This is a genomic window from Bacillus capparidis (assembly GCF_017832095.1).
Lineage (GTDB): Bacteria > Bacillota > Bacilli > Bacillales > Bacillaceae > Bacillus > Bacillus gobiensis.
Genome location: NZ_JAFDST010000003.1, coordinates 345,249 through 437,197 on the forward strand (window position 1 = coordinate 345,249; position 91,949 = coordinate 437,197).

General features: G+C 40.1%; 88 protein-coding genes, 3 pseudogenes and 1 riboswitch. Of the genes and pseudogenes, 57 read left to right on the forward strand and 34 right to left on the reverse strand.

From position 1 onward, the window contains the following. Positions 1 to 355 precede the first annotated feature (355 nt). Positions 356 to 787 (forward strand): annotated as a pseudogene (locus JOC74_RS15275) (DUF4269 domain-containing protein); the annotation flags it as partial. A gap of 66 nt (positions 788 to 853) precedes the next feature. Here JOC74_RS15275 and JOC74_RS15280 read toward each other — a convergent pair. The 3 genes from JOC74_RS15280 to JOC74_RS15290 are packed head-to-tail and all read right to left on the reverse strand — an operon-like array spanning position 854 to position 3,672. Further along, positions 854 to 2,152 (reverse strand): TRAP transporter large permease, encoded by a 1,299-nt coding sequence (locus JOC74_RS15280; protein ID WP_053605506.1) that lies wholly within the window; start codon positions 2,150 to 2,152, stop codon positions 854 to 856. 21 nt (positions 2,153 to 2,173) lie between these two features. After that, positions 2,174 to 2,674, reverse strand: a complete 501-nt coding sequence (locus tag JOC74_RS15285; protein WP_053605507.1) for a TRAP transporter small permease — start codon at positions 2,672 to 2,674, stop codon at positions 2,174 to 2,176. Beyond that, entirely contained in the window at positions 2,674 to 3,672 is a 999-nt protein-coding gene (locus JOC74_RS15290) for a TRAP transporter substrate-binding protein (RefSeq protein ID WP_053606203.1), read from the reverse strand. Before JOC74_RS15290 ends, JOC74_RS15285 begins: the two co-directional genes overlap by 1 nt. Before the next feature lie 274 nt (positions 3,673 to 3,946). Here JOC74_RS15290 and JOC74_RS15295 point away from each other — a divergent pair, with 274 nt between their 5' ends. Continuing rightward, entirely contained in the window at positions 3,947 to 4,351 is a 405-nt protein-coding gene (locus JOC74_RS15295) for a hypothetical protein (protein WP_053605508.1), read from the forward strand. 41 nt (positions 4,352 to 4,392) lie between these two features. Continuing rightward, on the forward strand, positions 4,393 to 5,175 hold the full coding sequence (locus JOC74_RS15300) for an alpha/beta hydrolase (protein WP_053605509.1): 783 nt from the start codon (positions 4,393 to 4,395) through the stop codon (positions 5,173 to 5,175). Between the two features lie 59 nt (positions 5,176 to 5,234). On the opposite strand, the gene JOC74_RS15305 is transcribed toward JOC74_RS15300, so the two are convergent. From JOC74_RS15305 to JOC74_RS15320, 5 genes are all read right to left on the reverse strand, one after another. Further along, positions 5,235 to 6,065: an energy-coupling factor transporter transmembrane component T family protein gene (locus JOC74_RS15305; RefSeq protein WP_053605510.1), complete on the reverse strand. Its 831-nt coding sequence runs from the start codon at positions 6,063 to 6,065 to the stop codon at positions 5,235 to 5,237. Next, positions 6,034 to 7,761: an ABC transporter ATP-binding protein gene (locus JOC74_RS15310; RefSeq protein ID WP_053605511.1), complete on the reverse strand. Its 1,728-nt coding sequence runs from the start codon at positions 7,759 to 7,761 to the stop codon at positions 6,034 to 6,036. The genes JOC74_RS15305 and JOC74_RS15310 overlap by 32 nt, the downstream gene beginning before the upstream one ends. Positions 7,762 to 7,781: 20 nt before the next feature. Beyond that, positions 7,782 to 8,330: an ECF-type riboflavin transporter substrate-binding protein gene (locus JOC74_RS15315; protein WP_053605512.1), complete on the reverse strand. Its 549-nt coding sequence runs from the start codon at positions 8,328 to 8,330 to the stop codon at positions 7,782 to 7,784. Positions 8,331 to 8,541: 211 nt separating this feature from the next. Then, positions 8,542 to 8,694 carry a hypothetical protein gene (locus JOC74_RS24170; protein WP_098945270.1) on the reverse strand — a complete coding sequence of 51 codons (153 nt, stop codon included), beginning with the start codon at positions 8,692 to 8,694 and terminating at the stop codon, positions 8,542 to 8,544. 206 nt (positions 8,695 to 8,900) lie between these two features. After that, entirely contained in the window at positions 8,901 to 10,298 is a 1,398-nt protein-coding gene (locus tag JOC74_RS15320; protein ID WP_053605513.1) for a YfcC family protein, read from the reverse strand. 269 nt (positions 10,299 to 10,567) lie between these two features. Here JOC74_RS15320 and JOC74_RS15325 point away from each other — a divergent pair, with 269 nt between their 5' ends. The 16 genes from JOC74_RS15325 (at position 10,568) to JOC74_RS15400 (ending at position 28,004) form a co-directional block, all read left to right on the forward strand. Continuing rightward, entirely contained in the window at positions 10,568 to 11,764 is a 1,197-nt protein-coding gene (locus tag JOC74_RS15325; RefSeq protein ID WP_053606204.1) for a M20 family metallopeptidase, read from the forward strand. 64 nt (positions 11,765 to 11,828) lie between these two features. After that, positions 11,829 to 12,707: a PhzF family phenazine biosynthesis isomerase gene (locus tag JOC74_RS15330; RefSeq protein ID WP_211086207.1), complete on the forward strand. Its 879-nt coding sequence runs from the start codon at positions 11,829 to 11,831 to the stop codon at positions 12,705 to 12,707. Between the two features lie 16 nt (positions 12,708 to 12,723). Beyond that, on the forward strand, positions 12,724 to 13,467 hold the full coding sequence (locus tag JOC74_RS15335) for an AAA family ATPase (protein ID WP_053605515.1): 744 nt from the start codon (positions 12,724 to 12,726) through the stop codon (positions 13,465 to 13,467). Between the two features lie 468 nt (positions 13,468 to 13,935). Next, positions 13,936 to 14,799 carry a 23S ribosomal RNA methyltransferase Erm gene (gene erm, locus JOC74_RS15340; RefSeq protein ID WP_211086208.1) on the forward strand — a complete coding sequence of 288 codons (864 nt, stop codon included), beginning with the start codon at positions 13,936 to 13,938 and terminating at the stop codon, positions 14,797 to 14,799. Between the two features lie 46 nt (positions 14,800 to 14,845). Continuing rightward, on the forward strand, positions 14,846 to 15,499 hold the full coding sequence (locus tag JOC74_RS15345; protein ID WP_053605517.1) for an alpha/beta family hydrolase: 654 nt from the start codon (positions 14,846 to 14,848) through the stop codon (positions 15,497 to 15,499). Positions 15,500 to 16,213: 714 nt separating this feature from the next. After that, positions 16,214 to 16,816: a TerD family protein gene (locus JOC74_RS15350; RefSeq protein WP_053605518.1), complete on the forward strand. Its 603-nt coding sequence runs from the start codon at positions 16,214 to 16,216 to the stop codon at positions 16,814 to 16,816. A gap of 35 nt (positions 16,817 to 16,851) precedes the next feature. Then, complete coding sequence (locus tag JOC74_RS15355) at positions 16,852 to 17,433, forward strand: TerD family protein (protein WP_053605519.1); 582 nt, start codon at positions 16,852 to 16,854, stop codon at positions 17,431 to 17,433. Positions 17,434 to 17,472: 39 nt separating this feature from the next. Next, on the forward strand, positions 17,473 to 18,051 hold the full coding sequence (locus JOC74_RS15360; protein WP_053605520.1) for a TerD family protein: 579 nt from the start codon (positions 17,473 to 17,475) through the stop codon (positions 18,049 to 18,051). A gap of 106 nt (positions 18,052 to 18,157) precedes the next feature. Continuing rightward, entirely contained in the window at positions 18,158 to 18,883 is a 726-nt protein-coding gene (locus JOC74_RS15365) for a MeeY/MeeF family manganese export membrane protein (RefSeq protein ID WP_053606205.1), read from the forward strand. Between the two features lie 84 nt (positions 18,884 to 18,967). Next, on the forward strand, positions 18,968 to 20,158 hold the full coding sequence (locus tag JOC74_RS15370) for an HpcH/HpaI aldolase/citrate lyase family protein (protein WP_053605521.1): 1,191 nt from the start codon (positions 18,968 to 18,970) through the stop codon (positions 20,156 to 20,158). Then, positions 20,097 to 21,452, forward strand: coding sequence for a phosphoribosyltransferase family protein (locus JOC74_RS15375; RefSeq protein ID WP_225970295.1), 1,356 nt, complete (start codon positions 20,097 to 20,099; stop codon positions 21,450 to 21,452). Before JOC74_RS15370 ends, JOC74_RS15375 begins: the two co-directional genes overlap by 62 nt. After that, complete coding sequence (locus tag JOC74_RS15380; protein WP_053605522.1) at positions 21,445 to 22,545, forward strand: cysteine protease StiP family protein; 1,101 nt, start codon at positions 21,445 to 21,447, stop codon at positions 22,543 to 22,545. The genes JOC74_RS15375 and JOC74_RS15380 overlap by 8 nt, the downstream gene beginning before the upstream one ends. Then, a complete protein-coding gene (locus tag JOC74_RS15385) occupies positions 22,542 to 23,342 on the forward strand; it encodes an HAD family hydrolase (RefSeq protein WP_053605523.1) in 801 nt (266 codons plus the stop codon). Before JOC74_RS15380 ends, JOC74_RS15385 begins: the two co-directional genes overlap by 4 nt. Before the next feature lie 19 nt (positions 23,343 to 23,361). Next, the gene (locus JOC74_RS15390) at positions 23,362 to 24,969 is read left to right on the forward strand and encodes a YceG family protein (RefSeq protein ID WP_053605524.1); all 1,608 of its coding nucleotides are present in this window, start codon (positions 23,362 to 23,364) and stop codon (positions 24,967 to 24,969) included. A 16-nt stretch (positions 24,970 to 24,985) separates the two neighbouring features. Further along, a complete protein-coding gene (locus JOC74_RS15395) occupies positions 24,986 to 26,089 on the forward strand; it encodes a toxic anion resistance protein (protein WP_053605525.1) in 1,104 nt (367 codons plus the stop codon). A 145-nt stretch (positions 26,090 to 26,234) separates the two neighbouring features. Beyond that, on the forward strand, positions 26,235 to 28,004 hold the full coding sequence (locus tag JOC74_RS15400) for a solute:sodium symporter family transporter (protein ID WP_053605526.1): 1,770 nt from the start codon (positions 26,235 to 26,237) through the stop codon (positions 28,002 to 28,004). Positions 28,005 to 28,150: 146 nt separating this feature from the next. Here JOC74_RS15400 and JOC74_RS15405 read toward each other — a convergent pair whose 3' ends face one another. Continuing rightward, a complete protein-coding gene (locus tag JOC74_RS15405; RefSeq protein ID WP_053605527.1) occupies positions 28,151 to 29,143 on the reverse strand; it encodes a LacI family DNA-binding transcriptional regulator in 993 nt (330 codons plus the stop codon). 171 nt (positions 29,144 to 29,314) lie between these two features. Further along, positions 29,315 to 30,649, reverse strand: a pseudogene (glcP, locus tag JOC74_RS15410) (glucose transporter GlcP). A gap of 405 nt (positions 30,650 to 31,054) precedes the next feature. Between glcP and JOC74_RS15415 the strand changes: the two are divergent. Next, positions 31,055 to 31,849, forward strand: coding sequence for a sulfotransferase family 2 domain-containing protein (locus JOC74_RS15415; RefSeq protein ID WP_053605528.1), 795 nt, complete (start codon positions 31,055 to 31,057; stop codon positions 31,847 to 31,849). Positions 31,850 to 32,006: 157 nt separating this feature from the next. On the opposite strand, the gene JOC74_RS15420 is transcribed toward JOC74_RS15415, so the two are convergent. From JOC74_RS15420 to JOC74_RS15430, 3 genes are read right to left on the reverse strand one after another with little or no spacing between them, the layout of a single operon-like run. Next, positions 32,007 to 32,954, reverse strand: coding sequence for a hypothetical protein (locus JOC74_RS15420; RefSeq protein ID WP_148564355.1), 948 nt, complete (start codon positions 32,952 to 32,954; stop codon positions 32,007 to 32,009). A 45-nt stretch (positions 32,955 to 32,999) separates the two neighbouring features. Next, positions 33,000 to 33,974: a glycosyltransferase family protein gene (locus JOC74_RS15425; RefSeq protein ID WP_053605530.1), complete on the reverse strand. Its 975-nt coding sequence runs from the start codon at positions 33,972 to 33,974 to the stop codon at positions 33,000 to 33,002. Positions 33,975 to 34,011: 37 nt separating this feature from the next. Beyond that, positions 34,012 to 34,878, reverse strand: coding sequence for a class I SAM-dependent methyltransferase (locus JOC74_RS15430; protein WP_053605531.1), 867 nt, complete (start codon positions 34,876 to 34,878; stop codon positions 34,012 to 34,014). A gap of 337 nt (positions 34,879 to 35,215) precedes the next feature. On the opposite strand from JOC74_RS15430, the gene rfbF reads away from it, so the two are divergent. From rfbF to JOC74_RS15455, 5 genes are read left to right on the forward strand one after another with little or no spacing between them, the layout of a single operon-like run. Next, positions 35,216 to 36,001 (forward strand): glucose-1-phosphate cytidylyltransferase, encoded by a 786-nt coding sequence (gene rfbF / locus JOC74_RS15435; RefSeq protein ID WP_053605532.1) that lies wholly within the window; start codon positions 35,216 to 35,218, stop codon positions 35,999 to 36,001. Then, a complete protein-coding gene (gene rfbG / locus JOC74_RS15440; protein ID WP_211086209.1) occupies positions 36,001 to 37,098 on the forward strand; it encodes a CDP-glucose 4,6-dehydratase in 1,098 nt (365 codons plus the stop codon). The genes rfbF and rfbG overlap by 1 nt, the downstream gene beginning before the upstream one ends. Beyond that, entirely contained in the window at positions 37,095 to 38,006 is a 912-nt protein-coding gene (locus tag JOC74_RS15445; protein WP_053605534.1) for an NAD-dependent epimerase/dehydratase family protein, read from the forward strand. Before rfbG ends, JOC74_RS15445 begins: the two co-directional genes overlap by 4 nt. 15 nt (positions 38,007 to 38,021) lie before the next feature. Then, positions 38,022 to 38,951 (forward strand): hypothetical protein, encoded by a 930-nt coding sequence (locus tag JOC74_RS15450; RefSeq protein ID WP_053605535.1) that lies wholly within the window; start codon positions 38,022 to 38,024, stop codon positions 38,949 to 38,951. Positions 38,952 to 39,003: 52 nt separating this feature from the next. Beyond that, a complete protein-coding gene (locus JOC74_RS15455) occupies positions 39,004 to 40,059 on the forward strand; it encodes a hypothetical protein (RefSeq protein ID WP_148564356.1) in 1,056 nt (351 codons plus the stop codon). A gap of 158 nt (positions 40,060 to 40,217) precedes the next feature. Here the strand turns inward: JOC74_RS15455 and aguB are convergent, their stop codons facing one another. Both aguB and JOC74_RS15465 read right to left on the reverse strand, forming a co-directional pair. Continuing rightward, positions 40,218 to 41,093: an N-carbamoylputrescine amidase gene (aguB, locus tag JOC74_RS15460; protein ID WP_053605537.1), complete on the reverse strand. Its 876-nt coding sequence runs from the start codon at positions 41,091 to 41,093 to the stop codon at positions 40,218 to 40,220. Position 41,094: 1 nt separating this feature from the next. Beyond that, positions 41,095 to 42,141, reverse strand: coding sequence for an agmatine deiminase family protein (locus JOC74_RS15465; protein WP_211086210.1), 1,047 nt, complete (start codon positions 42,139 to 42,141; stop codon positions 41,095 to 41,097). A gap of 562 nt (positions 42,142 to 42,703) precedes the next feature. On the opposite strand from JOC74_RS15465, the pseudogene JOC74_RS15470 reads away from it, so the two are divergent. Continuing rightward, a pseudogene (locus JOC74_RS15470) lies at positions 42,704 to 43,934 on the forward strand (RtcB family protein). 170 nt (positions 43,935 to 44,104) lie between these two features. On the opposite strand, the gene JOC74_RS15475 reads toward JOC74_RS15470, so the two are convergent. Both JOC74_RS15475 and JOC74_RS15480 read right to left on the reverse strand, forming a co-directional pair. Further along, complete coding sequence (locus JOC74_RS15475; protein ID WP_053605539.1) at positions 44,105 to 44,497, reverse strand: DUF2178 domain-containing protein; 393 nt, start codon at positions 44,495 to 44,497, stop codon at positions 44,105 to 44,107. After that, complete coding sequence (locus tag JOC74_RS15480) at positions 44,490 to 44,705, reverse strand: helix-turn-helix transcriptional regulator (RefSeq protein ID WP_053605540.1); 216 nt, start codon at positions 44,703 to 44,705, stop codon at positions 44,490 to 44,492. Before JOC74_RS15480 ends, JOC74_RS15475 begins: the two co-directional genes overlap by 8 nt. A 235-nt stretch (positions 44,706 to 44,940) precedes the next feature. Between JOC74_RS15480 and msrA the strand changes: the two genes are divergently transcribed. From msrA to JOC74_RS15495, 3 genes are all read left to right on the forward strand, one after another. Beyond that, the gene (msrA, locus tag JOC74_RS15485) at positions 44,941 to 45,456 is read left to right on the forward strand and encodes a peptide-methionine (S)-S-oxide reductase MsrA (protein ID WP_053605541.1); all 516 of its coding nucleotides are present in this window, start codon (positions 44,941 to 44,943) and stop codon (positions 45,454 to 45,456) included. A 73-nt stretch (positions 45,457 to 45,529) separates the two neighbouring features. After that, positions 45,530 to 46,336 carry a serine hydrolase gene (locus JOC74_RS15490; protein ID WP_053605542.1) on the forward strand — a complete coding sequence of 269 codons (807 nt, stop codon included), beginning with the start codon at positions 45,530 to 45,532 and terminating at the stop codon, positions 46,334 to 46,336. Further along, positions 46,320 to 46,616, forward strand: a complete 297-nt coding sequence (locus JOC74_RS15495) for a hypothetical protein (RefSeq protein ID WP_053605543.1) — start codon at positions 46,320 to 46,322, stop codon at positions 46,614 to 46,616. Before JOC74_RS15490 ends, JOC74_RS15495 begins: the two co-directional genes overlap by 17 nt. Positions 46,617 to 46,757: 141 nt before the next feature. On the opposite strand, the gene JOC74_RS15500 is transcribed toward JOC74_RS15495, so the two are convergent. The 4 genes from JOC74_RS15500 to JOC74_RS15515 all read right to left on the reverse strand — a co-directional run bounded on the left by JOC74_RS15500 (position 46,758) and on the right by JOC74_RS15515 (position 50,575). Then, positions 46,758 to 47,957, reverse strand: a complete 1,200-nt coding sequence (locus tag JOC74_RS15500; protein ID WP_053605544.1) for a M20 family metallopeptidase — start codon at positions 47,955 to 47,957, stop codon at positions 46,758 to 46,760. 13 nt (positions 47,958 to 47,970) lie between these two features. Beyond that, entirely contained in the window at positions 47,971 to 48,831 is an 861-nt protein-coding gene (locus JOC74_RS15505) for a MetQ/NlpA family ABC transporter substrate-binding protein (RefSeq protein ID WP_053605545.1), read from the reverse strand. Between the two features lie 65 nt (positions 48,832 to 48,896). Beyond that, positions 48,897 to 49,559 carry a methionine ABC transporter permease gene (locus tag JOC74_RS15510; RefSeq protein WP_053605546.1) on the reverse strand — a complete coding sequence of 221 codons (663 nt, stop codon included), beginning with the start codon at positions 49,557 to 49,559 and terminating at the stop codon, positions 48,897 to 48,899. Beyond that, positions 49,559 to 50,575, reverse strand: a complete 1,017-nt coding sequence (locus tag JOC74_RS15515; RefSeq protein ID WP_211086211.1) for a methionine ABC transporter ATP-binding protein — start codon at positions 50,573 to 50,575, stop codon at positions 49,559 to 49,561. Before JOC74_RS15515 ends, JOC74_RS15510 begins: the two co-directional genes overlap by 1 nt. A gap of 92 nt (positions 50,576 to 50,667) precedes the next feature. After that, a riboswitch (SAM riboswitch) is annotated at positions 50,668 to 50,770 on the reverse strand. A gap of 1,027 nt (positions 50,771 to 51,797) precedes the next feature. Between JOC74_RS15515 and JOC74_RS15520 the strand changes: the two genes are divergently transcribed. The 13 genes from JOC74_RS15520 (at position 51,798) to JOC74_RS15580 (ending at position 64,581) form a co-directional block, all read left to right on the forward strand. Further along, on the forward strand, positions 51,798 to 52,589 hold the full coding sequence (locus tag JOC74_RS15520) for an ABC transporter permease (RefSeq protein ID WP_053605548.1): 792 nt from the start codon (positions 51,798 to 51,800) through the stop codon (positions 52,587 to 52,589). Positions 52,590 to 52,610: 21 nt separating this feature from the next. Beyond that, complete coding sequence (locus JOC74_RS15525) at positions 52,611 to 53,645, forward strand: taurine ABC transporter substrate-binding protein (RefSeq protein WP_053605549.1); 1,035 nt, start codon at positions 52,611 to 52,613, stop codon at positions 53,643 to 53,645. Positions 53,646 to 53,666: 21 nt separating this feature from the next. Further along, positions 53,667 to 54,494, forward strand: coding sequence for an ABC transporter ATP-binding protein (locus JOC74_RS15530; protein WP_082364263.1), 828 nt, complete (start codon positions 53,667 to 53,669; stop codon positions 54,492 to 54,494). Positions 54,495 to 54,500: 6 nt separating this feature from the next. Then, positions 54,501 to 55,433, forward strand: a complete 933-nt coding sequence (locus tag JOC74_RS15535) for a TauD/TfdA dioxygenase family protein (RefSeq protein WP_053605550.1) — start codon at positions 54,501 to 54,503, stop codon at positions 55,431 to 55,433. A gap of 69 nt (positions 55,434 to 55,502) precedes the next feature. Continuing rightward, positions 55,503 to 55,841 carry a DMT family transporter gene (locus JOC74_RS15540; protein WP_053605551.1) on the forward strand — a complete coding sequence of 113 codons (339 nt, stop codon included), beginning with the start codon at positions 55,503 to 55,505 and terminating at the stop codon, positions 55,839 to 55,841. A 394-nt stretch (positions 55,842 to 56,235) separates the two neighbouring features. Beyond that, positions 56,236 to 57,282 (forward strand): sulfate ABC transporter substrate-binding protein, encoded by a 1,047-nt coding sequence (locus JOC74_RS15545; RefSeq protein ID WP_053605552.1) that lies wholly within the window; start codon positions 56,236 to 56,238, stop codon positions 57,280 to 57,282. Between the two features lie 3 nt (positions 57,283 to 57,285). Continuing rightward, positions 57,286 to 58,113 (forward strand): sulfate ABC transporter permease subunit CysT, encoded by an 828-nt coding sequence (gene cysT, locus JOC74_RS15550; protein WP_082364266.1) that lies wholly within the window; start codon positions 57,286 to 57,288, stop codon positions 58,111 to 58,113. 12 nt (positions 58,114 to 58,125) lie between these two features. Further along, a complete protein-coding gene (gene cysW / locus JOC74_RS15555) occupies positions 58,126 to 59,031 on the forward strand; it encodes a sulfate ABC transporter permease subunit CysW (RefSeq protein WP_053605554.1) in 906 nt (301 codons plus the stop codon). A 2-nt stretch (positions 59,032 to 59,033) separates the two neighbouring features. After that, complete coding sequence (locus JOC74_RS15560; protein ID WP_053605555.1) at positions 59,034 to 60,092, forward strand: sulfate/molybdate ABC transporter ATP-binding protein; 1,059 nt, start codon at positions 59,034 to 59,036, stop codon at positions 60,090 to 60,092. A gap of 284 nt (positions 60,093 to 60,376) precedes the next feature. Further along, positions 60,377 to 61,150 carry a TatD family hydrolase gene (locus tag JOC74_RS15565; RefSeq protein WP_053605556.1) on the forward strand — a complete coding sequence of 258 codons (774 nt, stop codon included), beginning with the start codon at positions 60,377 to 60,379 and terminating at the stop codon, positions 61,148 to 61,150. A 274-nt stretch (positions 61,151 to 61,424) separates the two neighbouring features. Next, a complete protein-coding gene (locus JOC74_RS15570; protein WP_053605557.1) occupies positions 61,425 to 62,645 on the forward strand; it encodes an aminotransferase-like domain-containing protein in 1,221 nt (406 codons plus the stop codon). Continuing rightward, positions 62,645 to 63,643 carry a D-2-hydroxyacid dehydrogenase gene (locus tag JOC74_RS15575; protein ID WP_053605558.1) on the forward strand — a complete coding sequence of 333 codons (999 nt, stop codon included), beginning with the start codon at positions 62,645 to 62,647 and terminating at the stop codon, positions 63,641 to 63,643. Before JOC74_RS15570 ends, JOC74_RS15575 begins: the two co-directional genes overlap by 1 nt. A 590-nt stretch (positions 63,644 to 64,233) precedes the next feature. Further along, the gene (locus JOC74_RS15580; RefSeq protein WP_053605560.1) at positions 64,234 to 64,581 is read left to right on the forward strand and encodes a YcnL family membrane protein; all 348 of its coding nucleotides are present in this window, start codon (positions 64,234 to 64,236) and stop codon (positions 64,579 to 64,581) included. An 18-nt stretch (positions 64,582 to 64,599) separates the two neighbouring features. Here the strand turns inward: JOC74_RS15580 and JOC74_RS15585 are convergent, their stop codons facing one another. From JOC74_RS15585 to JOC74_RS15600, 4 genes are all read right to left on the reverse strand, one after another. Further along, positions 64,600 to 64,968 (reverse strand): ArsR/SmtB family transcription factor, encoded by a 369-nt coding sequence (locus tag JOC74_RS15585; protein WP_053605561.1) that lies wholly within the window; start codon positions 64,966 to 64,968, stop codon positions 64,600 to 64,602. Next, a complete protein-coding gene (locus JOC74_RS15590; RefSeq protein ID WP_082364268.1) occupies positions 64,968 to 65,399 on the reverse strand; it encodes an SRPBCC family protein in 432 nt (143 codons plus the stop codon). The genes JOC74_RS15585 and JOC74_RS15590 overlap by 1 nt, the downstream gene beginning before the upstream one ends. 298 nt (positions 65,400 to 65,697) lie before the next feature. Next, the gene (gene ggt / locus JOC74_RS15595; RefSeq protein WP_053605563.1) at positions 65,698 to 67,278 is read right to left on the reverse strand and encodes a gamma-glutamyltransferase; all 1,581 of its coding nucleotides are present in this window, start codon (positions 67,276 to 67,278) and stop codon (positions 65,698 to 65,700) included. Then, positions 67,275 to 68,516 (reverse strand): MFS transporter, encoded by a 1,242-nt coding sequence (locus tag JOC74_RS15600; RefSeq protein WP_053605564.1) that lies wholly within the window; start codon positions 68,514 to 68,516, stop codon positions 67,275 to 67,277. Before JOC74_RS15600 ends, ggt begins: the two co-directional genes overlap by 4 nt. Positions 68,517 to 68,848: 332 nt before the next feature. On the opposite strand from JOC74_RS15600, the gene JOC74_RS15605 reads away from it, so the two are divergent. The 9 genes from JOC74_RS15605 (at position 68,849) to rarD (ending at position 78,302) form a co-directional block, all read left to right on the forward strand. After that, positions 68,849 to 69,754 (forward strand): SDR family NAD(P)-dependent oxidoreductase, encoded by a 906-nt coding sequence (locus tag JOC74_RS15605; RefSeq protein ID WP_053605565.1) that lies wholly within the window; start codon positions 68,849 to 68,851, stop codon positions 69,752 to 69,754. A gap of 105 nt (positions 69,755 to 69,859) precedes the next feature. Next, on the forward strand, positions 69,860 to 70,870 hold the full coding sequence (locus tag JOC74_RS15610; protein ID WP_053605566.1) for a LacI family DNA-binding transcriptional regulator: 1,011 nt from the start codon (positions 69,860 to 69,862) through the stop codon (positions 70,868 to 70,870). A 108-nt stretch (positions 70,871 to 70,978) separates the two neighbouring features. Next, positions 70,979 to 71,758 (forward strand): glucose 1-dehydrogenase, encoded by a 780-nt coding sequence (locus JOC74_RS15615; protein WP_053605567.1) that lies wholly within the window; start codon positions 70,979 to 70,981, stop codon positions 71,756 to 71,758. 365 nt (positions 71,759 to 72,123) lie between these two features. Then, on the forward strand, positions 72,124 to 73,053 hold the full coding sequence (locus tag JOC74_RS15620; protein WP_053605568.1) for a manganese-dependent inorganic pyrophosphatase: 930 nt from the start codon (positions 72,124 to 72,126) through the stop codon (positions 73,051 to 73,053). A gap of 316 nt (positions 73,054 to 73,369) precedes the next feature. Continuing rightward, positions 73,370 to 74,221: a pyrroline-5-carboxylate reductase gene (gene proC / locus JOC74_RS15625; RefSeq protein ID WP_082364272.1), complete on the forward strand. Its 852-nt coding sequence runs from the start codon at positions 73,370 to 73,372 to the stop codon at positions 74,219 to 74,221. Positions 74,222 to 74,244: 23 nt separating this feature from the next. Then, positions 74,245 to 75,360, forward strand: a complete 1,116-nt coding sequence (gene proB, locus JOC74_RS15630) for a glutamate 5-kinase (RefSeq protein WP_053605570.1) — start codon at positions 74,245 to 74,247, stop codon at positions 75,358 to 75,360. Positions 75,361 to 75,381: 21 nt separating this feature from the next. Beyond that, positions 75,382 to 76,644 carry a glutamate-5-semialdehyde dehydrogenase gene (locus tag JOC74_RS15635; RefSeq protein ID WP_053605571.1) on the forward strand — a complete coding sequence of 421 codons (1,263 nt, stop codon included), beginning with the start codon at positions 75,382 to 75,384 and terminating at the stop codon, positions 76,642 to 76,644. Between the two features lie 134 nt (positions 76,645 to 76,778). Continuing rightward, positions 76,779 to 77,240 carry a VanZ family protein gene (locus JOC74_RS15640; protein WP_158320332.1) on the forward strand — a complete coding sequence of 154 codons (462 nt, stop codon included), beginning with the start codon at positions 76,779 to 76,781 and terminating at the stop codon, positions 77,238 to 77,240. Between the two features lie 132 nt (positions 77,241 to 77,372). Then, positions 77,373 to 78,302, forward strand: a complete 930-nt coding sequence (gene rarD / locus JOC74_RS15645) for an EamA family transporter RarD (protein ID WP_053605573.1) — start codon at positions 77,373 to 77,375, stop codon at positions 78,300 to 78,302. Between the two features lie 101 nt (positions 78,303 to 78,403). On the opposite strand, the gene melA is transcribed toward rarD, so the two are convergent. The 5 genes from melA to JOC74_RS15670 form a co-directional block, all read right to left on the reverse strand. Beyond that, positions 78,404 to 79,702 carry an alpha-galactosidase MelA gene (gene melA / locus JOC74_RS15650; protein WP_211086212.1) on the reverse strand — a complete coding sequence of 433 codons (1,299 nt, stop codon included), beginning with the start codon at positions 79,700 to 79,702 and terminating at the stop codon, positions 78,404 to 78,406. Positions 79,703 to 79,724: 22 nt separating this feature from the next. Beyond that, the gene (locus tag JOC74_RS15655) at positions 79,725 to 80,546 is read right to left on the reverse strand and encodes a carbohydrate ABC transporter permease (protein ID WP_053605575.1); all 822 of its coding nucleotides are present in this window, start codon (positions 80,544 to 80,546) and stop codon (positions 79,725 to 79,727) included. Continuing rightward, positions 80,546 to 81,472: a carbohydrate ABC transporter permease gene (locus JOC74_RS15660; RefSeq protein WP_053605576.1), complete on the reverse strand. Its 927-nt coding sequence runs from the start codon at positions 81,470 to 81,472 to the stop codon at positions 80,546 to 80,548. The genes JOC74_RS15655 and JOC74_RS15660 overlap by 1 nt, the downstream gene beginning before the upstream one ends. A gap of 27 nt (positions 81,473 to 81,499) precedes the next feature. Beyond that, the gene (locus tag JOC74_RS15665) at positions 81,500 to 82,753 is read right to left on the reverse strand and encodes an ABC transporter substrate-binding protein (protein ID WP_053605577.1); all 1,254 of its coding nucleotides are present in this window, start codon (positions 82,751 to 82,753) and stop codon (positions 81,500 to 81,502) included. Between the two features lie 73 nt (positions 82,754 to 82,826). After that, entirely contained in the window at positions 82,827 to 83,873 is a 1,047-nt protein-coding gene (locus JOC74_RS15670; RefSeq protein WP_053605578.1) for a LacI family DNA-binding transcriptional regulator, read from the reverse strand. A gap of 234 nt (positions 83,874 to 84,107) precedes the next feature. Here JOC74_RS15670 and JOC74_RS15675 point away from each other — a divergent pair, with 234 nt between their 5' ends. The 4 genes from JOC74_RS15675 (at position 84,108) to JOC74_RS15690 (ending at position 87,710) form a co-directional block, all read left to right on the forward strand. Next, positions 84,108 to 85,295 carry a galactokinase gene (locus JOC74_RS15675; protein ID WP_053605579.1) on the forward strand — a complete coding sequence of 396 codons (1,188 nt, stop codon included), beginning with the start codon at positions 84,108 to 84,110 and terminating at the stop codon, positions 85,293 to 85,295. A gap of 12 nt (positions 85,296 to 85,307) precedes the next feature. Further along, a complete protein-coding gene (gene galT / locus JOC74_RS15680; protein WP_053605580.1) occupies positions 85,308 to 86,831 on the forward strand; it encodes a UDP-glucose--hexose-1-phosphate uridylyltransferase in 1,524 nt (507 codons plus the stop codon). Positions 86,832 to 87,185: 354 nt separating this feature from the next. Continuing rightward, on the forward strand, positions 87,186 to 87,500 hold the full coding sequence (locus tag JOC74_RS15685; protein WP_053605581.1) for a hypothetical protein: 315 nt from the start codon (positions 87,186 to 87,188) through the stop codon (positions 87,498 to 87,500). A gap of 21 nt (positions 87,501 to 87,521) precedes the next feature. Beyond that, positions 87,522 to 87,710: a helix-turn-helix transcriptional regulator gene (locus JOC74_RS15690; protein ID WP_053605582.1), complete on the forward strand. Its 189-nt coding sequence runs from the start codon at positions 87,522 to 87,524 to the stop codon at positions 87,708 to 87,710. Between the two features lie 147 nt (positions 87,711 to 87,857). On the opposite strand, the gene JOC74_RS24340 is transcribed toward JOC74_RS15690, so the two are convergent. The 3 genes from JOC74_RS24340 to JOC74_RS15710 form a co-directional block, all read right to left on the reverse strand. Next, positions 87,858 to 88,121: a TIGR04104 family putative zinc finger protein gene (locus tag JOC74_RS24340; protein ID WP_082364274.1), complete on the reverse strand. Its 264-nt coding sequence runs from the start codon at positions 88,119 to 88,121 to the stop codon at positions 87,858 to 87,860. A gap of 522 nt (positions 88,122 to 88,643) precedes the next feature. Then, positions 88,644 to 89,162, reverse strand: a complete 519-nt coding sequence (gene paiA / locus JOC74_RS15705; RefSeq protein WP_053605583.1) for a spermidine/spermine N(1)-acetyltransferase — start codon at positions 89,160 to 89,162, stop codon at positions 88,644 to 88,646. A 25-nt stretch (positions 89,163 to 89,187) separates the two neighbouring features. Continuing rightward, entirely contained in the window at positions 89,188 to 89,640 is a 453-nt protein-coding gene (locus JOC74_RS15710) for a MarR family winged helix-turn-helix transcriptional regulator (protein ID WP_053605584.1), read from the reverse strand. A gap of 529 nt (positions 89,641 to 90,169) precedes the next feature. Between JOC74_RS15710 and JOC74_RS15715 the strand changes: the two genes are divergently transcribed. Next, entirely contained in the window at positions 90,170 to 90,604 is a 435-nt protein-coding gene (locus JOC74_RS15715) for an SRPBCC family protein (RefSeq protein WP_053605585.1), read from the forward strand. 323 nt (positions 90,605 to 90,927) lie between these two features. On the opposite strand, the gene JOC74_RS15720 is transcribed toward JOC74_RS15715, so the two are convergent. After that, entirely contained in the window at positions 90,928 to 91,515 is a 588-nt protein-coding gene (locus tag JOC74_RS15720; protein WP_053605586.1) for a hypothetical protein, read from the reverse strand. A gap of 344 nt (positions 91,516 to 91,859) precedes the next feature. Here JOC74_RS15720 and JOC74_RS15725 point away from each other — a divergent pair. Next, on the forward strand, positions 91,860 to 91,949 hold a 90-nt coding region (locus tag JOC74_RS15725), incomplete at its 3' end, for an Lrp/AsnC family transcriptional regulator (protein WP_211086218.1).

Below are 91,949 nucleotides of genomic sequence, written 5' to 3' on the forward strand. Positions count from 1 at the left end.
GCTATAGAGCAGAAAGAATTATCCACTTACGGTGGTGTTCCGGTCGGGAAGGAGTCAGGATTGAAATTGGATAGATTCCATACCTGTAAAAAAGGAGTTATTATGTTCAGGAATGTTGAATATTTGAAATCCGGGAATGTAAAACAACGGAATGCTTATCAGGTGATTAAGAATTTAGGAATTATGAAGACTTTATCCCGCATTAACGGGCAGTAAGTCCCTCACCTCAAGGCTTTCAATCATCGAAGAAGTCTAGGTAGGGGATCAACTGCCCGTAAAAGCCCGATTGGTTCACCTAACAATCAGTGGGGATGTAAAAAACCCCACTGATTGAAGGTTCACTTTATCTGATTATCATCCGATATTGTGCGGTACATTGCCAATTGGAATTGATATTGAAGGTTCAGATTTAGATATTATTATGGAAGTGAATGATTTTAATCGATTTGAAAATAGAGTGATAACCTTATTCGGAGATAGAGAAAATTTTAAGCTTAAAAGGGTTGTAATTAGAAATATTCCCGTGATCAAAGCCAATTTTTTATTAGAAGGGTTTGAATTTGAGCTATTCGGCCAGCCGCAGCCTTCCAATCGTCAGTATGCTTATCTGCATATGATCATAGAAAACGCCATAATGGAAAAATGCCCGTCTATAAGAGAGAAAGTGATAAACCTTAAAAAACAGGGGTTTAAAACTGAGCCTGCTTTTTGTACAGTTTTAAGGTTAGATGGTGACCCATATGAAAAACTGATTGAATACGGAAAAGCAAACGGGATGATTGATTAAGACAAAGTAAAAAAGCTTGAGGAATGTAAACTCAAGCTTTTTTTACTTTCCATAAGGACACAATCCTTATCTCGATAAAATCAAATCAGGCAGCAGCATGCTAAGCTGTGGGAAGTATGTCACGATTAATAGAACAACAACGAGAGCCAAATAGTACGGCATCAGAGGTTTAATGACATCCTCCATTTCGACATTTGCGATGCTGCATCCAACAAACAGCGGTCCTCCCACAGGCGGTGTGATATTGCCGATGCAGAGGTTCAGGATTAAAATAATACCGAAATGAACGGGATCAATGCCAAATTCCGTTACAATCGGGAGAAAAATAGGAGTAAAAATCAGGACCGCGGGCGTGATGTCCAAAAATGTACCGATCAGTAAAAGGACGACATTCATAAGCAGCAAAATAATGATGGGATTATCAGAAATACTTAGCATAGCTTCCGTGAGAGCCTCAGGAATCCCGGTAAATGACATAACAAAAGATAGGCTGGCAGATGCTCCGATTAGCAGCATGATAATCGAAGTGAGTTCGACTGACTCTTTAACAATTGAAGGAATGTCTTTCAGCTTTAAGGTTTTATAAAACATCGAGAGTATGAAGGAGTATAGTACGGCGACAGCGGCTCCTTCTGTAGCTGTGAAAATACCTGCGATAATTCCGCCAATGACAATTACGATTAATAATAGGCTTGGAATCGCTTCAACAAATACTTTGAGTCCTTGCTTCACGGTTAGACCGCTTGAAACCGGATAGTTTTTCTTTTTCGCGATGATATAAGACACGATAATTGTCGCAAGACCCCAGAGGATTCCAGGCAGGTATCCGGCTAAAAACAGGGCAGCGATTGATGTTCCTCCGCTAACAAGGGAGTAAATGATCATCGTTCCGCTCGGCGGTATTAACAGCCCTGCAGAAGAGGATGCGATGTTGACAGCAGCCGAGTACTTTCGATCATAGCCTTCCTTCGATTGCATCGGTGTCATAATGCTTCCGATAGCTGCCGCTGAAGCAACGGATGAGCCGGAGATCGAACCGAACAAGATATTACCGATAACGTTCGTGTGATCGAGTGATCCCGGAAGTCGTCCGGTCAACACTTTGGAAAGATTGATGAGCCGAACGGCAATGCCGCCATTATTCATAATTAGCCCGGATAAAATAAAAAACGGGACAGCAAGCAAGGAAAAGCTATCAAGTCCTGAGATCATTTTCTGGGCGACAGTAAAGATCGACACATCAAACGGAAAAATAAACATCATTGTGACAATTGAAGCAAGCCCTATACTAATGGCGATAGGGACTCCGATCATAAGCAAAATTGTAAATGATAGGATTAAAATCAGCCCTGCGATGAAAGCCATGTATTCTTCTGCCCCTTTCGACTAATCTATCAGAATCTCGTGTTCTTTTTCTTCATCCGTTTCGTGATAGATTTCAATGAGATGAATCAAGCTGTAGCCCGTTATTACCAAGCCGGCTAATGGAAGCGCAAAATAAACAACGGACATCGATAATCCCAGAGCGGCTGAGGTTTGTTCGATGGTAAGTAAGACGGCTCGGATCCCGCCGCCGATCATGATGACAACAGAAAATAAGATAATAAAGCACTCAACGACCATTTTTACAGCTTTCTTGATAGCGTGGGGAAACTTTCTAACAATAAAAAGGATGGCAATATGTTTTTTCTGTCCAAAGGCATATGCCCCTCCCAATAAAGAAATCCAAATGAGCGAAAATCTCAATAATTCTTCAGAAAAAGGGCTTGGTGAAGCTAGAACGTATCTGGTAAAGACCTGCCAGAGTCCGACAAAGACCATAAATATAAGAAGCAGGATGCAAAAAGACATAATCATGCGATCCATTTGTGTTTTTAATGATCTCATCATTCATCTCCCAACTGCTGGATTTCTTTATAATGCATGCTTTCATCTTTTGCAAATTCTTGATGGAGTGGCATAACCGCCTGTCTAAAGGCTTCTTTATCGGGATTGTTAAATTGAACGCCCATTTTTTTTGCTGCTTCATGAGCCCGCTTGATTTCTTCCGCCCAAATTTTCCTATGATAGCGGCTTGATTCTTCCGCAGCCTCCGTAATTTGTTTTTTTGCTTCATTTGATAGGCTGTCCCATGTATTCGTGCTGATCAGCAAAACATCTGGAATAATGGTGTGCTCCGTATACGAATAATATTTCGCCACTTCTCCGTGCTTGCCGGCAGTTAAAGCTGTTTCGTTGTTCTCTGTCCCATCAATTACCCCTTGCTGCAATCCGGTATATACCTCTCCGTAATCCATAGGTGTAGGAGATCCTCCCATTAATTCGATCATACGAATTGAGGTTTTGCTGGGCTGTACTCTGAGCTTTAATCCTTTCAATTCTTCAGGCTTAGTAATTGGAGCACGTGTCGTATAGATATTCCTCGTGCCGGAGTCATAATTGGTAAGCCCGACAAATCCAATACTTCTCGTAGAGTGATAGATTTTCTTCATTACGTCACTGTCCATGGTTTTATAATAATGGTCTTCATTTTTAAAGAGATAGGGGAGACTGAAGATGGAATATTCTTTTTTGAAGTTTTCCAGTGCACTTGCATTCACTTTCGCAAAATCAATGGCCCCGGTTTGAGTAAGTTCAATGAGTTCCCGTTCTGTTCCAAGCTGGCCTGAAGGGTAAATTTCGATTTTAATTTTTCCATTACTTTTCTCTTTTACTTTTTCGGCAAAATACATTAGGGATTTATGGATTGGATGATCGAGGTTTTGATTATGGGCAAGCCTTAGAGTAGTGCTTTCATTGTTATTTCCTGCTGCGAGGCTTTGGCATCCAAAGAGTACACCAGCCAGCCCTATTACAAGAATTGTTTTAATGAACCGTTTTTTCATCGGCAGCTCTCCCTTCGTTAGCGGATATAGACATAATTCGCGCTCAAATCCCAAAATACCCTTTTTCGATTGTATTTGAAACCTTTTTGTCATAAAAATTACAAAAGCCATAAAGCGTTTCTTATGATTTTTTTCAGCATGTCTTTTAGTCTTTTTGGGCAGGATGATAATAGTTGAAGCGGTATTTGCAAAATTAATCATACTTGACAACTAGGTATACTTTGAAATAAAATGTTTCACAAATAGTACTCCAAAATCAAAGGAGGTTGCTAGAATGGAAAACGTCTTAGTCATTTCTGATCTTAGACCCAATTCATCGGAAGTCCGTCATTTTTCGCAGCCTTTATATTCAAAGCAAAATCATGTTAACATAGTATCAGTGTGGGACTTTCATCCGGATGTATTGTTTGGCAAGCAGCACAGCCACCCCAACATGCTGTCATTTAAAAGTTTGGTTCAAAAATCACAAACGATCTATCTTCTCACTACAACTGCCGCCATCTATCCTTTCAGTATGCTAACCTCCCTTCTGGAAAATTTGGATAAGAAGTCTTTATCATATAAAGAAATCCAATTTATTAATGTAAGCCAGCAGGATGAACAGAGAATTCATGAATGCAAACAGCTGCTTTCAATCTTACAAGAACTTGGTGCTCCTGATGAGCTGTCGGCTATGTGAAACTGGATGATGAAATAATATAACTAGCAAGGGTGACAATAATGGAAGAATATCAAGTGATACCAAATGCAGAGGAATTTTTTTTAAAAGGAAATGATACGGGTATTCTTCTCTCCCATGGATTTTTAGGAACGCCGCAAAGCTTGCGATTTTTAGGCGAAGCTCTGAACCGAGAAGGATTTACTGTATATGCAACCCGTTTAAAAGGGCACGGGACAAACTGTCTTGATTTGCGGAATGCCAGCCACAATGATTGGCTGAAAGACTTGAAAAGAGGTTTTTCCTACTTGAAAGATAAGGAAAACTGCAAGCGTGTATTTGTGCTTGGACAGTCTATGGGGGGAACTTTGGCTTTGCGGCTCGCTTTGGAGGAGCCGGACGTCTCAGGGTTGATTTTATTGAATACTGCAATAGATATTCCTGATATGGCTAATCTCAAGGAACAGGATAAAACGATCATGGTGAAAGAAAAGGATCCAGATATAAAAAATAAAGCGGCAATGGAAATCACTTACGAAGAAACGCCTACCCATGCGTATCATCAGCTTTTAGAAGTCATGGAGCTTGTACGGAATAAAGTCAACCAAATCACATGTCCGGTTCTTTGCTTTCAATCGACTGTAGACAACGTTGTTCCGCCTGAAAATACAGATTTTCTTCTAGGTGAAATTCGCTCGGTGATTAAAAAGAAAATAAAGTTGTATGATTCCTATCATGTCGCTTCTTTAGATAACGATAAGGAAATCATTGCAGCAGAATCTGGGGATTTTATCGAAGAAATCGTATCGGAGAAAGATTTTGATTCATATATTCATGAGGCATAGTAATATGTTGTAACAATGCAAAACACTCAGAAGCGTTTTTCTGAGTGTTTTTTTAACCTCTAAGACAAAAAAGGATGCCAAAAGCCGTTCATCATAGATAGTTTTAAAAAAATGGCGGTGCCCAGCAATAAAATCGTAAAGATAAAAAAGAGGTAGTCAGCTGCTTTTAGCGGAGTGCTAAAAAACCATGTTCGTTTTTTGCTTCTGCCAAATCCACGTAAATCCATCGCATTTGATACTGTGTCGATTCGTTTTAACGATGAGGATACTAAGGATAAACTTACTTTCGTATAGTTTTCAGCAATTTGCTTGAGACTCGCCTCTCCTTTTTTGAACGCAGCTCCTTTTGCCTCCTGTGCTTGTTTTATCATATTAAATTCATTTTTAATTTCGGGAATATAACGAAGCGCGATATTCACCGAATAGGCGATTTTGTAAGGTACGCCTATGTTATTCAGGCTGCTTGCAAACTGGCTCGGATGGGTTGTGTAAATAAACATAATCGTTACTGGCAAAAGCGTCATATATTTTAATGAAAGAGTCAGCAGGTAAAACAATGTCTCCAACGTAATGGTCCAATAGCTGAATGAAACGAGGGTGTGTGTTGAGCCAGCCAGTTCATTTCCGTAGGCAGGCGTAATCAATAGAATTATAAAGGAGTTCAAAAAATTAAATCCAATCACAAATAGTACGAGCCTCTTTATTTTGGTTAAAGGGATTTTTGCTATCACAAATACGGCAATTCCAACAAAAAGCATCACGGAAAACACCCTTATGTCAAGAAACAGGAACGCGATTGCCGACCACACAAGGAAAAAGATCAGTTTTACAGCGCTGTTCATACGATGGAAAAATGTGTCACGATTGATATAAAAGGTACCGGTATTCATTTTGCGGTTCCTTTCTTTTAGATTGAAGATATTTTTTGATAAACGAGTCAGCGGGAATCGAAGCGGATTCGGCCAAGTGATATAACGAGCTTTTTGTTAGATTTGCCTGATGAAACAAGTCGGGCATCGAAAAAAGCTTGGCTGTTTCCTCCACAGCGAGTATGGAACCGTTATGAAAAAGAGCGGCTCGGTCTGAATATTCCAAGGCAAGCTGGATATCATGCGTGATCAAAACGATTGTCATGCCTTTCTGTCTAAGAAGATGAATAAAATCCATAAATTCCCGATAATGAGAAAAGTCCTGGCCTGCTGTCGGTTCATCCAAAATTAAAATGTCAGGTTTTAAAACCAATATTGAAGCGATTGCTGCCCTTTTTTTCTGGCCGTAGCTTAGTGAGTCAATCGGCCAATTGCGAAGTCCATAAAGACCGCTGATCTTGAGGGCAATGCTGGCTGCTTCTGCAACTTGATCCTCCGGCAGGCCCGATTGCCGCAATTTGCAAGATACCTCATCGATAAGTATCTTTTCAGTTATCATATGATTTGCATTTTGAAGTACGTATCCAATATGTCTTCCTCTTTTAGCAATGGATAAGTGGTTGATGCACTCGCCGTTAAGCAAAATGCTTCCGTTTTGCGGACGCAAATATCCGCATATCACATGAGATAACGTCGACTTTCCAGCCCCGTTGTTGCCCATTAAAGCAAGAATTTCTTTTTTATAAACAGTTAAAAAAATGTTAGAAAGAGCCTGTCTTTCATGGTTGTAAGTAAAGGATACATCTTTTACTTGAAGGATAGCCTCTTTATTCGATTTTTCTATGATAGAAGAAGTTTGTTCGGACAGCCAGCTTAACAGATGCGCATGTAATAAAGCTGGATCTAGTTGTTCTAACGGGTACAGCTTCGTATTATCGTCTATTTTGTAAGACGTCTCTTTTAAAGCTTCTAAATATAATGGCTCACGAAGCCCCGCTTTAGGCAGCAAGCCTTTTTTTAGAGCCTCCTCGGGACTTCCTGAAAATAATACTTTTCCTTCAGAAAGGAGAATGAGTTTATCAATCCCGAGCTTTAATATGTCCTCCATTCTGTGCTCAACGATAACGATGGTTTTCTTTGTCTGTTTGTGAATGTCGTTGATTAACTGAACCGCTTTTTCGCAGCTTAAAGGATCCAGATTTGCAAGAGGCTCGTCAAATAAAAGAATGGGGGTATCGGTTGCGAGAATGCCGGCAAGTGAAACTCGCTGTTTTTGTCCTCCGGATAATTCGTGAGGGCTTCGATCGATGAAGGATTCCATTTCCACTTGAAGAAGAGCTTCTTGGACTTGCTTTTTCATTTCTGGTACAGGGGTGGCCTTGTTTTCAGCTGCAAATGCTACGTCTTCACCAACCGTGAGTCCGACAAACTGGGCATTTTGGTCCTGTAAAATGGTTCCGATGGAGCTGCTCATATCAAAAATGCCGGCTCTTGGATCTTTTCCATGAACGAATAATGTTCCCGTGCTCGTCCCCTCGTATGAAAAAGGTATCAGCCCATTGAGGCAATGAGCTAATGTAGATTTGCCTGAGCCGCTCCTGCCGGCAATCAAAACCTTTTCTCCCGGGAAAATTTGAAGAGATATATTTTTTAGCGTTGGTTCGGCTAGATTTTTGTATTGAAACGTAAACTCTTTGATCGAAATCATAGGCAGCATTTTCGAAAGCGGTCTCCTTACTATTGTTCGACTTTTAAATTTGTGCTTCGTTTGTTTACTTTTGCAATTGCTATCAAGGCTGGGAGGGCAATAACGAATAAGACTAACAGGTTGGCAAGAATTGCCCCTCCAACTTGAATAAAGATTTTATCTGCTGGTTCGCCCATGATGAAAATATCAAATAACCCGGCAAAAATAAGTCCTAATAGTATTCCTGTTACACTTGTAGCGATTAAGAGACCGAAATGCGGTTTGGTGAATTTCCCCTCTTTTATGCTAAAGCTTTTTTTGTAGATAATAAATCCAGAAAATAAGCCTGTTATTCCCGAGCTAATGACCCAGCCCCACCAGATTCCAAAGCCTGCAATTGCATCAGTCAGCGTGTGGCCGATTAAACCCACAAGAAGCCCGGTAACCGGTCCAAAAAGTGCTCCGAAAATTACCAATAAAGCGATCGCAGGCTTAATGTACGTGTTTGGAGCAATCGAAAACCCCCAAAGACCTAAAATTCCGTAAAGAGCAGCACCGATACCAATGGCAACAACTGTACGAGTCGTAAACTGGCCCAATGCAAGACCTCCTCATTTTTGTTTTGAAAACAGATAGAATATACGAGACTTAATATCATTCTGAAAGTCGTATCGTGTATTCAAGCTATATGTTCATATGATGGATTTAGAACTGTATTTGATCTAAATTTGATGTTCAATTTATTAGAAATGACAAAAAAAGCTGGCAGCAAATCCGCAAGGACCGCTGCCAGCTTACTTTAATCTAGAGTTAATGTTTTTTATCATCATCTATAAAACCCGATTGTTCTTTATTTTTTCTTTTTATTCTCCTGACAAAGATAATCAGGATGATGAGTGCCAAAAGGACCGTGGTTTGAAGAATTCCGCCTGTGAATAAAAAGAAATCTCGAAGGAAATCCACTTGAGTATCACCTCTTGTATTATGGCTTTGGCGTTACTATTAAACTTCCCTTCTATCCATCTTTTAAACCTCATCGATGTTCTAGAAAAAGAAAAAGCCATCCCAAACCGGGATGGCATAAGTAGGGGGTCAATCAATCGCGAACACTTGTTCCTTTTTAGTATACCTTACTTTTCAAAGCATTGTCAATTTAGATTTTGCTAATCTTATTGGATACCAATCAGCACTGCAACGATGATCGCGGCTGCAGAGATGATAAGCCAGCCTAAAATCAGCTTCCATACAAATTTGATCCATCGTTCATAAGGAATTCCAGCCATCGCCAGGGTCGCCATCAATACACCTGAGGTCGGAATAATAGAATCAGTAATGCCGCTTCCGTACTGATAAGCAAACACGGCTATTTGGCGATTAAATCCTAATAAATCGGCAAGTGGAGCCATCAGAGGCATTGTAGTAGCAGCCTGTCCGCTCCCAGATGGAATAAATGTATTAATAATAACCTGTGTGATGTACATTCCTAGAACGTTCACTGTGTTTGGAAGCGTGCTGATAGCCCCGGCCATGCTATTAATAAACGTATCTATGATTTGTCCGTGCTCCATCACTACGACGATGGAACGTGCAAATCCAACGATGAGTGCGCCGTAAACGACTTCTTTCATTCCATCAATGAAGGAGTCAAACATTCCATTCACACCGAGGCCTCCGGCAAGACCGGCTGCAAATCCCATAATAATAAATGAAGCTGATAATTCGGTGAGAAACCATTTCCACTGAAAGACTCCAAAAATATTTAATGCAAAACCGGCTGTAACGATCAACAAAACAAGCCCATGGCGAAAAGTGAAAGAAGATTCCTCTTTTTCTATAGAGGATTTGTTGGCAGCTGCATTCGCTGCTTCAATGTCAGAAATAACACTATTAGCCGGATTAGCTTTCACCTTTGCTGCATACCTCATCAAATACCATATAGCAAATCCAAGAAGGATAAAGTAAATGATAAAACGATAACCGATTGCGCTAAAAAGCGGAACCTCGGCAATCGACTGAGCAATACCAACGGAGAAAGGATTCAGCATCCCTCCGGTAAAGCCGATAGCAGCTCCTAAACTGATCATTGCCGCACCTGTCATTGCGTCATATCCGAGCGCGCGGGCAATAGCAACACCGATCGGTATGAAAATGATGGTTTCTTCAGACATTCCAATGGTGGCGCCGCCGACTGAAAATGCAATCATAACAATAGGAATCAAAAGAGCGCCTCTATTTTTCAACCGATTAACCAGTAAATGAACGGATGCTTCAATCGTTCCTGTTTTGTTTATGATGCCAAATGCACCGCCAACGAGAAAAATATAGAAGATAATGTCTGCAGATTGTACCATGCCCTCTGGAATGGATTGAAACAGATTGAAAAATGGAACGGGCTCTGCATCTATTTCTTTGTAGCTGCCTTGGACGATAACTGTGCGGTCACCCTGTTCTACCCGGTCGAATTGGCCGGATGGCACAAAGTAAGTGGCCAAAGCCGCAAGAATGGTAATACCAAAAATAAGTGCATACGTATGTGGAAATTTGAGAATGAATTTCTTGGTGTTCAAAACATGTTCTCCTTTGCTGTATCTAGATAAAAATAAATAATTATAAGTTTACTTGTATAAAGATATAGGAATTTTTATGAATGTCAAGTCTGAAAAACAAGATAATCATAAGGTTAATATGAAAGTAAACGATATCAAATGCTTGAAATAAATATTCGTTAAATGTGTATAATTATTCATTATTTTTCTTTTTTTATAGTTGAATAGAGCATAGAAATGATACAATAGATTGGAAAATGATTTAGAAGGATGATCGGAAAATGGACCAAATGAAAAATAATATTCATCAAGAAATAGAAAAAATAAGAACCGAATTATATGGAATCAGCCAGTACATAGGAGAAAATCCTGAACTCGGCCATGAAGAGTTTAAAGCGTCAAAGAAATTGTCAGAGGAACTTAAGAAACATGGCTTTGCTGTTGAAATGGGAACTGCTGGATTGGCGACTGCCTTTACGGGAGTATATGACAGCGGAAAACCTGGTCCTTCCATTGGCTTTATGGCAGAATATGATGCTCTTCCTGAAATCGGCCATGCTTGTGGACACAACCTGATTGGGACGATGTCTGTAGCAGCTGCAATCGGACTAAGTAAAGTCATCAGCGAGATCGGCGGCACACTTTACGTCTATGGAACTCCAGCAGAAGAAACGACAGGTGGAAAAGTGACGATGGCAGATCTTGGCTTGTTTAACCATTTGGATGCAGCGATGATGGTTCATCCGTACTGCCGTCACGAAAAAAGCGGGACGTCGCTCGCCATGGACGCGATTCAATTTGATTTTTACGGAAAAGCTGCTCATGCAGCAGGAAGCCCGCATGAAGGGATTAATGCTTTGGACGCTGTTATCCAAACGTTTAACGGAATCAATGCGCTTAGACAGCATATTCTTCCTACTGCGCGGATACACGGGGTGATTCCTCATGGAGGTTCTGCGGCAAATGTCGTCCCGGATTATGCGCAGGCTCAATTTTACGTGCGCGCAACCGAACGAGCTTATTTGAACGAGCTTTTGGAAAAAGTGAAAAACTGTGCCAAAGCAGCGGCGCTTGCCACGGGTGCAAAATTGGAAACATCCTTTTACGAGCTGTCTTACGATGATCTAAAAACGAATGAAGCCTTATCGGAAGCTTTTACTGCAAATATGATCGAATTAGGCGTCGATCCTCAGGAAATTCATGAGAAATCAGACGGCGGCGGTTCCGTAGACATGGGAAATGTCAGCCAGTTTGCTCCTTCAATCCACCCTTATATTCAAATCTGCCATGAGCCTTACGCGTGCCATACGGTTGAATTCCGCGAAGCAGCGATGAGCGATATGGGCTTTGGAGGCTTAATGCTTGCGGCAAAATGCATGGCCTATACTGCATATGATTTATTGACAAATCAGGAATTGTTGGGAAAAGTGAAGGAAGAGTTTGCTTTGCTGCAAGGAAAACAGTCAGCAGCTGAAGGCAATAATTAACGAGCCATAACAACCTTCTGATCAGAAGGTTGTTTGTGTCTAGCCAACTTTAGGAGGAAAATTCATGAAACCAGTAACAGTCTACCACTACGATGCGTTCAGCCGTCAGCCGAATATGGGGAATCCTGCAGGGGTTGTTCTTTCAGAAGGCTTGAGCGAAGAAGAGATGCAGTTGATTGCTAAAAAAGTAGGCTTTAACGAAACTGCCTTTCCAATGCAGTCAGAGAAAGCTGATGTAAGAATCCGTTACTTTACCCCGGGGCACGAGATCAATCTATGCGGGCATGCCACGATGGCGTCCATTTACGCATTAAAGACGAGAAATTTGTTGGCTGATAAAAATGAATTTACGATCGAAACAAAAGCAGGGATTTTGCCTGTGAAAATAGAAGCAGGCCATGAAGATGATTTTGCGATTACGATGCAGCAGGCGGAACCTGAGTTCAAGCCTTTTAAGGGATCGAAGAAAGCTTTGGCTGTTGCTATTGGTTTGCATGAAGATGACCTTCATCCGGAGCTCCCTATCGTATACGGTAGCACAGGCGCATGGACCTTGCTTGTTCCAGTCATGAATTTATCTGCTTTTGAACGAATGGTTCCGAACAATAATGTATTTCCTGGAGTATTAACGGAAATGCCAAAGGCGTCGATACATCCATTTTGCTTAGAAACATACGATCCACTGGCTGATATGCATGCGAGACACTTTTCGTCGCCATTTTCCGGAACGATTGAGGATCCTGTCACTGGAACAGCTTCAGGGGTAATGGGCGCGTACTATGCCAGCCATATCAAAGAAAACCCTTCTCTTGAACTGCTCATTGAACAAGGACATGAGTTGAATCGAGATGGAAGAGTTGCAGTATTCGTGTCAAAAAATGACTCGTCCTGGAAAATTGAGATTAGAGGACAAGCGTGTTTTGTGAAGGAAATGATGGTATAAGAAAGGGGATCGCAAAATGAAGGGGAATTATCTGAAATCGATCGAACTAGTAAAGGAAAAGGTTCTGTCATTTGACGAATTTCCCTTTTGCCTCCCGATTATTAAAGACATGGGAAAGTTAGAATTTCGCAGTCAAGTGACGTATATCGTCGGTGAAAACGGAATGGGAAAATCAAACTTCTTAGAAGCGCTTGCTATGAACTTGGGATTCAATCCTGAGGGAGGCTCGTTTAATTTTAATTTCTCTACCTTTGATTCCCATTCGAAGCTTGGGGACTATATTCGGCTCGCGAAAGGTGCAAGAAGGCCGAAGGATGGTTTTTTTCTCCGAGCTGAAACTTTCTACAACCTTGCTTCAAATATTGAGGAACTCGACAGGGAACCAGGTAGTCCTCGTGTGATCGATTCCTATGGAGGAGTTTCCCTGCATGAACAATCCCATGGTGAATCGTTTTTTTCGTTGTTTATGCACAGGTTCGGAGGCAATGGCCTTTATATTCTAGATGAGCCGGAAGCTGCACTTTCTCCGCTTCGGCAGATTTCCATGCTCTCAAAAATTCATGAACTTGCCGGACAAAATTCTCAGTTCATCATTGCAACCCACTCCCCAATTATTATGGCTTATCCTGATTCTCAAATTCTCGAGCTCACCGAAGAGGGGGTTAACGAAACCTCACTGGAAGAGACAAATCACTATCGCATGATGAAGCAATTTTTCCTTGATAAAGACCGTCTGCTTCATCATTTATTTGAAAAATAAGGAAAACCTCCTATTGCAGGGACATAACGGACTATGCTAAACTTTCCGTAATTATAATGATCGGAGGGTTGCTTAAAATGTGTGGAATCTTCAGAATCCGTTTTTCAATTTGTTCCGCTAACTGAATAGTGAACAAAGACTCTGCCTGTGTGCAGGGGTAACGGGATTCGTCTGCCCATTTTAAGAAACTCATATAAGCTGCTAATGAGAGGGTAGGGACAAATCTGCCCTCTTTTTGTTATGCTTAAAAACTCAAACTTGTAGAAAAATCCAATGAAGAGAGCACGTCGTTATGTGCTTTCTTTATGCCGTTTGCTTTCTTTTTTCGTTATGAAAAATCATCCTTTCTTGTGGGAATTCGCCAAGAAGGAATGGTTTTGTTTGGCAAACATTCATACGTTTACTCCTCACACAGGCAGATCAGCCTGTGTTTTTTTTGTATAAAAAATCCTAGGAGGAGAACAAGTGATGAGAAAGCAAAATAAAAGGCATCGTAAAATTCGCAAATGTATTGAGGGACCTAATTTTTCCGGACAGCACTTGCTTCATAACAAAAAAATTGTTGAAGATGTGATCAATAGAGCGCAGATCACTAAAAAGGATACAGTAATGGAAATCGGCGCGGGGAAGGGCGCATTTACGCTCCCTCTCGCGGAAAAAGCAGGAAAGGTTTTGGCGGTTGAAAATGATAAGGAATTTGTAGAAATTCTTAAACAGAAAACAGAACCCTCTTCGAATGTGAAAATTATCGCGGAAGATTTTCTGAAATGCTACCTTCCGAAAGAACCCTTTTCGGTTGTGGCTTCTATTCCTTATGCGATTACAACACCGATTATGGAGAAGCTTCTTCATCATCCGGGAAAATCTTTTAAAAAACCCACCATTGTCATGGAAAAAGGGGCGGCCATGCGATTTACAGCTACCCCAATTACGAATCCAAAGATATTAAAATGGAGAATGTGGTTTGATCTAAAGGTTGAACGATTCATTTCCCGAACCAATTTTTCGCCGCCTCCGAAGGTTGATTCTGCCGTTTTATGCTTGCGGAAAAAGACACAGCCATCCGTTCCCCAAAAGCATCATCAGCGGTTTCAAAGATTGGCCGATTATGCATTGCAGCACCCTAAGCTTCCTTTTCATGAAGCGTTAAAAAGTGTATTTACATCAAAACAGATAAAGCATATTACCAGGGATGCCGGGATCGAACGATTTCAGCCAATTAGCAGCTTGGATGAATACCAATGGGGAACTGTGTTCTACGCAATGATTGATCATGTGGAGCCGGTAAAGTGGCCAAAGAAAAGAAAAACAGGGAGAAGAGGACGCGGGTAAGAAACTATATAATAATGAAAAGAAACAGACAGGATGGAGTGATGAGTTGGAAATACTGGACAAAACGGTTAACGGTTATAATGGGCTGCCTGTTCAAATTGCTCATTTCAAACAAAGAGCGGCAGATACTCTGGCAATTTTGCTCCCTGGACTGGGATACACCAATCAGGCGCCGCTTTTGTACTATTCCTTACGTGTATTCCTTAATCGCGGTTATGATGTTCTTCAAATAAACTACAACTATCAGTCTAATAGCTACAAAGCATTGTCAAATGAAGAATTTGATTCGTCTTTAAAATTTGACGTCAAAGCTACGGTAGACGAAGTGCTGGAGAGCAATGTCTACCAAAGCTTTTATCTTACAGGGAAATCGCTGGGGACGATTGGATTAGCTTCGGAATTAGCGCACAGGGAGCAATTTCAATCGGCAAAAGCAATTTGGCTTACTCCTTTAATTACTAGGGAAGAAGTGTTTCAAGCTATGGCACACGGCAAAAATAAGGGCATGCAGTTTATCGGAGACCACGACCCTTACTATGTAAAGGAGCGATTTCATAAGATCTTAGAAAATAAGAATATATCATCAAAGCTTATTGAAGGGGCGGATCATAGTTTAGAGGATGCTGGCAATCTACAGCGGTCCATGCGGCTATTAAATGAAATAATTAAGGATATAGAAGGCTTCTTAGACCTTCAATAATGGTTCTCCGTAGTTGGGGAACCTTTTTTATGTGGGCATCGATGTGAGTAGGCGAATAAATTCGCATGTGGGCACAAAAAAAAACGAATGTGGTCGCAATAATTTTGGATGAAGGCACAATAAAGCGAAAACTGGTCGCAATCTTATCCGAAATGGGAAGAAAAACTCGGAATGCATGTCATTAAGCCGCAGAACTACTTCCAGCGGCTGCTTTTCATATGTAGCACCGATGAGAAGCGGAAGCGCCGCAGGTGAGGCGAATAAATTCGCATGTGGGCACAAAAAAAACGAATGTGGTCGCAATAATTTTGGATGAGGGCACAATAAAACGAAAACTGGTCGTAATCATTCACGGAATGGAGAGAATACCCGTCCGTGATAAGGGGGGAGCAGAACTATTTTGCCGTTGTGGTTTTTTCATATTTTTTCTCTTTTAAAAAGTAAGGAAAAAGTAACAAAAAAATATGTAATGTCAAAATCTTCTGTGAGATAATGGGCTTAATGCATGGTTTTTGGTGAACCATGTCGGGAACAAAAGAAAAATGAAGCAGCAATGGCAGATAATAAAAGAAAAAGCAGAACAAATGAAACCTTTTGCTAAACATGTACGTACGTAAGGAGAAGATCTTTTTAATCACCGGGCAGGACCATATTGATTAATGTTTGCTGTCGAATCATGTATAATTAAATAGATTGAAATGGAGTGAATACATAATGGCAATTTCATTAGAAAAAGGACAAAGAATCGATCTGACAAAAGGCAACGCTGGGTTAACGAAGCTTTTGGTTGGACTTGGATGGGATCCTGTATCTAAAAAGGGAGGCGGCTTCCTCGGCGGTTTGTTTGGCGGAGGCGGCAGCAATATCGATTGTGATTCCTCTGTTTTACTGCTTGAAAATGATAGATTTACAGATAAAAAGAATTGTATTTTCTTCGGCAATTTAAAAAGCAGTGATGGAAGTGTTGTTCATACTGGCGATAATTTAACAGGTGAAGGCGCCGGAGATGACGAGCAGGTTATGATTGATCTTAAAAACGTACCGCAGGCAATTAATAAACTGGTATTTGTCGTAAATATTTATGATTGTGTATCTCGTAAACAGGATTTTGGAATGATCGAAAATGCATTTATCCGAGTTGTTGACCAATCTAACAACAACGAGCTGGTGAGATATAACTTAAAAGACGATTATAAAGGAAAAACGAGCCTGATCGTCGGTGAAATCTATCGAAACGGAGCGGAATGGAAATTTTCCGCGGTAGGCAATGGAACAAACGATACAAGTATTACAGAAGTTGTTAAACGTTATCAATAAGCAATTAAAGACCACAAAGAAAGGGAGTATGAAAAATGGCAATTTCACTTTCAAAAGGACAAAAAGTTGATTTAACGAAAACAAATCCAGGGCTAAATAAAGTAATTGTTGGACTCGGCTGGGATACAAACAAATATGATGGCGGCAATGATTTTGATTTGGATTCGAGCGTGTTTTTATTAGATTCAACAGGAAGATGCGCTTCTTCAGCTGATTTTGTATTTTACAATCAAACCGAAGGAGCAGGCGGCGCAGTTGTTCATACAGGTGACAACCGTACCGGCGAGGGATCAGGCGATGACGAGCAAGTGAAAATCAGCCTGAACGATGTACCTGCAAACATAAGCAAAATTTCATTTGTCATTACGATTCATGAAGGGGAAGCACGCAATCAGAATTTTGGTCAAGTGTCAAACGCTTATGTGCGTGTCGTAAATGAAGACGGCAATGAAGAGCTGATTCGCTACGATCTTTCTGAAGATTTTTCGATTGAAACGGCGTTGATTACCGGAGAGCTTTATCGCCACGGAACAGAATGGAAATTTTCTGCTGTAGGCTCCGGATATCAAGGCGGACTTGCAAGAATTGCAACAGACTATGGTTTGGAAATTGGCTAAGTAACGAACGAAGCATCTATTAGCGGGAGGCGAATATTTATGGCCATTCAACTTTCCAAAGGACAAAGAATTGATTTAACGAAATCTAACCCAGACCTTACACGTGCGATTATCGGTCTGGGTTGGGATACGAACAAATACTCAGGCGGAGAGGCATTTGATTTAGATGCCTCTGCGTTTTTGACCGGCTCTGACGGAAGATGTACAGAGGATCTTGATTTTGTTTTTTACAACAATCTCGAACACCCGAGTAAATCGGTGATTCACAGTGGTGACAACCGGACGGGCGAAGGCGCCGGCGATGATGAGCAGCTGATCGTCGATTTTAGCAAAATTCCTTCGACTATCGATAAAATCGCGATTACGGTTACGATTCATGATGCGGAACGAAGAAACCAAAATTTTGGACAAGTTTCAAATGCTTTTGTACGTCTTGAAAGTGCCGATACTAATGAAGAATTGCTTCGGTTTGATCTTGGTGAAGACTTTTCCATCGAAACGGCAGTCGTATTTTGTGAATTGTACCGCCATGGCCAGGATTGGAAATTTTCCGCTGTAGGGAGCGGCTTTTCCGGCGGCTTATCTGCATTGTGCAAAAATTTTGGCCTCGAGGTATAAACCCAGCAACCATTAATTAGCAGACATAGCTTTATAAGGAGGAAAAAGTGTGGAAGAGTTTTTTTCATCATTACTTTCAACGTATGCCTCGTTTTTTGACTGGCAAATGTGGTGGGAAGAGGTTATTACAGATCCTGTTGCATGGGGATTGATAGGAACCTTGGTAATAATGGAAGGGTTGCTTTCAGCAGATAACGCCCTCGTGCTCGCAGTCATGGTTAAGCACCTTCCTGAGAAACAGCGGAAAAAAGCGTTAACTTACGGTTTGTTAGGAGCATATATTTTCCGTTTTCTTTTCATAGGTATCGGTGTGTATTTAGTAAATTTCTGGTGGATCAAGCTGTTGGGCGCCGGATATCTTGCCTGGCTCGTCATTAAGCATTTCTGGTTAGGGGAAAAAGACGACGAGGCAAAGGGAATGAAAAAAGACAGCTGGCTTGTTCGCGTATTTGGCGTGTTTTGGGCGACGGTCATTGCAGTCGAAATTATGGATATTGCCTTTTCGATCGACAGTATACTCGCGGCTTTTGCCATTTCCAATAAGGTGTGGGTACTCCTTTTAGGCGGTATGATTGGTATTCTAATGATGCGTACGGTTGCAAAATTATTTTTGGTGCTTATCGACAAAATTCCTGAGCTTGAAGGAACAGCATTTATTCTTATTGGTCTTATTGCGATTAAAATGGCTTTAACAATTGTTCATGTTGAAATCCCGCACGAGATTTTCTTTCTTATTATTATTTCAGCATTTGTCGTTACTTTTATTATTCACAATATCAATAAAAAAAAGCATCAGGGGGAAGAACAAGCTGCGGCATCAAGAGAAGAATAGGAAGTGCTTTTCACAGAATGAAAGAAAATACGTCTCGTTCTCTTAGGGGAGCGAGCGTTTTTCTACTAAAAGGGGGTGGACTCGGTGCAATACTTTCGTTTTTTAAATGATTATCAAAAGGATTCGATCTTTTATAAAAAACCGGCATCTGTTTCTAAAGATTCGGATAAAAGGAAATTGGAGTACGCGTTAGGGGCGACGCTTTATATGCCCGCCACTCGAAAAGACGTAGCAGACATGATCATTCAAAGAAAGTACAAAGAAATGTGCAGCATGGTATTATGCTTAGAAGATTCCATAGGTGACTCTTTCGTTGAAGAAGCGCAAAAACAGATTGTCATAGAAATGAAAAAAATCACCCTCGCGTTGAATGCTGGCCGGATCTCTTCGGATGAACTGCCGCTGATTTTTATCCGTGTCCGAAACTCTGAGCAATTGACTGTTCTCGGTAATGAGCTTGGCCAAGACTTACATTTGATCACCGGCTTCGTTTACCCGAAATTTTCTTCAAAAAATGCTAAGGCTTACCTGTCTGGGCAAAACGCACTGGCACAAGCACATGGTATTGCGCTGTATGGTATGCCCATTTTGGAGTCAGAGGAAATCATCAACAAATTAACGAGAAGCGAAGAGCTGTTTAAGATGAATGAGATTATGGACAGCTATAAAGAGTCAATTCTGAATATTCGAATTGGCGCTACAGACCTCTGTGGACTCTTCGGCATAAGAAGAAGTCCGTCTATGACCATCTATGATATCAAAGTAATCTCGGATTTAATCATTGATATTGTCAATTTCTTCGGTAGAACTTTCTGTATTTCAGGTGCCGTATGGGAATACTTCGAAAATCCTTCAAAAATAGTAAAACCACAGCTTAGACCGTCTCCCTTCGACCATTCTCTAGGAGAAATAGGATTAAGAGTTCGCACCAGCAGGTATGATGATGGATTGATAAAAGAAACCATTTTGGATCTAGCGAATGGAATCCATGGAAAAACAGTCATTCATCCGACTCATCTGAAAATTGTTCAAAGCTTGCTTACTGTCTCAAAAGAGGATTATTTGGATGCAAAATCGATTGTTGAACACGCGAATGGCACGTCAAGCGGAGGAGCGATCAAAAGCTCATTTGCCAATAAAATGAACGAAATTAAACCGCATTTGAAATGGGCGCAAACGATTCTTATCAAGTCGGACATATACGGGGTGTATCATGAAAATCGCAGCTACATCGACATGCTTACAGAGCAAACACATGCTACAAATCTTGGATAATATAAAATTAGAGCTGGTCATCTCGGATAATCCCCATTCTATACCAATGGATAAGCTGTTTCTTACAGCTGCAAGAGTGAATAAGAACAGAGGCTTTTTATTTGTCAGCACAGTGCTCGGGAAGCATATGCCGGTACATCCATTGAAGCCGCTAATCTTGTCTGGACTATTGGCTATGGAATATTTCGAAAAAACAAAAGCTCGCATTCCTGATAAGAAAAAAACGATCGCAGAGAAATTTTTGCAAAATGATCATGCGATTTTGGAAGAGGGCTATTCTTTGCTGAAAAATAAGAAGCTGCCATTTCCTGAACAGCCGATTGTAATTGGTTTTGCGGAAACAGCTACTGCACTTGCCCACGGAGTTTTTGATTGTATGGAAGGGGCTTCATTCATCCATACAACGCGGGAACGAATGGAGAAGGAGCCTGTACTTGCCTTTGAAGAAGAGCATTCCCACGCTGTCAGCCATCAGTGCTTTGCCAGCGGCTCCTTCTTTTCGAATGATCGTCCGGTCGTGCTGGTTGATGACGAAATAACGACGGGCAAAACGGCGATTAATATTATTAGGGATATTCAAAAAAAGTTTCCGAGAAAAGAATATGCCATTCTCAGCATCTTGGATTGGCGTTCCGATGAGCATAAAGCTGCATTTAGAAGACTGGAGGAAGAGCTTGATATCAATGTCACAACCGTGTCTCTTCTTTCTGGAAACATCAAAGCAATCGGAGCTCCGCTTGAAAAATCATCATATAACTTTCATCCGAACGAAAGACAAAATGAGATTAAGATGATCAAGCATGATGCTGGAGATCAATTTACGTTTTTCTCCTCATCGTATATTAAAGAAACCGGAAGATTCGGCTTGGTTGATGAGGAGACATCTAAGATTGATCAAGCTTGCTTGTCGACTGCAAAGCATCTTCGCGCACATAGAACAGGGGCGCGGACGCTTTGCATAGGTACGGGTGAATTTATGTACATACCAATGAGAATTGCTGCTGGAATGGGGGGAGGAGTGCTCTATCAATCCTCTACCAGAAGTCCGGTTCACCCGAACGATAGAGAAGGATATGCGATAACAAGTGGGTACACCTTTAAAAATCCCGAGGATCAGGAAATTCAGCACTTTTTATACAATATCCCTTATGATGCATACGATGAAATTTTTTATTTCCTAGAAAAAGACGCAACGGATGCCGCCTTGGAACCATTGCTCAATATTTGCAGCGACCGTGGTATTAAGGTGCTGCACGTCGTTACCTTTTTCGGAAGGGGAGATGCAGATGTCTAATTTAACGGTGAAATTCGGGAGCTATGCTGAGGAAGATGTCATTTTTCTTTTAAAGGATTTATCTGGTATTCAAATAGAAAAAAGCACCCAAGAACGGGAACAATCGATTCAAAAAGGAGTCCATTACTCTGAGATGCTCCCGGTTGAATACGAGCCAACGAAAGAATATTTGGAGTTATTTTACTCTTCCCTAGAAACAAGCAAACGAAAAATTGCTGAAGCAGCAGGGATTGTCGCCGAGCTTCTAATGAAAAAACGAGGGAAGCGAACTGTGCTTTGCAGCTTGGCGCGCGGAGGAACCCCGATTGGCGTTTTGATTAAACGGTACATTAAGCTTGTCTATAACGAAAGCTTGCCCCATTACAGCATTAGCATTATTCGCGGTCGCGGAATTGACGAACAGGCGTTGACCTTTATTAGGGAAAAGCATCCTGAGCATTCGATTTCCTTTATTGATGGCTGGACCGGCAAAGGGGCGATCACGCAAGAGCTGCGTCAATCGATAGAGTCGTATAACGAAAAACATGGTACAGATCTTTCTGCCGAGCTTGCTGTTTTGGCAGATCCCGGACACTGCTCTGCCCTGTTTGGAACAAGAGAAGACTATTTAATTCCTAGTGCCTTGTTGAACTCAACCGTATCCGGGCTAGTCAGCAGGACTGTCCTGAATGCAAAATGGATTGGGGATGGAGACTTTCATGGTGCGAAATATTACAGCGAACTAACGGATGAGGACGTATCAAACGTATACGTTAATACAATTTCCGCTGAGTTTCCAGCTATTATCGAATCGGCGAAACAAAAAGCATCAAACTCTTTCAATGAGGTAAATTGGAACGGACTGAATTCCGTAAAGAATATCCAAAGGGATTTCGGAGTGGAAAATATAAATTTTGTAAAACCAGGTGTTGGGGAAACAACGAGAGTTCTTCTGAGAAGAGTTCCTTGGAAAATCCTGATTCAGCCCGGTTCCGAGGAAGAAATTAAGCATATTCTTCTTTTGGCAAATGACAAGGGAGTGCCGGTTGAGGAATATACGGATATGACTTATAAGTGCTGTGGTTTAATCCGCCCATTGGAGGACAAGGCATGAAAGCATTTGCTACCGATTTAGATCGTACTCTCATATACAGCAAGCGGATGCTCGAGACGTACCCGCCAGAAGACGCCTATGAGCTCGTTGAAATGTTTGAAGGAAAAGAGCGTTCCTACATGTCCGTTCAAGCGAAAAAGCATCTTCTGAAGATTCAGCAAGAGATGCATTTTATTCCGGTAACGACACGTACTACGGAGCAATATAATCGGATTTTTCTGTTTCAAAATGATATAAAGCCAAAATTTGCAGTGACAACCAACGGCGCGTGTATCTTAAAAAACGGAGTACCATTGCCAGAATGGACAGATCTCATGGAAAAAGAGATCGGCATGTGTCAATCGATTGATGACATGATTCAAGAAATTCAGTCGTTGGATTTGATTCCGCATATTAAACAGATAAAAACCGCACAGCATTTTTTTATCTATTTAATTATAAAGGATGACAAAATCCCTTTTATTAGGCTGAAGGAAGTCATTCAATGGGCGGAACAAAGGGATTGGCGGGCTTCTTTACAAGGAAGAAAGCTGTATTTTATCCCTAAAGCGTTGAATAAATGGAGAGCAGTCAGCTATCTGAAGGAACTACTCAGTCTAGAAAAGATTTTCTCGGCGGGTGACTCTCTGTTGGATTATGAGCTGATTCAAGAAGCCGATTGTGGAATCGCACCCGCCCATGGAGAGGTACTTGCCAGTTATCCGATGCTAGCCGCAACAGCATCGGAAGGAATGAGGGCATCAGATGAAATTTTGGAAATGATTATTAGCAGCTTCACACCTATTTTGGAAGTTTAGTAAAAAGGAGGGGGACATCATGATCACAGGCATCCATATCCATAACGCAGCTCCGCAAAATGAGGAATGGAAGCAGCTTCTCATACAAACGTTGCCGGAACGATCCCCCTTTGAAAATGGAGACACACTTGCTTTTAGCCGGCTGTCCGGCAGGATTATGGGGACGCCATCCGATGAAACGGATTATTACATTTACTTGTACGAGCTTAGTCAGATGGAGAATATGCATATTCTGAGTGAAACCTTGGATAAGACGATCGCTTCCGATAAGTTTCAGGCGGTACAAAACATTCATATGTTGAATCAAAAAGAGAACGGGTTATCTGTGAACCGCTTAGTTGCTTTTTTAGATCGTGATCAGTTAATTGCCGGGCATAGCAATCCTGCCATGCATCGCCATATCAGGCAGTCCTTGATGAAGGTTCTTCAGACGTTTATCACCTCTCATGCCCAAGGAACAAATGACCCCGACTTCAGAAGGCTTTTACTTGATATCGTCAAGTGGTCGTTGAATCATTTGCATCCTTGGATGGAACAAGCAGATATATCGAGGCAAATGCCGCGCGTCATTTGGTATGGAAACGGGACAAAAAGCAACATTTATTTTTTGTATTATCTCATGCTGATCGGGTGCGATGTTTTGCTTTTTCATCCGGAAGGAAAAGATTTAATGAAGGAAATTGATCCTGAAAATGAGCATTCTTTCGTGTATACGTATCCTGCAGTTTCCTCTTTAGAGCCGTTTCCAAATGAGAAGCCGGAGCGTAAATCAACTGTAGCCTACAGATCAACAAAGGAATTGGATACCATTTTGCATCATGAAGGATCGCAATTATATAAACCGTGGCAATTCAGAGGGCATGAACCTGTAGCGATTACGTTAAAAACAACATATGATGAGTTATTTTTACTAGCGAAAGAAAAGGCTTTTATTCGCCCTAATTTTCTTGTGGATCGCAAACGAGTTGAAATCCCGAACCTTTTTGCAAAGGTCAACGGAATCTCCGCCAATAAAAAGGAATATTGGGACAGGCTGCATACACTTGTTGATTATGAAGAATCACACGTGGTCCGCAAATTTCCTTTTACAAACGAAGTCACCGCGAATTATCAGTTTCATTATAGCCATTGCTTAACTAAGGAAGGGGATATCGATCCGGAAAAACTGGTTATGAGCAACGTATGGCAGTATAAGCATCTTCCGGAAGAGGTGCAGGCTAGTATGGCTCAAAGGATTTCCAGCATGGTCCGGAATCCAAAATTTCTTACTCAAGGCACTGAGACACTTGAACAGGTTCAGCTTTATTTATTTACCCAAGCTGTTCATCTTCAGCCGGAGCTCCTCAGGCTGATTCAAACGTTTGACTATTCACAAACGATTCCAAAGCTGATTTTATATCATACGGAAATGAATGGGGAATTAACCAGGTCAGATGCCGCAGCGATTTATTTTCTAAATGAACTGGGAATCGACATAATACTTTATAATCCGCCTGGACACAGAGATATCGAGCTTTTTATCGAAGAAAACCAATTTGATGTCCATTGGCTTGAGAACATGGTCTTTCAACAAGAGTTTATTGAACCGTCCCCTCTTCGAAGGTTTTTCAATCGTTTCACTAAATAATAAGGAGGAAAAAATGATGACGAATTCAAATGATCTTACAACACTTGAAAAAATCGACGAAGCACCGGTAATTACCGAAGAGAAAGCAAACGATATTCGCACAAAGCTAAGGAATGAACCAGAAGTTCAAAATCTTGCAAAGCAAATTGACGCAAAAAATCAGGTTGCATTATTGGAATACGGAAAAGAGCCTGCTGTACAAATTTCTCAATTTTCCGATCGGATTCTTGGCATGATGCGGTCATCAAGCGCTACGGATTCAGGGGAAATGCTGAATCAGCTTGGCAAACTGATGGATCGATTTGATAAAAAGGATTTCGAAGAGAAAAAAGGATTCATGTCTAAGATCTTTAAACGCGGAAATGATTTTATTGAAAAAATCTTTAGCAAGTATCAAACGCTTGGCGGCGAAATTGAAAAGATCAATGTTGAAATTTCAAAGTACAAGGACGAGATGACGACTTCCACAGTCACTCTCGATGAAATGTATGAAAACAATCTTAATTATTATATGGAGCTTGAGAAATATGTGGTTGCCGGCCAGCTGAAGGTAGAAGAATTAAAACAAATGGTTCCGACCTACGAGCAGCAGGCAGCTTCCGGCAATCAACTTGCTGAATTGGAGCTCAATTCTCTCCAAAACGGGATTGAGGCACTCGAAGAACGTGTCTATGATTTAGATATGGCCAGAATGGTTGCTCTGCAGACGGCTCCGCAAATTCGTTTGCTCCAGCGCGGAAATACGAAGCTGATCGGTAAGATCAATTCGGCGTTTATCATTACGATCCCGATCTTTAAGAATGGAATCATTCAGGCGGTTACGGCGAAGCGGCAAAAGCTTGTGGCGGACAGCATGAATGAGCTTGATCGCCGGACGAATGAAATGCTGAAGCGGAATGCCGAAAACATCAGCAATCAAAGTGTAGAAATCGCCAGAATGGCTGGACGGCCGAGCGTAAATATTGAAACGATTGAAGAGTCATGGAATACAATCGTCAAAGGGATGCAGGAAACGAAGCAAATTGAAGATGAGAACAAGCGTCTGAGAGAAGAAGGCACCCAGCGCATTTTGCAGCTGCAGGATAATATGAAGGAAGCTGTAAGGAAAGCCAGAACGTAAAACAGACGGAACCGGAATGGTTCCCTCTGTTTTTTCTCATAATTGCCATCATAAGCTCTTCATTTTTCTCATTATTCCGATGAATCAGTTATTCAGGGTAATAGATAAGGAATGTTAAATATTACTACAAAACAGGAGATGAACTATGGGAGAAAACAACGTGCTGTTCACACTGCTATCCAGTCTCTTCTTTATCGTGCTCATTGGAATATGGACGTATAAAAAATCCAAAGGCATCAACAAAACAACGGAAGGCTATTTTTTGGCAGGAAGAGGGATGACCGGAAGTTTTATTGCAGGAGCTTTGATCTTAACGAATCTTTCAGCTGAACAAATGGTCGGGCTAAACGGGCAATCGTACGGCGGCAATATGACAAGCATGGCATGGGAAGTCACTGCCGTTATTGCAATCATTATTATGGCTTTATTTTTGCTTCCGCGTTATTTAGGAGGCGCGTTCACCACTCTGCCGCAGTTTTTGCGTGACCGTTTTGATGAAGGAGTTAGAAGATTAGTCGTATTGTTATTTATGTTCGGCTACGTGTTAGTAACCATACCGTCTACTTTGTATTCCGGTGCTTTAGGTGTATTAAAGCTGTTTGATGTACCGGGATTGACCGGGCTTGATTATTCTCAATCCGTTTGGCTGATGGTTTGGGTCATTGGGGTTATCGGAGCTTTGTTTGCTGTATTTGGAGGAATGCAAGCTATTGCTGTTTCCGACAGCTTGATCGGAATAGGGCTCATCGTTATTTGTGCAATTATTCCAGCCGTCGGTTTATTCCAGCTTGGTGATGGAAGTATCATTGAAGGCGTTAAAATAGTTACGACGAATCATACAGAAAAACTGAATGCGATAGGTTCAAGTGAGGATGCTGTCCCGCTAGCAACGATTTTTACAGGGATGATTTGGGCAAACCTTTTTTATTGGGGAACGAATCAATACGCGATTCAACGAACGCTTGGAGCGAAGAATTTAGCAGAAGGCCAGAAGGGTGTTCTATATACCGGTTTTTTCAAGCTGCTTGTCCCAATCTTTATGATGCTGCCTGGAATTATCGCATTTCATTTGTATGGGGGAAATCTTCAATCAGTAGATCTTGCCTATCCGACACTGGTTTCACAAGCTCTTCCTTGGTACATGCAGGGACTCTTCTTAGTTGTCTTACTTGGTGCTGTATTTAGTTCATTTAATGCGTTAATTAATTCGGCAGCGACCATGTTTGCACTTGATGTGATTCAGCCAATAAAAAAAGACCTTTCAGATGAAAAGCTGCTGTCATTAAGCAAGTGGTTTGCCGGGGGACTTGCCTTGATCAGCTTCTTCATTTCTCCATTATTAATGTATGCACCAGAGGGTCTTTGGGATTTAATCCGCCGCTTCACCGGATTTTTTAACATCCCTATTATCACGATAGTACTCGTAGGAATCTTCATAAAAAAAGTGCCGCCTTTAGCAGCGAAAGTTGTCATCTGGTTTCATGTCGTGACGTACTATATGATCCTGTGGGGGACAGAGCAGCTATTCGGTATACCTCTTCATATTAACTATATTCACGTTTACGGTATCTTGTTTCTTACGGAAATAATCATTATGCTGGTCTTTGCGAAAGTAAAACCATCTGAAAAAGAATGGAAATTAACGACGAAACATAATATAGATATGATGCCTTGGAAATATTCGCTTCCGATAAGCATCATTTTACTTGGTTTAATGTCAGGGTTTTATTTAGTCTTTTCTCCGATTGGTTTGGCCTATCCAGAAGGAATCGTTTCTCCTTATTTTTGGATTTCGTTTATAGCTTTAGGAATAGTTACTACGGGGTTGGCGATATGGTCTGTGAAGAAATGGAATAATATGTACTTGGGTATTGTAGAGAAAGAAATGAACATCAAATTGAGAAAAACGAATTAAAAGCCAGAAGCTTGAATTGCTTCCGGCTTTTCCTGTTAGTTTGCCTGAACAGAAGGGGGAAATTGGACCGTTTGTTTCTTGTCCGATTACTCCGTATTTCAGCGGAAGTACCCCGCTGTTTTAGCTAGCTTGTTGGAGTATACCTATCACTTGCTGCTCTCCCGTATAACTAACTCTGTCGCCAGTACGACGGTTTTTGCAACCGTACGCTGGTCGAAAATTCTCTCTTCTAATAAGGACACGGCTGTCTCGCCCATTAATTCCGTAGGGACTCTTACTGTACTTAAGGAAGGGGAGATATATTTTGCCACACTGGAGTCATTCACACCGATAATGCTCACTTGGTCGGGGACGCTGATTCCATGGTCTCGAAGCGCACGCAATGCTCCCACAGCTATGGAGTCGTTTGCGCAAAAGAAAGCGGTAGGCAAGTCATTTTTTAACTCGCGAATGGCTCTGTCCATCATGTGGTAGCCTGACTCTACCGAAAATGAACCAACGCTGCAATATTTTTCTTCAAATAAACCATTCTTTTTCATGTAACTTTGGAAACTTTCATACCTTGGATCCACAAGTAATTCAGTTGAATCTGAAAAATGTTCTTGTCCTGCCAGCATTCCGATTTTCGAATGGCCTTGAGCGATTAAATGTGACAAAGCACTACCCGTCGCTTGGTTGAAGTCAACGATGACATAATCAGAGGTTGTCATGGAGCGTACATCATCGACGTAACAGATCATGGAACTCCACTCCTGCAATTGCTTCTTTTGTTCATCTGAAAATTTACCAATTGCAATGATTCCGTCAATCTTCATGTTGTTTTTTTTGTCTACATTTTGAAAGATGCGGGTATACTCATGTTGGTTGCGTTCGATTTTTTTTTCTGCCCCTTGTCTGATCGAATAATAATACATATCATTTAGTTCTTCTGACTCCGTATACCATTGGACAATGGCAATTCGCAGCTGTTTTTTTGCAATTTTGCTGATATGTTTTTTGTAATTAAGGTACTCTGCAGTTTCAAAAATTTTTTTCTTTACCTCTTCTCCTACGGATAACGTAGAATCATGATTCAGAACCCGCGAAACGGTAGCAATCGATACATTTGCTTTTTCAGCAATATCTTTCATGGTTGCCATTTTTCCACCTCCAATTCTTTCTATAAATATGAACAATTCGATTCTTAAGGGTCGGGAATAAATGAGATGTAAAAAGAGGAGTGAACAACTTTGTTTTACTTTCTTATGTAAGAAATAACAGTTTCCATCACGGGAAAATTCCCGTGATGGAATGAACTCTTCTATTATAACTCAACCAGTCGTACGGTGTCGCAAATCTGCCTCAATTTCCTCAAGGCTGCGTCCGCGGGTTTCCGGCAGGAATTTCATCACAAAGATAAATGCAGCAATCCCAAAGGCGGCAAAGATTAAAAATACTTGTCCAATACCAATCGCGCGAGAGACCATCGGAAAGAATTGTGCAACGATCAGGCTTCCGATCGATAGAGCAAGCGCAGCAATGCCTGTTGCAGCTCCTCGGGCACGCATCGGAAATAATTCAGGAATCATCACCCAGAGAACAGGTCCCCAGGTGAAAGCGAAGAAAACGATAAACAATGTTAAGCTTGCAACGATAATCCATGCTCCAAAGTTAGTATTCATCCCGACTGTCCATATAAGTACAGCCATGATCAACAACGATAAAACCTTCCCGATATTTCCAATCGCGAGTAATTTTTTGCGATCAATTTTGTCCATGATCATAATAGCAAAAATGGTGATGATAACGTTTACAGTACCGATTCCGACAGTTCCTAAAATGGCAGTAGCGTCACCTAATCCTGCTTCGCTGAATATGGTAGGTGCATAATAAATAATCGCATTAATCCCAATAATTTGTTGAAATAAAGCAAAAACACAGCCGATGAGGAGTGTAGGTCGCAGCCAGGAAGAGGACAAGACTTTCCAAGTTCCTTCAGAGATCCGGTTAATCTCTATCATTTCACGTATTTCAGAGTCAACTTTCTCCGAAGAACGTGTCAACTTCATTACTCGGTGCTTCTTCGCTCCGATGCTCAAGCAGCCATCTCGGACTTTCCGGCATAAACGTAACGCCGATCATCAAAATGAGTGAAGGGATGACAGCAAGCCCAATCATCCAGCGCCAGCCTTCCATATCTGCAAACACATAGTTCACAATATAAGATGAAAGAATACCGACAGTAATCATAAGTTGGTTTAGCTTAAGGAACCGCGTGATTCGGTTGGCGCCATTTCCGATAAGTAGACCGGAACAATCGCAGTTGAACCGCCGACTGCGACACCAATAATGAATCTTCCAAGGACAAGCATTGCCATATTTGGTGCGAACGCAAGGATGAGTGATCCAGCAATAAACACAATGGAAATCATAAATACCATTCGCCGCCGGCCGAACCGGTCTGAAAGAGGACCGCTTAGGCCTGAACCTATGATCGCTCCAATTAACATCGAGCTGACAACGAGTCCTTCAGTAAAGCTGGTTAAAGGAATGTCGTTTTTAATAAAAAGTAATGCCCCCGAGATGACTCCCATGTCATAACCGTAGAGTAATCCTCCTAACGCTCCGAAGAAAAAGATTAGTTTTTTACTAAGTAATTTACTCATGGTTTCCCCCCAAACCTTTATTGTAAGTGTTTTCACATAAGAGTGTATGCTTTCAAAGATTTTATGTAAAGTTTTTTTAACTTAGTATACTAATTTAATAGATTTATTTATAAATGAAATTTTACTAAATTTTTCAATTGTGTAACTGTGATTTTAACCATTATTATCGTTCGAATATTAAACATTTACATTGTCTATCCTTTTTTTTATCCATGCATATTCTAATATAGAATATTTGTATTTATAACTCCTTGTGGCAGTTACCTAATGAATGGATAATACCAGAGGGATTATGCTCGATTCATTATCATCTGCGATTAAATAACAGATGGGGGTGTCCTTACACAAAGCGGAGTAACTTCTCGTTAATGGAGTTTCAAAAAAAGGAGTTAGGAGAGATGAGTTATGGACAATAAAAAAAGGGAAGACGATTTGGAACGGATTATAAGATATAAATTACCACTTTTTGATCAAAAAGTACCAATCATTCTGTTTTGGACTCCGAAAAGCGGGTGCACAACAATAATAAAATGGTTTTTCTTTCAATCTGAAGAATTAGAGAAAGCCTTGGAATACAATTCGTGGGTCCATGAATACTACAAACTTAAATATAGTAATAATGCAACACATAAAAATCTGGTATACTGGCACCTTTTACATGCAAAAAAAGACACTTATAAGCTTGTTCGAAACCCGTATAGAAGAGCAGTTAGTGCTTTCCTCATGCTTGTTAATGATTTTGAGCCTTATTGGCAGGAAGTATGGGGCACCATTAGGGAGCAATTATTTAACAACCGGAACAGTACACAGGGGCTTTCTTTTAGAGAATTTTTATTATATCTCAAAAAAATGGGTGCGGATTCGCCATCCCTTGACCCTCACTTTGGCCAGCAATATATTATGGGTGAAGAAAAGTTTATTAACCAATATATATATATAGAGAATTTCAATGAACAAATCGCGGCAATAGAAGATAAGTATGGGTTGCGTAAATCCAATAGTGGAGAACTATCTGACTCGCCTCATAATTTGAGTTCAAGTATGGTGTTTGAAGGAGATTATTCAAACGTTAATATACTCGATCAGTCGTTCCCACTGTACCCCAGTTATAAAAGTTTTTATAACTTGGAAACCAAAAGGCTTGTCGAGGAGATATTTAAAGACGATTTTGAAAAGTATGGGTATAAGATGGATGAATGAACAAAGGAAACGAACAAGCAGGAAGAAATCATACACCTGTTTTTCATATCGAAACACAAAAAAGCCAAGTGCTCATAAAATGCATTGGCTTTTTTAGTCGACTGAACATGTTATTAAAGAATCATGGCAAAATCGAACATGCTCTGCACCGCTTTTTCTATAACTTAAGTGAATTTTTTACGGAATAGTCACTTGGCGGAGCAGCATATAATAACGACTCATCCACATTTATTTTTTTCATTAATTTATTACCGCTTTCCCTAAGGCTCTTAATGTATGGCATATATATCAAGCTGCGAACTTCTTCGCTAAATGGCAAAATCTCTAATTTCCATAATTCAAATTCAAGTTCATTCAGGATAAGCATACTCCCGAAATGATACGCAACTAGTTCGGAATCATCTAAATAAACTCTGCCATCCTTTTTCCAAACCTTATGACTATTGTTCATCACTAGGTTCCATGGAGCCGCATTGATCCCTATATGCTCGAGTATTTTAACAGAAGGGAAAAGGTGAGGGATGCGATCTAAATATTTTTGATCTCCCCAGCTCGTTTCTTCATAAACATCAAAGCACTTTTCGATACACCGGTCGTTCCACCAATGCAGAATTGTCATTCCTTGCTCGTTTCTTTTAAAGCCAATTAAACCGGCCTGGTATGAGCCATGAAGACGTTCCAATTCATGGCTGCCTCGTTGTCTGCACAAAAAAGCGGGGTGACTGCCCCACTCTGTATGAATTGGTTTAGGGTCTAAAAAGAAGTACATATCGGCGTCGCAATAAATGATATGGTCGATTTCTTTATAATGCTCCAGCACATAAATACACAATGGAGCTTTGATTGTCCAACAGTATTCGTTAAGCTTTCTGCCGCTTTTCACTTGTCGAAGCTCTTCATTCTCAATATCAGCAAGGTGGATGAGAGTCGCTTGCTCAAGCTCCATTTTGCTTAATGTATCATAGCTGGCATCATCCATGCAGCAAATCCAGACATGGAAATTCTGCGTCTGATTTCTAAGGGAATCATAGAATGATAAACCTTTGATCAAATAGTCTTTACTGATGATTGTAGCGAAATAGAAGAACGGATCCGATGATTTCATTCTAACTTCACACGTCCAATCTTTAAGTGATATCAAGTTATTAATCTAATATGATGGATAACGATAGTAATTCTTGACCTGATCTCCTCCGTAATAGGGGGCTAGTGTTGCAAGCCAAGTATTCTCGTCAATCTCTTTAACTTCCTTCATGACTTCCCTTATCTTTGTCAAATATGGCACGTAAATATGATACATAATAACGTCACTTATGTGTAAAGGTGTAATTGTCCACAGATCAAAGTCATCCTCGCTAAACATGGATATACTCGAAAAGTGAAAGGCGACCAGCTTCGAGTTATTGAGATAAACCTGATTATCTATTACGTGAATGTGAAAGTAATTATCACCATAAACGCAATTCCACGGGGCAGCGTCTACCCCGATATGAGTGGATACCTTTATATTTTGGAAAGCTACAGCCAACGTATCCAGATATTTTTGATCGCCGAAACGTTCTCCATCCGGTTGAGCAGAGCACCACTCCAGACATCTTTCCTTCCACCATCTCAAGCCTTCCAACCCGTACTGATCGTTTTTAAATCCAATCAATCCTGCCTGGTATTTTCCATACGTCTGTTCCACGTAAGCATAATCCCGTTGGGGGCAGAGATAAACAGAGCTCTCTCCCCAATCATCAAATATATCCTTTGGATCGGAAAAAAAGTAAATATCCCCGTCACAATAAATAATTGAATCGATATTATTCTCTGTCAGCAAATGTTCAATTAAAATCGATTTGAGCGTCCAACAAAACTCAGCAACATTCCGTTCATTTCTCATTTGATGCACACGTTCATCTGAAAAAGCGTCTAATCGAAACACCACAACATCCTGGAGGTCCATTCTTAATAACAAATTGTAACTAACATCATCTATACAGCAAATCCACAGCTTAAAATGTGCCGCATGTCTTTGTAAAGAATGGTGTAAGGCAATAACTCTTACGACATAGTCCTTTCCCGTAAGCGTGCAAAAGTTGTAGCATTCCGATTTATTGTTTGAAATAGTTTTAGTATCCAAATTGTCGCCCCCAGATTTTGAAATAATCGTTCATACTTTACTCCCAAAGTTTTTGCCATGCTTTACGAATTGATAACATGGTTTTCTGGAAAAACCCAAGTTTGGCAGGTTCACTTGTAGTACTGTTAATGCCAGGTGCAGGTTTACCTGCAGTACTGTAAATACCAGGTGCAGATTTAGTACCTCCGCTCTTATTTGCAATGTTGTTTTTAATTACTGTGTAGAGTATATCGTTTGCGGATAAACCGTATCTAAATATATCCAACAGTCTGCTGTCCCCAAACGTTTGGACTAAATTAATTGGCACAACTGTAAATCCGGACTTTTCCAATTTTTTCACGAAGTCTTTTCTTCGATAAATTTTAACTGTACTTTTATTGCTGTTATTAGCATGGAGAGCAATCGGAGCCTGCATTATGGCCCAGCCATCATTTCTCAGAACACGATGCAGTTCTTTCATAGCCTTTTCATCATCCGGGACACGTTCTAGTACATGACTGCAGATGATTACATCGAATGTTTCGTCTGGATAGTCCAAGTTTGTCAAATCGAGTTTTCGGCTGCCGGATTCAGAAGTCACATATCCTCCCGAATATTCTACATTTGACATGTCTTTGAGCCAATTTCGCAAACTTGGTTCAAGCCCAATATGAAGAATACGGTTGAGGCCTTTTTTGAGATCTGTTTTCTCTTCGATATACAATCGGTACATTCTTTCTCGGTCCATTGAAAAACAATGGGGACAAATGGCAGTATTCTTGTTCCACACTTCTAAAGTCGCATCGGAATATTCTGATTTATCGGACCATGGAATGAACTGTTGAAACTTATTCTCACAAAACTGGCATTCAAAAGCAGTCGTGATCTCTTCCGTTTTATGTTCAGTATTAGGATTGTTATCCATACTACTTCCCTCTCCCCTTAAGAAAATTCTCATTTTTATTCTCATTATTTTATGGGGAATCCCCCATGATTGTGAATCGTACAAAAGCCCACTCACGATAAATTTGCAATATAGGCATTTCAAACAAGCAAGTAATCCACTAGTACATATACATAAAAGCAATCGTGTTAATTAACCAGAATTTATGACCAGCCATTCAGTTGATGATCTACCATTCGATTAGTTATCCGTGGAAGAGGCAGAACCAACTGTTCTAAGAGATAACGCTTCTTAAAGTAGATAATCAACATTACTGACACAAAATGTCAGATTCCAAATTCTGAGGAGGATAAGTAGAATGAAGGTAGTAATTTTAGCGGGGGGATTTGGAACGAGGATCAGTGAGGAATCACATCTCAAACCAAAGCCGTTAATCGAGATCGGAGAAAAACCCATCCTTTGGCATATTATGAAGATCTATTCTCACTTTGGATTTAATGATTTTGTTATCTGCTTGGGATACAAGGGCAACAAGATCAAAGAGTATTTTGCCAATTATTCGTTGTCTCAGTCCCATGTTACATTTGATTTTCATAATGACAACAAAGTGGACATTAACCAGCATTCGGTAGAACCTTGGAGGGTGACCTTGGTAGACACAGGACTGAATTCGTTGACCGGGGGCAGAGTGAAGAGAGTAAAAGATTATTTGGATGGAGAGCCGTTCTTGCTCACTTACGGTGATGGTGTAGCGGATATTAATATCAAGGAATTAGTCGAGTTCCATAAGAGCCATGGAAAATTAGCGACTGTGACCGCTGTACAGCCCGCTGGAAGGTTTGGAGCTCTAGATATTTCTGATGAAAACGGATCAGTTACGGGATTTCAGGAGAAGCCGCAAGGGGATGGAAATTGGATTAATGGAGGATTTTTTGTCATGCAACCCGAGGTTTTAGAGTATATAAAAGATGATCGAACAGTTCTGGAGAATGAACCATTAGTCAACCTTGCACGAGATGGACAGCTTAAGGCATTTAAGCATACTGGATTTTGGCAGCCGATGGATACGTTGCGTGATAAAAACTACCTGGAGAAGATTTGGAAGTCTGGCGAAGCTCCATGGAGGAGGAATGACGGAAATTGATGGACTCAGCATTTTGGAAAGATAAACGTGTATTTGTGACTGGTCATACAGGTTTTAAGGGTTCTTGGTTATGTTTATGGCTTTCTTCTCTCGGTGCAAAGGTTACAGGTTATGCATTGGAGCCTGATGTTAATCCAAGCTTATATCATCTTTGTAATCTTGATGAGTTAATCACATCCCATATTGGAGATATCAGAGATGAAGACAAATTGCGTGAGGCTCTCCTGCAAGCCGATCCAGAAATCGTAATTCATATGGCTGCTCAGCCTTTAGTTAGAGAAGCCTATTACCACCCAGTAAAAACCTACCAGACGAACGTGATGGGGACAGTAAATCTTCTTGAAGCTGTAAGGGTTGCTGTACAAAACGGAAAAGAGATTAAAGCAGTGATTAATGTCACCACCGATAAGTGCTATGAAAATAACAACTGGGTATGGAGTTATCGGGAAAGTGATCGTTTAGGAGGCTATGACCCATATTCCAATAGTAAAGCTTGTTCTGAACTTGTTACCTCTTCTTACCGAAATTCATTTTTTAATCCAGAAAATTTTGAGTCCCACGGGGTATGCATTGCATCGGCAAGAGCAGGAAATGTAATCGGCGGGGGAGATTGGTCACTTCATCGCCTAATCCCGGATTGTATAAAGGCTCTGTTAAACCATGATGAAATCATCATTCGAAATCCAAATTCGACGAGGCCATGGCAGCACGTATTAGAGCCGTTAAGCGGATATTTAATGTTGGCACAAAAGCTATACGAAGCTGGTCCAGACTACGGGGAATCATGGAATTTCGGGCCGGATGACATTGATGCTAAGCCTGTGGAATGGGTCGTGAAAAAAATGTGTTCTTTATGGGGAGAAGACGCAGGATACAAGGTTGAGAATTTATCCAACCTCCATGAGGACCATTTTCTAAAGCTTGACAATTCCAAGGCTAGAGTGGAGTTAGGATGGCAGCCGCGATGGGATATCGAGCAAAGAATTGCAAAGGTTGTGGAGTGGACGAAAGCTTATAGAGAGAATCAAGATGTCCTGAAAGTGTGCTTGAATCAGATAGACGAATTCAACGGTTTACATGAGGTGATCACACCATGACAGAAAATAAGACGACGCAGCTTACGGTGTTAGTGACTGGGGCCACAGGTTTTGTTGGCTCCCATGTCGCACGTCGTTTTGTGGAAAGAGGGTGGTCGGTCCATATTCTTGTGCGTCCGAATTCGAGCTTGGCACCGATTCATTCTATTGAACAGTCTGTAACGGTATACGAGCATGACGGTACAATGGAGGGGTTATTTGACATCGTAAAGGCCTCCAAGCCTGACATCGTAGTACACTTAGCTGCATTTTCATTTGTTCATTATGAACCAAAGGATATCGAACCTATGATTCGAAGCAACGTGCTTTTCGGAACGCACCTTGCAGAAGCAATGGTGGCAAATGGGGTAAACCATCTGATTGCTACCGGCACCTACTCTCAACATTATGAAAATAAGCCATACAGTCCCAGCTGTCTGTATGCATCCACTAAGCAGGCATTTTCAGACATCTTGCAATATTATACAGAAGCCACTCCCCTACAAGTGATCACCTTAAAATTATTTGATAACTTTGGCCCCAATGATCCTAGGTCGAAAATTATGAACCTGCTGCACAAATCGGCTGTAGAACAAAAGCCTTTGGCAATGTCTCCTGGTGAACAATTTATCGATATTCTATATATTGATGATGTGGTTGATGCATATGAAATGGCGGTCGAGCGGTTTGTTTTAGAACATGCAGGGAAAAACGAGGTTTATGCTGTATCCTCCGAGAACCCTCTTCGTCTGAAGGAATTAGTGGCTGTTTATGAAAAGGCATCCGGGAATAAATTGCAAATTGAGTGGGGAGCCCGTCCATATAGGGAAAGAGAAGCTATGGTTCTGTGGAATCAAGGGGAGCTTTTACCCGGTTGGAGAGCGAAAACTTCACTTGAGGAAGGAATCAAAAAGTTCATTAACTCTTAAAAGGAGAGGTCCTATATGATTGTTTGTTCAGTCGTCACTTCTGCTGATATACCGAAAGCGAAGGTAATGGCAACGTCGGTAAAAGATCATTTACCAGAGAGCAAGGTAGTGATCTGCCTTGTTGAAAAATTCATGGATCCTGCAGCAGAGGGGTTTAAACACTTTGACAAGGTTTTGCTTGCAAACGAATTAGGTTTCCAGTGGCCCAAATTTGACAGGATCATCTTCAAATATAACGTGATAGAAGGAGTCAGTGCGATTAAAGGTCAGTTGTTAAAAGACCTTCTATATATTTATACCGAAGAAGATTATTTTTTATATCTTGACTCAGAGATGAAGGTCGTTAATAAGTGTCCCGAGATGTTTGAAGAACTTAAGAACCACTCTGTCTTGCTGACACCTCATCAATTATACCCTTCTAAGGATATTGAACGGGAGCATCAATTGTTAAACGAGGGGACATTCCATAGCGGTTTTATCGCTATCAAACGAACGGAGAATTCGACAAAGTTTATTGAGTGGTTTGCAGATCGGCTCAATCAATTTTATGAAGATCCTTACAAGAGCCAGGAACTCGATAAAAAATTCTTAAATCTGGCGATGGGAGGCTTCGATATCCGTGTTTTAAAACACCCTGGTTATAACGTTGCTGCTTGGAATCTTCATGAAAGAATGATGGTAACGGATAAGGATGGAGCAACGCATGTACTTGGGCAGCCTTTACGAATTATCAATTATTCTAATTTGGAGAGCTGGCGACAAGATGGCGAAATTCAAGGGTATGGATCGGATAAAAATAACTGGAGCTACAATTTCTATCAAAGCGGTGAAAGAATATCACGGGAAGTAAGGTTCAAATATAGAATAAATCCAGAGGCATATGATTCCTATGAGGATCTTTTTGCAGAATCAAACAGCAGTCTTTTACAAATAAATAATAAGTAAGGGAGGTTCGTTCTTTTCCGCATATAAAGCATCTATGCGAAAAGAAAACAAAATGATCATAATTACTACGACCAGTGCGGGCCATTTATACAAAGCTAAGGTTATGGCAAGGTCGGCTAAAACTTATATGCCGGATGCCAAGATTGTGACATGTTTGATTGAAAAAGAATTGCATCCCTTTGATACTAATGCATCCGCGACTTCAGATACGCCGGAAGGCCAGGCTGCAGACCTAAGAAGATCCACCCTTCTCAAAGGTTTTGAATACTTCGATGAAGTGGTGCTTGCCAAGAATATGGGCATTCCAAATTTTGATAAACTGGCGTTCAAGCACAGCGCACTTGAATTTTCGTGTATTTTGAAATATTACACTATGATCTATGCTATGAAAAAATATCCGAATGAAAAGTATTTTGTTTATCTTGACTCAGATATGAAAGTGTATGGTCCTTTTGTAGAAGTAATGAGCGGATTTGAAAATAACTCAATTGTACTCACACCCCATCGTGTCGATCCGGACCCTTGGGAACACTTTTTGAAGGACGGCACATTTAATGGCGGTTTTTTTGCAGTAAAGAGAACAGAAGATGGAGAGAAATTTCTTAATTGGATGACAAGCAGATTGTCAGTGAAAAACTATATTGATGAGGAGCAGGGACTATTCGTTGATCAAAAATGGCTGAATCTGGCTCCGGCATACTTTGATGTACACATCCTCAGACATCATGGTTATAATTTAGCGGGATGGAACTTACACGAACCCGAAAGAAAGCAAATAAATAATATCGGCGGAGCTTACAGAGTAAAGGATAAATATTTACGTTTGATCCATTTCTCAGGCATAGGAATCTTTTTAGAGCGGGTAATAAATGATTGGTTTCCGACGAATAAGACCCATCCTTTATTCTCTTTACTTGATGAATATAAAAATGAATGGGATGAGATGGGGAGAAGCGCCATCAAAAACTTGCCATGGAGCTACGATTTCTTTGAAAGCGGTGAACGAATCACCTCTGAAACCCGTGGGAAAATCAAATATCAGCCAGAGCTGCTAGATAGGCATCCTAATCCGTTTGCCAAGTCAAATAAAGATTATGAGTTTCAATAAGATCTTAAATAATCGCCGTAAACTGCCATCTATCTAATGGCAGTTTTTTTCGTATCCTAAACCCATGGAGCGATGTGTCATAATAGTTTTTTGGTAACCTGAATCCATTATGAAAGAAACCTTGATAACAAAAAAGGAGAGAACTTCTCCCCATTTCTTCACACATTCAATTCCCCATCAGATGAGGTGATTGTTTTATATAATTCCGGCCGGCGGTCACGAAAGATTCCCCATTCAGTTCGTTGATATTCAAGCTGATTCAAATCAAATTCGGCGATTAGAATACTTTCCTCCGTCCTCCCGGCTTCTTTGATCTTATTGCCTTGAGGCCCGGCGATAAAGGAGGAGCCGTAGAATGTAATCGTAGAATCATCATCACTTTCAACCCCGATACGGTTAGAAGCAATAACCGGCACAAGGTTTGATGCTGCATGCCCAAGCATGCAAGCCTGCCAGTGATCCTTGCTGTCGACCTGCGAATCCTCAGGCTCTGAACCGATGGCTGTCGGGTAAAGCAATAATTCGGCTCCCATTAAGGCCATCGCGCGCGCTGCTTCAGGGAACCATTGATCCCAGCAAACACCTACGCCGATTTTGCCATAACGCGTGTCCCATACTTTAAAGCCGGTATCTCCAGGATTAAAATAGTACTTTTCTTCATACCCAGGACCGTCCGGAATATGGCTTTTTCGATAGGTGCCAAGCACTTTTCCATCTGCGTCTATCATCGCGATCGAGTTATAGCGCGCATTGTTTTTCTTTTCGTAATAGCTGATCGGAAGAACGACTTCAAGCTCCCTGGCAATTTCTTTAAAATAATTGACGGCTTTGTTATGTTCAAGCTCTGTCGCGTAAGCATAATACTCTGGTTTTTCTTTCTGGCAGAAATATGGTGTCTCAAACAGCTCTTGCAGCAGGATGACTTGAGCTCCTTGCTCAGCTGCTTTGCGTACGAGTATTTCGGCCTTGCTTATATTTTCATCGATATTCGGTGAGCAGCTCATTTGAGTGGCTGCAACTTTAACCTTTCTCATGTTATCCCTCTCCATTTCTAGTAGATACAGCTGGCATTTGCTGCGTTGTGCAATGGACATTCCCGCCTTCTTTTACAACGGCCATTCCATCGATCTTACGAATTCTATAGTCCGGAAATACATTTTGCAGCGCTTCTTCCGCCATTTTGTCATATTCTAAAGCATCACCGCCGAAAACAGGAAGGATGATCCCTCCGTTAACAAAGTAAAAATTTAAATAGCTCAGAGTTAATCTTTCTCCATTATAGTGACGGGCAGGAGGCTGCTGTATCGGTATGATTTCGATCGTTCTGCCTTTAGCATCAGTTGCATTTCGTAATATCGCTAAATTTTCCTGGCTGATTTCATAGTTTTCATCCGATTGGTCGTCACAAACCTGAATAAGCACCTTTCCTGGAGCGGCGAAGCAGGCGACATTATCTACGTGACCGTCCGTTTCATCTCCGATAAGTCCGCGATTTAACCAAATGACTTTTTCGATATTTACATGCTTTTTTACAATCGATTCAATCTCTTCTTTTGTTAAGTCTGGATTGCGATTCGGATTTAGAAGACATTCCTTCGTCGTAAGCAAAGTGCCATCGCCGTCGACATGAATGCTCCCGCCTTCCAAAACGAGAGGCGCATCGAATTTTTTTGTGCCAAAATGCTTTAATAGCTCTGGCGCCACTTGGTCATCAAGATCCCATGGCTCGTATTTTCCGCCCCATGCATTAAATCCCCAATTAATCCCGGCAAGCTCGTTATTTTTATTGATAATAAATGTTGGACCGTTATCTCTCAGCCAGGCGTCATTATGAGGAATCGCCAGTATTTCTATGTTTTCAGCAGAAAAGCGTGAAGCGACTGCTTCTTCGTCGCCTGGATTCACAATCACAGTAACAGGTTCAAACTCGGAGATGGCTTGAATCAGTTCAGTATACCCTTTACAGACGTTATCGTAATCATCCGGGTAAATCATTGAATCCTGAATGGGCCAGGAAATTAACGTACGCTCATGCTGTGCCCACTCTGGAGGCATTTTATATGTCAAATCACTAGGATTCATTTTGTCATCACTCTTTTTCTATATAAACTTTGCAATCTTTTTCAAGCTATATCATATATCAATTTACCTGCAAGCTCAATTGGTAGGTTTTATATAAGGGGAATTTACTAAAAGTGCCATGGGATTGCATGGGCGCAGGTACGTGGTAAAATTGCACGGATAGGCCATGGAATTGCATAGAAACAACGGTTTGCCTCTGCATTTTTGCTGCTGTTTCCCTGCTGCAAGCATGTAATGCAGCTTCCCGACATTCGAAAGAAGTGAGTTGTATCAAAACTGTCATACCAAATATAAATTTTTTAAACTTCCACTTAAATATTTTCCATTTTACAGTGTGATTTACTATAATATAGTAATGATGGCATAGTAGAGCGAAAATGTGAGGATAACATGTGACTAATCCGAATTTGAGTAGAATATTATAATGTCTGCATAGTTTTTTCGGTATTTTAGTACTAACCAAGTGTATAGATTTATATATTTAATAGTTAAATGTTCCAAGTAGCTATTTTTAAATTATAGAAAGAAATAAACACCTATACTCTAGAAGGAGAGAATTAAAGTGATAAAAATCACAGGGACGCAAACAGAAGCGAGAGTATTTTCAAATCATCCTCAGGATGCTGCGATTGAGCAAATTCAAGAACTATGCAATCAACCTTTTTTAAAGGGCACGAAAATTAGCATTATGCCAGACTATCATGCAGGCAAAGGGTGTGTGATAGGGACTACCATCCAGCTGAAGGATAAGGTCGTACCTAATTTAGTAGGTGTAGACGTCGGCTGCGGTGTTTTAACGGTCAAGCTTAAAGAAAAGGACATCGATTTTGACAGATTGGACAAAGTCATTCGTACATTCGTTCCAAGCGGACAGGACGTTCACTCAGATCAGACTGTATCTTACATAAGCACGAGCTTTCCGGCACCTGAACTATTTAAAGCGAATCACGTATTGAGTCAAGAGAAAAGCGTGCATAGCTTAGGTACACTTGGAGGCGGCAATCATTTTTATCGAAGTGTCTGCCGATACCGAAGGCTTTCACTATTTAACAATCCATACAGGCAGCAGATATGTAGGTGAAAAGATTGCTAATTATTATCAAAAGACAGCCATCTCAAACCTGCGTAAACGGGATGTGTCCACTCTGATTAAACAATTAAAAGCAGAGGGCAGGTACAATGAAATCGAAGCAGCGATAAAAAACTATAATGAGAAAAATCCGATTATTCCTGATGATTTAGCGTATTTAGAAGGTGAGTATTTTCATAATTACATTCATGACATGAAATTGGCGCAAAACTATGCTAAAGCAAATCGAGAAGAAATTGCCAGAGCGATCATAGAGAATATGGGCTTTGTGGAGCTTGATCGCTTTGATACGGTTCATAATTATATTGATACGGATCAAATGATTTTGCGAAAAGGAGCAGTGTCTGCTCAAAAGGGTGAACGGCTCATTATTCCTATTAACATGAGAGATGGGTCGATCCTGGCTGTCGGTAAAGGCAATGAAGAGTGGAATTATTCTGCGCCACATGGTGCTGGTCGTATATTGAGCCGCAGACAGGCGATGAAAACCTTAAGCATGAACGAATTTCAAAGTACAATGAGAGATATTTGGACCACCTCAGTATCTAAAGAAACATTGGACGAAGCACCAATGGCCTACAAGCCATTAAATGAAATATTAGAGAAAATTGAAGAAACAGCGGAGATTGCAGGTTTTATCAAGCCAATCTACAACTTCAAAGCCAGTGAAAAGTTTGTTCCTTTTCATAAAAGAAGAGCGTAGAAAGAGAAAAAGCTAATCCCTTTTATTGTAGCTTTAGAATTCCTTGAACAAAAGAAAAGAGCGTGTTTTGGAAAAATTGATCAAAACGCGCTCTTAATATATTAAAATTGAACCTGAATCTTACTCTATTAAAGTGCTCCATTTAGTTTATGACCTTTAGTGAAGCGCTATTATTTATACTTCTTTGAATATATGTACTCTGTAATCGGAAGTGTAACAAATGTAAGACCAACCACAGTAAGCAAAGGATAATTCTTAATATCATTAAAATTAGATACACCTTCAGAAATGAACAGAACTAAACCTGCCAAAATCATTAACACAAAATACCCTATCTTTGCACTCTGGGTTTCAATATGTCTGTCTAATTCGTCTTTCTCTCCATTGCCTTCACGGTTACTCCAATTAAGCCAATTAAAAAATTGTGAAAAGGAAAGTAGACTTAAGAAAACAGAACCTCCATCTATAGTCCCGAAGCTCACCCACTTGTATAAGGTAAATCCAGCTAACGTACAAAATACAGCAAAGGCTATTACAGGGATGACTTTTTTTGATTTATTCATTCCTTTTCCCTCCGTTTTCATAATGTATAAATAATTCTTCCATTGTGATTCCTAACTTTTTGGCAATATCAAATGCTAACTGTAAACTTGGATCATATTTGTTGTTCTCAATCGCGTTAATCGTTTGCCTGCTTACATTACATAGTTCTGCTAATTTGCCTTGTGAAAGACTATTTTTCTCTCTGTATTCCTTAATTCTATTTTCCATTTCATATACCGCCTCTACACTCAGGTGTAAAAAATCTTTTACACCTATATGATAAAATATACCAAAGAAGGTGTCAAAAACATTTTACACACTTCATTGGCTAAAGATTTATTCCATATAAACTGTAAACTTTGAATTAAATCTTGTTTTCCGAAGCATTACTGCTTTTCAATAGGCGAACGTCTTCGTTTATGGTACACTTCTTCATAATAATGAGAAAGTGGAGGAAGTTTTAATGGAGAAAGCAACATTTGCTGGCGGCTGCTTTTGGTGCATGGTGACGCCGTTTGACGAATTACCTGGAATTGAAGGAATTGTATCAGGATATGCGGGCGGCGAAACTGAAAACCCTAGCTATGAAGACATAAAAACAGGAACCACAGGTCATAGGGAAGTGGTTCAAATTACATTTGAACCGGATATTTTTCCATATGAAAAGCTGTTGGAGCTATATTGGCAGCAGATTGATCCGACAGACGTGGAGGGGCAATTTCACGACCGCGGGCCGCAGTATCGTACAGCGATTTTTTACCATAATGAACTCCAGATGGAACAAGCTATTGAATCTAAGAAAAAATTAGAACAGAGCGGGATATTTAAAAAGCCAATTGTGACAGATATTCTACCTGCAGCGCCTTTTTACCCGGCTGAGGATTACCATCAAGACTTTCACAAAAAAAATCCGGATGAGTATAAGCTTGATCGAAAAAAATCCGGCCGTGATGAATTTATAAAAGAGCATTGGGATTAAGTTTAAGAAAATAAGGCTGTTACGCTCTCCATTGGGCAGCAGCCTTTTTCAAAATAGATGGGAGCTCCGATCAATGAACTTAACCGAGGCAAAACCAGAAGTTGGCCACATTATCGGTTCTTACGAGAAAAACGTCTCTCTTTGCATCTGTACAGATGATGGTGAAATCAATATCAATGACAATCAGCGAATGGCAGCTGCAAGTGTGATTAAGCTTCCAATTTTGCTTGAAGGATTTCGCCAGTCTAATGTAAATCTGCTCAATTTGGAAACAAAAATAGAAGTAACGGATCAAGATCGAGTCGGCGGTTCAGGCGTTTTAAAGAGTTTTCGTGGAGTGGAGCAGCTATCGGTTAGAAATCTGATGGCACTTATGATAACGGTTTCCGACAATACGGCTTCCAATCTATTGATTGATCTTATTGGTATGAAGAATATCCAATCCTTTGTAAACAGTGTTGGATGCTCAAATAGCTTTCTAAGGCGGCATTTCATGGATACGCAAGCAATGAAAGCGGGAATAGAAAATGAAACAACTGCACGTGATATGGTCGGGTGTTTAAAGCTGATTGCCGAAAAAAATTCTATTTTTACGGAATTAAATAGAGAAGAAATGCTGAGTATGCTGTCAGGTCAGCAATTTCACAAGCTGATAAACCAACCTGTAGGTCCGAATATAGAGCTGTATAACAAAACAGGAGACCTGCCTGGAATTGACCACGATGTAGCAATTCTAAAGCACAAGGAACGACTCGTATACATTGCGATGCTGACGAAAGGATGGAAGGATAGGGAGACTGGTCTCAAAATAATCAAGAGAATCGGACAGCTGATGATGAGATACATAAAGGAGGCAGCAGCAGATGAAAATACTTGCTAGTCACCGTTGTTTCGAAGTTCGCCAGGAAATCGGCTGGGTTGAAAAACGAACGGTTGAATCTTCTTTTGATATTAATCTATTTGAAGATGGTATTGCTGTTAAAGCTGACAAGTATCCTTTAGAATCTGTTTGGGATGTTTCCTATCGAAAAAAAGGAAATTTCGGATTTCTTTATCTGCATACATCAAGAGGAGTACGTTCATATTTAATAAAGGAAGCTCCCGATGATTTTATCAATGCCTATAAAAAACTAAAAAGCGACAATCCTGATCTTTTTTAAAAAGACCAGGATTTCTCTTGTTTTAGGATGTGGAGAGTTGAATAACTATTACCATATATAATCCTAGTATTATTGATGAAAAGTAATAAAATACTATCAATTGTGTTATAAAGGTGAATCTGCTAATGGTTATGTTACTAATCAACTTTTCTCATTTTTAGCAAGATCGAATGCTTTATTTACACGATGCAATAATGATGGATCTGTTAAAAGGCGGTAGCCGGCTCTTGCGAGAGCTTTGGCACCTTTGATTAGTGCTTGATTACCAAGTTCAGACTTTGCGGCTTCTCTGAAATCGTTTGTGTGTGCAATTAAGTCATCAGGGCCAATTCTTATATAGGGGTGCGCAGTAGGCACTTCATAGCTAATATTACCGGCATCTGTTGAGCCTTTACCAGTAGACTTTTCTAAATTGACCGTTTCTCCTACTGACTCTAATTCTTTATGTAAAATTTCGTCTAATACTGGATTTAGTATTAGATCTTTTACTTCATTTTGGAATCTTTCTATTTTTACAGTCGTACCAGTTGCAAGTGCAGCTCCTTCTGCAACGGAGCGGACTTTAGCAGAAACTTCTTCTGTTTTTTTCCAAGATTCTGCTCGGATATAGAAACGAGCCGCTGCGTATTCAGGAATAATATTTGGCGCATCGCCGCCATGTGTAATAATTCCATGAATACGAATATCATCAGGGAGCTGTTGGCGAAGTGCATTAATGCCATTAAATAGCTGGATAACGGCATCTAAGGCATTAATTCCCTTCTCGGGGGAACCAGCTGCATGAGCAGCCTTTCCATAAAAATGAAAATCAAGTGGATCAACTGCAAGGGATCCGCTAGTTAAAGAGGTTTTTCCGGATGGATGTATCATTAATGCGACATCAACGTCTTTTAAATAGCCATGTTTAACAAAGCTGCCTTTTGCACTTCCGTTAGGACCGCCTTCTTCAGCTGGTGTTCCTAACACAACAACACGTCCGCCTGTTTCTGCAAGTGTTTGAGAAAGGGCAATTCCAGCAGCAACGCTAGTTGTCCCAATGATGTTGTGGCCGCATGCATGCCCTAACCCTGGCAAAGCATCATATTCTGCAAGAAAAGCGATGGTTGGACCTGAAATTCCACTGTCTTTTACAGCATAAAAGGATGTTTCGTGTCCTGCTACTGCAGTATCTACTGTAAAACCAGCATTTGTAAGAATGTTTACATGTGTTTTACTTGCAAAAAACTCTTGGTTCCCAATTTCAGGTTTTGCGTGAATAGCTTGGCTTGTTTGTATATATAGCTCTTTATTTTCATTGATAGAATTTGTAATCAATTCTATGCCAGTCAATGTTTCGCTCATGATAATCCCCCTCTTATAGGTCTTTAAATTGTTTTATTAAATCCTCTTTTGAAGTGTCTACAACAATAGATCCACCATTTGTATCTGCCTCAACGGCTTTTATCACATCTGCTTCATGATATAACTCAACAATTCGTTGATAGGTTTTATTATTTTCATCTTCTGCACGTGCAGCAAATACGTTGACATAAGGAAGAGCATTTTTATCACTAGCGTCTTCTAGAAAAATCGGATCTTTTACAGGGTCTAATCCGGCTTGTCCTGCAACACCATTGTTAATGACGGATGCAGCAACATCTGGAAGAACACGTGGTGTTTGTTGTGCCACAACGGGAAAGATATCTAGATTTTTTGGATTTTCAACTATTTTTGATGGATCGCCGAAAAGTCCAAAATCATCCGCTAATTTGATTAACCCAGCTGATTCAAGGAGCTTTAATGCACGAGCTTGGTTAGAAGGATCATCAGGAATAGCAATTCTTTGTCCATTTTTGATATCATTAATATCTTTTATTTTCTCGGAGTAGATCCCCATAGGTGCAATGACAGTTGCGCCGATAGGCACTAAATCAGCATTGTTTTCTTTTGTGAATTGGCTCAGAAAAGCGATGTGCTGGAAAGAGTTAATATCAATTTCTTTATTAGCTAATGCTTGATTAGGAAGGGTGTAGTCAGAAAACTCAATAAGCTCAATTTCTATTCCTTCTTTTTTAGCTTTTTCTTTTAAAGTGGGCCACACTTCTCCATCTGTACCAGTAACCCCGATTTTTACTTTAATAGTTTTATTGGAGCCGCCTGATGCTGAGTCATTGCCGCAAGCAGCAAGCACCCATACTGCCAATAATAATAAAAATAATAGTGTTATTTTTTTCATTTTAACAATCTCCTTTATTCTGTTTGGTTTTTATCCCGCATTAACGGTCAGATTGAAGTTTCACTTTATCTGCGCATTATTTTTCGAGACAATGTATTCCCGATCCATTGCGCTAGCTGGACAAGCAAAATTAATATGACAACGGTAACCAGCATGACGCTGCCATCAAAACGTTGGTAGCCATAAGTCATGGCAACATGACCTAATCCACCGCCTCCGACTGTTCCGGCCATGGCAGAAAAATCTATTAAACCGATGGTTACAAAAGTTAATCCAAGGATAAGAGGCCCTAAAGCTTCAGGAATTAATACAGTAAAGATAATTTGAAGAGGGTTTGCTCCCATTGCCTTTGCTGCTTCAATTACGCCAGGATCAATGCTGATTAAATTATTCTCCACAATTCTTGCTATACCAAAAGATGCTGCGATGGTCATTGGGAAAATGGCTGCCCAAGTTCCGATAGTTGTCCCAATAATGGAGCGAGTTAGAGGGCTAATAGCAACAAGAAAAATAATAAAAGGAATAGGCCTAATGATATTAATTAAAATGTTCAATGCCTGAAATAAAATTTTATTTTCTAATATATTTCCTTTTCTAGTGATAAAAAGCAATAAACCAATGATGATGCCAAGAATGGAACCAAATATTAAAGTCGCAATTACCATTAGAATCGTTTCTCCTGTTGATTCCACTATCCTTGGCCAAAATGTTGTCCAGTCCACTCTCATTAAATGATCACCTCCTCTATTTCAACGGTTTCTTTTAACTCGGAAATTACATTGTCGATAGCTGCTTGATGCCCTTCAAATGATACCAATAAGTTTCCGTAAAATTTTTCTTGAAGCTCTTTGATAGATCCATAAATAATATTTATGTCTATATCATGTTTTCTTGTAATCTGGGATAGAACGGGATTGTTTGTTAATTCGCCGCTGAAAACAATCCGATATAAATTTTTCCCTCCATTTTCCTTCCATTGAGATAGTAATACTTCAGAAGGACGATCCTGCTGAACAGATTGAATAAACCGTTTAGTTGTCAAATGCTGTGGTTTTGTGAAGGTATCAAAAAGTGATCCTGTTTCAACAACTGTGCCATTTTCCATCACAGCAACCCTATCACAGATGGATTGAATTACATGCATCTCATGTGTAATGAGCAAAATAGTGATCCCTAAACTCTTATTGACCCTTTTTAAAAGGCGGAGAATTTCTCCTGTTGTATCTGGGTCTAAAGCAGATGTAGCTTCATCACAAATTAGGATATCTGGAGAGGTGGCAAGGGCGCGCGCTATTCCTACCCTCTGTTTCTGCCCGCCAGATAACTGCTCCGGATAATCATTTGCTTTATCAGTTAAGCCTACAAACTGCAGCAGCTCTGTAACTCTAGCCTTTATTTCCTTTTTGGGGAACCCAGCAAGTTTAAGAGGATAAGCTATATTTCCAGCTACTGTCCGAGAGGAAAATAAATTAAAGTTTTGAAAAATCATGCCAATTCGTCTGCGGAGACTTCGAATCTCTTTTTGGGAAAGGCTAGATATGTCCTCTCCCTGAACCGTAATAGAACCGTTAGTGGGATTCTCCAACATATTAACAAGTCTCAATAGTGTGCTTTTTCCAGCGCCACTAAAACCTATAATTCCAAAAATTTCACCTTGAGAAATAGAGAGAGTAACGTCTTTTACTGCGTGAATTTCCCTTTTTCCTAATGTGAAAGTTTTTGCTACTTGCTTAAATTCAATCAATGCACACACTCCTTAAAAAAATTAGAACAAAAAGCCCCACTATTTTCTTATTCAGAAGAAAATAGTGGGGCTCTCGGAAATAAGCTACCTCATTCTCATCTTCCAATGCAGAAGCATTTGCAGGAATTGGCACGGTGTCATAAACCCGTTGCCGAGACTTCATTGGGCCTGTCCCTCAGTCTCTCTGGATAAGAAAAAATTAATATTAAGTTATTGGTTAGATTTGTTTACAAATATATTGTTATAATTAAAAAATGTCAAGGGTTTCTTTTCTATAAAATTTTAATGGGATTTTACTTTTGAAAGAATATCAGTTTATGTTTAAATTATATTGAAAAAATATAAAGTGTATTATTTATAAATAAAATACGATATAATAATTATATCAATTTAATTATAAAGAGAGTAATGAATGATCAAAACCTATTAAATAGGGCGGAATTATATTGTAATAAAACCTTCTTTGTTTTGTTCATCAAAATAAAATTTATGAATTGTTGGGGTAGAGATTGGCATAGGGATGATGGAAGAACTTGTTAGTGAGAGTCAATCAGAGGATATTGAAAAATTATCTATAACTGTAAAAATAAACATTGAAAAAACTGCACTGATCAATTTTTTCTCAATGTGTATCAACAAGGTTCGCTAATTCATACTTGACAGGTAAGGAAACTATGGATATTATAATGGCAGAATTTATCGATATCTTTCCGCTTAGCAAGTGCAGTCCGGACTGCAAAGCCAAATTGAACCTCTTAATTTAGTTTGTATTTATGACTGTAGTGGTAGAAAAGTGGCAATTGTGGATGAAGTCAAGATTTCTTATATTTTTAGTCTGCTAGTATGGTTCAGTGTTAATCACCGTTAACGATGAATAGATTACACAAATTGACAAGACAGAGAAAAATCATTTCTTGCTAAATAAGAATAAATATTGATTTATAAGAAAAGTTTTCTTTAATTTCTTCCAAATCCAAATAAATGGTCGACTGGATAACCAGAGACTCTTATCTTACGTAAAGACGTAAATTGATAAGAGTCTTTTTTATTTTCTCTTAGAAGGAGTGTTTTTCTTGCTTAACAATACGAAGGTTAGTGAATCAATACTATGACCTGCTTCTAAAGGCGGATATTTTAGTTATTGGTGGGGCTCCCTCCGGAAATGGGGTCTGGTATATCCCTCCAGCGAACCCTAAATTTTATTTATAAAGGAAGATGTCAAATGGAGAACAGTCATACGTATGGAAAGCACAATTTGATAGTGAAAGGCATTTCCTTAGCCAGTGTAATCATTTTATTCATTGTGTGGACAATCATTACAAATTTGAAGTGGGTAGATCCATTTTTTATTCCTACACCACAGGCTGTATGGGCTTCATTTATTGAACTTTTCACACAAGGGTATAAAGGAGCTTCGCTGCTTTCTCATATTTCTAATAGTATGTATCGTCTCTTTTCCGCGCTGTTTCTTGCATTCTTAATAGCTGTCCCACTAGGGCTATTATGCGGATATTCAAAATATATACGTGCTGTTTTTGATCCGATTATTGAATTTTATCGTCCTCTGCCGCCACTTGCATATTATGCAATTCTAGTATTATGGCTTGGTATCGACGATAAGTCAAAAATTGCTTTATTGTTTTTAAGCGCTTTTGCACCATTATTTATCACCATAGTATCAAGTGTCCAAAAATTACCTAGTGATCGTATCAATGCGGCGCTTTCTCTTGGGGGAACAAAAAGCAAAGTATTATGGCATATCATCTTGCCCTCTTGTCTGCCTGATATTATTACAGGATTACGGACAGCCATTGGTATAACGTATGCAACACTTGTTGCGGCTGAAATGGTTGCGGCAACAAGTGGAATTGGCTGGATGGTTCTTGATGCGAGTAAATACTTACGAAGTGACATTGTTTTTGCGGGCATCATCCTAATGGGGGCGATTGCGATTATCTTAGACAGTTTGATTCGTCTTTATCAGCGTAGTCGTTTTTCATGGGTAGGAAAATAAATAGAAAAGAAGGAATATAAAATGAACCTATTAAAAAGAAATGTTTTGTTAATCATCCTGTTAGCTTTTACAGTTAGTGCGGCTTGTTCAAATCAAGTTTCATCTAATTCAGCGTCAGAAAATAAATCAACATCTTCATCCGAAAATGTACCAGAAAAAATTGTTATTGGATATCAAGCATCACCAAGCGGAGAGTTGCTTGCAAAGGCGCTCGGACTGCTTGAAAAAAAATATCCCGACACCAAGGTTGAATGGGTGAAGTTTGATGCTGGACGTGATGTTAATAATGCGATCGCAAGCGGAAGCATTAACTTTGGAACTGTTGGAACACCGCCAACCTCTATTGGTATTGCGAATAAACTCCCGTACAGTGTGTATAACTTGCACGACATAATTGGAGAGAGTGAAGCTCTTGTCGTAAAGGATGATACCGGAATTCAGTCATTACATGATTTGAAGGGGAAGAAAATTGCAACAACTTTCAGTTCTACTTCTCATTATAGTTTGCTTGGTGCATTGAAAGAAGAAGGACTTGATCCTGTAAAAGAAAACATTACGATTTTAGACATGACCCCGCCTGATATTTATGCCGCATGGCAGCGTGGAGAAATCGATGGAGCCTATTTATGGCAGCCAATGCTGGAAAAATTAAATCAAGACAAAGGAAAGGTCATTGTGAACTCAAAAGAGCTTGCAGAAAAAGGAGTGTTAACTGCAGAACTAGGTTACGTGCATAATGATTTTGCTAAGAAATATCCGGAAGTTGTCAAGGACTACGTAAGCGTATTGGATGAGGCGGTTAAATATTATCGTGATAAGCCGAAAGAATCTGCTGATTTGCTTTCGAAAGAACTTGGATTGTCGCCAGAGGAAAGTTTAAAAACAATGAAACAACTTATCTGGCTTGACGCATCTCAGCAAAAAGAATACTTCTCAGGACCCTTAGCTGAAACGTTAAAAGAAACAGCCGATTTTCTTGTAGAACAAAAATCCATTTCAAGTGCACCCGATTTAGAAGTATATCAAAAATCACTATTGAAAGAAATTCATGAATAAAGTGAAACGGATGGTGAAGATATGAGCGGAGTCACAGCAACAACTTCTCCACATGAAAATGAAGTCAATCATCTGAAAAGAAAAGTAATTGAATTAAAAGAAATCTCTCTACAGTTTTCATCAAATCGAGCAGTACAACCTGTATTGGGAAATATCAATTTAGATTTGCACCAAGATGAGTTTGTCTGCATTCTCGGACCATCGGGATGCGGAAAATCAACATTATTAAATATTCTAGCAGGCTTTCAGAAACCAACAACCGGTCAAAGGTTTATAAATGGAGAAAAATATTCAAAACCGAATGCTGACATTGGGGTTGTTTTTCAACACCCAAATTTATTTCCATGGTTAACGATTCAAAACAATGTAGGCTTTGGTTTAAAAATGAAAGGTATGTCAAAAAAGGATAAAGAACGAATTATTGCTCATTACTTACAACTTGTCCAACTTGAATCATCTGCAGATCTACTTCCCCACCAGCTTTCAGGAGGGATGAAACAGCGAGCTGCCATTGCTAGAACATTAGCTGCAGAACCTAAAGCTATTTTAATGGATGAGCCATTTAGTGCACTTGATACATTAACGAAAGAAACAATGCAAAATCATCTATTGACCATTTGGAAAAAAACAAAGAAAAGTATATTTTTTATTACGCATGATGTCGAAGAGGCGCTTCTTCTTGGAACGAGAATTTTGGTTATGTATCCTGCACCTGGAAGGATAGCGATTGATATTGCGAATCCATTAATAAAGCAAAATCAATCGAATTCAGAGTTGAAAAATACGAAAGAATTTCTGGATTTGCGTACGTATTTAGTTTCCGTCATTAAAAAAGCTAAGGAGGAGTGAGTAAAGATGTCAAAAGAGTTAACGAATTATCCTAGACCACTTCATTTTGAAGGACGTACAGATAAGGAAGGACCACGCATAATACGGCGCGGAACAAATGCTGAGAATGGGTATAACTATACTAATTTTCGCGTCAAACCTTTAACCCCTATTATCGGTGCGGAAATTGAAGGAGTGGATTTAACAAAATCTCCAACAGAAGAGTTAAGAGATGAATTAAATCAAGCATTGCTAGATTGGAAGGTTATTTTCTTCCGTAATCAGCCGATTACAAGTGACCAGCAACTGGAATTGGGACGTTTATGGGGAGAGCTTGAAGTCCATCCTTTTTACTCAGTTCCAAAAGACCGATCAAATCATGTGATTCAGTTTGCTCGAAATCATAAACAAAGCGGCCACGAAAATATTTGGCACGCTGATGTAACTTTTCGTGAAAAACCAGCTAAAGCATCTATTTTACGGTTAATTGATGTACCGCCCGTTGGTGGCGACACCTTGTGGGCAGATATGGGTGCTGCATACGATAACTTACCCGAGGAAGTAAAAAAGAAGATTGATGGATTGCAAGCTTTACATGATTTTACTCCTTCATTCAGTCATTTATTGAGCCCTGAGGAATTACGTGAAAAACAGTCAGAGTTCCCTGCAGTTGCACACCCGGTGGTCCGTACTCATCCGGAAACAGGACAAAAGCTTTTATTCGTTAATCCTTCTTTTACAACGAGAATAATAGGTTTAGAAGAACAGGAAAGTGAAGAGCTTCTTCGTTATTTATTTCTTCAAACGCACGTTCCTGAATATCAAGTGCGCTTTAAGTGGGAGCCTAACTCTATTGCTTTCTGGGATAATCGAGCTACGCAGCATTATGCTGTTTCTGATTATTTTCCACATAATAGAAAAGCTGAGAGGGTAACGATTGCCGGTGATCAGCCGTTTTGATGGACAAGTCAAGCATTGACGTTTCATTTATTCTTTATCAGTTCAATGAATGTATAAGGAGAAAAGTAGATGAGCTGGATTTATTTAATCTTAGGTATTTTTGCTGAAATTATTGGCACAACGTCAATGAAGTTTTCTGTTGGTTTCACAAAATTGATTCCATCTTTTTCAATTTTTATATTTTACGGGCTCAGTCTAACACTTGTAACGTTATCACTTGAAAAAATTGATGTGAGTGTAGCCTATTCGATCTGGTCTGGTGTTGGAACAGCTATAATTGCTGTGATTGGAATAATCTACTTTAAAGAACCTCTTTCCACGATAAAAATCTTATCAATCCTGCTCATTATTGCGGGTGTCATTGGGCTAAATTTAGATGGAAACCTTATGAAGAACGGCCAACAGTAGCTTTATCTGTCAATATAAATAAATTGCATTTTAAAATGATGAAGAAACTCTGTTTAAATAACCGGTATTATTTATAAAACCCTTTTTATTTAGGGTTTTTTCTGTTCATTGAATACCTCGATCTGTGTAGGATACGTCAAATGTTTGCTTGATCCATTCACGAACTAAGAAGGACGTCCAATTCATTTCGGCAGGAAAACCAACGTCGGAACATGGTTATCTTTAAGGAAGGTATTTTTCATCATATTCGTTTGTTACCTAATACCCATAAATTTAAAGCAAACTATAAAACCGAGTTGACAGGTAAGAAAAGTTTGAATATTATTGATATATCTCATGAAGAGTTAAAATTTAAGATTTTCCAGAAAAAATAAGAATTGTAGGGGGAAATACTATGAAACTTTTTAAAACTTTAACTATCGGATTGACTGCAATCTTTTTGGCTGCGGGATGCTCTTCGGGTAATACATCCTCTGAAAGTGAGAGCAAAGATCAACCGGTAGAATTGCTTAACGTATCCTATGATCCTACACGAGAGCTTTACCAGGAGTACAATAAAGAGTTTCAGGATCATTGGAAAAAAGAGACAGGTCAGACAGTTACGTTTCAGCAATCTCATGGAGGTTCAGGGAAACAGGGACGATCGATTATCGATGGACTGGAGGCGGATGTCGCAACACTGGCTCTTGCTTACGATATTGATAGCATTGCAGGTGCGGGTTTGATTGATGAAGGGTGGCAGAAGGAGCTTCCTGATAATTCATCACCTTATACTTCAACAATTGTGTTTCTCGTAAAGAAAGACAATCCGAAGAATATCAAAAGCTGGAATGATTTAATCCGTGATGATGTTTCAGTGATTACGCCAAATCCGAAAACCTCGGGAGGTGCACGCTGGAATTACTTAGCTGCTTGGGATTATGCGGATAAGAAATATAACGGTGACGAAAACAAGATCAAACAATACATGAAAGAGTTGTTCCAAAATGTAGAAGTCCTTGACTCAGGGGCAAGGGGGGCAACCACTACGTTTGTAGAACGAGGAATCGGTGATGTCCTGCTGGCTTGGGAAAACGAAGCGTACTTATCTATAAATGAACTTGGAAAAGATCAATTTGAAATCGTTTATCCAGAAAGCAGTATTCTTGCTGAGCCATCAGTTGCCATTGTTGACAAGGTGGCAAAACGAAAAGGCACAGAGAAAGTAGCTAAAGCGTATTTGGAACACTTATATTCCGATGAAGGGCAAAAAATAGCTGCCAAAAATTATTACCGCCCTCGAAATGAAGACATTCGTAAAGAATATAGCAAGACATTTCCTGATATTGATCTTGTAACGATTGATGATGAAAAATTCGGAGGCTGGAAAAAAGCTCAGGAAACACATTTCAGTGACGGCGGGACATTCGATCAGATTTACTCAGGTAAAAAGGGGGAGTAAACGATTAAACCTGCAGCTGCAACAAGACAAAAACGATTACTTCCAGGCTTTACGATCAGTATGGGAATTACGTTGTCCTATCTGAGTCTTATTGTCATTATTCCATTATCGATGATCTTTGTGAAAACAGCTGCTCTCGGGCCGGGCGAATTATGGGAAATCATTAAAGATCCAAGGGTGCTGGCGAGCCTGCGTCTTACTGTGTTAACTTCCTTAGCCGCAGCTGTTTTTAATGCAATATTCGGCCTGTTATTAGCTTGGGTACTTACCCGCTACAGCTTTCCGGGAAAGAAAATGATTGACGGTTTAATTGACCTCCCGTTCGCCCTGCCTACTGCTGTGGCGGGTATTGCTTTGACGGAGCTGTATGCGCCGAATGGCTGGATCGGCCAGCTGTTTCATACAAAAGTGGCTTTTACTCCGATCGGAATCATTATTGCCCTTATATTTATCGGGATACCGTTCGTTGTAAGGACAGTGCAGCCGGTCATTAAAAGCCTAGATAAAGAAATGGAGGAAGCCTCTGCCACACTCGGTGCCAGCAGAGGCCGCACATTTATTAGCGTGATTTTTCCACAGCTATTGCCATCGCTGATCACAGGATTTTCTTTGGCATTTGCGAGATCCTTGGGCGAATATGGCTCAGTTGTTTTTATTGCAGGAAACATCCCGCTGAAAACAGAGATTGCACCACTCATTATTATGTCAAAGCTTGAACAATATGATTATAATGGAGCAGCCGCGGTTGCCTGCATCATGCTGGTCATTTCATTTATTCTCTTGCTCCTCATTAATCTGTGGCAGTGGAAAGTTTCAAGAAACGGGCTGTAGGAGGCAGAAGAAATGAACACGATCGCACAAAAGAAACAACAAGAATCAGTGAAAGCACATAAATCTATCCGACGTCATGAACCATCATCCGAATCAAGATGGGTCAAGGTTAGTTTGATCTCTCTTTGTTACTTGTTTGTCGCTTTGTTTTTGCTGCTCCCTCTTTTTTTAGTATTCATTAAAGCCTTTGAAAGAGGATTTGGCACTTATCTGGAGGCGATTACGAATCCGGATGCAATTGCGGCAATTAAGCTGACTTTGCTTGTCTTAATCATATCCGTCCCTTTAAATGCCCTGTTCGGCGTAGCTGCTGCATGGTTTGTCACGAAATACGAGTTTAAAGGGAAACAGGTTTTGACAACTATTTTGGACATTCCATTTGCCGTTTCTCCAGTCATTGCCGGTTTAATTTTTGTTCTTTTGTTCGGGTCAACCGGAGTTTTTGGACCTTGGTTAATCGAGAATGGCTTAAAGATCATTTATTCAGTACCAGGCATTATTTTGGCTACGTTATTTGTGACCTTTCCGTTTGTTGCACGTGAGCTGATTCCGTTTATGCAGAGCCAGGGAACGTCAGAGGAAGAAGCGTCTCTTACGCTCGGAGCGGGCGGCTTTAAGACATTTTGGCTTGTGACTCTTCCTAATATTAAATGGCCGCTGCTATATGGGGTTATCCTGTGCGGGGCAAGGTCTGTTGGTGAATTCGGCGCCGTTTCTGTCGTTTCCGGGCACATTCGCGGATTGACGAATACGATGCCTTTGCATATTGAAATCCTTTATAACGAGTATCAATTTTCTGCAGCCTTTGCAGTAGCATCCCTACTATCAATTTTTGCCGTTTTGACCCTAATTATCAAAGGATTGTTAGAGCGAAAAGCAAAATCGGCCGAAAAATCGTTTTCCAAGAACGGAGTGTAATGATGGGTATCACCATTGAACAGATTGACAAGTCCTATGGTACGTCTACTATCATAAAAGACCTTAGCTTAACCATTCAGAAAGGAGAGCTGATTTCTCTGCTGGGGCCTTCTGGATCGGGGAAGACGACGCTGCTTCGCATAATTGCCGGGCTGGAGCATGCAGACAGAGGAAAAATTCTTTTTGAAGGAATTGACCAGACAAATACGCATGTGAAAGAACGTAATGTAGGGTTTGTTTTTCAGCACTATGCCCTTTTTCAAAACATGACTGTATTTGATAACATCGCATACGGATTACGGGTGCGGCCGCGAAAGGAAAGGCCGACCAAAAAACAGATTGCAGAACGTGTGAATGAGCTGCTCGAAGTGGTGAAGCTGACCGAATGGAAAGACCGTTATCCTGCGCGGCTGTCAGGAGGACAAAGGCAGCGGGTGGCTTTGGCCCGCGCGCTTGCTGTTAATCCCAAAGTGCTCCTTCTCGATGAACCATTCGGTGCGCTGGATGCGAAGGTGAGAAAAGAGCTTCGGCGCTGGCTGAGGAAAGTGCATGATGAGTTTCAAATTACCAGTGTTTTTGTTACTCATGATCAGGAGGAAGCATTGGATATTTCGGATCGAGTGGTCATTATGAATGAAGGGGAAATTGAACAAATCGGCACACCTGAAGAAGTATATGACAGACCAGCCACGCCGTTTGTTTATGATTTTCTCGGAAATGTAAACCAATTTAGCGGAAAGATTTCTGACGGCTATCTCCTTGATGGAACAATCAAAATCGAAATCCCTAAAGAGCTTGATAAGAGTCCTGGTTCAGGAGTAGCCTATGCGAGGCCACATCGTTTTTCCATCAGCAAAGAGCCGGCAGGTGAGCATTCTATTCACTCAGTTGTGCTGCATGTTCAAAAGCTCGGCCCCATCGTTCGATTAGAATTACAGAGAAAAGATACCAATAGACAAATTCATGTCGAATTATCCGAGGATGAATTCGCAGAGTTAAAGCTTGAAGAAGGCGAAGAGGTCTTTGCAACAGCAAAGGAATTGACGGTTTTTTCATCTTAAATATTTTGCCTTATCTCTATTTGCCAGAGATAAGGTTTTTTATATGTATAATTAAGAAGTAAATCAATATCTGGGCGACGGCTTTTGTACAATTATCATGGTGAACTGTGCAATTCTGTCACGTTTTTGTTCGATTATCTTGGTGATTTGTGAAATTCCGTCCCTCTTCTGAGCAATTGACTCAGTAAATTGTGCAATTCCGGCTGACATTTGTGCAATTAAGCAGGGTATTTCATCCGTGCATGTGGAACGAGAATTTTGGTTATAGATTAGGAGTGAAAATCTTGAAAAAAATCATAGATGCCCATATTCACTTGGATCAATATAAAGAAGAAGAGCTGACTGCTATTTTTCAAGAGGCTTCCTTGCTAGAAGCGATCGTTTCAGTCTCTTTTGACCTCCAATCGTGCAAAAAGAACCTATCGCTATCGAAAGCGCACTCGAAAGTGAAGCCTGCGTTTGGCTTTCATCCTGAACAACCTCTCCCATCTGAAAGCCAGCTGCAAACACTTGTGGCCTGGATTGAAAAGAACCGCTATGACATGGCAGCTATCGGGGAAGTGGGGCTGCCTTATTACCTTAGAAAACAAAAGAAAAATGGCAGCTTTTCATTAAACAAGTATATTGAACTGTTGGAGACCTTTATCGTTCTAGCAAAAAAATGGGAGAAACCAATTGTCCTGCATGCCGTTTATGAGGATGCTCCTATTGTGTGTGACCTTCTGGAGAAACATTCCTTATCAAAAGCACATTTTCATTGGTTTAAAGGTGATCCGAAAACGATTGAACGAATGATACAGAATGGTTATTTTATTTCCGTAACTCCCGACGTCGTTTATGAGAAAGAAATTCAAGATTTGGTCAGGGTGTATCCTATGGAGCGATTAATGGTCGAGACAGATGGACCTTGGCCATTTGAGGGACCATTTAAAGGAATAATGACGAGTCCATTGATGATTCACCAGTCCATTGAAACCATCGCGGCTTTAAAAAAAGCTTCAATAGAGGACACATATCTAAAAATATTAGTGAATACAAAAAAATTCTACAGGATTTAAAAAGGGCCCTGCGTTTCAGGGCCTTTAAATCTTGCTCAGCTTGCCATATGAAGTGTGTTCGATTGTAGAAATCGATGGAACAATGATTGGGAAAGGTGTACCAGGCAGCTGTACGCGCCGGATTCAGTCTGAATTTAACAATCTTCTATTATCTTTAACATCGCATTAAGTTCCTTTGCCGTAATATAACCTCACAAATGGAGTGTAGGAATTATCAAATGATTTATAATGAAATGATAGGTGAAATGTAATCTTAAAATTGGGGGTTTTATCAATGCATCAATTGACGGAATTTTCCTTCTCTAAACGTTTTCCTGAATTGCCTTTAATATCTGCTGCTCTTGCAGAAGAGCATCCTGACTTTGTCCCTCTTTCATTCGGATTTCCCGCTAAGGAATCTTTTCTTATTCCTTTACTTTCGGAAGCAGCAGTTTCCGCTCTCCAAACGCAGGGTCTGGAATCACTCCAATATACTGGGGGGACAGGTCCTAAGAAGGTAAATGAGTGGATTAAAAAACGTTCTGAATTACGTTCGATTCAATCAGAGAATGAAAATATCTTAGTCACTTCTGGGTCGATGCAAGCCATTGATTTAGCGACTAGAACACTCGCTGATCCGGGAGATCATGTCTGGATTGAAGCCCCTTCTTTTTTCGGAGCGATCCGCCAGTTCTCCCTAGCTGAAGTCGAGCTAACCTCTTTTCCTATTGATGAGGATGGATTGCGAGTCGATCTCGTGGAACAAGCACTGATTGAAGCAAAGGTTAAAGGCAAACCGATGCCGAAAATGTTTTATGTGATGCCGAATTACCACAACCCGACAGGAGTTAATTTGTCTCTTGCAAGAAGAAAGAAGTTAGCTGAGCTGGCCTATGAATATAATTTTTATGTGCTAGAAGATGATGCGTATGTTGAATTGAGCTTTAGCGGAGGTTTTGTCCCTTCCATTTACTCTTTCGGACCCGAACGAGTCATTTATATAAGCACATTTTCTAAAATCATTGCACCTGGTATACGTATGGGATGGGCCATTGCAGGTGAACAAGTCATTAATAAAATGAGGATGCTGAAATCCGATGGCTCTACGAGTGTGTTTGTTCAAGAGATAGTTTCTCAATTTCTAGCAAAAATAGATTTTGAGCAGCACGTCCAATATTTAACATCGATTTATCGCGCTAGAAAAGATGCGATGGTTCGAAGTATTCATGAATATTTCGGCAATGAAGTTTCCTATCAAATGCCTGAGGGCGGCTTTTTCCTTTGGCTCACATTCCCTGCTGAGGTAGATACGAGTGAGTTTATGGAGAAGTCACTTAAAAATGGGGTGGGTTATCTTGACGGGAAGCATTTTTACTTGCAGAACGATGAGTTAAACCATATCCGTCTTAGCTTCACCTTCTGTGATGAAGAACAAATTAGACGGGGAATTCAACGGATTGCCGAATCCTACAATGATTATAAAAACAATCGTGAGGTTTTAGAGGAGGCTTTGTAATGAGTGTTTCAATGACTGAATCTAAAAAAACAGCTCCAGTCATTTATATCAGACTGGATATCTCTGAAGAATACGTTAAAAAATTTAAAGAGGTATGTTCAGAAGTGATCATTGAACCCTGGAAGTTGGGCGAACCTGAACCTGAGTCGACTATGGATGTATCAGACTGTGAGGTACTCTTTACTTTGGGGCTGCACGATAACCTGAACATTCTAAAAAAAGCGCCAAACGTCAAATGGGTTCATTCGGTCAGTGTTGGATTGGATGCGATGTTACATGAAGAGATCCTTTCTAACGATCTCATCATCACCAACTCAAAAGGATGTACGTCTGTTCCAATTGCGGAGCATACGATCGCTCTTATTACTTCATTTGCCAGAGGCATCCCCACGATGATTAAAAACCAAATGAATAAAGAATGGGCAAGTCTTCCGTTAACTGATCTCTCCTATTCTACAGTAGGAATCATTGGGTATGGCGAAATCGGCTTTGAAATCGCCAAACGATGTAAAGCGCTTGGCATGGGAGTGATCGGCTGCCGTAAAAATCCCGGCAAAAGAAGGGAAAATGAGCCGGCTGATTCAGTAGTGGGAATGGATCGAGTGGATGAAGTTCTGTCACAGTCCGATTTTATCGTCTTAGCTCTTCCGTCCACGAAAGAGACACAATCTTTTTTAAATAAAAAACGGTTAAGCAAAATGAAAAAGGATAGCTTCTTAATAAATATCGGCCGTGGAAATACAGTGGTGGAAAATGATTTAATAGAGTTCTTGAGCGACGGACGAATAGCCGGAGCTGCGCTTGATGTGTTTGAAGTTGAGCCATTGCCGAAGGACCATCCGTTTTGGGAGCTCGAAAATGTGATCGTTTCTCCACATAATGCCTACAACTCCGCAAGACACCATGATCGTGTCATGGACTTATTTTTGCAAAACTTAAAGCGTTATTCCGAAGGCAAGCCACTGTTAAATGTGGTGAATAAAGAAACGGGATATTAATAAAAAAGGTGGTCAGCTGATGCTGGCCGCCTTTTTGGTATGGAAGTTCTATTTTCTTTCTTGATTGTAGTGCCCAGGTTTTACAAAATAAGGATAGAAAAGTGTTGGGATATATTAGAGTAGAGCAACTTGACCTTGAAGGTACGAGACTTAAAGCGAGGGTTCTGAGTCGGGAGAGAGTAGGAGATTTATAATGAATAAGGATAATTTCAAACGAATAGCAAACATCTTTGGAGCTTTTGTGATCCTATCTCTTTTTGTGTATGATTTTTCACCTGAATCGATTAAGGTGTATGTTAAATTTTTTTCTTTTGGGATGTTGACCATATCATATGTTTTTTTTACTTTGAATTCTGGTGAAAAATGGGTGATTCTTCTTTTCGCTGTTTCTTGGTTTATTATTGTCTTTTATGCTTTTTAAATGAAAGAGCTGAAGCGTTTTATATGCTTCAGCTCTTAATTTGTTTCAATTGTTAGAGTCAAACTGTTCGGCAGTTTAGTGTTCGTGTTTTCTAAAAAATAGGTATCATTACCTAAGTGTTCCTATTATAATAAAGTCGGATTTATTTTTATTCAAAGGAGAAACACATATGAGAACTTCTATACCTTGCCCTAGTTGTGAAGAAGCACTTACTATTGAACATTTCGAGGACTTTTCTACCCCATTTACTATGAAATGTCCTCACTGTCGCGCAAAGCTTAAAGAAACGAAGATGACTCCGTTATTGCTTCTAATAGCAGTAATCGCAATTCCTTTGTTAGTTTATCTGGGTATTGCAGTACAGAGTTTCCTGGCTGGTTACTTTCCTATCATAGAAAAAGTACCTACGATATTTGTTTTTCTAGCATTCTGCTATCCTATTTATGCTTTATATGAAGCTTTTAATGCTGTTGTCATATTTAATAAAGGCAATTTACAATTGAAAAAACGCCAGTAATACATAAAAACCCCTTCATCAGGGGTTTTTTTTAGGTGCAGTTTTTAAGTCTGCTGCATCCGTATTTTCTTGGTTTTCAACCACGTGCTTAAGAATGGATAGTTTGTTATCCCAAAATTGTTCATAATACGAAAGCCATTCTTTCAATTCTGTTAGGGGCTCTGGATTCAGCCAGTAGCGTTTTTCTCTGCCGACCTTCCTCCCGCTGACCAGGTTTGCTTCTGAAAGAATGACAAGGTGCTTGGCAATGGCTGTACGGGTCATTGGAAAATGCTCCGTTATTTCTGAAATTGGCAGTTCTTTTTCAGAAAGCAGTTTTAGCACTTCTCTGCGTGTTGGATCAGCAATCGCTTGAAAAACATCATGCTTTTTTGCTGATTCCGCCATTAATTTTCAGTAACCTTTCTAAGGCTTTCAACAATTTTAACCCAGCCGTGATCCATTCTGTCACGAATAATTGAGCTTTTCTCATTTGCTTTCGGAAGAATGTCATCAGGATGCTTCCATCCGCCATGGATAAGCGTAAACTCAGTCTTGCCGTCCAACTCCTTTAAAAGAAATGACACAATCCAGCCGTCGACATCCCACGTAAAAGAGAGTCGATGGGGAGGATCGAATTCTACTACTTTACATGGAGATGGTCCAAAAGGTGTTTGTAAATGGAACTCGTGTCCTTCTTCCGGTTGAAAATCATTTGACATGAACCATGATTCGATACCTTCTGACGTTGAAACGGTGTTCCACACTTTTTGAATCGGCGCGTCAATAAGAATGGTCTGCTTAATGTCCTCCAGCTGAGTTTGATTATTATTTTCCAAAGTGATTCTCCTTTTAATATAAAATATGAAACCATTTGGTTCTGTTTCGGATTATATAACACCATTTGGTTTCGTGTCAAACTTATTAGAGCGAAAAAAATCCAAACAGGTAACAATAAATTATAATGTGGTCACAATTAATCGCAAACCGGGCAGAAAAAAGCAAAGGTGGGTAGAATAAATCGTAGCAAGGTAAGAAAAAGCTTTGTGAAACACCAACAGAATACCAAAAAAGCTCCGATTGGGAGGATTTCATCCCAATCAGAGCGTCGTTTGTCTCAAGTAATAGCAGAAACAACTACCTCCCCACAGCCTCTCCATCACTTCTTGGATCAACGCCGGCGTGCAGAAAGCCTTGTTCATCAATTAAAATGGCATGGGCATGGCCCATGACTCCGTCGAATTCAGCGACTCGATTGACGATATGGCCGGCTTTTTCCAACTCATCAGACACGTTCTGGCTGATCCTGCTTTCGAGTTTTAATTCCTGTGTGGCTTCTCCCCATGTTCTTCCCCACAAAAATCTCGGTTCATTGATGGCTTGCTGAGGATTCATGTGATAGTCAAGCATTCTTGTAATTATGGCTGCTTGAGTTTGCGGCTGTCCTTCACCGCCTTGCGTGCCGTACAAAATATACGGCTTTCCGTTTTTACACGCCATCGCGGGCATCAGCGTATGGAAGGTGCGCTTATTCGGTTCCAAACGATTCACGTGTGAAGGATCGAGAGAAAAGAAAGAGCCTCTGTTTTGCATAATGATCCCAGTATCCCCTGCAACGACGCCTGATCCAAATTCAAAGTAAATGCTTTGGATAAAGGAAACACAATTGCCTTCCTCATCGACTACGGCTGCATAAGCCGTGTCATTTCCAACCGGTTCGCTAAAACTATCTTTCGCTTTGCTGAAATCAATCGACTGTGCCATTTCACTTGCATAGGACGCGCTGAGTAATTTTTCAAGCGGGATCGGATGAAAATCGGGATCCGTTAATACGGCATTCCGGTCTTGGAAGCTTGCTTTTATCACTTCTGTCAGCAAATGATAATATTCGTAAGAACCGTGTGGTATTGATGCGAGATCATAGTTTTCAAGAATATTCAAGATCATCAAGCCAGCGAACCCTTGAGAATTAGGGGGGACTTGAAACATCGTGCAGTCACGGTAGGAAGCGGATATTGGTTCTGTCCAATTTCCGGAGTGCCCAGAAAAATCTTCGAACGTCAATAACCCCCCTTTTTCTTGCAGGCTTGTTACGATCCGTTTCGCAAGCTCGCCCTTATAAAATTCATCTCTGCCTTTTTCTGCAATCTGTTTTAAGGTATTTGCCAGATTTCGCTGTACAAATCGTTCATTTTTATTTGGAAGCCGATTGTCAGGCAGGAAAATAGATGCTGTATCGGAATCTTGGCGTAACACGTCAGCTCTTTGGACAGTATTTTCATATTGGTCGTTAGAAAGCGGAAAGCCCGAAGCCGCGTATTCGATAGCTGGTGCAAGTACTTCAGCTAATGTGAGTCTCCCGTACTTTTTCAATATTGCGTCCCAGCTGTCTATCATTCCGGGTACAGTGATAATACTTTTGATTCCTCGGTAAGGAATTGAGTCGAGTCCGCTGAAGAACTCGCGGTCAGCTTTTGATCCAGCTCGTCCGCTTCCATTATATGCACGTGCTTTTTGCTCCTTCGAGCAGTACGTTAGCCAAAATGAGTCTCCTCCGAGCCCGGTCATATGGGGATAAACAACTGCTAAGCAAGCACTCACAGCGACCGCTGCATCAAAGGCATTTCCTCCCCGCAGCAAAATTGTATTCCCGGCTGAAGAGGCCAGATAATGCGGACTTACAACCATCGTTTTTGAACCGACTAGCGATTGATTCATACTGTTTTTCCTTCCTTAGGTAAATAATCAATTTTCACAGAATCATTGGAATTATTTGCATGTTTATCAGTGAACAGGAACAATACAGAGCCTATGATCAGTAATCCACCTGATAGATAAAAACCAAACTCAAGGCTTCCGGTCAGATCGGCAAAGTATCCAGTAATATATGGGGCAAATACCGAAGAGAGCATGCCGCTGAAATTGAAAAATCCGTAAACTCTTGAATACATTGAAGCGGGTGTAATATCTGCCATATATGAGATTAAAACTGGATCCAGCGCCAGTTTTCCGAGCAATCCGTACATCACCAATCCGACGATCATTAACGAGTAGTTTTGCGTATAAGGAATGACAAATTGAAAAAGTGCTCCAGCTATGCCCAAAAATACGATCAGAGGCTTTTTGCTTTTAATTTTATCTGATAAATAACCAAACAAAATGGCACCTGGAATTGAGGCCCACGGAACTAGGGAAGCGATGATCCCTGTTTGTGACCCTTCTATTTCTCTTACGGTTTGCAAATAATACGGTAGCCAGGTCAGCATACCGAAAAATCCGTATAAGGAACAAAAGATAATAATGTAAACAAAGATATGATTTTTGGTAAATAGGAGCTTCACATTTGGTTTTTCTTGAGGCTGCTCCGCTTCATTGTTTTTTGGGGTATGGTTGTTATCACGTACAAAAATTCCAATCAGTATGGCGATAATGACTGTTGGAATCGCAAATATATAAAACGAGAATTGCCATCCATGATTTAGCGTATAAGTGAAATGGCTTGCCATAATAAATCCGAGCGAGATACCAAAAGCCATTCCGCTATTAATAATGGCAGAGACAAGTCCCCGATATTTTTTCGGGGTCGTATTGGAAGAAATGGCGTATTGAGTTCCGTAATACGTCCCTTCTCCTAGTCCGGTTAACGCGCGCATAAGCAAAAACATTCCAAAAGTTGCAGCGATTCCGCTTAAATAAGTGGCAACTCCAAACAGAAGATAACCGGCAACCAAAATCTTTACGCGGCCGAATCGATCAGCCAAAAAACCAGTGGGAATCTGCATCGCTGCATAAGCAGCAAAAAAGACGGTAGACATCAACCCTAATTGCGCCTTATCCAAATTCCACTCTTCCCCAATGCTTCCCATTACGGGTGAAAGAATGTTTCGATCAGCATACATAAAGACCCAGCCTAAAAAGAACAGAAAAATAATAAGTGCAGGATGTGTTTTTTTCATGAAATATTCTCTCCTTTTATTATCTGAATTTTGAATCATTATAGCAATGAATCATTTGGATTTATCTGATGTTGTTAGAAAACCTATCGTATTTTTTAAAAATTCGTAATTATTTACCATTATTTTCTTTCGTTATGAACAGAAAAAAATAATTTGTATTTCGAAATGAAATCGCTCTGATTTTCCTCACAAGAAATTAGTTTAATGAGAAAGAGGAAAACATAATATTTTCAATACATATAAAAATAATATATAATATATTTAGTTTATAACTTAATGCAATTAAAATTCATCGCTTCAAACTGAATCTAACTACTCTAGGAGGTTTTTTCATGCAATCTGTCGTGGTCACCGGTGTTTCCTCAGGTATCGGATGGGGAACAGCCAAAATCTTGATTGAAAAAGGGTTCCATGTTTTTGGAAGTGTCCGTAAGAGTGAAGACGCTGATCGGCTGAGTGCCGAATGGGGAGAGGCATTTACTCCGCTTTTCTTTGATGTTACTGACGAGGAAGCCGTTCAGCGGGGAGCCGCCGTGGTGCGGGATCGTCTTCAAGGAAGAACCTTGTTTGGGTTGGTCAACAATGCTGGTATCGCTGTTCCTGCTCCGCTGATCCATCAGCCGATTAGCGATTATCGCTGGCAAATAGAAGTAAACCTTATCGGTCCGTTAATCGTAACCCAGGCATTTGCCGAGCTGCTCGGAGCAGACGATCAACTATCGGGCGATCCAGGCCGGATTGTTAATATCAGTTCAATTGGCGGAAAGATAGCAGGTCCATTTCTTGGAGCGTACCATGCATCGAAGTTTGGAATCGAGGGTTTTTCAGAGACCCTTCGCCGAGAATTGATGATCCATGGAATTGATGTCATTGTGATAGGGCCTGGATCCGTTGCGACAGCGATCTGGGATAAGGCAGAACAGGATGATTTCTCTTCTTACCAAAACACCGAATATGCCTCAGCTATGGAGACATTTCGCCAGTACATGATTGAAAATGGAAAGAAAGGATACACTGCTGAACGACTAGGAGAGATCGTATGGAAGGCTTTGACGGCGACCAATCCTCCTGTTCGATACGGGTACAAGGCCGTGCAGCGTCCGATAAGTAATTGGGTCATCCCTCGGCTGCTTCCTAAGCGGATTGTTGATATGTTTCTGGCAAATAATTTAGGATTGAAGCGCAAATCTAAGGAAGAGAATGCTCATTATAAGAAGGCACAGAATAAAGAGGTCTGAACTAGCTTTGTAAAAAAGGCGACTTACTATTAAATAGAGATTTTTCCTGAAATTTGGTATGATATTCGTATTATTCTTACAATTATTATGGATACAGGAGAAATTATGGAAAATAAGAAGAAAATAACGATTACTGATGTGGCTGATAAAGCTGGTGTTTCGAAAAGTACAGTCTCCCAATATCTTAATAAACGATATCAGTATATGAGTTCAGAAACAAAAAATAAAATAGCAAAAGTAATTGAAGAGCTGAATTTTCGCCCAAATGACAACGCACGAAATTTAAAAGTGAAGAAAACGAAAGTTGTGGGGATCGTTTTAGCGAATCTGCTTCACCACCTTTCAACAGAAATTGTTCGTGTTGTAGAAGAACGGCTCCAATCTCATGAAATTAAAGTGTTTATTTGTAATTCAGATGACAGCCCTGAAAAGGAATCCGACTATATAGACTTATTAATTTCAAAACAAGTGGATGGCATTATTATTTTTCCAGTTGGGAATGACCCTAAAGTTTACAATTACGTGATTTCATACGGAATTCCACTCGTTTTTATTGACCGGATCGTGGATGGTGTGACGACAGATTGTATCCTTTTGGACAATAAAGCGGCTTGTCGCCTGGCTGTTTCTCAGCTGCAAAACAAAGGCCATGAAAATATTGCTTTCTTGACACTGCCGACAGACATCCCGGTGTCAACAAGGAGAGAAAGAATTGAAGGGTTTAAGGAGGCAATGTCTTTTTATCAATTGGAGGTACAAGAGAACAATGTGTTTTCTGTTCCGAGAGAAGAAATACAAGGAGTTTTGGAACAACGGTTTCTGCAGGAAAATAAACCGACGGCGATCGTTGCGGGAAATGACCTGGTGTTGCGCGAAGTACTTTCTTTTATTAATAAGGTCAGCTTGTCTATGCCGAACGATTTGGCATTGGTGAGCATCGATGAAGTAACATACTCCAATTTGTATAATCCCTCGATTACGACCGTTAACCAGCCCGTAAAAGAAATGGGAGAAAAAACCGCAGACATTTTGTTGGACAGGATTAACGGAAAGACAGATGACCCGTTTCGTGTTTACCGATTTGCGCCTGAGTTAATCATTAGAGGTTCGTGTTAATTATATCGGAAGCAGAGCTATAATGGCTTTGCTTTTTTTGTGTCTTTGTTTTAAATCAAAAGAATTGGGGAAATTTATTGATAGCATTTCAGAAATGGAGGAAGTTAAATGTATACCGATTTAGCAGGAAAAACAGCAATTGTTACAGGCTCTTCCAAAGGGATTGGAAAGGCGATTGCCGAACGATTTGGCAAAGAAAAAATGAACGTAGTGGTCAACTATCGCAGTGATCCTGAAGGCGGGGAGGAAACTGCAAAAAATATTGAAAAAAGCGGCGGCAAAGCAGTTGCGGTGAAAGCGGATGTTTCTTCCGAAGAAGGCATCTCCGCGCTGATAAATGCAGCAGTCGAAAATTTTGGAACGATAGATGTTATGGTGAATAATTCTGGATTTAACGGGGATGAGGTTCTCCCGCATGAAATGACGCTTGAACAATGGAGAAAAGTAATAGATGTCAATCTGACAGGAACCTTTTTAGGAGCAAAAGAAGCAATCAGTTATATGCTTGAAAATGATATCAAAGGAACGGTTTTGAATATTTCAAGTGTTCACCAGCAAATTCCGCGTCCAGGCAATGTCCATTATTCTTCATCTAAGGGCGGAATGAAGCTGATGACCGAAACGCTGGCATTGGATTATGCGGAAAAATCAATTCGTGTCAATTCACTTGCACCGGGTACAATTGCGACAGAAAGCAATCCCGATCTAGAAGGTGAAGCGAAAGAGGCACAGCTGAAAAAAATCCCAATGAAAACGTTCGGGAAACCGGAAGAAGTAGCAGCTGCCGCAGCATGGCTTGTATCTGAAGAAGCAAGCTATGTAACAGGAGCAACTCTCTTTGTGGATGGCGGAATGACCTTGTATCCTTCTCAACTAGAGTCGAATTAATTATAAAGTCTTTAATAAAGGAGAGCACATATTGTTATGTACGATATGTGCTCTCCTTTTGTATTTTTTTCTTACCCGTTATTTGACTATCAAATTTATTTCGACTAGCTCTTTACTATATAGTTCTAAATCAATTTTTTCTCCGGTAGTTAACATGCTCATTAGCGATAGCTCCTTGTATCACAATGAAACCGCTGCACTTGTCAAAGAAATTTTACCTAAAAAACACGGCAATACTCAAAGGAAATAGACAAATAGTCTGATTTATCGGGTTGATTTGACATATGGTCAAGATTGTAGGTTATCTGGTAGAATAAATCCTAGAAGACGGTTCATTCTATTATAATCAATAAAGGAGTCGTATTATGGGAAAAACACTTATCTTTGGTCATAAAAATCCAGACACAGACACGATCTGTTCTGCAATCGCGTATGCAGATTTAAAAAACAAATTAGGCATGGATGCTGAACCCGTCCGTTTAGGTACGGTCAATGAAGAAACACAATATGCACTTGATCAATTTCAAGCGGAAGTTCCCCGCCTCGTAGAAACAGTGGCGGATGAAGTTGAACAAGTCATCCTGGTTGATCATAACGAACGCCAGCAAAGTGCGGCTGATATTCAGAATGTCCGCGTCATTGAAGTCATCGACCATCACCGTATTTCAAATTTCGAAACAAGTGATCCGTTGTATTACCGCGCTGAGCCTGTTGGATGTACGGCAACCATTTTAAACAAGCTGTACAAGGAAAACGGAATTTCAGTGCCAAAAAATATTGCGGGTTTAATGCTGTCTGCAATTATTTCTGATTCACTCTTATTCAAGTCGCCAACGTGTACTGAAGAAGATGTTGCCGCGGCAAAAGAATTAGCTGAAATTGCAGAAGTCGATGCTGATAGCTATGGTTTAGAAATGCTTAAAGCAGGTGCCGATCTCAGTGGCAAATCGATCCAAGAGCTGATTACTCTTGATGCAAAAGAATTTCAAATGGGAAGCTACAAAGTGGAAGTTGCTCAAGTAAATACAGTAGACACGAATGAAGTGCTTGCCCGTCAGGAAGAACTGGAAGCTGCATTTGCGAAAGCGATAGCCGACAAAGATTTAAATTTATTCTTATTTGTCATTACAGATATTTTAAATAATGATTCTGTTGTCCTCGTCTCAGGTGACGCTTCAAATGCAGTAGAGGAAGCCTTTGACGTAAAGCTTGAAAATGGTACAGCCCTTTTAAAAGGAGTCGTTTCCCGCAAAAAACAAATCGTACCGCCGCTAACAGCAACGTTAAAAAATTAATAAAAATAGGCCATTCTGCTCAGCAGGGTGGCCTTGTTTTTTCATGTGGGCCAATTATGCGGCTGTGCAATGATCAGTGTAATTTGAGCAATTAATTGGTATAACAGTAAATTAATATGTTGTCTATTCAGTTAAATGGGTATTAGTCATTAAGTGATGCCTAATTGAGTCACCAGTACAAAGAATGGCGCCGAAACAAGCTCCGTGCGTCTTCTGCTATGGCGATCCCGTGGTAATAAATACTTAAAACTTGACATAAAATCTAACCATGTTACGATTAATATCGTTGTTATTAACATACGAACAAAACAGGGAGATGTTAATTATTATTAACAATAAGAACATTGCATTTATCGGAGCAGGTTCTATGGCAGAAGGAATGATCTCAGGCATTGTCCAATCAGATCAAATCCCTGCAACACAAATTTATGTAACAAACCGCAGTAACAAAAACCGCTTAGAAGAGCTTCATCAAACGTACGGTATTCAAGGTAAAGGAAATGAAGAGCTGGATTTTGACCAAATCGATACATTTATTTTAGCTATGAAACCTAAAGACGCTGAGGCTGCATTATCCGCCTTGAAAAATAAAGTGAAACCCCATCAATTGGTCTTGTCAGTACTAGCTGGCATTACGACTTCCTATCTTGAAGATTTATTACACGATCAACAGCCTGTGATACGGGTTATGCCCAATACCTCAAGCACAATCGGGGCTTCTGCGACAGCGATGTCGTCCGGACGTCATGTTTCTAAAGAGCAAGAACTCATGGCAAAAGAAATCCTGGGATGCATGGGCGAAGTTTACGCAATTGAAGAAAACAAAATGGACGTTTTCACAGGGATTGCAGGCAGCGGACCCGCTTATTTCTACTATTTAATGGAGCATATAGAAAAAGCAGGAGAAGCAGCTGGCCTTGATAAAAAAATGTCGTGTGCGATTGGCGCGCAAACCTTGCTTGGAGCAGCAAAAATGTTATTGGAAACTGGTGAAACCCCAACTGTTCTAAGAGAAAAGGTTACTTCTCCGAACGGTACGACTGCAGCAGGATTGCATGCATTAGAGCAATTCGGAGGCGGCGAAGCAATCGAGCAGGCGATTAAAGAGGCCGCAAAGCGTTCAGAAGAAATTAGCAAAGAAATGAACCAATTAAATCTTATACGATAAGAAAAAACAAATGGAGTGATAAAATGACCCCCGAAACAAATAAAAAACGGGTTGTCGTCAAAATAGGAAGCAGTTCATTAACCAGCTTACACGGAGAAATCAGCAGAAGAAAACTTGAAAAATTGGTCGAACAAGTGGTACGGCTTAAGGATAGCGGACACGAAGTCATTCTAGTCTCATCCGGAGCTGTAGCGGCAGGATATCGAAAACTTGGATTCATTAAAAGGCCTGAGTCGCTGCCTGAAAAGCAAGCTGCAGCATCTATAGGCCAAGGTCTTTTAATGGAGGCTTACTCAGAGATCTTTTTATCTCATGGCTATGTGGCGTCCCAAATTTTGATAACAAAAAATGATTTTTCTGATGAAAATCGCTATAACAACGTCAGGAACACGTTGAATGTATTGCTGGATCGCGGAATTGTACCAATTATTAATGAAAATGATACAGTTACCGTTAACCGCTTAAAATTTGGCGATAACGATACCCTTTCTGCAAAAGTTGCAGGATTAATAAACTCAGATCTTCTTGTGATTCTATCTGATATTGATGGTCTTTATGACGCAAATCCAATGAAGTATCCTGATGCTAAGCGAATTAAAAAAGTGACGGAAATTACCCCGGAAATAGAAGCTGCGGCCGGAGACGCTGGAAGCTCAGTCGGCACCGGCGGAATGAGATCGAAGCTGGATGCTTTTAACATCACTATGGCATCTGGAATCAACGGGTTTTTAGGTCAAGCGGACAGTCCGAACATTTTGCAAGAAGTAGTGAATGGGAGTGCGAGTGGAACCTATTTTGAACCGAATTCAAGCGCGTATTGCCTTTCTCAAAAAATGCAGTGGATTGCTTTTAATTCCGGACCTGAAGGTGATTTAGTTATTGGGAATAAGAAGAAAGAAGATATAATAAACAACGGAAGCAGCCTTCATCCTTCAGAGGTTTTAGAAGTGAGAGGCGAATTTCACAAAGGCTCAGTCGTCCGAATCATCGACTCAGAAGAAACGGAAATCGGCCTCGGCATCGTGAACTATGCATCTGACGAATTTCAGCAGATAACAGAAGAAGATGGAGCATGTGAAGAGGCGATTGATAATGAGACATTTGTATGTCAGTTGGACGTAAAGATCCCCGTTTGTTAACAAACATGGAGGAGGATAACGATGAGTAAATTGGTTGAGATAAGTCTGGTTGAAAAACAAGCCATACAAGCTAAAAAAGCAGCAAAATCTTTAAGCCTGCTGTCCGAACAAGAAAAAAATGAAGCCTTATTTACTTTGGCTGATCATTTAGAAAAAAATACTCAAACAATTCTTGCTGCTAATGAGAAGGATTTAGAAGCAGGAAAACAAAAAGGGTACGATGCGGCATACCTTGATCGCTTATCCCTTACGAAAGAGCGAGTTTTTGACTTTGCTGAAGGGCTGCGAACGGTTGCAGCATTAAAAGATCCCGTCGGAGAAACGTTGTCAGAATGGACGCTTGAAAATGGGTTGAAAGTGAAAAATGTCCGTGTCCCTCTCGGGGTCATCGGAATGATATACGAAGCAAGGCCAAATGTTACCGTTGATGCAACCGGCCTTGCCCTTAAATCAGGAAATGCCATCGTGCTAAAAGGCGGGTCTTCTGCAATTTCGTCAAATAAAGCAATTGTATCCGTCATGCACGAAGCGCTGGAGAATACAAAAATCTCGCGAGATGCTGTTCAATTTATTGAAAGCACCGACCGAAGCGCCACAAAAGAGCTGTTTACGATGAAGCAGCACATTGATGTGTTAATCCCTCGCGGCGGAGGGGCATTGATCCAGGCGGTCGTTGAGAACGCTACGGTTCCCGTACTTGAGACGGGAGTTGGGAACTGTCATTTGTATATTGATCGCGAAGCAGACACAGAAAAAGCTATCAATATCATGGTGAATGCCAAAACTGACCGGCCTGCTGTGTGCAATGCGTTGGAAACATTGATCGTACATGAAGACTGGCTGAACGTAAACCATGAAGCATTGGCGAAGGCGTTCAAAGAGCATGGTATTCAGGTACATGGCGACGAAAAAGCTGTAAACGTGTTTCCTGAGGCGATTCCTGCTGAAGAAACAGATTGGAAAGACGAATATTTAAGCCTCGATATTGCAGTAAAAGTAGTGGAGAGCCTTGAAGAAGCTGTTGCCCACATTGATCAGTATGGGACAAAGCATTCGGAAGCGATCGTAACAGAAAACGATCAAACCGCTCTTTTCTTCATGAACGTTGTAGACGCAGCAGCTCTTTATCATAATGCTTCTACCCGATTTACTGACGGAGGAGCGCTGGGCTTTGGTGCAGAAATCGGCATTTCTACGCAAAAGCTTCATGCCCGTGGTCCAATGGGATTACCGGCGCTGACAACCAGTAAGTATTTAATGGTTGGAAACGGACAAACGAGATAAAGTGAATCAGTGGGGGTTCATCTCCCGCTGATTTTGTTAATGGGAATTGTTTTTTTAGCTCCGAATAGGAATTCGGGGCTTTTTAAATTGCTAATAAACTTTAGTAAAGTTGTAACAAAATGAAAGGAAAATATATGAAAAAATTTTCACGCTTACTTGTTCTTATTTTACTTGGAATTTACTTATGTGTTCTTACAAAGGTAATATTAATTAAATCCTTACACCTGGTAGACTTTTCCAAAGTCATTTTCAGTTTTCATACAAGAGGGACAGTAAATCTAATCCCTTTTCGTACAATTTCTAATTACCTGTTTGCAGATATCAACTTAAATATCATAATTGAAAATCTTGTGGGGAATATTCTCGCTTTCTGTCCTCTTGGTATCTTATTGCCTTTTCTTTCGAATAGGTTCCATAAGTGGAGGACGATATTGCTTTCAGGCCTAGCCGTAAGCTTGTTCTATGAGATAATCCAATTCACTACCGCCTTGGGAAGCTTTGATGTTGATGACTTGATTTTGAATGTAACGGGAGCCGCACTGGGCTTTTTGCCGGTGAAAGCTGTCCTTTCCATCCGTCAGAGACAATCGAAATAGTGAATCCCATTTATCCCGCATAAACGCGCAGTAAAACCCCCAGTGATTGTAAGTTTCACTTTATAGACAAAATGTAATCGGAGTGCTAAATTAAAGGATATTGTATAAAATTTAACAGTAGGGGTGCTGGAAGTGGTTGAGCAAAAGGAACAGACTGCAGGGGTCATCGCCGGCTCACTGGCTTATTTGATTTGGGGAGTATTGCCGATTTATTGGAAGCTGGCGGGCGGTGTCGATTCAGCGGAAGTTTTGGCAAACCGTATTGTTTGGTCATTTGTTTTTATGATTGTCCTGCTTTTATGTCTGGGCAAGCTGTCGGGTACATATAAGGAATCAAAAAGTGTGTTTTCGAACAAAAAAAGATTCCTGGCAATAACTGCGGCATCGGCTTTGATTACGTTAAACTGGTTTATTTTTATTTTCGTTGTTCATAGCGATCATGTCATAGATGCGAGTTTAGGATATTATATCAATCCGCTGATGAACATTGTTTTGGCAACAATATTTCTTAAAGAGCGATTGACTAAGGCAGAAACAGTTTCAGTCGTTTTAGCCACAATCGGTGTCATTATTCTTTCGATTCATCATGGAGCTATACCTTGGTCGTCATTGGCTATGGCTTTGACTTTCAGCCTTTACGGATTAATTAAGAAGGTACTTCCGATCGGTGCGTGGTCGGGATTAACGATTGAAACATTATTAATTACTCCGTTTGCCCTTCTCTATTTGTTTATCGTTCCAAGCCGTGGATTTATGGCTTATGACACTGGGACACTATTCGTCTTAATAGGTGCTGGTATTGTAACAGCAGTACCGTTATTGCTGTTTGCCCTGGGTGCAAAGAAAATTTCGTTTTCCTTGATCGGGTTTTTGCAGTATATTGCACCGACTATGATGCTGGTATTGGGTGTTTTTCTATTTCATGAACCGTTTGACGAGACACAATTGCTTGCTTTCATATGGATTTGGGTTGCACTCATCCTTTTTACTGCTTCGCGTACGGCTGCTGCTTCCAGATTGAAGAAAGAGGCTGGAGCTGTAAGACAAAACATGGGTGGATAGAAAGAAATTACGGCGGATATATTCTCGAGATGATCGGATCAAATCAACCATACTGCAGATAAAAAAGGAGCATTAATTTGCTCCTTTTTGCATGGTCTTCATTATTTATACTCAGGCAGCCAGTCACCGTGGGCTGCGAATAAATCGTCGCACATAGAGACGATATCCTGAAGCGAAAGCTCGGCGCTTGTATGTGGATCGAGCATGGCCGATTGGTATACGTGCTCTTTCTTCAGCGTAACGGCAGCTTCAATCGTTAGTAGTTGGGTATTAATATGGGTGCGATTCAGGGCGGCAAGCTGTTCAGGGAGCTCGCCGACATAGCACGGCGTGATTTGGTTGCGGTCTGCAAGGCACGGGGCTTCCACGACCGCTTTATCCGGAAGGTTCGTGATCAATCCTGTATTTAATACGTTTCCTCCGAATTTAAAGGGAACATTGGTCTCCATCGCTTCGATAATCCTTGAGCCGTATTCCCTCGACCGTTCATGGGTCAAACTGCTGTTATTCGTAATTTCGTCCCGCATCGTCTCCCAATCGTTAATTTGTTTTTCGCATCTTCGCGGATATTCATCTAAAGGAATGTTTAATTTCTCAATTAGATCAGGATAATTGCGTTTGATAAAATAAGGGTGGTATTCGGCATTATGCTCTGAGGATTCGGTGACATAATAACCGAACTTATCCATAAGCTCGAAACGGACCATATCGTGATGTAGTGTTTTTTGCTTTTCTTTTGCACGCTGCTTAATTTCCGGATATAAGTCTTTGCCGTCCTTTTTAATGTCCAAAAGCCAAGCCATATGGTTGATTCCGGCAATTCGTTCCTCAATTCCTTCACGATCCATGTCCAGCAGTTCAAATAATTCCTTCGTGCAAACCTGGACGCTGTGGCAAAGCCCGACTGACTTAACGTTAGTGTATCGAAGCATGGCTCCGGTTAATGCTGCCATTGGATTGGTATAGTTGAAAAACCATGCATCGGGACAAACCTCCTCCATATCTTTCGCGATATCGAATAAGACAGGTATCGTCCGCAGGGAGCGAAATATTCCTCCGATTCCCACGGTATCCGCAATTGTCTGCTGCAGCCCGTATTTTTTGGGAATCTCAAAATCTATCACTGTACTAGGCTTGTAACCTCCGACTTGAATGGCATTGATTACATATTTCGCCTGATGCAAAGCTTCTTTTCGATCATCGTAAGCTTTGATCGAAATGGTTGGATTATATTTTTCTTTTAAATGAGTCAGCATTTGTCTCGATTCATTTAAGCGTTTGGCATCAATATCAAATAAGGCAAATTCAAATCCGTTTAGTGCTTCAACCATCAAACAGTCACCAAGTACATTTTTTGCAAAAATTGTGCTTCCAGCCCCGATAAAAGTGATTTTTTTCATCTTTTTGATACCTCCTGAAATGTTAGCCTTTAACTGCCCCTGAGGATAGCCCGGCAATAAAGTACTTTTGTAGAAACAAGAAAAGCAGAGTCATTGGCAGCATTGCCATTAGTGAAGCAGCAGCGACCAAGTGTAAATTGTTTGCATTTTGGCCAAAAAAGCCAGCGATGGCAACCGTCAACGTTTGTACTTCCTTGCTTTGCAGGAAGAAAATCGCAAATTGGTAATCATTCCAGATAAAAACGCTTGATATAATACAAACGGTTGCTGTGATTGGTTTTAATAACGGAAAAACGACTCGGAAAAAGATGCCGATCATACTTGCTCCATCCATTCGCGCCGCTTCCTCCAACTCTTTAGGCACGGATGAGCGGATAAAACCTGCGTAAAGAAAAATTGTCAATGGCAAAAAGGAAGCCGCGTTAACTAGTACAGCAATTAAATGAGTGTTCATGAGCCCGGCATCGACAACCATTCGATACAAAGGAACCATCGATGTCAAAGGAGGTATGATCATTATTGATATGAACAAAGCATAAACCATTTTATTGAGCTTTGTTGACCTTCGTGCCAACGGATAGGCAGCGAGCGAACCTGCAAAGACTAAAAGAAGAGCGGCGGCCGCGGTTATGATGATCGTATTGACGAATGATTGGCCGAGTCCAGCTTTCTCCCATGCCTCCAAGAAGTTACTGAAGGAAAAATAGTCGGGAAGAAGCCATTTTGAACTGTAATCACCCTTCGCTTTTAAGGCGGTCGTAATCAAAATATAAAAAGGGATAAAATGAACGATTGTAACTGCCGCAGCAAGAATCGCGAACGATATTTTTTTCTTCTTTTTCATCAGGCCTCAATCTCCTTCCTCTTAAAGTAAATAAGAGCCGCGAAACTGATAATCAAGATGATGAACGCCATAAAGATACCTTGAGTTGCTGCATAGCCAGCATCCTGCCTTCTGAAATAGAGGTTGTACATAAACGTTGACATCGATTGTGATGCATTGCCGGGACCGCCGCCTGTTAAAGCAAAAATTACATCAAACAATTTCAACCCGCCAATAATATTAATAACCGCATTGATCGTAATCGCTGGCATTAACAACGGAAGAGTGATGTTCCGAAATTGCTGAAACGTGCTTGCGCCGTCAATTTGGGCTGCCTCATAATAATCCTTCGGAATGCTCTGCAACCCGGCGAGATAGACGATCATAGCGATGCCCACATATTGGTACGTATTAATCATGACGATGATAAGCGGATTTGCTTCAGGAATGGCCAGTGCGTTAATCGGACCCAAACCGAAAACTTGCAGCAAATCATTCAAGGCTCCTCCGTCGAAGGAGAAAAAGAAATACCAGATATAGCCCATTATTAAGGGGCTGATAATGACGGGGAGGTAAACGATCGTCCTGGTAATCGCTTTCATTTTTAGGCTTTGATTGAGTAGAAGGGCATAAAGCAATCCAACGGCATTTTGTAAAATTGTGCTGCCTAATCCATAGAGAAGTGTATTTTTTAAAATTAACCAGGTATCACTATCAGTTAGAAGCCTTTTATACTGTTCAAGTCCCACCCACTGGTATCCTTGGGAAAAGCCATTCCAATTTGAAAAGGAGATGCTTACACCTTTTAAAAAAGGATAGATCATAAAGACAATGACCAAGATCAAGGCGGGCAGATACATCCACCATAGAGAGGACGTTTTTGGAAACTTCACTTGGTATTGTTTCTTTGCCGAAGAAAGCTTTTTCTCAGTGATGATCTGACTCATTGCTCCTCACCTCACAATCCATACATATTATTTATTTCTTAATCTGAGATATTCTTCACGCATCTTTTTTGAAACATCTTCAGGTGTTTTCATCCCTGCAAGAAGCTCCTGTCCGGTGGTACCCATGACATCCCACATGCCGTTCGGCAAATAAACACGGTCAAAGTAAGGCTCTACACGTACATGTTCATATCTCTTATAAGACTCAGAATAATAAATTTCTGCCTCGACATTGGTTAGCGCAGAAGGAAGGGAAGTAGCTTCCGCCATCTTTTTTGCATTTTCCGGTTCAGCGATAAATGCTAGAAACTGCTTTGCTTCATCCAAATGCCGAGAATCCTTCCAAGCGGCTAATGTGTGTCTTTCTCCTCCAATCCAGCTTGGTTCGTCTCCTTCGTGTAGAGCGGGGTTCGGCATGATTCCCAGCTGTACTTCTGGATTCACGTTCGCAACATCTTGTCCCAGAGAACCTCCGCTTATCGTAAATGCAATCTTGTTTTGCGCCATTAAATCAATCAGCTGTGAAGGTTTGGCTGTAACAGCATCAACATTTAATAGTTTCTGATCGTTCATTTCTTTAAGGATAGCAGGCAGAGCTGTATAGTTGGGCCAATCAAATGTACCATTCTTCAAGCTCTCCCGACGGTCATGTTTTTTGTCAGTAATTAATAGAGGTGTCGCAAATTGATCAAAGAATTGGGCAATTGAACTTTTATCGTAGCCTGCAAACCAAAAGGGTACAACTTCACCATTGCTTTTTTCTTTTACCGATTTCATCGCTGTCATAAATTCGTCGATGGTTTCTGGAGGCTCAATGTGGTACTTATCCAGCAATGTCTTGTTGTAGGTGATTCCGTCTTTCGCTTGATTTAACGGCAAGGCATAGACTTTACCGTTCTCATCCTTTAAGATTTGATCGAGATTAGGATCCAAGTTTTGCACCCAATCCATATCCTGCAGGTCGGCGGTGTACTCTCCATAACGAAGCTTTCCCCAGCCGTGGGTATCAAAAAGGTCAGGTAAATCGTTTGCTGCCATTTTGACCCGAAGCATATTTTCATACTCTTCTCCCGGAAAATTCATATCGATATGGATATTAGGATGCTCTTTTTCGTAATCAGCCACAATGCTACTAAGCATTTCTCGTTCGCTATCATTGACGATACTGCTGTAAAGAGATAGAACAGTTTTTCCTTCCTGTTCACTGCTTGTTTCCTGTGAACATCCTGCAGCAACGCCTATACATAAGAGCAAGGCCAGTAAAAGCGCAATTTTTTTCATTGGTCATCTCCTCCCATAATATTAAGCGCTTACAAAATGATGATACAATCACCTCCTTAAATGGAGAGAACGGTTAGTCCGTCCTCTTGCTTCCACAGCTTTCCCGGATAATTAAATTTGTCGCTACTTTTACCTGCAATGGAATCGTTCTACCGTTCATTCGGTCCAGCAAGAGTTTGACGCCGGTTCTTCCCATTTCTTTCATATGCACATTCACAGTCGTTAACGGAATGCTTGCAAACTCAGCTGCATCAATCCCGTTGAAGCTGACGATAGCGAGATCCTGCGGAACTTTTATTTGCTGTTCGTGCAAGGCTCGTAGTGCGCCAATTGCCATCGAGTCGCTTCCGATAAAAAAAGCATCAGGCAATTTTCCTTTTTCGATTGCCTTTTTCATTAATCCATAGCCTTGAAACATATTGTATTCACCAATATGGATATGCTCTTGGCTGTCAATCTTTTTTTCTTTGGAAAATTGCCGGAAAGTGGTCAGTCGTTTATCCTCAATGATTTTTGTCGTTGTTTGATTATTTTTAGTATAAAAATGCTCTTTCTCTTTACCGCCGATATAGCCTAACGTTTGATAGCCGATAGATAGAAGGTGCTCCAGAGCCTGCCTGGTAGCCGTTTCAAAGTCGATGAAGACAGAATCGCAGCTATCGTCTTTCGTCGTATGATTGATAAAGACAATGTTATTCAATGAAGAACTGATGCGAGCCAAGCTTTCCATACTGATCCTTCCGATAACAATCAGGCCGTCGAGGTCACGGATCGCCTGATTCATAAGGAGCGTGCTTAGATGGATGGTTTTCGTAATAAAAATACCATTTTCATAGCATTCCTTTTCGATTCCCTGTCTTATGGAATAATAGAATGGATCGTTAAGCTCTTCTTCCTGGGTCATACTAACGACCATGCCGATCCGTAATTCACTGGGGACCGAAGTTTGGGAGTGCTTTCTTTTCCCGCGTGCTTTTTCATAGCCAAGATTTTTAGCTGTCTTCAAAATTCGTTCTCTTGTTTTTTCTGTAACTGATAGGGAACGATCGTCGCTAAGTACTCTTGACACGGTGGCTGTGGATACATTGGCCATAGAAGCGATATCTTTTATTGTAGCCATACAAGCGCCTCCTCTCATGAATCATTTACTAAAGATAAACATAACCGCTTTTAAAAGAATAGAAGTTATCCGAAAATTTACTAAATTGATAGTAACATTTTTAGTAAACGTTTTCAATATTTTTTGAAAAATAGATTCCTTTTAATAAATAATTCACTTGCAATATTGTATGTAAGCGCTGTATTTGCTACTATATATTTAGTAAAAATTTTATTGAATAAGGGAGAGATGGTCATGCTTCAAACAGTTATAAGAGCGTTTAGAGATATATTTCCTGAATCAAATGAAGAGACGAAACTATTTTTTTCTCCGGGAAGAGTCAATTTAATCGGTGAGCATACCGATTATAATGGCGGACATGTATTCCCATGCGCCCTTAATATAGGAACTTATGCTGCAGCCAGATTACGACAGGATAACCAGGTGAATTTGTACAGTACGAATTTTCCGGATCAGCCAGTTTCTTTTCTGCTTGATGAGCTTTTTTACAAAGAAAAGGATGGCTGGGGGAATTATACGAAAGGTGTTCTGGCTGCGTTTATCGATCAAGGCTATAAAATTGGAAAGGGGCTTGATCTATTATTCTACGGAAATATTCCGAATGGAGCCGGTCTATCGTCCTCTGCTTCGTTAGAGCTCGCTGTTTCCGTCGTACTGAACAACTTTTTTTCATTGTCGGTCGACCCGGTACACATGGCGAAATTAAGCCAAAAGGCGGAAAACGAATTTGTAGGGATGAATTGTGGGATTATGGATCAATTCGCTGTAGCCATGGGAAAGAAAGACCATGCGGTACGCTTAAACTGCCAAACGATGGAGTATCAATACAGCCCTCTTACCCTGACGAATGAGTCTATCATCATCGCAAACACGAATAAGCGCCGGGAACTCTCCGATTCGAAGTATAATGAACGCAGGGAGGAATGCGAACGTGCACTAGCTGCCTTGCAAACCAAGCTGGATATCCGTTCGCTTGGCGACGTAACGATCGAGCAGTTTGAAGAGAACCAGCACCTCATTGTAAATCCAACAGACCGTAAGAGGGCAAAACACGCTGTTTATGAAAATATCCGAACTATTCAGGCGGTTGATCTTTTAAACAAAGGTGATATTCAAGGATTTGGACAGTTAATGAACCAATCTCACTTGTCACTTCGAGATGATTATGAAGTGTCAGGGAGGGAGTTGGATGCTCTTGCAGAGGCGGCATGGATGCAGGATGGCGTTATCGGATCGCGGATGACAGGAGCAGGATTTGGCGGCTGCACAGTGAGTATCGTGAAAAATGAGAAAATTGAATCATTTAAAGAGAATGTTGGTTTGCTTTATAAGAAGGAAACTGGGCTCGAAGCAGATTTTTATCTCGTTGAAACCGGAAACGGCGCAGGAGAAATTTTCAATACCGAAAATAGTGTACTTTAGGGGCTGTTAGCTATGAATATCGATATTTACCAACAAATTGAGAAGCTGATTCAATACGGTATCAACAAAAAATTAATTACGAAATGGGATATAGATGCAGTTCGCAATACTTTTTTAGATGTTCTGAAGCTTGATGACTATCAAGATCCTGCAGACGTAGTGCCTCCGAAGGAAGACAGCCCTGCTGAAATTCTTGGGAGCATTCTTGATTGGAGTGCGGAAAATGGTTTGCTCGAAGCAGATACTGTTACTTATCGGGATTTGTTCGACACCCGCCTGATGGCTTGTTTTGTTCCGTTTCCTTCTGAAGTCAACCGCCGTTTTTTTGACACGTATGAGAAGGAAGGAGCGAAGGCAGCAACGGCATGGTATTATCAGTTTTCTAGAGATATTAATTATATTCGGACCGACCGGATTCGAAAAAATCAAGACTGGACCTCACAAACGGAATATGGAGATATGCAGATCACGATTAATTTATCAAAGCCGGAAAAAGACATAAAAGCAATAGCTGCCGCAAAGGATATGAAGGAGGTTTCATATCCAAAGTGTCTATTATGTAAAGAAAATACCGGCTACGCGGGAAGAGTGAATCATCCGGCGCGGCAAAATCTTAGAATCATTCCAGTGGAACTTGGCGGGGAGCAGTGGTTTTTACAATTCTCCCCGTATGTCTATTACCACGAGCATGCTATTATTTTTGCTGCTGACCATGCTCCAATGACGATAGAGCGAAAAACGTTCGACCGGTTATTTGAATTCGTCAGACAGTATCCTCATTATTTCATCGGATCAAACGCCGATTTGCCAATTGTCGGAGGCTCCATTTTGTCCCACGAACACTTTCAAGGCGGGTATCATGAATTCCCCATGGCAAAGGCGGAAATAGAAAGAGAATTTACTTTTAAAGGATATCCAGGAGTAACAGCGGGAACAGTGAAATGGCCAATGTCTGTGATCCGTTTAAGGGGAAAAGACGCAGGCGAGCTCGCGAAAATTTCAGAGCTCGTATTGGAAAAATGGAAGAATTACAGTGATGAACAGAACCACATTCGGGCCTTTTCAGGAGAAACCCGGCACAACACCGTGACACCGATTGCCAGAATGCGTGATGAAGAATTTGAAATTGATCTTGTGTTAAGGAACAATCGCACGAACGAAGAGTATCCATCCGGTATTTTCCATCCTCACGAGGAAGTCCATCACATTAAGAAAGAAAATATCGGCTTGATCGAAGTCATGGGCCTTGCCATCCTGCCCGGCCGTTTGCTGGATGAAATGGCGCTGCTTGCGAAACATATATGCGATGAAAATTTTGAAGAAAAAATTGATCCAAGCGTAGAAAAACATCTAACGTGGGCAAAAGAAGTAAAACGTAACCACCCTGAACTTAAGAAAGAAAACGCATCTGCTATTTTAAAAGATGAAATCGGAAAGGTATTCAGCACCATATTAGAGCATGCCGGCGTTTTTAAGCGGGATGAAGAAGGACAGAAAGGATTTGCGCGATTTATAGATTTTGTGACTGAGGATTGAGATGTATCCCTCTGCATGTGGTGCAGGGGGATTTTATTTTTGTTTGGGAAACTATAATAACTGGACCTGTGGATATTTGTTCTGTGGTCGATTTTTCGGAGAATTTGTCGAAAAATCGATATATTGTTATTTTCGCCGATATATCGAAATTATCGCCGATAAGATAAACAGCCATCATTTTGCTTTCGATGGAATGTGGAAGACGTCAAGCAATGTAATTTCGTCAGGCTTTCTTGTGAAGCGTATGCAGCCAATTTGTTCCTTGAAAATAATGTAAAAAGTGTTTGACATAACAAATTGCTAAGGATACGATTGGAATGTAAAAAGTTTTTTACATAATAAGAGGTGAGAGAGATGAATTTGTTGCTTTTCTTTCTAATTCCGCTTTTATCAATTGCTATTACTGCATGGTGTACAGGATCGAAAGAATATGGATTTGGACCCAATGATGATGAAAGAAAACAAAAAATTAAACAAAAATCAGTTGTTCAAAGCTGGTCTGCATTAGTCCTATTTTTCATAACAAACTTCCTAATCGATTTATTTCACCTCAGAGATGAACGCCTCCAAGATATTCCCTTTCTTTATCCCGAGCTATTATATTTAATCATTTTGATCACAAGCTATTTTCTTTTCTATATTATCAACACCAGAAAAATGAGCGCATAACAAAAGGCAGGATGGTGTGTGTTGGAAAATCAGATAAAAGCATTGAGGAAAAATCAAGGAATGTCCCAAGAAAAACTAGCGGAAAATTGCAAAGTTTCCCGCCAGACGATTAATGCCATAGAAAATAATAAATATCGTCCCTCTTTAGAATTGGCATTTCGTATGGCAAAAGTACTTGGAGTCAAAGTAGATGATTTATTTTTTTATTAGAGAAAATAAGATTGCAGAAGACGAGAAGTTGGCCGAAAAGAAGGGGAGCATACTTCTATTTTACTTGCAGGTATTTTGATTTTTGTTTTTTTATATATTTGATTGATATGGGTTTTCTTCTGTAGGATGATACCTCTTAAACGATTTTTACAATGGTAGGTATAATGCGTGTTTAAAGCTTGGTTTAGTTACCAACTTTATTGTCAATTCACAACACTGAGGGGGACTGAAGATCTTGTCAATAAATACAAATAGACCTAATTGATTTCTCGATTTTTTTGAAACGTACTGAAATGCTTCACAAGATGGACATTTTAACTTATTACTTAACGTAAACATTTTTACAAAAGTTTCTCTCCAACTCCACTTATAACCACAATTCTGGCAGGTTGGTATTAATACCGCCTCCATTTATAATCTAACGTTGCCGAGATTAATGAATTGCGCCCTATATGAATAATCAGACTTAACGTGAATTATATTACAGCTTCAGATGTTGATTTTTTATTAAAACACTCTTCACATATAAATTTTCCTTCACTTTTTAAATAAGCTTGAATTTCTGTCATGCCTTTATGCTTTTGGATAACGCATTCTTATAAAAACAATGTCATCACCTTTTATTTCTTTTTCACATATTGAACATTTTGCTTTCTCTCCAAACATTTAAAGCACCTCCAAGCTCTTGAAGTACTATATTTTAATACGATTAACTTTCATAAAAGTTTCCTCAATTAAATGGCCATTTCGTATTATAAGTCAATCTGTTAATTCTGGTTGGCCAATTTTTTTATAGATTATTCTTTAAGTAGCTGGGGTAGGACGAATCTGGCTATTGGGACTTGATCCCGTCCATTATACTGTCCATCCCCTACTCATTTGTGACATTAAAATATTTCTAAATATACATAATATTCTACCTCTCGAAAAAAGTTATATGAGTGTTTTGATCATTATTAAGTCCATTTGTTCTTCATCACCCATATAAAAAGAGTGGGCTCCAGTTTGAACAAACCCCATTTTCTTATAAAAAGCAATGGCATTTTCATTTTTTTCCCATACGCCTAGCCAGATTTTCTTTTTATTACTTTCCATCGCAATTTCCTTAGCCTTATTTAGAAGATATTTACCAAGCCCATGTTTTTGAAATCTGTTCTTTATATAAATCCTCTCGATTTCAAGTGATTCATCCCCCATTTCTTCAGACTGAGCATCATTGGTATTGACCTTTAAATATCCAGCGACTTCATTATTAAAATAAACAAAAAAGAATTGCGAAGAAATATTGGATAATTCTTTTTCTAATTGTTTTAAGTTAAATGCTCTTTCCAAATAGACATTCATATTTTCGGGTGAATTCTGATGCTTAAATGTCTCATTAAATGTTTCATAACTAATTTCTTGAAGTTTGCGTGAATCTTCAAGGGTACACTTTTTTAAATTTATAGTCATATAAATATGAAGCTCCTTTATATAATCAATAATTTCTCTTGTTTCCCTTTTTTACAAATTCCCAGTCTTTTTCTATATTTTTTCTTACTCTTTGAAGAAGATTGAAAATGGTTTCTTCTTCTCTTTCGGAAAATCCCTCTAACGCAACGATATTGGAATAATCATTTTCTCTTTTTATAAAAGAATATACATTTTTCCCAGTCTCTGTTGGAAAGAGTTTTTTAATTTTTTTGTTATGTTTATCTTCTTTCTTTTCAATAAAGCCATTAATTTCAAGTTTTTTTATAGCTCGGGCTGCTGTTGTTCGATCTACTTTTATCATCTCAGCTAACTTTTCTTGAATGATTCCTGGGGTTTCACATATTCGAACAAGGTACAAATACTGCCCTTTTGTAAGGTCATATTCTTTAAATTCTATATTACTTATAGAATCTAATGCCCTTGCTATCATTCCAATTTCACGAAGAATTTCCTTCATAATTAACTCCTTAGTATGTATTTTTATTGCAAATGCAATATTAATGACATGTATTAAATTTAACCTAATTTTGTTGCATTTGCAACAAAAATTGTGTTTGTAAAACCAGATGTATTGTTTTACTGCCTCAGTGAAAATAAAAAACCCTGAATTCGGTCGTTTGAGCCGATATTCAGGGTTTTTTAGTTACTTGCTTGGCTTCATGCGGATTAAAGCAACAATAACTTAATAGAGAATTACTGGTGGTACTAATGGTTGCCCCCCTATTAACCTAAAGAGGAATAAAAAACGCTGATCGGGCTAGCTCCAGGCCAGCCATCGTTTGTTCACAAATCATATTCCGTTCAAATTCTTCCCAAACTGATAGCATTCCGAATTTGCTTGTAACCAAAACGAGAGTTATGGAAGGATTTCTTGTTTAAAGGGTGAGGATAATTGAAAAAAAGATTTCACCTTTTCTAACTTTAAAACGCTTTCAATGGTATAATTAGTAATGAATATAAATTGATATAGTGAGGTGGTATTATTAATGGAGACAGGTGAAAAATTAACAATAACGGTAGAAACCACAGTTCATGCACCAGTTAATAAAGTGTGGGAATATTGGACAGACCCACAGCACATAATGAAATGGTCTTTTGCTTCTGATGATTGGCATGCATCAAATGCCGAAAATGATTTAAGGGTTGGAGGAAAATTCCTTACAAGAATGGAAGCAAAGGATGGAAGCTTTGGATTTGATTTTGGTGGAGTTTATGATGAAATTAGAATAAACGAATTTATTTCTTACACTCTTGGTGATGGAAGAAAAGTTACGATCACTTTTATTACTCAAGAAAACTACACTAAGGTAATTGAAACTTTTGAAGCAGAAGACACCCACTCCATTGAGCAGCAACAAGCAGGCTGGCAGGCGTTTCTAGACAATTTTAAAAAATATAGCGAACTTTCTCAAGAAAATTAAACTGTCGATAGACAGTCTTTTTTTATGCTTATAAGTGTCAAGCAGAAATATGTGACCTATACATATAAAATGTGATTAAATCGATTAAAATTAAATGTAACAAAAACGAACCTTTAAAAGTGAATTTTTTAAAAACATAATGTTCATTCAAGAAATAAAGAATCCATTTTGATCAGCATAAGTTCATCAAACAAAAAAGCCCAACCCTTTGGGATTGAGCTTTTTTTATGAATAAAATATAATTGAGTTTGAATCTAAATCTGAAGCGTCCTTTGCGAACGCTTTAATTACACCGATTCTAGACTCAGAAGCTGTTTTTCATTTTAGTAATTTCCAGTTCTAATAGAAGAGGTTTCGTCATTGGCATATGAAGGTAGATTCCACCAAACATGAGAACTTGTTAGGTTCCGATATCCGACCATAAAATTGTCATAACCATTATGTTCATACAAATTGACCCAAGACCAAGGAGCTACACTTAAAGAAGAAAATCTGTCATTCCAAAAAGATCCCCAACGGACACCTGTAGCCCATACATTTGTTCCAGAAGACAATCTTACAAACCTACCACCCCGGTTAGCATGCTCAAAGAAATAATCTGTTCCTGACAATATACCTACATCTGCATTCGGTGAAAGTTCTTTAGCTTGTTGATGATATGCTTCATATTTTTGCGAGGTTGAGAAACCAAGTACCCTTTCTCCTTGATTAGTTTTTTCAACCACAATCCCAGCAATTTTTTTATGTTCATCTGGTGAATATTTTACTCCATCTACTGTGTCAATTTTTAAATCTTGAACGGAATTCGATGTTGGACTAGCTGCATTTATTTGGCCTTCAAAACTAAAAACCAAAGATAAAACTAACGCTAACACAAGCGCAGGAAAAAACAGATAATTTTTCTTGATCATTAAAAAACCTCCCTAACATTATTATGTTTTTTCATATAGGCAACAGCTCTAATCAATATCCGAACCTACATTTAATAACAACTGAATATCTCTACTATGTAAACAATCACCCCTTTCTATTTTTTCCAACGAAGGAAACCCAGTTGTAAATAAATAGATATTATGCAACAAAAACGAACTACCTTACCGGGCCGGCAGAAGCCAAGGGCGTTCCCGGATTGCTAATCAATCATATTCTCATTCTAATGTGTACACCTTTGCTTTTACATGCATCGGTGAAAAAGTTTACTCCCATTTACTTTAGTGATGAAAGAATGTACTTTAGTGATGAAAGGATGGTTGACATGATTGATCACATCGATATGGAGATCATACGCTGTTTACAAAGCAACTCAAGAATGCAATGGAAACAGATCGGGCAGCTTGTCCATCTG

Bases quoted from the DNA above. Each gene is read 5' to 3' on its own strand.
- JOC74_RS15290 (WP_053606203.1), bottom strand. From the start codon at position 3,672: ATGAAAAAACGGTTCATTAAAACAATTCTTGTAATAGGGCTGGCTGGT.
- JOC74_RS15655 (WP_053605575.1), bottom strand. From the start codon at position 80,546: ATGAAAAAGAAGAAAAAAATATCGTTCGCGATTCTTGCTGCGGCAGTT.
- JOC74_RS15480 (WP_053605540.1), bottom strand. From the start codon at position 44,705: ATGGAAAATAGAATTAAGGAATACAGAGAGAAAAATAGTCTTTCACAA.
- JOC74_RS15710 (WP_053605584.1), bottom strand. From the start codon at position 89,640: ATGAAGGAAATTCTTCGTGAAATTGGAATGATAGCAAGGGCATTAGAT.
- JOC74_RS15540 (WP_053605551.1), top strand. From the start codon at position 55,503: ATGAGCTGGATTTATTTAATCTTAGGTATTTTTGCTGAAATTATTGGC.
- msrA (WP_053605541.1), top strand. From the start codon at position 44,941: ATGGAGAAAGCAACATTTGCTGGCGGCTGCTTTTGGTGCATGGTGACG.
- JOC74_RS15365 (WP_053606205.1), top strand. From the start codon at position 18,158: ATGTGGTGGGAAGAGGTTATTACAGATCCTGTTGCATGGGGATTGATA.
- JOC74_RS15620 (WP_053605568.1), top strand. From the start codon at position 72,124: ATGGGAAAAACACTTATCTTTGGTCATAAAAATCCAGACACAGACACG.
- JOC74_RS15605 (WP_053605565.1), top strand. From the start codon at position 68,849: ATGCAATCTGTCGTGGTCACCGGTGTTTCCTCAGGTATCGGATGGGGA.
- JOC74_RS15560 (WP_053605555.1), top strand. From the start codon at position 59,034: ATGGGTATCACCATTGAACAGATTGACAAGTCCTATGGTACGTCTACT.
- paiA (WP_053605583.1), bottom strand. From the start codon at position 89,162: ATGACTATAAATTTAAAAAAGTGTACCCTTGAAGATTCACGCAAACTT.
- JOC74_RS15430 (WP_053605531.1), bottom strand. From the start codon at position 34,878: ATGGATAACAATCCTAATACTGAACATAAAACGGAAGAGATCACGACT.
- JOC74_RS15640 (WP_158320332.1), top strand. From the start codon at position 76,779: ATGAAAAAATTTTCACGCTTACTTGTTCTTATTTTACTTGGAATTTAC.
- JOC74_RS15720 (WP_053605586.1), bottom strand. From the start codon at position 91,515: ATGATCAAGAAAAATTATCTGTTTTTTCCTGCGCTTGTGTTAGCGTTA.
- rfbF (WP_053605532.1), top strand. From the start codon at position 35,216: ATGAAGGTAGTAATTTTAGCGGGGGGATTTGGAACGAGGATCAGTGAG.
- JOC74_RS15335 (WP_053605515.1), top strand. From the start codon at position 12,724: ATGAAGGGGAATTATCTGAAATCGATCGAACTAGTAAAGGAAAAGGTT.
- JOC74_RS24340 (WP_082364274.1), bottom strand. From the start codon at position 88,121: ATGGAGGCGGTATTAATACCAACCTGCCAGAATTGTGGTTATAAGTGG.
- JOC74_RS15585 (WP_053605561.1), bottom strand. From the start codon at position 64,968: ATGGCGGAATCAGCAAAAAAGCATGATGTTTTTCAAGCGATTGCTGAT.
- JOC74_RS15475 (WP_053605539.1), bottom strand. From the start codon at position 44,497: ATGAATAAATCAAAAAAAGTCATCCCTGTAATAGCCTTTGCTGTATTT.
- JOC74_RS15405 (WP_053605527.1), bottom strand. From the start codon at position 29,143: ATGGCAACCATGAAAGATATTGCTGAAAAAGCAAATGTATCGATTGCT.
- JOC74_RS15615 (WP_053605567.1), top strand. From the start codon at position 70,979: ATGTATACCGATTTAGCAGGAAAAACAGCAATTGTTACAGGCTCTTCC.
- JOC74_RS15505 (WP_053605545.1), bottom strand. From the start codon at position 48,831: ATGAAAAAAATAACACTATTATTTTTATTATTATTGGCAGTATGGGTG.
- JOC74_RS15545 (WP_053605552.1), top strand. From the start codon at position 56,236: ATGAAACTTTTTAAAACTTTAACTATCGGATTGACTGCAATCTTTTTG.
- JOC74_RS15420 (WP_148564355.1), bottom strand. From the start codon at position 32,954: ATGAAATCATCGGATCCGTTCTTCTATTTCGCTACAATCATCAGTAAA.
- JOC74_RS15580 (WP_053605560.1), top strand. From the start codon at position 64,234: ATGAGAACTTCTATACCTTGCCCTAGTTGTGAAGAAGCACTTACTATT.
- JOC74_RS15715 (WP_053605585.1), top strand. From the start codon at position 90,170: ATGGAGACAGGTGAAAAATTAACAATAACGGTAGAAACCACAGTTCAT.
- JOC74_RS15490 (WP_053605542.1), top strand. From the start codon at position 45,530: ATGAACTTAACCGAGGCAAAACCAGAAGTTGGCCACATTATCGGTTCT.
- JOC74_RS15355 (WP_053605519.1), top strand. From the start codon at position 16,852: ATGGCAATTTCACTTTCAAAAGGACAAAAAGTTGATTTAACGAAAACA.
- rfbG (WP_211086209.1), top strand. From the start codon at position 36,001: ATGGACTCAGCATTTTGGAAAGATAAACGTGTATTTGTGACTGGTCAT.
- JOC74_RS15530 (WP_082364263.1), top strand. From the start codon at position 53,667: ATGAGCGGAGTCACAGCAACAACTTCTCCACATGAAAATGAAGTCAAT.
- JOC74_RS15525 (WP_053605549.1), top strand. From the start codon at position 52,611: ATGAACCTATTAAAAAGAAATGTTTTGTTAATCATCCTGTTAGCTTTT.
- JOC74_RS15660 (WP_053605576.1), bottom strand. From the start codon at position 81,472: ATGAGTCAGATCATCACTGAGAAAAAGCTTTCTTCGGCAAAGAAACAA.
- JOC74_RS15685 (WP_053605581.1), top strand. From the start codon at position 87,186: ATGAATTTGTTGCTTTTCTTTCTAATTCCGCTTTTATCAATTGCTATT.
- JOC74_RS15350 (WP_053605518.1), top strand. From the start codon at position 16,214: ATGGCAATTTCATTAGAAAAAGGACAAAGAATCGATCTGACAAAAGGC.
- galT (WP_053605580.1), top strand. From the start codon at position 85,308: ATGAATATCGATATTTACCAACAAATTGAGAAGCTGATTCAATACGGT.
- JOC74_RS15385 (WP_053605523.1), top strand. From the start codon at position 22,542: ATGAAAGCATTTGCTACCGATTTAGATCGTACTCTCATATACAGCAAG.
- JOC74_RS15495 (WP_053605543.1), top strand. From the start codon at position 46,320: ATGAAAATACTTGCTAGTCACCGTTGTTTCGAAGTTCGCCAGGAAATC.
- JOC74_RS15415 (WP_053605528.1), top strand. From the start codon at position 31,055: ATGGACAATAAAAAAAGGGAAGACGATTTGGAACGGATTATAAGATAT.
- JOC74_RS15600 (WP_053605564.1), bottom strand. From the start codon at position 68,516: ATGAAAAAAACACATCCTGCACTTATTATTTTTCTGTTCTTTTTAGGC.
- JOC74_RS15445 (WP_053605534.1), top strand. From the start codon at position 37,095: ATGACAGAAAATAAGACGACGCAGCTTACGGTGTTAGTGACTGGGGCC.
- JOC74_RS15535 (WP_053605550.1), top strand. From the start codon at position 54,501: ATGTCAAAAGAGTTAACGAATTATCCTAGACCACTTCATTTTGAAGGA.
- JOC74_RS15575 (WP_053605558.1), top strand. From the start codon at position 62,645: ATGAGTGTTTCAATGACTGAATCTAAAAAAACAGCTCCAGTCATTTAT.
- JOC74_RS15305 (WP_053605510.1), bottom strand. From the start codon at position 6,065: ATGAATACCGGTACCTTTTATATCAATCGTGACACATTTTTCCATCGT.
- JOC74_RS15375 (WP_225970295.1), top strand. From the start codon at position 20,097: ATGAAAATCGCAGCTACATCGACATGCTTACAGAGCAAACACATGCTA.
- JOC74_RS15280 (WP_053605506.1), bottom strand. From the start codon at position 2,152: ATGGCTTTCATCGCAGGGCTGATTTTAATCCTATCATTTACAATTTTG.
- JOC74_RS15450 (WP_053605535.1), top strand. From the start codon at position 38,022: ATGATTGTTTGTTCAGTCGTCACTTCTGCTGATATACCGAAAGCGAAG.
- JOC74_RS15325 (WP_053606204.1), top strand. From the start codon at position 10,568: ATGAAAAATAATATTCATCAAGAAATAGAAAAAATAAGAACCGAATTA.
- cysW (WP_053605554.1), top strand. From the start codon at position 58,126: ATGAACACGATCGCACAAAAGAAACAACAAGAATCAGTGAAAGCACAT.
- JOC74_RS15380 (WP_053605522.1), top strand. From the start codon at position 21,445: ATGTCTAATTTAACGGTGAAATTCGGGAGCTATGCTGAGGAAGATGTC.
- proC (WP_082364272.1), top strand. From the start codon at position 73,370: ATGTTAATTATTATTAACAATAAGAACATTGCATTTATCGGAGCAGGT.
- ggt (WP_053605563.1), bottom strand. From the start codon at position 67,278: ATGAATCAATCGCTAGTCGGTTCAAAAACGATGGTTGTAAGTCCGCAT.
- JOC74_RS15520 (WP_053605548.1), top strand. From the start codon at position 51,798: ATGGAGAACAGTCATACGTATGGAAAGCACAATTTGATAGTGAAAGGC.
- JOC74_RS15510 (WP_053605546.1), bottom strand. From the start codon at position 49,559: ATGAGAGTGGACTGGACAACATTTTGGCCAAGGATAGTGGAATCAACA.
- JOC74_RS15670 (WP_053605578.1), bottom strand. From the start codon at position 83,873: ATGGCTACAATAAAAGATATCGCTTCTATGGCCAATGTATCCACAGCC.
- JOC74_RS15395 (WP_053605525.1), top strand. From the start codon at position 24,986: ATGACGAATTCAAATGATCTTACAACACTTGAAAAAATCGACGAAGCA.
- JOC74_RS15310 (WP_053605511.1), bottom strand. From the start codon at position 7,761: ATGCTGCCTATGATTTCGATCAAAGAGTTTACGTTTCAATACAAAAAT.
- proB (WP_053605570.1), top strand. From the start codon at position 74,245: ATGACCCCCGAAACAAATAAAAAACGGGTTGTCGTCAAAATAGGAAGC.
- JOC74_RS15330 (WP_211086207.1), top strand. From the start codon at position 11,829: ATGAAACCAGTAACAGTCTACCACTACGATGCGTTCAGCCGTCAGCCG.
- JOC74_RS15635 (WP_053605571.1), top strand. From the start codon at position 75,382: ATGAGTAAATTGGTTGAGATAAGTCTGGTTGAAAAACAAGCCATACAA.
- JOC74_RS15285 (WP_053605507.1), bottom strand. From the start codon at position 2,674: ATGAGATCATTAAAAACACAAATGGATCGCATGATTATGTCTTTTTGC.
- JOC74_RS15390 (WP_053605524.1), top strand. From the start codon at position 23,362: ATGATCACAGGCATCCATATCCATAACGCAGCTCCGCAAAATGAGGAA.
- JOC74_RS15570 (WP_053605557.1), top strand. From the start codon at position 61,425: ATGCATCAATTGACGGAATTTTCCTTCTCTAAACGTTTTCCTGAATTG.
- melA (WP_211086212.1), bottom strand. From the start codon at position 79,702: ATGAAAAAAATCACTTTTATCGGGGCTGGAAGCACAATTTTTGCAAAA.
- JOC74_RS15610 (WP_053605566.1), top strand. From the start codon at position 69,860: ATGGAAAATAAGAAGAAAATAACGATTACTGATGTGGCTGATAAAGCT.
- erm (WP_211086208.1), top strand. From the start codon at position 13,936: ATGAGAAAGCAAAATAAAAGGCATCGTAAAATTCGCAAATGTATTGAG.
- JOC74_RS15360 (WP_053605520.1), top strand. From the start codon at position 17,473: ATGGCCATTCAACTTTCCAAAGGACAAAGAATTGATTTAACGAAATCT.
- JOC74_RS15675 (WP_053605579.1), top strand. From the start codon at position 84,108: ATGCTTCAAACAGTTATAAGAGCGTTTAGAGATATATTTCCTGAATCA.
- JOC74_RS15465 (WP_211086210.1), bottom strand. From the start codon at position 42,141: ATGAATCCTAGTGATTTGACATATAAAATGCCTCCAGAGTGGGCACAG.
- JOC74_RS15295 (WP_053605508.1), top strand. From the start codon at position 3,947: ATGGAAAACGTCTTAGTCATTTCTGATCTTAGACCCAATTCATCGGAA.
- JOC74_RS15455 (WP_148564356.1), top strand. From the start codon at position 39,004: ATGATCATAATTACTACGACCAGTGCGGGCCATTTATACAAAGCTAAG.
- JOC74_RS15400 (WP_053605526.1), top strand. From the start codon at position 26,235: ATGGGAGAAAACAACGTGCTGTTCACACTGCTATCCAGTCTCTTCTTT.
- JOC74_RS15665 (WP_053605577.1), bottom strand. From the start codon at position 82,753: ATGAAAAAAATTGCGCTTTTACTGGCCTTGCTCTTATGTATAGGCGTT.
- aguB (WP_053605537.1), bottom strand. From the start codon at position 41,093: ATGAGAAAGGTTAAAGTTGCAGCCACTCAAATGAGCTGCTCACCGAAT.
- JOC74_RS15500 (WP_053605544.1), bottom strand. From the start codon at position 47,957: ATGAGCGAAACATTGACTGGCATAGAATTGATTACAAATTCTATCAAT.
- JOC74_RS15300 (WP_053605509.1), top strand. From the start codon at position 4,393: ATGGAAGAATATCAAGTGATACCAAATGCAGAGGAATTTTTTTTAAAA.